Origin of the sequence: Amycolatopsis sp. FBCC-B4732 (assembly GCF_023008405.1) — a bacterium.
Classification (GTDB): domain Bacteria; phylum Actinomycetota; class Actinomycetes; order Mycobacteriales; family Pseudonocardiaceae; genus Amycolatopsis; species Amycolatopsis pretoriensis_A.
Genome location: NZ_CP095376.1, coordinates 3,371,457 through 3,486,465 on the forward strand (window position 1 = coordinate 3,371,457; position 115,009 = coordinate 3,486,465).

Annotated in this window: 98 protein-coding genes and 2 pseudogenes (2 of these 100 only partly in view); 62 read left to right on the forward strand and 38 right to left on the reverse strand. The window is 72.8% G+C overall.

All coding sequences use genetic code 11. The features are described from left to right. On the forward strand, window positions 1-419 hold the 3' portion of the coding sequence (locus MUY14_RS14500; protein WP_247023526.1) for a bifunctional PIG-L family deacetylase/class I SAM-dependent methyltransferase. Its footprint begins 865 nt before the window's first position; only the last 419 of its 1,284 coding nucleotides appear in the window; the start codon falls outside the window, past its left edge; it ends in the stop codon at window positions 417-419. Next, window positions 416-1,147, forward strand: a complete 732-nt coding sequence (locus MUY14_RS14505) for a glycosyltransferase family 2 protein (RefSeq protein ID WP_247023527.1) — start codon at window positions 416-418, stop codon at window positions 1,145-1,147. The genes MUY14_RS14500 and MUY14_RS14505 overlap by 4 nt, the downstream gene beginning before the upstream one ends. A gap of 307 nt (window positions 1,148-1,454) precedes the next feature. Here MUY14_RS14505 and MUY14_RS14510 read toward each other — a convergent pair whose 3' ends face one another. Next, window positions 1,455-3,668: a helix-turn-helix domain-containing protein gene (locus MUY14_RS14510; protein ID WP_247023528.1), complete on the reverse strand. Its 2,214-nt coding sequence runs from the start codon at window positions 3,666-3,668 to the stop codon at window positions 1,455-1,457. A 118-nt stretch (window positions 3,669-3,786) separates the two neighbouring features. Between MUY14_RS14510 and MUY14_RS14515 the strand changes: the two genes are divergently transcribed. From MUY14_RS14515 to MUY14_RS14545, 7 genes are all read left to right on the forward strand, one after another. After that, on the forward strand, window positions 3,787-4,728 hold the full coding sequence (locus tag MUY14_RS14515; protein ID WP_247023529.1) for a helix-turn-helix domain-containing protein: 942 nt from the start codon (window positions 3,787-3,789) through the stop codon (window positions 4,726-4,728). Window positions 4,729-5,060: 332 nt separating this feature from the next. Then, entirely contained in the window at window positions 5,061-5,828 is a 768-nt protein-coding gene (locus tag MUY14_RS14520; protein ID WP_247023530.1) for a MoaF C-terminal domain-containing protein, read from the forward strand. A gap of 11 nt (window positions 5,829-5,839) precedes the next feature. Continuing rightward, a complete protein-coding gene (locus MUY14_RS14525; protein ID WP_247023531.1) occupies window positions 5,840-6,235 on the forward strand; it encodes a nuclear transport factor 2 family protein in 396 nt (131 codons plus the stop codon). Next, window positions 6,232-7,404 (forward strand): ABC transporter substrate-binding protein, encoded by a 1,173-nt coding sequence (locus MUY14_RS14530; protein WP_247023532.1) that lies wholly within the window; start codon window positions 6,232-6,234, stop codon window positions 7,402-7,404. The genes MUY14_RS14525 and MUY14_RS14530 overlap by 4 nt, the downstream gene beginning before the upstream one ends. Before the next feature lie 10 nt (window positions 7,405-7,414). After that, window positions 7,415-8,275, forward strand: coding sequence for a branched-chain amino acid ABC transporter permease (locus MUY14_RS14535; RefSeq protein WP_247023533.1), 861 nt, complete (start codon window positions 7,415-7,417; stop codon window positions 8,273-8,275). Further along, window positions 8,262-9,974, forward strand: coding sequence for an ABC transporter permease subunit (locus tag MUY14_RS14540; RefSeq protein WP_247023534.1), 1,713 nt, complete (start codon window positions 8,262-8,264; stop codon window positions 9,972-9,974). The genes MUY14_RS14535 and MUY14_RS14540 overlap by 14 nt, the downstream gene beginning before the upstream one ends. Next, window positions 9,971-10,663: an ABC transporter ATP-binding protein gene (locus tag MUY14_RS14545; protein ID WP_247023535.1), complete on the forward strand. Its 693-nt coding sequence runs from the start codon at window positions 9,971-9,973 to the stop codon at window positions 10,661-10,663. The genes MUY14_RS14540 and MUY14_RS14545 overlap by 4 nt, the downstream gene beginning before the upstream one ends. Before the next feature lie 47 nt (window positions 10,664-10,710). On the opposite strand, the gene MUY14_RS14550 is transcribed toward MUY14_RS14545, so the two are convergent. Further along, the gene (locus MUY14_RS14550) at window positions 10,711-11,511 is read right to left on the reverse strand and encodes an SDR family NAD(P)-dependent oxidoreductase (protein WP_247023536.1); all 801 of its coding nucleotides are present in this window, start codon (window positions 11,509-11,511) and stop codon (window positions 10,711-10,713) included. Between the two features lie 13 nt (window positions 11,512-11,524). After that, the gene (locus MUY14_RS14555; RefSeq protein ID WP_247023537.1) at window positions 11,525-12,223 is read right to left on the reverse strand and encodes an SDR family NAD(P)-dependent oxidoreductase; all 699 of its coding nucleotides are present in this window, start codon (window positions 12,221-12,223) and stop codon (window positions 11,525-11,527) included. 113 nt (window positions 12,224-12,336) lie between these two features. On the opposite strand from MUY14_RS14555, the gene MUY14_RS14560 reads away from it, so the two are divergent. From MUY14_RS14560 to MUY14_RS14575, 4 genes are all read left to right on the forward strand, one after another. Beyond that, window positions 12,337-14,196: a primary-amine oxidase gene (locus tag MUY14_RS14560; RefSeq protein WP_247023538.1), complete on the forward strand. Its 1,860-nt coding sequence runs from the start codon at window positions 12,337-12,339 to the stop codon at window positions 14,194-14,196. 75 nt (window positions 14,197-14,271) lie between these two features. Continuing rightward, entirely contained in the window at window positions 14,272-15,048 is a 777-nt protein-coding gene (locus MUY14_RS14565; protein WP_247023539.1) for a molybdenum cofactor biosynthesis F family protein, read from the forward strand. Window positions 15,049-15,051: 3 nt separating this feature from the next. Further along, the gene (locus tag MUY14_RS14570; protein WP_247023540.1) at window positions 15,052-16,662 is read left to right on the forward strand and encodes an amidohydrolase; all 1,611 of its coding nucleotides are present in this window, start codon (window positions 15,052-15,054) and stop codon (window positions 16,660-16,662) included. Between the two features lie 154 nt (window positions 16,663-16,816). After that, entirely contained in the window at window positions 16,817-17,404 is a 588-nt protein-coding gene (locus MUY14_RS14575) for a TetR/AcrR family transcriptional regulator (RefSeq protein WP_247023541.1), read from the forward strand. A gap of 3 nt (window positions 17,405-17,407) precedes the next feature. Here MUY14_RS14575 and MUY14_RS14580 read toward each other — a convergent pair whose 3' ends face one another. Both MUY14_RS14580 and MUY14_RS14585 read right to left on the reverse strand, forming a co-directional pair. After that, entirely contained in the window at window positions 17,408-18,337 is a 930-nt protein-coding gene (locus MUY14_RS14580; protein ID WP_247023542.1) for an alpha/beta hydrolase, read from the reverse strand. Then, on the reverse strand, window positions 18,334-19,308 hold the full coding sequence (locus MUY14_RS14585; protein WP_281506295.1) for a methyltransferase dimerization domain-containing protein: 975 nt from the start codon (window positions 19,306-19,308) through the stop codon (window positions 18,334-18,336). The genes MUY14_RS14580 and MUY14_RS14585 overlap by 4 nt, the downstream gene beginning before the upstream one ends. 229 nt (window positions 19,309-19,537) lie before the next feature. On the opposite strand from MUY14_RS14585, the gene MUY14_RS14590 reads away from it, so the two are divergent. The 5 genes from MUY14_RS14590 (at window position 19,538) to MUY14_RS14610 (ending at window position 25,500) form a co-directional block, all read left to right on the forward strand. After that, window positions 19,538-21,274 (forward strand): ABC transporter ATP-binding protein, encoded by a 1,737-nt coding sequence (locus MUY14_RS14590; protein ID WP_247023543.1) that lies wholly within the window; start codon window positions 19,538-19,540, stop codon window positions 21,272-21,274. Then, complete coding sequence (locus MUY14_RS14595) at window positions 21,271-22,848, forward strand: ABC transporter substrate-binding protein (protein WP_247023544.1); 1,578 nt, start codon at window positions 21,271-21,273, stop codon at window positions 22,846-22,848. Before MUY14_RS14590 ends, MUY14_RS14595 begins: the two co-directional genes overlap by 4 nt. Then, a complete protein-coding gene (locus MUY14_RS14600; RefSeq protein WP_247023545.1) occupies window positions 22,833-23,789 on the forward strand; it encodes an ABC transporter permease in 957 nt (318 codons plus the stop codon). Before MUY14_RS14595 ends, MUY14_RS14600 begins: the two co-directional genes overlap by 16 nt. 73 nt (window positions 23,790-23,862) lie before the next feature. Beyond that, window positions 23,863-24,768 carry an ABC transporter permease gene (locus MUY14_RS14605; protein ID WP_247023546.1) on the forward strand — a complete coding sequence of 302 codons (906 nt, stop codon included), beginning with the start codon at window positions 23,863-23,865 and terminating at the stop codon, window positions 24,766-24,768. A gap of 12 nt (window positions 24,769-24,780) precedes the next feature. Continuing rightward, the gene (locus MUY14_RS14610) at window positions 24,781-25,500 is read left to right on the forward strand and encodes an alpha/beta fold hydrolase (RefSeq protein WP_396126800.1); all 720 of its coding nucleotides are present in this window, start codon (window positions 24,781-24,783) and stop codon (window positions 25,498-25,500) included. Window positions 25,501-25,549: 49 nt separating this feature from the next. Here the strand turns inward: MUY14_RS14610 and MUY14_RS14615 are convergent, their stop codons facing one another. Continuing rightward, the gene (locus MUY14_RS14615) at window positions 25,550-26,470 is read right to left on the reverse strand and encodes an aldo/keto reductase (RefSeq protein WP_281506296.1); all 921 of its coding nucleotides are present in this window, start codon (window positions 26,468-26,470) and stop codon (window positions 25,550-25,552) included. A gap of 45 nt (window positions 26,471-26,515) precedes the next feature. On the opposite strand from MUY14_RS14615, the gene MUY14_RS14620 reads away from it, so the two are divergent. After that, on the forward strand, window positions 26,516-27,250 hold the full coding sequence (locus MUY14_RS14620; RefSeq protein ID WP_247023547.1) for an SDR family NAD(P)-dependent oxidoreductase: 735 nt from the start codon (window positions 26,516-26,518) through the stop codon (window positions 27,248-27,250). On the opposite strand, the gene MUY14_RS14625 is transcribed toward MUY14_RS14620, so the two are convergent. Then, window positions 27,251-28,543 (reverse strand): amidohydrolase, encoded by a 1,293-nt coding sequence (locus MUY14_RS14625; protein ID WP_247023548.1) that lies wholly within the window; start codon window positions 28,541-28,543, stop codon window positions 27,251-27,253. It lies immediately after the preceding gene. Window positions 28,544-28,599: 56 nt separating this feature from the next. Here MUY14_RS14625 and MUY14_RS14630 point away from each other — a divergent pair, with 56 nt between their 5' ends. The 3 genes from MUY14_RS14630 to MUY14_RS14640 are packed head-to-tail and all read left to right on the forward strand — an operon-like array spanning window position 28,600 to window position 31,518. After that, window positions 28,600-29,703 (forward strand): zinc-binding dehydrogenase, encoded by a 1,104-nt coding sequence (locus MUY14_RS14630; protein ID WP_247025137.1) that lies wholly within the window; start codon window positions 28,600-28,602, stop codon window positions 29,701-29,703. Window positions 29,704-29,713: 10 nt separating this feature from the next. Then, entirely contained in the window at window positions 29,714-30,664 is a 951-nt protein-coding gene (locus tag MUY14_RS14635; protein ID WP_247023549.1) for an aldo/keto reductase, read from the forward strand. Next, complete coding sequence (locus MUY14_RS14640) at window positions 30,661-31,518, forward strand: alpha/beta hydrolase (protein ID WP_247023550.1); 858 nt, start codon at window positions 30,661-30,663, stop codon at window positions 31,516-31,518. Before MUY14_RS14635 ends, MUY14_RS14640 begins: the two co-directional genes overlap by 4 nt. Here MUY14_RS14640 and MUY14_RS14645 read toward each other — a convergent pair. Then, window positions 31,439-32,932, reverse strand: a complete 1,494-nt coding sequence (locus MUY14_RS14645; RefSeq protein WP_247023551.1) for a GMC family oxidoreductase — start codon at window positions 32,930-32,932, stop codon at window positions 31,439-31,441. The two genes, MUY14_RS14640 and MUY14_RS14645, sit on opposite strands and share 80 nt — an antisense overlap. Window positions 32,933-33,070: 138 nt before the next feature. Between MUY14_RS14645 and MUY14_RS14650 the strand changes: the two genes are divergently transcribed. The 6 genes from MUY14_RS14650 to hpaD all read left to right on the forward strand — a co-directional run bounded on the left by MUY14_RS14650 (window position 33,071) and on the right by hpaD (window position 40,162). Next, window positions 33,071-34,507, forward strand: a complete 1,437-nt coding sequence (locus tag MUY14_RS14650; RefSeq protein WP_247023552.1) for an aldehyde dehydrogenase — start codon at window positions 33,071-33,073, stop codon at window positions 34,505-34,507. Window positions 34,508-34,580: 73 nt separating this feature from the next. Continuing rightward, window positions 34,581-36,002, forward strand: a complete 1,422-nt coding sequence (locus MUY14_RS14655; protein WP_247023553.1) for a fumarylacetoacetate hydrolase family protein — start codon at window positions 34,581-34,583, stop codon at window positions 36,000-36,002. Next, on the forward strand, window positions 35,984-36,652 hold the full coding sequence (locus tag MUY14_RS14660; RefSeq protein WP_247023554.1) for a GntR family transcriptional regulator: 669 nt from the start codon (window positions 35,984-35,986) through the stop codon (window positions 36,650-36,652). Before MUY14_RS14655 ends, MUY14_RS14660 begins: the two co-directional genes overlap by 19 nt. A gap of 17 nt (window positions 36,653-36,669) precedes the next feature. Next, window positions 36,670-37,617, forward strand: coding sequence for a 4-hydroxy-tetrahydrodipicolinate synthase (gene dapA, locus MUY14_RS14665; RefSeq protein ID WP_247023555.1), 948 nt, complete (start codon window positions 36,670-36,672; stop codon window positions 37,615-37,617). Next, window positions 37,614-39,122, forward strand: a complete 1,509-nt coding sequence (gene hpaE / locus MUY14_RS14670; protein WP_247023556.1) for a 5-carboxymethyl-2-hydroxymuconate semialdehyde dehydrogenase — start codon at window positions 37,614-37,616, stop codon at window positions 39,120-39,122. The genes dapA and hpaE overlap by 4 nt, the downstream gene beginning before the upstream one ends. After that, a complete protein-coding gene (gene hpaD, locus MUY14_RS14675; protein WP_247023557.1) occupies window positions 39,119-40,162 on the forward strand; it encodes a 3,4-dihydroxyphenylacetate 2,3-dioxygenase in 1,044 nt (347 codons plus the stop codon). The genes hpaE and hpaD overlap by 4 nt, the downstream gene beginning before the upstream one ends. Here the strand turns inward: hpaD and MUY14_RS46870 are convergent. Beyond that, window positions 40,145-42,007 (reverse strand): prolyl oligopeptidase family serine peptidase, encoded by a 1,863-nt coding sequence (locus MUY14_RS46870; RefSeq protein WP_281506297.1) that lies wholly within the window; start codon window positions 42,005-42,007, stop codon window positions 40,145-40,147. The genes hpaD and MUY14_RS46870 overlap by 18 nt on opposite strands. Window positions 42,008-42,067: 60 nt before the next feature. Between MUY14_RS46870 and MUY14_RS14685 the strand changes: the two genes are divergently transcribed. Then, the gene (locus MUY14_RS14685; protein WP_247023558.1) at window positions 42,068-42,493 is read left to right on the forward strand and encodes an ATP-binding protein; all 426 of its coding nucleotides are present in this window, start codon (window positions 42,068-42,070) and stop codon (window positions 42,491-42,493) included. 3 nt (window positions 42,494-42,496) lie between these two features. Here MUY14_RS14685 and MUY14_RS14690 read toward each other — a convergent pair whose 3' ends face one another. Further along, the gene (locus MUY14_RS14690; RefSeq protein ID WP_247023559.1) at window positions 42,497-45,346 is read right to left on the reverse strand and encodes an AAA family ATPase; all 2,850 of its coding nucleotides are present in this window, start codon (window positions 45,344-45,346) and stop codon (window positions 42,497-42,499) included. A 259-nt stretch (window positions 45,347-45,605) separates the two neighbouring features. Between MUY14_RS14690 and MUY14_RS14695 the strand changes: the two genes are divergently transcribed. Beyond that, window positions 45,606-47,144: a S8 family serine peptidase gene (locus tag MUY14_RS14695; protein ID WP_247023560.1), complete on the forward strand. Its 1,539-nt coding sequence runs from the start codon at window positions 45,606-45,608 to the stop codon at window positions 47,142-47,144. Window positions 47,145-47,185: 41 nt separating this feature from the next. Here MUY14_RS14695 and MUY14_RS14700 read toward each other — a convergent pair whose 3' ends face one another. The 3 genes from MUY14_RS14700 to MUY14_RS14710 form a co-directional block, all read right to left on the reverse strand. Further along, entirely contained in the window at window positions 47,186-48,631 is a 1,446-nt protein-coding gene (locus MUY14_RS14700) for a trypsin-like serine protease (protein ID WP_247023561.1), read from the reverse strand. Between the two features lie 111 nt (window positions 48,632-48,742). Beyond that, window positions 48,743-49,168, reverse strand: coding sequence for a DUF6292 family protein (locus MUY14_RS14705; RefSeq protein WP_247023562.1), 426 nt, complete (start codon window positions 49,166-49,168; stop codon window positions 48,743-48,745). Window positions 49,169-49,447: 279 nt separating this feature from the next. Continuing rightward, window positions 49,448-49,888 (reverse strand): TetR/AcrR family transcriptional regulator, encoded by a 441-nt coding sequence (locus MUY14_RS14710; protein ID WP_247023563.1) that lies wholly within the window; start codon window positions 49,886-49,888, stop codon window positions 49,448-49,450. Window positions 49,889-50,029: 141 nt separating this feature from the next. Here MUY14_RS14710 and MUY14_RS14715 point away from each other — a divergent pair. The 6 genes and pseudogenes from MUY14_RS14715 (at window position 50,030) to MUY14_RS14740 (ending at window position 55,944) form a co-directional block, all read left to right on the forward strand. Next, window positions 50,030-51,078, forward strand: a pseudogene (locus MUY14_RS14715) (aldo/keto reductase). Window positions 51,079-51,124: 46 nt separating this feature from the next. Beyond that, on the forward strand, window positions 51,125-52,516 hold the full coding sequence (locus MUY14_RS14720) for an FAD-binding oxidoreductase (protein WP_247023564.1): 1,392 nt from the start codon (window positions 51,125-51,127) through the stop codon (window positions 52,514-52,516). Beyond that, the gene (locus MUY14_RS14725) at window positions 52,498-53,793 is read left to right on the forward strand and encodes a class I SAM-dependent methyltransferase (RefSeq protein WP_396126802.1); all 1,296 of its coding nucleotides are present in this window, start codon (window positions 52,498-52,500) and stop codon (window positions 53,791-53,793) included. Before MUY14_RS14720 ends, MUY14_RS14725 begins: the two co-directional genes overlap by 19 nt. Window positions 53,794-53,883: 90 nt before the next feature. Beyond that, complete coding sequence (locus MUY14_RS14730; protein ID WP_086680104.1) at window positions 53,884-54,087, forward strand: cold-shock protein; 204 nt, start codon at window positions 53,884-53,886, stop codon at window positions 54,085-54,087. 326 nt (window positions 54,088-54,413) lie between these two features. Continuing rightward, window positions 54,414-55,346: an acyl-CoA desaturase gene (locus tag MUY14_RS14735; RefSeq protein WP_247023566.1), complete on the forward strand. Its 933-nt coding sequence runs from the start codon at window positions 54,414-54,416 to the stop codon at window positions 55,344-55,346. A gap of 55 nt (window positions 55,347-55,401) precedes the next feature. Beyond that, window positions 55,402-55,944 (forward strand): polysaccharide deacetylase family protein, encoded by a 543-nt coding sequence (locus MUY14_RS14740; RefSeq protein WP_247023567.1) that lies wholly within the window; start codon window positions 55,402-55,404, stop codon window positions 55,942-55,944. On the opposite strand, the gene MUY14_RS14745 is transcribed toward MUY14_RS14740, so the two are convergent. Continuing rightward, window positions 55,934-56,950, reverse strand: coding sequence for an endo-1,4-beta-xylanase (locus tag MUY14_RS14745; protein ID WP_247023568.1), 1,017 nt, complete (start codon window positions 56,948-56,950; stop codon window positions 55,934-55,936). The two genes, MUY14_RS14740 and MUY14_RS14745, sit on opposite strands and share 11 nt — an antisense overlap. An 80-nt stretch (window positions 56,951-57,030) precedes the next feature. On the opposite strand from MUY14_RS14745, the gene MUY14_RS14750 reads away from it, so the two are divergent. Next, on the forward strand, window positions 57,031-58,101 hold the full coding sequence (locus MUY14_RS14750; RefSeq protein ID WP_247023569.1) for a LacI family DNA-binding transcriptional regulator: 1,071 nt from the start codon (window positions 57,031-57,033) through the stop codon (window positions 58,099-58,101). A 115-nt stretch (window positions 58,102-58,216) separates the two neighbouring features. Here the strand turns inward: MUY14_RS14750 and MUY14_RS14755 are convergent, their stop codons facing one another. The 4 genes from MUY14_RS14755 to MUY14_RS14770 are packed head-to-tail and all read right to left on the reverse strand — an operon-like array spanning window position 58,217 to window position 64,298. Further along, on the reverse strand, window positions 58,217-61,195 hold the full coding sequence (locus MUY14_RS14755) for a glycosyl hydrolase 115 family protein (protein WP_247023570.1): 2,979 nt from the start codon (window positions 61,193-61,195) through the stop codon (window positions 58,217-58,219). Between the two features lie 15 nt (window positions 61,196-61,210). Next, entirely contained in the window at window positions 61,211-62,035 is an 825-nt protein-coding gene (locus MUY14_RS14760) for a carbohydrate ABC transporter permease (protein WP_247023571.1), read from the reverse strand. Continuing rightward, window positions 62,035-63,006, reverse strand: a complete 972-nt coding sequence (locus MUY14_RS14765; protein ID WP_247023572.1) for a carbohydrate ABC transporter permease — start codon at window positions 63,004-63,006, stop codon at window positions 62,035-62,037. The genes MUY14_RS14760 and MUY14_RS14765 overlap by 1 nt, the downstream gene beginning before the upstream one ends. Further along, on the reverse strand, window positions 63,003-64,298 hold the full coding sequence (locus tag MUY14_RS14770; RefSeq protein WP_247023573.1) for an extracellular solute-binding protein: 1,296 nt from the start codon (window positions 64,296-64,298) through the stop codon (window positions 63,003-63,005). The genes MUY14_RS14765 and MUY14_RS14770 overlap by 4 nt, the downstream gene beginning before the upstream one ends. A 151-nt stretch (window positions 64,299-64,449) precedes the next feature. On the opposite strand from MUY14_RS14770, the gene MUY14_RS14775 reads away from it, so the two are divergent. The 6 genes from MUY14_RS14775 to MUY14_RS14800 all read left to right on the forward strand — a co-directional run bounded on the left by MUY14_RS14775 (window position 64,450) and on the right by MUY14_RS14800 (window position 72,661). Then, window positions 64,450-65,454 (forward strand): LacI family DNA-binding transcriptional regulator, encoded by a 1,005-nt coding sequence (locus MUY14_RS14775; RefSeq protein WP_247023574.1) that lies wholly within the window; start codon window positions 64,450-64,452, stop codon window positions 65,452-65,454. Window positions 65,455-65,531: 77 nt separating this feature from the next. After that, window positions 65,532-67,829 (forward strand): beta-glucosidase, encoded by a 2,298-nt coding sequence (locus tag MUY14_RS14780; protein ID WP_247023575.1) that lies wholly within the window; start codon window positions 65,532-65,534, stop codon window positions 67,827-67,829. Then, complete coding sequence (locus MUY14_RS14785) at window positions 67,826-69,049, forward strand: SGNH/GDSL hydrolase family protein (RefSeq protein WP_247023576.1); 1,224 nt, start codon at window positions 67,826-67,828, stop codon at window positions 69,047-69,049. The genes MUY14_RS14780 and MUY14_RS14785 overlap by 4 nt, the downstream gene beginning before the upstream one ends. A gap of 238 nt (window positions 69,050-69,287) precedes the next feature. Continuing rightward, window positions 69,288-70,142, forward strand: a complete 855-nt coding sequence (locus tag MUY14_RS14790) for an Asp23/Gls24 family envelope stress response protein (RefSeq protein WP_247023577.1) — start codon at window positions 69,288-69,290, stop codon at window positions 70,140-70,142. Between the two features lie 217 nt (window positions 70,143-70,359). Continuing rightward, window positions 70,360-72,042 (forward strand): ubiquitin activation protein, encoded by a 1,683-nt coding sequence (locus tag MUY14_RS14795; RefSeq protein ID WP_247023578.1) that lies wholly within the window; start codon window positions 70,360-70,362, stop codon window positions 72,040-72,042. 70 nt (window positions 72,043-72,112) lie between these two features. After that, window positions 72,113-72,661: a hypothetical protein gene (locus MUY14_RS14800; protein WP_247023579.1), complete on the forward strand. Its 549-nt coding sequence runs from the start codon at window positions 72,113-72,115 to the stop codon at window positions 72,659-72,661. Here MUY14_RS14800 and MUY14_RS14805 read toward each other — a convergent pair. The 5 genes from MUY14_RS14805 to MUY14_RS14825 form a co-directional block, all read right to left on the reverse strand. Further along, complete coding sequence (locus tag MUY14_RS14805) at window positions 72,658-73,212, reverse strand: dihydrofolate reductase family protein (RefSeq protein WP_247023580.1); 555 nt, start codon at window positions 73,210-73,212, stop codon at window positions 72,658-72,660. The two genes, MUY14_RS14800 and MUY14_RS14805, sit on opposite strands and share 4 nt — an antisense overlap. Before the next feature lie 67 nt (window positions 73,213-73,279). After that, window positions 73,280-76,342, reverse strand: coding sequence for an ATP-binding protein (locus tag MUY14_RS14810; RefSeq protein WP_247023581.1), 3,063 nt, complete (start codon window positions 76,340-76,342; stop codon window positions 73,280-73,282). Continuing rightward, window positions 76,342-76,995 carry a hypothetical protein gene (locus tag MUY14_RS14815; protein ID WP_247023582.1) on the reverse strand — a complete coding sequence of 218 codons (654 nt, stop codon included), beginning with the start codon at window positions 76,993-76,995 and terminating at the stop codon, window positions 76,342-76,344. The genes MUY14_RS14810 and MUY14_RS14815 overlap by 1 nt, the downstream gene beginning before the upstream one ends. Next, a complete protein-coding gene (locus MUY14_RS14820) occupies window positions 76,992-78,608 on the reverse strand; it encodes a KGGVGR-motif variant AAA ATPase (protein WP_247023583.1) in 1,617 nt (538 codons plus the stop codon). Before MUY14_RS14820 ends, MUY14_RS14815 begins: the two co-directional genes overlap by 4 nt. Window positions 78,609-78,611: 3 nt before the next feature. Further along, window positions 78,612-79,175: a TIR domain-containing protein gene (locus MUY14_RS14825; protein ID WP_247023584.1), complete on the reverse strand. Its 564-nt coding sequence runs from the start codon at window positions 79,173-79,175 to the stop codon at window positions 78,612-78,614. A gap of 181 nt (window positions 79,176-79,356) precedes the next feature. Between MUY14_RS14825 and MUY14_RS14830 the strand changes: the two genes are divergently transcribed. Beyond that, entirely contained in the window at window positions 79,357-80,328 is a 972-nt protein-coding gene (locus MUY14_RS14830) for an SEFIR domain-containing protein (protein ID WP_247023585.1), read from the forward strand. Between the two features lie 37 nt (window positions 80,329-80,365). Here MUY14_RS14830 and MUY14_RS14835 read toward each other — a convergent pair whose 3' ends face one another. From MUY14_RS14835 to MUY14_RS14845, 3 genes are all read right to left on the reverse strand, one after another. Next, a complete protein-coding gene (locus tag MUY14_RS14835) occupies window positions 80,366-80,749 on the reverse strand; it encodes a hypothetical protein (RefSeq protein WP_247023586.1) in 384 nt (127 codons plus the stop codon). Window positions 80,750-80,819: 70 nt separating this feature from the next. Next, entirely contained in the window at window positions 80,820-81,863 is a 1,044-nt protein-coding gene (locus MUY14_RS14840; RefSeq protein WP_247023587.1) for an alcohol dehydrogenase catalytic domain-containing protein, read from the reverse strand. Between the two features lie 54 nt (window positions 81,864-81,917). Then, a complete protein-coding gene (locus MUY14_RS14845; RefSeq protein WP_247023588.1) occupies window positions 81,918-82,544 on the reverse strand; it encodes a TetR/AcrR family transcriptional regulator in 627 nt (208 codons plus the stop codon). A 79-nt stretch (window positions 82,545-82,623) separates the two neighbouring features. Here MUY14_RS14845 and MUY14_RS14850 point away from each other — a divergent pair, with 79 nt between their 5' ends. The 6 genes from MUY14_RS14850 to MUY14_RS14875 all read left to right on the forward strand — a co-directional run bounded on the left by MUY14_RS14850 (window position 82,624) and on the right by MUY14_RS14875 (window position 89,007). Further along, the gene (locus MUY14_RS14850) at window positions 82,624-83,928 is read left to right on the forward strand and encodes a cytochrome P450 (protein ID WP_247023589.1); all 1,305 of its coding nucleotides are present in this window, start codon (window positions 82,624-82,626) and stop codon (window positions 83,926-83,928) included. Continuing rightward, complete coding sequence (locus MUY14_RS14855) at window positions 83,925-84,815, forward strand: alpha/beta fold hydrolase (protein ID WP_247023590.1); 891 nt, start codon at window positions 83,925-83,927, stop codon at window positions 84,813-84,815. Before MUY14_RS14850 ends, MUY14_RS14855 begins: the two co-directional genes overlap by 4 nt. 67 nt (window positions 84,816-84,882) lie before the next feature. Further along, window positions 84,883-85,746, forward strand: coding sequence for an SDR family oxidoreductase (locus MUY14_RS14860; protein WP_247023591.1), 864 nt, complete (start codon window positions 84,883-84,885; stop codon window positions 85,744-85,746). Then, entirely contained in the window at window positions 85,743-87,218 is a 1,476-nt protein-coding gene (locus MUY14_RS14865; RefSeq protein WP_247023592.1) for an NAD(P)/FAD-dependent oxidoreductase, read from the forward strand. The genes MUY14_RS14860 and MUY14_RS14865 overlap by 4 nt, the downstream gene beginning before the upstream one ends. 33 nt (window positions 87,219-87,251) lie before the next feature. Then, window positions 87,252-88,118: an NAD(+)/NADH kinase gene (locus MUY14_RS14870; RefSeq protein WP_247023593.1), complete on the forward strand. Its 867-nt coding sequence runs from the start codon at window positions 87,252-87,254 to the stop codon at window positions 88,116-88,118. A 142-nt stretch (window positions 88,119-88,260) separates the two neighbouring features. Next, entirely contained in the window at window positions 88,261-89,007 is a 747-nt protein-coding gene (locus tag MUY14_RS14875) for a DUF998 domain-containing protein (protein ID WP_247023594.1), read from the forward strand. 327 nt (window positions 89,008-89,334) lie between these two features. Here MUY14_RS14875 and MUY14_RS14880 read toward each other — a convergent pair whose 3' ends face one another. Further along, window positions 89,335-89,688 (reverse strand): DNA polymerase ligase N-terminal domain-containing protein, encoded by a 354-nt coding sequence (locus tag MUY14_RS14880; protein WP_247023595.1) that lies wholly within the window; start codon window positions 89,686-89,688, stop codon window positions 89,335-89,337. Window positions 89,689-89,791: 103 nt separating this feature from the next. On the opposite strand from MUY14_RS14880, the gene MUY14_RS14885 reads away from it, so the two are divergent. The 3 genes from MUY14_RS14885 (at window position 89,792) to MUY14_RS14895 (ending at window position 92,788) form a co-directional block, all read left to right on the forward strand. Next, entirely contained in the window at window positions 89,792-90,226 is a 435-nt protein-coding gene (locus MUY14_RS14885) for a Fur family transcriptional regulator (RefSeq protein ID WP_247023596.1), read from the forward strand. Then, window positions 90,223-91,746, forward strand: coding sequence for a catalase (locus MUY14_RS14890; protein WP_247023597.1), 1,524 nt, complete (start codon window positions 90,223-90,225; stop codon window positions 91,744-91,746). The genes MUY14_RS14885 and MUY14_RS14890 overlap by 4 nt, the downstream gene beginning before the upstream one ends. A 73-nt stretch (window positions 91,747-91,819) precedes the next feature. Beyond that, the gene (locus MUY14_RS14895) at window positions 91,820-92,788 is read left to right on the forward strand and encodes a YdcF family protein (RefSeq protein WP_247023598.1); all 969 of its coding nucleotides are present in this window, start codon (window positions 91,820-91,822) and stop codon (window positions 92,786-92,788) included. On the opposite strand, the pseudogene MUY14_RS14900 reads toward MUY14_RS14895, so the two are convergent. Next, window positions 92,785-93,079, reverse strand: a pseudogene (locus tag MUY14_RS14900) (IS630 family transposase); the annotation flags it as partial. The gene MUY14_RS14895 and the pseudogene MUY14_RS14900 sit on opposite strands and share 4 nt — an antisense overlap. A gap of 201 nt (window positions 93,080-93,280) precedes the next feature. On the opposite strand from MUY14_RS14900, the gene MUY14_RS14905 reads away from it, so the two are divergent. Continuing rightward, a complete protein-coding gene (locus MUY14_RS14905) occupies window positions 93,281-94,114 on the forward strand; it encodes a hypothetical protein (RefSeq protein ID WP_247023599.1) in 834 nt (277 codons plus the stop codon). Beyond that, window positions 94,111-94,443 (forward strand): transcriptional regulator, encoded by a 333-nt coding sequence (locus MUY14_RS14910; RefSeq protein WP_225440375.1) that lies wholly within the window; start codon window positions 94,111-94,113, stop codon window positions 94,441-94,443. The genes MUY14_RS14905 and MUY14_RS14910 overlap by 4 nt, the downstream gene beginning before the upstream one ends. A gap of 8 nt (window positions 94,444-94,451) precedes the next feature. On the opposite strand, the gene MUY14_RS14915 is transcribed toward MUY14_RS14910, so the two are convergent. From MUY14_RS14915 to MUY14_RS14935, 5 genes are all read right to left on the reverse strand, one after another. Continuing rightward, window positions 94,452-95,342, reverse strand: a complete 891-nt coding sequence (locus MUY14_RS14915) for a helix-turn-helix domain-containing protein (RefSeq protein ID WP_247023600.1) — start codon at window positions 95,340-95,342, stop codon at window positions 94,452-94,454. Between the two features lie 59 nt (window positions 95,343-95,401). Then, window positions 95,402-96,205, reverse strand: a complete 804-nt coding sequence (locus MUY14_RS14920; protein WP_247023601.1) for an SDR family oxidoreductase — start codon at window positions 96,203-96,205, stop codon at window positions 95,402-95,404. Window positions 96,206-96,317: 112 nt separating this feature from the next. Then, window positions 96,318-97,538 (reverse strand): glycosyltransferase, encoded by a 1,221-nt coding sequence (locus MUY14_RS14925; protein WP_247023602.1) that lies wholly within the window; start codon window positions 97,536-97,538, stop codon window positions 96,318-96,320. Window positions 97,539-97,998: 460 nt separating this feature from the next. Further along, the gene (locus MUY14_RS14930) at window positions 97,999-98,832 is read right to left on the reverse strand and encodes an SDR family NAD(P)-dependent oxidoreductase (RefSeq protein WP_247023603.1); all 834 of its coding nucleotides are present in this window, start codon (window positions 98,830-98,832) and stop codon (window positions 97,999-98,001) included. Next, complete coding sequence (locus tag MUY14_RS14935) at window positions 98,829-99,830, reverse strand: alpha/beta hydrolase family protein (protein WP_247023604.1); 1,002 nt, start codon at window positions 99,828-99,830, stop codon at window positions 98,829-98,831. Before MUY14_RS14935 ends, MUY14_RS14930 begins: the two co-directional genes overlap by 4 nt. A gap of 378 nt (window positions 99,831-100,208) precedes the next feature. Here MUY14_RS14935 and MUY14_RS14940 point away from each other — a divergent pair, with 378 nt between their 5' ends. From MUY14_RS14940 to MUY14_RS14955, 4 genes are read left to right on the forward strand one after another with little or no spacing between them, the layout of a single operon-like run. Continuing rightward, window positions 100,209-100,865: a hypothetical protein gene (locus MUY14_RS14940; protein WP_247023605.1), complete on the forward strand. Its 657-nt coding sequence runs from the start codon at window positions 100,209-100,211 to the stop codon at window positions 100,863-100,865. A 13-nt stretch (window positions 100,866-100,878) separates the two neighbouring features. Continuing rightward, complete coding sequence (locus MUY14_RS14945) at window positions 100,879-102,594, forward strand: fatty acyl-AMP ligase (protein WP_247023606.1); 1,716 nt, start codon at window positions 100,879-100,881, stop codon at window positions 102,592-102,594. Continuing rightward, window positions 102,591-107,315, forward strand: a complete 4,725-nt coding sequence (locus MUY14_RS14950; protein WP_247023607.1) for a type I polyketide synthase — start codon at window positions 102,591-102,593, stop codon at window positions 107,313-107,315. The genes MUY14_RS14945 and MUY14_RS14950 overlap by 4 nt, the downstream gene beginning before the upstream one ends. Continuing rightward, complete coding sequence (locus MUY14_RS14955) at window positions 107,306-108,772, forward strand: MFS transporter (RefSeq protein WP_315863272.1); 1,467 nt, start codon at window positions 107,306-107,308, stop codon at window positions 108,770-108,772. Before MUY14_RS14950 ends, MUY14_RS14955 begins: the two co-directional genes overlap by 10 nt. Before the next feature lie 12 nt (window positions 108,773-108,784). On the opposite strand, the gene MUY14_RS14960 is transcribed toward MUY14_RS14955, so the two are convergent. From MUY14_RS14960 to MUY14_RS14970, 3 genes are all read right to left on the reverse strand, one after another. Next, window positions 108,785-109,927: a DICT sensory domain-containing protein gene (locus MUY14_RS14960; RefSeq protein ID WP_247023609.1), complete on the reverse strand. Its 1,143-nt coding sequence runs from the start codon at window positions 109,925-109,927 to the stop codon at window positions 108,785-108,787. Between the two features lie 82 nt (window positions 109,928-110,009). Beyond that, entirely contained in the window at window positions 110,010-111,506 is a 1,497-nt protein-coding gene (locus MUY14_RS14965; protein WP_247023610.1) for a cryptochrome/photolyase family protein, read from the reverse strand. A 10-nt stretch (window positions 111,507-111,516) separates the two neighbouring features. Further along, entirely contained in the window at window positions 111,517-111,975 is a 459-nt protein-coding gene (locus MUY14_RS14970; protein ID WP_247023611.1) for a MarR family winged helix-turn-helix transcriptional regulator, read from the reverse strand. 81 nt (window positions 111,976-112,056) lie between these two features. Here MUY14_RS14970 and MUY14_RS14975 point away from each other — a divergent pair, with 81 nt between their 5' ends. Both MUY14_RS14975 and MUY14_RS14980 read left to right on the forward strand, forming a co-directional pair. Then, entirely contained in the window at window positions 112,057-112,473 is a 417-nt protein-coding gene (locus MUY14_RS14975) for a nitroreductase family deazaflavin-dependent oxidoreductase (protein ID WP_247023612.1), read from the forward strand. Next, on the forward strand, window positions 112,470-113,669 hold the full coding sequence (locus tag MUY14_RS14980) for an FAD-dependent oxidoreductase (RefSeq protein ID WP_247023613.1): 1,200 nt from the start codon (window positions 112,470-112,472) through the stop codon (window positions 113,667-113,669). Before MUY14_RS14975 ends, MUY14_RS14980 begins: the two co-directional genes overlap by 4 nt. Here the strand turns inward: MUY14_RS14980 and MUY14_RS14985 are convergent. Next, entirely contained in the window at window positions 113,639-114,100 is a 462-nt protein-coding gene (locus MUY14_RS14985; RefSeq protein ID WP_247023614.1) for an SRPBCC family protein, read from the reverse strand. The genes MUY14_RS14980 and MUY14_RS14985 overlap by 31 nt on opposite strands. Before the next feature lie 78 nt (window positions 114,101-114,178). Between MUY14_RS14985 and MUY14_RS14990 the strand changes: the two genes are divergently transcribed. Then, window positions 114,179-114,604, forward strand: coding sequence for a DUF4383 domain-containing protein (locus tag MUY14_RS14990; RefSeq protein ID WP_247023615.1), 426 nt, complete (start codon window positions 114,179-114,181; stop codon window positions 114,602-114,604). Here MUY14_RS14990 and MUY14_RS14995 read toward each other — a convergent pair. Then, window positions 114,555-115,009 carry the 3' portion of a glycosyltransferase 87 family protein gene (locus MUY14_RS14995; protein WP_247023616.1) on the reverse strand. It continues 763 nt past the right edge of the window, so 455 of the gene's 1,218 nt are visible here — the last part of the coding sequence; its start codon lies beyond the right edge, outside the window; it ends in the stop codon at window positions 114,555-114,557. The two genes, MUY14_RS14990 and MUY14_RS14995, sit on opposite strands and share 50 nt — an antisense overlap.

A 115,009-nucleotide genomic window follows, 5' to 3' on the forward strand; every position in this document is an offset into this window, starting at 1 on the left:
GCTGCGGCGTCGGCGCGCTCACCCTCGACCTCGCCGGCCGGGCCGACCGGGTGCTGGCCTTCGACCCCGTGCCCGCCGCCGTCGAGCGCGCCCGCAAGGCCGTCGCCTATCTGTCTCATGTGGACGTCCACATCGGATCGGTGCCCGAGGCCGTCCCGGCCGGCCCGGCCGACCTGTTCGTCTACGGCGAACTGCTGTACTACCTGGACGATCGCGCGCTCGAGGAGACCGTCGAGGCGTCGGTGGCCGCGCTGCGCCCCGGCGGGCACCTGCTCGCGGTGCACTGGCGGCCGTGGGCGCCCGAAGCGCCGCGCGACGGCCGGGACGCCCACGCCCGGCTGCTGGCGCACCCGGCGTTCGAGCCGCTGGTCGAGCACACCGACGACCAGTTCCTGCTGCACGTGCTGAGGCGCCGGTGATCGAGGCGGTCGGCGTCGTCGTCCCGGCGCGGGACGAGGCGGAGCACGTCGGCGCGTGCTTGAACGCGCTCGGCGAAGCCCTTCGGCGGCTGCCGGCCGGGGTCGCGTACGCGGTCTGCGTGGTCGCGGACCGCTGCCGGGACGCAACCGCCGCGACGGCCCACGCGGCGTTCGGCGACCTGCCCGGCACGGTCCTGGTGTCCGAGGCGGCGCGGACGATCGGCGAAGTCCGCGACCTCGGGGTGGCCCGGGTGCGCGAGCTGCTGCGCACGCCGGCGGCCGGGACGCTGCTGCTGAGCACCGACGCCGACACCCGGGTGACGCCCGGCTGGGCGCGGGCGCACCTGGCCCGCGCGCGGCAGGGCTACCACGCGATCGCCGGGACGGCCGAGCTGGCGGTGCCGTTCACCACGTCGGCACGGGCGCTGCGGCAGTACGAGCACGTCCTCGACGACGCACGGACAGCGGCGGGCCACGGCTCGGTGTACGGCGCGAACCTGGCCGTCCGCGGGGACGCGTTCGACGTCGTCGGCGGCTTCGGCCCGCGGGCGACCGGGGAGGACCACGACTTGTGGCGCCGCCTCGGGCAAGCGGGCTTCCGCCGCTGCTTCGAGTCGGCGGCGCCGGTGGTGACGAGCGCTCGCCTGCACGGCCGGGCCCCGGACGGGCTGGCGACGCTGCTCCGCCGGCTGGCCCGGGACCACGACGGGTGCGGCCACCGTTCGTGAGCACCTCGACCCGCGCCCGCGCTCCCGCACCACAGCGGTTGTGGAGGTCGTTCGTAGCGGTTGTCGCTGTTGCGCCACCCGCCGCGCCGCGAAGATCGGCCGGTGACGACCGCCTGGAGGATGCTGCCGGCCGCACTGCTCGTGGCGACGGCCCTGACCGCGGTGCCCGCCGCCGCGGCCACGGCGGAAACCCGGGTCCAGCTCGTCTCCGTCGTCCGCGACACCGTCGGGATCACCTGCGCCGGGAAAGCGGACCGAGTCGTCTGCGAGGCCGTCCACCAGCCCCGGACCTACCTGGCCGTCCTCGTCACAACGCTTCCAGCTCCGCCCGGACCACAGCCACGTGCTCGGCTCCCCCGTACTCCCGCAGCATCGCCAGCGCTTCCGTGAACAGCTCACGCGCACGAACCGGCGACCCCAGCCCCGCGTAGGCCCGACCGAGCTCGGCCAGCGTCATGGCCTCGTACGACCGCACGCCCGCGGCGCGCCACAGCTCGGCACTCCGCCGCAGCTCCTCGACGGCGTCGGCGTACCGCCCCTCCTCGCGGTGGACCGTGCCGATCCGCATCCACCCGTACGCCACCCCCCGCAGATCGTCGGTACCTTCGCCGACGGCGACCGCTTCGGTCGCGTACGCGAGCTCGCGGGAGCGATCGCCCTGACGGCCGTAGAGCACGCCGAGGTTCACCAGGTTCAGCGTCTCGACGTGGCGCAGCCCGAGCGACCGGTTGAGCGCCAGGCCCCGCTCGCCGAACTCGATGGCTTCGTCGACGTCGTCGCCGAGGCCGAACACGAAGCAGAGGTTGTTGAGGATCCCGGCGAGCTGGCGGGGGTCGCCGATCTCCTCCCAGTCCGCGAGGCTCCGCCGCAGGTGCGCGTGGGAGCGGCGGTAGTCGGCCGCCTCGCCGCCGTGGGCCAGTTCGGCCTCGGCGACCCCGAGGTCGTTGCGCAGCGTCGCCGCCGCCACCGGGTCGACGCCGTCGACCAGGGTCAGCGCCACCTCGTCGACCTGGATGGCGTCGCGCCACCGCGCCCGCGCCCGGTGGTATTCGAACAGGCCGAGCCCGACGGCCGCGATCGCTTCGGCGGGCACCCCCGGCGTCGCCGCCGCCTGCCGCACGAGCGTGACGAGGTGCGCCTGGTGCCGGTCGAGCCAGCCGAACACCTCCTCTGTCGTGGCCGATCCGCCGGCCGCCCAGCGCCCGGCCGCCCAGTCGTGGCGGTGCGAGGCCGCCGAGACCAGCGCCATGCTCTGCCACGCGACGGAGGCGCACAGCTCGACGACGCGGGTGATCGCGGCGGCCCGCTCGGCCGCGGGGAGCCGCCCGGCGTGCTCGCGGGCGTAGAGCCGCAGCAGGTCGTGCAGCCGGTACCAGCCCGGGGCGGGCGTGGTCAGCAGGTGCTCGTCGGTCAGCCGTTCCAGCAGGTTCTCGGCCACGCGGTCCGGGACGTCGAGCAGCCGTCCCGCGACGGGCACCGACAGCTCCGGCACGTCGAGCAGGGACAACAGCGGGTACGCGCGGGCCGCGGCGTCGTCCAGCGCCCCGAAGGCGAGCGCGAAACTGGTGCGGACGCCGGTTTCGTCGAGGCGGCGGCTCTCGTCGCCGAGCCGGTGCGCGAGGTGGGCGACCGGCCACGACGGCCGCGTCGCCAGCCGCGCGCCGGCCAGGTGCAGCGCCAGCGGGAGGTACCCGCACAGGCGCACGACGGCCCGGGCCGCGGCGGGCTCGGCGGCGACGCGGTCCGCGCCGATCTCCGCCGCCAGCAGGCGCAGCGCGTCCGGCTCGGGCAGGACGTCCAGCAGCACCTGGTGCGCCTGGGGCAGGTCCGGCAGCGCGGCCCGGCTCGTCACGATGGCCGCGGAACCGCCCGCGCCCGGAAGGAGCGGAGCCACGTGCGCGGCGTCCCGCGCGTTGTCCAGCAAGAGCAGGACGCGCTTCCCCGCGAGCGCCGAGCGGAACCGCGCCGACGCGGAGCCGAGCGTCAACGGCGTCGGCGGCTCGCCGCCGAGCTCGCGGATCAGGCGGTCGAGCAGGTCCAGGGGATCCGGCGGGTCGGCGGCGTGGCCGCGCAGGTCGAGGTGCAGCGAGCCGTCCGGGAACCGCCGGGCGAGCCGGTGCCCGGCCTCCAGGGCCAGCGCGGTCTTGCCGACCCCGGCCATGCCGGCGATGGCGACCACGACACCCGGCCGAGGGTCGGCGAACAGGCCGAGCACGCGGTCGAGCTCCACTTCGCGGCCGGTGAACGCGGCGACCCCGCCCGGCAGTTCCCGCGGCACGGCGGTGGTTCCCGCCGGGGTCTTCGGGCGCGCACCCGCGGCGGCGAACTCCGTGCGGGCGTCGCCGGCCAGGTCGAGGGCGTCGGCGAGCCGGTCGAGGGTTTCGCGGTGCGGGAACCGGCGCTCCCCGCGTTCGAGCGCCCCGACGGCCTGGGCGCTGAGCCCGGCCGCCTCGGCGAGCGTCTCCTGCGTCAGCCCGGCCGCGCGCCGCAACCGGCGCAGCCGTGCCCCGAACGACTCCATCCGCCCCCTCCTCCCGAGGCGGAATCCTACGATGAGACGGCCGGGAGCATTGTCGCGGAAGATCGTATCGCTTATCGTATACGACGCTGTCCTCCTCCCGACGCTGCGAGGTGACCCCGTGCCCGCCCCCACGACCCTCATCGCCCGCGACTTCACCGAGTTCCGCACCGCCGTCTCGCAGTCGTTCGTCCCGCTGCACGTCACGGCGGGCGGTGACGGCTTCCGCGGCCGGATCCGCTCGTCGGGCGCCGACGAGGTGCAGGTCTCCGAGGTGACCGCCTCTCCCCACGTCGTCGAGCGCACGCCCGAGCTGATCGCCCGCGCCGAGCGGCGCTACTACAAGCTGAGCCTGATCCTGGCCGGCACCGGGCTGCTGGTGCAGGACGACCGCCAGGCCGTGCTGCGCCCCGGCGACGTCGCCCTCTACGACACGCACCGGCCGTACTCGCTGGTGTTCGAAGAGGACTTCCGGACGCTGGTGGTGATGTTCCCGCAGCGGCTGATCGACCTGCCCGCCGAGCTCGTCGGGCGGCTGACCGCGGTGCGGATGTCGGGCAAGGAGGGCGTCGGCAACGTCGTCGTGCCGTTCCTCGCCCAGCTCGGCGGCAACCTCGAGCAGCTGGCGGGCCCGGCGGGCGCGCGGCTCGCGCACAGCGCGGTCGACCTGCTCTCGACGCTGGTCGCGACCGAGCTCGACCTCGCGCACGCGGGCGCCGACCCGCACCACGAGCTGATGCGCCGCATCCGCGCGCACATCGACGCGAACCTGCACTCCGCCGACCTGACCCCGGCGCGGATCGCCGCCGAGCACTTCATCTCGACGCGGCACCTGCACGGGCTGTTCCAGGAGCAGGGCACCACGGTCTCCGGCTGGATCCGCACGCGCCGCCTCGAGCACTGCCGCCGCGACCTGCTCGACCCGGTCTACTCGGGCCGCCCGGTCGCGGCGATCGCCGCGCGCTGGGGGTTCGTCGACGCCGCCCACTTCAGCCGCGTGTTCAAGACCGCGTTCGGCCGGGCACCGAGCGAGCTGCGCCGGGAGTTGACGGTCAGCGCGTGACCGCTCGCCGGGGCGAGGTGCCCGCCCGGCGATCAAGCCATTTCCGCGCCCTCGCCGGGCGGCTGCCGACGCTCGGCGGCACCCTGTCCGGTGGAGCGCCGAGCGGTGCTCGACCGGGTCGCTCGCCGGCGCTGGGAGTTGACCGAGTTGCGCCGGGAGTCGCCATTCCCGAGCGGCTGCCGACGCTCGGCGGCACCCGCCCGACGGCGGTGCCCCACCGAATCGCGTCCACGTCGCTCGCCCGGCGCCGGGAGTTGACCGTCAGCGTCCGGTAGTTGCCCCGCAGCGCGTGACCGCTCGCCCGGACCCGGCCCCCGCCCGACGATGAGGCCATGTCCGAAGCCCCCACCGACGGCTGGCGCACCTACGACGAGTTCGCCGCCGGGATCGCCACCTACCGCCTGCCGGACGCCGACCTCACCGGCCGGGACGTCACGATCACCCTCGACGACGGCGAAGTCCTTTCGCTGAGCTTCGAAGACGCCGAGCACGTCGTGCTCAACGGCGTCGAGGACCCGTACGACGCCGTCGCCGTGCGCGACGACGTCTTCTTCGTGAACCTGCCGCTCACCAGCGTCGACGGCGAGGCGCTCACCGTCGTGTTCTCCACGACGTCGCACCGCGCGCTCGCCGTCCGCTCCGTGATCGGCGCCGAGGACGTCGAGGACGTTCCCCGCGTCTCCCAACGCTTCTGGTCCGGCGTCACCGACGGCGGAACCCCGTCCGGTGCCGTGCCCGGGCCGTCGCGGGACCTGATCGGCAAGCGGAACCTCTACCGCTACAGCCCCGACCACCTCTACGAGCACGTCTACGTCTCCTCGGAGCGCTACGCCTGGCAGTGCTTGGAAGGCGTCCAGCGCGGCCATGGCGACATGGACCTCTCGACCGTGTGGAAGTTCGCCGACGGGCTGTACCTGTTCTGCTTCCGCGAGTTCCGGATCGCCGTCGCGAGCGTGTGGCTGCACGACCTCGGCTACGCGCTGCGCACCACCGGCGTGTTCCTCGGGCTGACCGGCGAGGGCCGCTCCGAGCACTCCCGCGCCGGCGGCCACGTCTACCCGCTCGGCTCGGTCAGCTACCCCGACGCCCAGCCCGTCTGAAGGAGCTTCAAGTGTCCAATGTGGACGTCATCCGCGCGCACTACGCCGCCAGCGACCGGGGCGACCTGCCCGGCATGCTCGCCCCGCTCGGCCCGAAGACGACGTGGACCGAAGCCGCCGGTTTCCCCTACGCCGGCACCTACACCGGCCCGGACGAGGTGGCCGAGCACGTCTTCGCCGCCATCGGGCGGGACTGGGACGGCTACCGCTTCACCCTCGAAGACCTGCTGGACGCCGGGGACGCGGTGATCGGCGTCGGCACCTACACCGGCACGCACCGCCGGACCGGCCGGTCCTTCACCGCCCGCGTCGCGCACCTGTGGCGCTTCGACGGCGGCGAGGTCGCCGCCTTCGAGCAGATCGTCGACTCCGCGCCCGTCGTGGCCGCAACCCGGGAGCAGCAATGAGAAAAGTCCTTCCCACCCTCGCGGTAGCCGTGCTCCTGGCCACCGCGGGCTGCGCCGGCTCCGACGCCGGTTCGAGCGGCCCGATCGTCGTCGGCTCGGTCAACGCGCTCAGCGGCGCGGCCACCTTCCCGGAGTCCTCGCAAGCGGCGAAGGCGGTGTTCGACGCGGCCAACGCCGCCGGCGGCGTCAACGGCCGCCGGATCGAGTACAAGGCGATCGACGACAAGGGCGACCCGTCGGCCGCCGCGGCCGCCGCGCGTGAGGTGGTCGGCGGCGACTCGGCCGTCGCGCTGGTCGGGTCGTCGAGCCTCATCGAGTGCGAGATCAACGAGAAGTACTACGAGCAGCAGAAGATCCTGTCGATGCCGGGCATCGGTGTCGACCCGGCGTGCTTCTCCAGCCCGAACATCGCGCCGGTCAACGTCGGCCCGTTCCACGACATGACGCTCACCCTGCTCTACGGCTCCGAGGTGCTGAAGCTCGACGACGTCTGCGCGCTGCTGGAGATCGCGGGCAACACGCTCCCGGCGTACCAGGCCGCGATCGACGAGTGGACGAAGATCACCGGCAAGAAGCTGAAGTACGTCGACTCGACCGTCCCCTACGGAGGGTCGGACTACACGCCCTACATCGTCAAGGCGCGCGCGGCGGGCTGCAAGGCGATCACGGTCAACCCGGTGGAGCCGGACTCGATCGGCCAGCTCAAGGCCGCGCAGGCGCAGGGCTGGACCGACGTCACGTGGCTGCTGCTGACCAGCGTCTACAGCGAAAACTACGCCAAGGCGATCTCGAACGCCGGCGCCGGGGTCTACGTGCCGGCCGAGTTCTCCCCGTTCACCGACGCGGCGGCGCCGGCGAACCAGGAGTGGCGGGACCTGATGGCGAAGAACAAGATCCCGCTGACGTCGTTCAGCCAGGGCGGCTACCTGGCGGCGAAGTACTTCCTCGCCGTGCTGCGCGGGATGAAGGGCGACATCACGCGCGAGACGGTGACCAAGGCGCTGCGCGAGATGAAGCCGATCAGCGACCCGATGGTCGGCACGCCGTACGTGTTCGGGCCCGCGCAGGCGCACCACGACAACACCGCGGGCTGGCCGATCAAGCTGGCCACCGGGACGAACAAGTGGGAGCTCTCGGCGCGGGACTGGCTGCGGATCCCCCGGTCCTAGGAGGACGTTCATGCTGCAGGGCGCACTGGCCGGCCTCGCCGCCGGCGGCCTCTACGCGGTGCTCGCGGTCTGCCTGACCCTGATGTCGCGGCTGGTGCGGGTGGTCAACTTCGCCCAGTCCGCGACCGGGATGTTCGGCTGCTACGTCGCCGTCTTCCTCGCCGTCCACCTGGGTTTCCCGGAGTGGCTGGCGACGCTGGCGGGCATCCTGCTCGGCGGCGCGCTGAGCGCGGTGCTCGGCTGGATCGTCTCGACGTGGCTCGCCGAGGCCGACACCGGGACGCGGTCGGCGGTGACGGTGGCCGTGCTCCTGCTGCTGATCTCGCTGGCGTTCATCCTGTTCGGCAACAAGCCGCAGCCGTTCCACCCGCTGCTGGCCGGCCCCGCGTTCACCGTCGGTGGCGTGGTGGTCAGCCAGGTCACCGTGGTGACGGTGGCGCTCGCGGTGCTGGTGGCGCTGGGCTGCCGCGCGGTGCTCGCCCGGACGTCGCTGGGCGTCCGGCTGCGGGCGTTGTCGGAACGCCCGACGACGGCGGAGCTGCTGGGCATCCCGGCCCGGCCGCTGTCGGTCGGCGTCTGGACGGCGACCGGGGTGATCGCCACCCTCGCGGTGTCGATCGTGGCGCCGTCGCAGTCGAACGACCCGACGTCACTGGCGATGCTGGTGGTCCCGGCCGCGGCGGCCGCCCTCCTCGGCGGCTTCCGCCGGCTGGACCTGGCCGTGGCGGGCGGCTTGGTCCTCGGCATGGCGCAGGGCGCGGTCGCGCAGGCCGACAAGCTGTCGGTGCTGCGGTACTTCCTCCCGTTCCTGGTCATCGTGGCACTGCTGCTGTGGACGCAGCGCAAGGAGGTGTGGGATGCGGCTCGCTGAAAACCCGCTCGCGCGGGCGGCCCTGCCCTTCCTGGTCGCCGCCGCGGCGATCGCCGCCGGGTACGCGCTCAGCGTCGGGCTCGCCGGGTACTTCGTCTACCTCGGCGTCAGCGCGGTCGTCGCGGCGATCGCCCTCCTCGGGCTCGGCGTGGTCACCGGGACCGCGGGCATGATCTCCCTCTGCCAGCTCACCTTCGCGGCGGTCGGCGCGTTCGTCGTCTCCGCGTGCAACGTCGCCGGCGTGCCCGGCGGGTTCGTCACCTGGCTGCTCCTCGGCGGCCTGGCCGCGGCGCTCGCCGGAGTCCTCGTCGGGCTGCCCGCGCTGCGGCTGCGGGGCATCACCCTCGCCGTCGTCACCCTCGGGCTGGCCGCGGCCGCCGACCTCACGCTCGTGCAGATCCAGTTCCCCGGCGCCACCGAAGGCACGTCGGTCGAGCGGCCCGAGGCCTTCTCCGACGACCGGTCCTACTTCCTGTTCGCCGTGCTGGTGCTCGTCGCCTGCGGGCTGCTCGTGCACTTCCTGCGCCGCGGCCGCTGGGGCAGCAGCTGGCACCTGGTCGCCTTCTCCGAACGCGGGACCGCCGCCGTCGGCGCGGGTGTCCGCACCTCCAAGCTCACGGCGTTCGCGGTCAGCGCCGCGCTCGGCGGGATCAGCGGGGGCCTGCTCACCGGGCAGGTCGGCCTCGCCTTCCCGGCGAGCTTCACCGCCATCCAGTCCCTCGCGCTGTACGTGCTGGCGATCATGTCCGGCGCGCACCTGATCGACATGGCCGTGTTCGGCGCGCTGCTCTGGGTCGCCGTCCCCGAGCTGCTCAAGCGCTGGGGCGTGCCGCAGGACTGGGGGTTCGTGGTGTTCGGCGTGCTCGGCGTCCAGGCCCTCACCGGCCGCGGCAACCTCGGCACGGCCGTGCGCAACCTCTGGTACCGCCGCGGCGCCCCCGCGGGTGTCGGGCTCGCCACCGAGGTCGCCGACGTCGAACCGCTGCCACCCGGCGACCCCGTCCTGGCGGTGCGCGGCCTGAGCGTCTCCTTCGGACACGTCGTCGCGCTGTCCGATGTGGACATCACCGTGCCCGAGCACGGGATCCTCGGCGTGATCGGGCCGAACGGCGCCGGGAAGTCCACTTTGGTCGACGCGATCAGCGGCTTCCTGCCCCGGGCGGACGGCACCGTCACCCTCGGCGGCCGCCCGCTCACCGGCTCGCCCACCCGCCGGGCCCGCGCCGGGCTGCGGCGGACGTTCCAGCAGGACCGCGTCCCGCCCGGCCTCACCGTCGGCGCGTACGTCCGGTTCGTCGCCCGGCGACGGCTCACCGGTGGCGAAGTCGCCGACGCGCTGGAGTTCTTCGGCTGCCCCGCGCCGCGGACAGCACTGTCGCGAGTGGACGCGGGCGCGCGGCGGCTCGTCGAGGTCGTCGGCCACCTGCTGGCGAAGCCCCGGGTGCTGCTGCTCGACGAACCCGCGGCCGGGCTGCCGCACGAGGAGCACGTCGCGTTCGGGCGGCGGCTGCGGCAGGTGCCCGCCCGGTTCGGGGTGTCGGTGCTGCTCATCGAGCACGACCTCGACCTGGTCCGGTCGGTCTGCGACACGCTCACGGTGCTCGACTTCGGTCAGGTGCTGGCGAGCGGCCCGCAGGCGGACGTGCTGGCCGACCCGGCCGTGCTGAAGGCGTACATGGGTGAAACGGAGCTGCTGTGAACGCGTTGCGAGTCCACGGGCTGACGGTGAAGCGCGGAGCCGGGCCGGTCATCCGCGACGTCGACCTCGTCCTCGAGCCCGGCCGGATCACCGCGCTGGTCGGGCCCAACGGGGCCGGCAAGACGAGCTTGCTGGAAGGCGTGTCGGGCGTGGTGGCGCCCTCGGCGGGCAGCGTCCACGTCGGCGGGGTGAACGTCACCCGGCACTCGCGGGTGGCGCGGGCGCGGCTCGGGCTGGCGCACATCGAGCAGGGCCGGGCGGTGTTCCCCGGGCTGACGGTGCTGGAGAACCTCCGCCTGACCGCCCGCACCCCGGCGGGCGTCGACGAAGTCCTCGCGCTGTTCCCCGAGCTGGAGAAGCGCCGCGACTCCCCCGCGGCCCTGCTCTCCGGCGGCGAGCAGCAGATGGTGGTGCTGGCGCGGGCGTTCGCGGCCCGCCCGGCGTTCCTGCTCATCGACGAGATGTCGCTGGGCCTGGCGCCGGTGGTGTTCACGCGCCTGCTGCCGGTGGTCACGAAGTTCGCCGCCGAGGGGGCGGCGATCCTGCTGGTGGAGCAGTTCACGCACCTGGCCCTCGGCGTCGCGCAGGAGGCGGTGGTCGTCTCGTCGGGCCGCGTCACGTACGCCGGCGACGCCCGGACCCTCCTCGACTCCCCCGCCACCCTCCACTCCGCCTACCTCGGGTCGTGAGTGTTCAGGAGGGTGGGAACCCTCCTGAACACTCACGACCCGAGGTGTCACATCCCGGCGCGCTCGAAGGCCAGCGTCGGGAGGTCGACGGCGTGGGCGCCGCCGTCGGCGACCAGGACCGCGCCCGTGATGTAGGACGACTCCGCCGAGCCCAGGAACCGCACGATCGCCGCGATCTCCGCCGGCTCGGCGGGGCGCCGCAGCGGGACCTCCGCCGTCACGCGGCGGTAGCCCTCCTCGTGGCCGCCGGTGAAGCCCGCCGCCGCGGCGAACTGGTCCATCTCGCCGTCCGCCATCGGGGTGCGCACCCAGCCGGGGCAGACCGCGTTCGCGCGCACCCCGCGCGGCCCGAAGTCGCGGGCGATCGACCGGGTCAGCCCGATCAGCGCGTGCTTCGCGACGGTGTAGCCGGCGACGTTCGGCCCGGCGAACAGCCCGGCCAGCGACGACACCACGACGACCTGCCCGCCGGTCTCCACCAGCGACGGCAGCGCGGCCCGGCACAGCACGAACGCGCTCGACAGGTTCGAGCGCAGCGCCAGCTCCCACTCCTCGTCGCCGGTGTCGACGACCGAAGACAGGCCGTGCCCGCCGGCGTTGGCGACCACGACGTCGAGCCGCCCGTACTTGCCGACGATCTCCGCGATCGCGCTTTCGGCGTCCTCGCGCACGCTCGCGTCGCACGCGATGACGTGCGCGCCGGTTTCCGCGGCCACCTTCTCGAGGGGCTCGCGCCGGCGTCCCAGCACGACGACGTGCGCGCCTTCACCGGCGTACCGGCGGGCGACCGCCGCGCCGATGCCGGTACCGCCGCCGGTGATCGCGACGACTTTGCCTGATGAGTCCACTGTGGATCCTTTCCTAAGCGGGGAACGCCGAGCGGGCCGACATCCCGAAGTCGGCCAGCAGGGCTTGGCCGTTGACCGGCCGCGAAGCCGGGGACGCGAGGAACAGCACCTGCCGGGCGACGTCGGCGGCGGCCTGCACCGGGAACGCGGGGTCGTCCAGGACGGCGCCGAGGTCGGCGCGCGCCATCGGCGTGTCCACCACCGACGGGCAGACGCAGTTGACCCGGATCCCCGGCACCTCGACCGCGAGCGCGCGGGTCATCGCGACCACCGCGCCCTTGGACGCGCAGTAGGGCACCATGCCCGGCGCGGCCGTGAACGCCGAGTCGCTGCCGAGCAGGACCACCGCGCCGCCGTCGGCCAGCCACGGCAGCACGTGCTTGACCAGCAGGAACTGCCCGGTGACGTTGACGGCGAGGACCCGCGCGACGGCGTCGGCCGTGGTCGCGGCCAGCGGCGTGCCGACCGGGCCGGAGATCCCGGCGCAGCCGACGACCGCGTCGAGGCCGCCGAAGTCCCGGGCGACGGTGTCCACCGCGGCGGCCAGCGCGGGCTCGTCGGTGACGTCCGCCTGGACGACGCCGGGCCCGGGTTCGCGGTCGATGACGCCGACCCGGGCCCCTTCGGCGCGCAACGCCCGCACGCAGGCCAGCCCGATGCCGGACGCCCCGCCGGTCACGAGGACCGCCTTCCCGGCGAGATCTGTTCGCATGCGCCCATCCTCGCCGCGGGCGGCGGAGACGTGGTTGGCCTCGAGCGCAGCGTTGTTGACGGGGACCGCACGGGCGATGGCGCGCGAGGCGGCACCGGCCGAGACTGGCCAGGGTGAGCACGCCGCACCCCCTCGACCCGCTGACCGCCGCCGAACTGACCGCCGGCCGCGCGATCCTCGCCGACGCCGGGCTGGCGGGCGGCACGATCCGCGTCCCGCAGGCCGTCCCGCTCGAACCCGCCAAGGAAGAGGTGCGCGCCGGCGACGGCGACCGCCGCATCCGCTACACGCTCCTCGACACCGCCACCGGCCGCGCCGGGGAAGCCGTGGTGTCGGCGACCAGGCGGGAGCTCGTCTCCTGGGACGACTGGGCCGAAGCCGAGGGCCGGCCGTCGTACCTGTTCGAGGAGTACGCGCTGGCCGAGCAGCTGACGAAGGCGTCGGCGGACTGGCAGGCCGCGATGGCGCGGCGCGGCCTCGGCGACCGGATCGGCCACGCCTTCTGCGCGCCGCTCGCCCCCGGGTACTTCGGGCGCGAAGACGAGACCGGCCGCGTCATGCGCTCGCTCACCTTCCTGCGCGAAGACACCGACGACAGCCCCTGGGCGCACCCGGTCGAAGGCCTGGTCGTGCACCTGGACCTCACCGAGCAGCGCGTGCTGCGCGTCGAGGACGAGGGGGACGTCCCGGTGCCCGCCGAGCACGGGCGCTACACCGGCGTCCCGGCCCGCACGACGCTCAAGCCGATCGAGATCACCCAGCCCGAGGGCCCGAGCTTCACCGTCGACGGCTCCGAGGTGACGTGGGAGGGCTGGCGCCTGCGCGTCGGCTTCAACTCCCGCGAAGGCCTGACGCTGCACCAGCTGAGCTTCCAGGACCGGCCGGTCCTGTACCGGGCCTCCGTCCCCGAGATGGTCGTCCCGTACGGGGACGTCGCGCCCGGCCGGTTCTGGATCAGCTACTTCGACGCCGGGGAGTACCAGTTCGGCAAGAACGGCAACGACCTGCGCCTGGGCTGCGACTGCGTCGGCGTCATCCACTACTTCCCGGCGTGGGTCGCCGACGACCGCGGCGAACCGGTCGAGATCCCGCGCGCGGTCTGCCTGCACGAAGAGGACGACGGGATCCTCTGGAAGCACACCGACCTCCACGGCCGCCCCGAAGTCCGCCGGTCGCGGCGGCTGGTGGTCTCGTCGATCGCCACCATCGGCAACTACGACTACGGCCACTACTGGTACTTCCACCTCGACGGCTCGATCGAGTTCGAGGCGAAGGCCACCGGCATCGTCTTCTGCGGCGCCGGGACGCCCGGTGCGGACCAGCCGCACGCCACCGAGCTCGCGCCCGGTCTGTTCGCGCCGGTGCACCAGCACCTGTTCTGCGCGCGGCTCGACGTCGAGATCGACGGCGACCGCACCAGCCTGCACGAGGTCGACGTCGAAGGCGTGCCGACCGGGCCGGCCAACCCGCACGGCAACGCGTTCACCTGGCGGAGCACGCCGTTGCGGACCGAGCGGGAAGCGATGCGCCTGGCCGACCCCGCCCGCGCCCGCGTCTGGGAGGTCCGCAGCGCCGAGCGGGTGAACCGGCTCGGCAAACCGACCGCCTACCAGCTGGTGCCGCGGCCGTCGGCGACGCTGATGGCGCAGCCGGACGCGACCGTGCACGCCCGGGCCACGTTCGCCACCAAGCACCTCTGGGCGACGCCGTACCGCGAAGACGAGCAGTTCCCGGCCGGCGACCGGCCCAACGCCCACCCCGGCGGCGCGGGCCTGCCCGCGTGGACCGCCGCCGACCGCGACCTCGTCGACACCGACCTCGTGCTGTGGCACGTGTTCGGCCCCACCCACGTCCCCCGCCCCGAGGACTGGCCGGTGATGCCGGTCGACAAGTCCGGCTTCCTGTTCCGGCCGTACGGGTTCCTCGACCGCAACCCCGCGCTCGACCTCCCCTCCGGCGACCACTGCGACTGAGACAACCGGGGCCGCGCCCCGGGGCCGGGGGCTTCGCCACCCGGACCCCCAACCGATAGCTGTGAGGACTGCACCTTGACCACTCTCTCGGACACCTCGACCTGGCTCCCGCTGGACGGCCTGGCCCCGGGCTTCGACGCGAACAAGGCCCCGGTGGTCGGCGACCTGCACGGCCGCGCGTTCGTCCTGCACGACGACGGCGACGGGCCCGGCCGCACCGCCCGGTTCACCGGCTCGCGCGTCGCCTGGGACGGCGCGACCGTCCTCTGCGAGACGTTCCTCGTCGACCCCGACCTCTACTACGTCCAGTTCCACCCCGCCCCGCGCGAGGCGGTCTCGCTCCTGCTCGACCTGCGCGACGGCCGCGCCCTGGTCGTCACCACGACGATCGGCGACGGCGGCACCCCGCGCGTCACCCAGGAGTTCCGGCCCGCGACGCTCGACGGGTTCGAGGTCCGCGGCGAGGCGATGGCGCCGAGCACGGCCCTGATCGGGCGCCGGGTGGTGTGGGTCTACAGCCGCGAGCACGCCTACGAGCACGTCTACCTCAGCCCGCACTGGTACACCTGGCAGTGCCTGGCCGGCCCCGAGCGCGGGCTCGCCGACACCGACGAGAACACCGTGTACCGGATCCGGCCCGGGATCCACGTGTTCGCCTGGCGGGAGAAGGTCATCCCGTGCGCGTCGGTCACCGTCGCCGACCACCGCGACGCCCGCCGCCTGCGCTCCCACGGCGTCCTCTTCGGACTCGACGGCACCGGGGAGCGCCCGACGCACTTCACCTTCGGCGCGTACGGGCGGCTGCTGAGCACCACCGTCCACCCGGACGGCCTGGACCCGGCGGAGCGCTGAGCCGTGGCCGCCGACCTGGTACTGACGAACGCCCTGGTGTACACAGTGGACACCGCGCGGCCGTGGGCGTCGGCGCTCGCGGTGTCCGGCGGGAAGATCGTCGCGCTGGAAGACGCCGAGCGCGGCCCGAAGACCGAAGTGCTCGACCTCGGCGGCGCGTTCGTCCTGCCAGGCCTGGTCGACGTGCACAACCACCACGCGATGGCCGGGCGCGCCGAGCTGTTCGAGCTGACCTTCGGCGCGGACGCGGGCCTCGACGAGATCCTGGGCCTGGTCCGCGAGCGGGCCCGGACGCTGGGCCCGGACGAGTGGCTGACCGGCGGCGCGTGGGCGTCCACTTTGGTCTCGACGTTGTCCGCTTCGGCCGCGCGGCGCGCGTTGGACGAGGCCGCGGGCGGCCGGCCGGTGTCCCTTTCGGACGACAGCAGGCACAACCGCTGGGTGAGCAGCCGGGCCCTCGAGCTGGCCGGCATCACGGCGGCCACCCCCGACCCGTCCGGCGGCGTGATCGTCCGCGACGGCGACGTCCCCAGCGGGCTCCTGCTGGAGGCGGCCGGGGTCCTGGTCGAGCGGGTGACCGGCGGCCTGACGGCCGGGCAGCACCGCCGCGCGTCCCAGCGGGCGATCGAGGTCCTGCACGGCTTCGGCGTCACGGCGTTCCAGGACGCCGGCGTCTCGACCGACATCCTGGGCGCCCTGCAGTCGCTGGACCTGGCCGGCGAGCTGGCCGCGTGGGTGGTGTCGTCGTTGCTGGTCAACGACCCGATCTTCGGCTTCGACCCGGTCGGGGCGCCGCTGCTGGAGGTGGCGGATTCGTTCCGCAGCCCGCACCACCGCCCGGACTTCGTGAAGATCTTCCTCGACGGCGTCCCCCCGACCCGCACGGCGGCGTTCCTCGAGCCGTACCTGCCGGACGAAACGCACGGCGGCTGCTTCCGCGGGTCGACGACGATGCCGCCGCCGGAACTCACCGAGTGGCTGCTGACGGCCGCCGCGGCGGGCTTCTCGGCGAAGGTCCACTGCACGGGCGACGCCTCGGTGCGGCAGTTCCTGGACGCCGTCGAGAAGGTGCGCGCCGCGGGGTTCGCGGACACCCGGTTCCAGGTGGCGCACGGGCAGTTCGTGCACCCCGACGACCTGCCGCGGTTCGCCGAGCTGGGGGTCGCGGCGGACATTTCGCCGTTCCTGTGGGTGCCGGGGGTGATCCCGTCGGCGATCGCCGAGGTGCTGCCGGCGTCGCGAGCTTCGCGCATGCAGCCGAACCGGGCGTTGCTCGACAGCGGCGCGCTGGTCGCGGGCGGGTCGGACTGGCCGGTGAGCGAGTCGCCGAACGCGTGGGAGGGGATCGCGGGCCTGGTTTCTCGGCAGGACCCGTCCGGCCGCCGCCCGGGGGCGCTGTGGCCGGAACAGGCGATCACCCTGGCGGAGGCGATCGAGGTGTTCACTCTGGGCGGGGCGCGGGCGTGCGGGCTGGACGACGTCACGGGCGCGTTGACGCCGGGGCGCTCGGCCGACTTCGTGGTGCTGGACCGGGATCCCTTCCGGACCTCCCGGGTGGCGGAGACGCGGGTCGTGGAGACGTGGTTCGCCGGGCGGCGCGTGTTCCAGCGCTGACCCAGCGCCGCCCGGATGTCAGGAAAGGGTCGTTCACCGCGCCTGGCGTCATGAACGACTCGTTCATGACGTCCGCAGCCGAGCGAGCACCCCGTGCTGTACTCGCCGGTACTTTCTCCTACACTGGTAGAGAAACCAGTGCGGGAGGTGCCGGGTGCCCAAGATCATCGACCACGACCAGCGGCGCAGCGACATCGTCGACGTCACCTGGGACCTCATCGTGCGCGGCGGGATCGAAGCCGCCACCATGCGGGAGATCGCCGCCGCCGCCGGGTTCGCCAACGGGGCGCTCAAGCTGTACTTCCCCAGCAAGGAAGACATCATCGCGGCCACCTACGAGCGGGCACTCGACATGATGCGGCAGTACGTCGAGCTCGACGGGCTCCGGGGGATCACCGCGCTGCGGGAGCTCTGCGTGTCGTCCATGCCGATCGACGACGAGCGGATCACCGCCGGGCGGGTGCTCATGATCTTCTGGCAGATGTCGCTGGACAACCGGACCATGCACGACAAGTACCTCGAGCACGTCCGCGAGTGGCGCGGGCTGCTCCACCGCTTCCTCACCGAGGGCCGCGAAGACGGCGACGTCGTCACCGAGACGCCCGACGAACAGATCGTCGACGAGATCGTCCTGCTCAACGCCGGCGCCAACGTGATGAGCCTGGTGGCGGGTGAGTTCTCCACGATCGACCTCCAGCACCGGCACCTGGAGTCCCTCCTGGACCGCCTCACCCGCCCCTGACCCTCAGGCGAAGATCCCCTTCAGGTACGCCGCCACCTCGGCGTGCGACCGCGCCGACGCCGGCAGGTCCGTGTACAGCCCGTAGAACCCGTGGATCTGGCCCTCGTACCGGTGCACGTCCACCGCCACCCCGGCCTCGGCCAGCTGCCGCGCGAACGCCTCCCCTTCGTCGCGCAGGACGTCGTACTCCGCCGTCAGCACCAGCGCCGGGGGCAGGCCCGACAGGTCCCGCGACCGCGAAGGCAGCACGTACGGGTCGTCCGACCCGGCCGGTGCGTACTGGGCGAAGAAGAACCGCATCGCGTCCGCCGTCATGCCGTAGCCGGTCGCGAAGTCCACATAGGACGCGTGGCCGTCGTCCGGGTGGCCGAACACCGGGCAGATCAGCACCTGCGCGGCGATCGGCGGGCCGCCGCGGTCGCGGGACATCAGCGAGACCACGGTGGACAGGTTGCCGCCGGCACTCTCCCCGCCGACCGCGAGCCGGGACGGCGAGACCGCGGGCCCGGCGCCGCCCGCGGCCAGCCATTCCAGCACCGCGTAGCAGTCCGACGGCGCGGCCGGGTACGGGTCCTCCGGCGCGAGGCGGTACTCGACCGCCACCACCGCGACCGACGCCGCCGCGCACACCGCGCGGGAGGCCACCTCGTTCTCGTCGATCGAGCCGATCGTCCAGCCGCCGCCGTGGATCCACACGAACGCCGGCACCGGGCCGTCCGCTTCCGGGAGGTACACGCGGACCCGCAGGACGCCCCCCGGGCCGGGCACCCAGTGGTCGGTCACCGACGCGACCGCCGCCGCCGGACCCGGCTTCGGCCGGACGGCCGCGAACGCCGCCCGCAGCTCCACCGCCGTCGGCGGGCGGTCGGGTACCGGCGCCGGCGCGGCCTGGTCCAGCAGGTCCCGCACGGCCGGGTCCAGGCCGGTGCTCACACCGCCTCCGCGACGAGCACCCTCGGCGAGCCCGGCAGCGTCAGCCGGTCCACCGGGCGCCAGCCGGCGTCGGCCAGCCAGCCGCGGACGTCGGCCTCGGGGTACACGACGGTGCCGTCGATGACCAGGTACTCCCCCGCGTGCAGCGCGTCGAGCGCCCGCGGCGACGGGTCGTCGTCCAGGAAGAAGTCCAGCAGCAGCAACCGCGCACCCGGTGCCGCCGCGGCCCGGGCGTGGCGCAGGATCGCCTGGTTCTCTTCGGCGGAGAACCGGTGGACGACGTGGTTCACCATCACCAGGTCGAACTCGCCCGCGGGCTCGGCCTCCGGAGTCGCCGCGCCGACGACGGTGGTCCGGTCCGCGAACTCCGCGACCGCTTCGGTGACCGAGGGGACCGACCGCGGGTCGTAGACGAACGTCGCCCGCAGCACGTCGTTCGCCCGCAGGGCCTGGAGGGCGAACTCGGCCGAGAGCCCGCCCAGGTCCAGGAGGTTTTTGCAGCCGGTGAAGTCGAATTCGCCCGCCAGCATCCGGGCGTGTAGGGCGTTATACGCCATGACCCCGCCGAGGAAGGTGTCCCAGCGGTCGCCGCCGAGGTCGAGCTCGCCGGGTTCGCCGGTGTCGGTGGTGTGCGGGAACTGCTGCCAGTGCGGGTAGCTGATCGCCTCGAGGAAGGTCAGGAACGGCGCGAGGTCCAGACCTTCTCCCCCGAGGTACGCGGCGGTGTCGGGCGTCAGCCCGTACCGACCGTCCACGCGGGACAGCAGGCCGAGTGCGGCGAGGGCGTCCCCAAGGATCCGGACGGTCTTTTCGGGCCGTCCGGTGCGCTCGGCCAGCTCCCCCGCGGCGAGCGGGCCGGCGGCCAGAGCGGGGAACAGGCCGATGCGGTTGGCGGCGAAGAGCTGCTGGGCGGCCATGTAGCCGACCGCGATGTCCACGATCCGTTCGGGCGTGGCGGGTCTGGTCGTCACGTCGTCCTCCTTTTGTTCGACGCGGACACTCTACATCCGTAGATAAAAGAGTCCAGTGCCGAGTTTTCCCCGTACAGCAACAAAAAGCCGTGATGTTTCAACTTCCTACGTTTGTAGAATAAAACCATTGACACCGCATGGCGCCGGTGTCAACATGCGTAGAACTACCCCTGCCGGTGCCCGGCAGTCCGGCCCGCCCGCTCGCGGCGGGCGCGAGGAAGGGGAATCCATGACGCTGCTCGAAATCCGGGAGCTCACCGTCGGCGTCGTCACCGACGACACCGAGCGCGAACTCGTGCGGGAGCTCTCCCTCGATCTCGGGCGGGGGCGGACGCTCTGCGTGGTCGGCGAGTCCGGCAGCGGCAAGACCGTGACCGCCCTGTCGATCATCCGCCTGCTCGAGTTCGTCGCCCCCGTCCGCACCCGCGGCGAGATCGCGGTCGACGGCGTGGACGTCACGAAGCTGCCCGCCGACGCGATGCGCGCCTACCGCGGCCCGCGGATCGGCATGATCTTCCAGGAGGCCCTCGACTCCCTCAACCCGAGCCGCCGGGTCGGCGGGCAGCTGGCCGAGGCCTACCGCGAACCCGGGTCGCTGCCCGGGCAGGCCGCCCGCCGCGGCAGCCCGCTGCGCAAGCGCGCCGAAGCCAAGGCCCGGCGGCTGCTGACCGAGGTCGGGCTCACCGACACCGACCGGATCCTGCGGCTGTACCCGCACCAGATGTCCGGCGGCATGCAGCAGCGCGTGATGATCGCGCTGGCCCTGATGGCCGACCCCGACCTGCTCATCGCCGACGAGCCGACCACCGCCCTCGACGTCACCACGCAGGCGGAGATCCTCACGCTCTTCGACCGGGCACGCCGCGACCACGGCACGGCGTGCGTGTTCATCACCCACGACATGGGGGTCGCCGCGCAGGTCGCCGACCGGATCGCGGTGATGTACCGCGGCCGCCTGGTCGAAACCGGCTCGCGCGACGAGGTCCTGACCCGGCCTAAGCACCCGTACACCCGGGCGCTGCTCGGGTGCGTCCCGCAGCTCGGCGTCAGCCGCCGTGACGGCTTCCCGACCATCTCCCCCGCCCGGCTCGCGTCGGCGATGGCGGGCGAGGCGACCGACGCCGTCGAAACCCCGGCCCTCATACCGCGTCCCGAGCGGGAGCACGAAGGACCGCCACTCACCATCACCGCGGTGTCCAAAGTGTACGGCCGAAAAGGACAGCGGGTCGAGGCCGTCCGCGACGTCTCCCTCGAGCTCGCCCCGGGCGAGTTCTTCGGCCTGGTCGGCGAATCCGGCTCCGGCAAGTCGACGCTCGGCCGGCTCGTGACCGCCCTCGAACCACCGGTGTCGGGGACCATCGCCTTCGGCGCGCACGGGATCACGCCCGGCGGCCTGATCGGCGACGAACGCGCGTTCCGCCGCCGCGTCCAGCTCATCTTCCAGGACCCGCAGAGCTCCCTGGACCCCCGCCACACCGCCGCGCGGATCATCGCCGAGCCGCTGAAGGAACTGACCCCGCTGCGCGGCGCCGAGCTGGACCGGCGGGTGGCCGGCCTGATCGACGAAGTCGGCCTGCCGAAGGACTCCGCCGGGAAGCTGCCGTCGCAGCTGTCCGGCGGGCAGCGCCAGCGCGTCTCCATCGCGCGGGCGATCGCCGCCGGGCCCGAGCTGATCGTCGCCGACGAGCCGACGTCGGCGCTCGACGTCTCGGTGCAGGGCCAGGTGCTGAACCTGCTGCTGGACCTGCGCCGCAGCCGCACGCTGAGCCTGCTGTTCATCACCCACAACCTCAGCCTCGTGCTGTCGGTCGCCGACCGCGTCGGCGTGATGTACCGCGGCGAGCTGATCGAAACCGGGACCCCCGACGAGATCCGGCTTTCCCCGCGGCACGACTACACCCGGCGGCTGCTCGCCGCCAACCCCGACCTGCCCGCCCTCCCCCACACAGGATCGACGCGCCCATGAAGAGAACTCCTCTGCTCGCCGCCCTCGCCGCCGCGGCCACGCTGCTCGCCGGCTGCATGGGCGGTGCCGGCACCACGACGGCCGCCGCCGGGCCACCGGTCCGCGGCGGCAACCTCACCGTCGCCGTGCCCACCGATCCGCAGTCGCTCGACATGGTCGCCAACCCCGGCCAGGTGACCGCGCAGATCGGCAACATGCTGTACGAAAAGCTGTTCGAAGTGGACCAGCACTTCGTCGCCCGGCCGATGCTCGTCGACACCTTCACCACCAGCCCGGACCGGCTCGCCTACACCTTCAAGCTGCGCCAGGGCGTCACCTTCCAGGACGGCAGCCCGCTGACGGCGAACGACGTCGTCGCGAGCCTGCAGCGCTGGCAGAAGAGCCACCGCACCGGGCAGCTCGTCACCCCGGACATCGACGCGATCGCCGCGCCCGACCCGGCGACGGTGACGATCAAGCTCAAGCGGCCGCGCTACCCGCTGATCGACGAGCTGGCCGGCGCGGGCACCGAGATCTACGAGGCGAAGAACCTCGCCGGCCTGCCCGCCACCGGGTTCGGCCAGGACAAGGCGATCGGCACCGGCCCGTACAAGCTGAAGAGCTGGGACATCGGCCAGCAGCTGGTACTCGAACGCTACGACGGCTACAAGTCGCGGTCCGAAGAGGACTGGGGCGGCCAGGCCGGCGCGAAGCACGCCTACCTCGACACCGTCACCTACAAGGTCGTCGGCGACCAGGACGCGCTGGTCAACGGCCTGCAGACCGGCCAGTGGGACCACGCGATGCCGGCCAACGACCAGTACGAGCAGCTCAAGGCCAACCCGAACCTGGTCGTGCACAACCTGCCGGGCGGCAACGAGAACGTCGTCATCCCCAACTTCAACCCCGGTTCGAAGTTCGCCGACCCGCGGGCCCGTCAGGCGCTGAACCTGCTGCTGGACAAGCCCGCGATCAACGCGGCGACCGGCGGCAGCAAGGACCTGACCATCGAGACGGGCGCGTTCGCCTCGCCGGACAACAAGGCGTCCTACTCGGCCGCCGGAGACGACGTCTACCGGCAGCACGATCCAGCGCGCGCGAAGCAACTGCTCGCCGAGGCCGGCGTCACCGCCGGGGCGACGATCCACATCGTCACCACCAACTCCTACCCCGAGTTCGGGAAGTGGGCCGTGCTCATCCAGGACGCGCTCGGGAAGATCGGGCTGCAGACCAAGATCGACACGTTCGACTTCGCGACCATGCTCGGCACGCTGACCAAGGACCCGGGCGGCTGGGACATCACGACGTTGTTCTTCGACTCGTCGCTGACCTCGCCCGCCCAGATGCCCGCGCTCACCCTCGGCACGCTCAACGGCTCGTCGTCGTCCGAGCTCGACGGGCTGATGGCCGAGTTCAACGCCTCGACGACGCCCGAGCAGGCGAAGGCCGTCATCGACAAGCTCCAGGCGTTCACCTGGAAGCAGCTGTCGGTGATCACGCTGAGCCAGTCCCGGCTGTACGCCGCCTACACCCCGCGGCTCAAGGGCTACGGCGACTTCTACCGGGTCTTCTGGAACTCGTGGCTGGCCGCATGACCGGGCTGCTGCTGCGCCGGCTGCGCGACCTGCTGATCATCCTGGTCATCGTCGGCACGATGATGTTCTTCGTCATCCGGCTGATCCCGGGCGACCCGGCACAGGCGATCCTCGGCCCCACCGCGCGCCCGGCCGACGTCGCCGCGCTGCGCTCGAGCATGGGCCTGGACGGCTCGCTCTGGCAGCAGTACCTGAGCTGGGCCGGGCACGTGCTGCGCGGCGACTTCGGGACGTCGATCACCTACCACCAGCCGGTGCTGGACGTCGTCGCCGCGCACATCGTGCCGACGCTGACGCTGGCCGTGCTGTCCACGGTGATCAGCTTCTTCCTGTCCGTCGCGATCACGGCGTGGCAGGCGGTGTCGCCGCGCAACCCGGTCGCCCGCGGCCTCGACCGGCTGTCCTCGCTCGGCATGGCGATGCCGGACTTCTGGATCTCGCTGGTGCTCGTGCTGGTGTTTTCGGTGACGCTGCGGTGGTTCCCGTCCAGCGGCTACCACGACCTGCTGACCGACCCGGTGGCCGCGGTGCCCGCGCTGGTGCTGCCGGTGACCGTGCTCGTCATCGGGCAGACGGCGCTGTTCGTGCTCACCCTGCGCGAGAGCGTGCTCGGCGAGCTGCCCCTGGCCTACCTGCGCACCGCGCGCGTCAAGGGCCTGCCCGAACGGCGGGTGCTGCTGAAGCACGTTCTGCCGAACGCCCTGATGCCACTGGTGACGCAGCTGGGCAGCAACTTCGCCATGCTGGTCGGCGGGATCGTGATCATCGAGTCGATCTTCGTCGTGCCGGGGCTCGGCCACCTGCTGATGGGTGCGGTGTCCACTCGCGACTTCCCGCTCATCCAGGGTGTGACGTTGTTCGTCGCGGTGCTGTTCGTCGTGGTCAACCTCCTGGTCGACCTGTCGTACGCGCTGCTCGACCCGAAGGTGCGTGTCGCATGAGCGAGCCCGCGAGCGAATCATCCAACACTGCGCTTCCGGCTCAGGCGGCACCGAGCGCCAGCGAGGTGTGCGCATGAGCCTCGCCGTCGCCGAACCGGCGTCCGCTGTGGACACTCCCCCGCCCCGGCGGGCGGCCCGCGCGTTCCGGCGCAACCGGACCCTGGTGATCAGCTCGGTGCTGCTCGGCCTGATCGTGCTGGCCGTGGTCGTGCTGCCGTTCTTCCTGCCGAGCGTCAGCGCGACCGACCCGGTGCACCGGCTGCTCCCGCCGTCGGGCGCGCACCCGCTGGGCACCGATTCGTTCGGCCGGGACGTCCTCGCCCGGCTGGTGTCCGGCGGCCGCGCGTCGCTGGGGCTGTCCGCCTTGATCACGCTCTGCGCGGCGTTCTCCGGCATGGTGATCGGCCTGGTCAGCGGCTTCTACCGGGCCGCGGACGCGGTGCTGATGCGGCTGATGGACGCGTGGATGTCCTTCCCGGCGATCATCCTCGCGATGGCGCTGGCCATCGCGCTCGGGGCGAGCATCTGGACCGAGCTGATCGCGCTGACGGTGATCTTCACGCCGTTCACCGCCCGCGTCATCCGCAGCCGGGTGCTCGGGATCGCCGGGCGCCAGTACATCGGCGCGGCGCGGGTGTCCGGGATGAGCCGCGGCAAGATCCTGCTGGTGCACGTGTTCCCCAACGTGCTGCCGCTGGCGCTGGTCCAGGTCGTCATCCTCGCCGCGGCCGCGATGCTGGTCGACGGGGCGATGAGCTTCCTCGGCCTCGGCATCGCCCCGCCCACCCCGACCTGGGGCAACATGATCGCCGAGGGCCGGTCGTACCTGGTGGTCGCGCCGTGGCTGGTCATCGTGCCCGGCGTGACGATCATGCTCTGCGTGCTCCTGCTCAACCTCGTCGGCTCCGCGCTGCGGATCGCCGTCGACGCCCGCGCCCGCACGCTCGGCGAGCTGCAGCGCCTCCGCCGTTCCTCTTGAGAAGGGATCTCCTTGACCGTCACCTCCCTCGCCGTGCGCCGGTTCGCCCCCGCCGGTCCGCCCGCGGGCCCGCCGGTGCTGCTCCTGCACGGCTTCGCCTCCGACGGGCACACCGACTGGGTCAGCACGGGCTGGCCGTCGGCGCTGATCGCTTCGGGGCGTCCGGTGCTGGTTCCCGACCTGCCCGGCCACGGCTCGAGTCCCGCACCAGCCGACACGACGCCGAAGGCCATCACCGAAGAGCTCGCCATCGCGGTCGGCGCGGTGTCCGAAGTGGACGTCGTCGGCTACTCGCTCGGCGCGCGGCTGGCGTGGGACCTGCCCGCGCTGCTGCCCGTGCGGCGGCTGGTGCTGGGCGGGATCAGCCCGCACGAGCCGTTCGGCGCGGTCGACGTCGAGGCCGCGCTGGCCTTCGCCGGCGGCGGCCGGCCGCCCGCGGACCCGCTGACGGCGGCGATCGCCCGGATGATCACCGCGCCCGGCCGCGACCCGGTGGCGCTCGCGCACTGCATCGAGGGGCTGCGCCGGGAGCCGTTCGCCCCGCGCGTCGGGACGATCACCGTGCCGACCCGGTTCGTCGCGGGCCGGGACGACCCGGTCAGCCAGGGCATCGAGACCCTCGTCCCCCTGGTCCCGGGCAGCGACCTCCTGGTGGTCCCCGGCGACCACGGCGGCGCCCTGCGCGGCGCCCCCTTCCGCACCGCCGCCCTCACCTTCCTCGACACCCCCTGACCCGACCCGGGGCGTAACTTTCCCTATGAAAGTGACGCCCCGGGAGGGCTTACCAGGAGCCGTCGGGGGCGACGTCGTGGTCGAGGCGGAGGTGGGCGAGGGCCGTGCGGATCTCCAGGCCGTGTTCGCGGGCCAGGAGGAGCGCGCCGAGGTTGTCGGTCAGCTGCTCCGCGCGGCTCACGCCGAACAGGACGTTCGCCACCGGTTCGTACGCCAGGCAGAACGCGAGGGCCAGCTGGGCACGGGTCGCGCCGAAGTCCGCCGCGACGCGGGCGACTTCGGCCGAAGCCGCCACGATGGACGGCCGGATGCCCCCGACGTCCGCCCCGATCTTCCGCGCCGGGGCCGCGTTGCCCAGCAGCACACCGCCTTCGAAGACGTCGGACGCCTGCAGGGCCAGGCGTCCGGCGTCGAAGTGCTTCCGGTAGGGCTCGCCCTCGGCCATCGCGCGCCGGGCGATCGAGTACTTCAGCTGCGCGAACTCCGGGCCCGGCAAGCCTTCACGGGCCGCGAACTCCAGCGCCTGGTCGAGGTCGGCCGCGAGCCAGTTGTTGACGCCCCAGCCGCCGATCCGGCCCGCCCGGATCTGCTCCGCGACCTCCGTGACCACGCGCGGGACGTCCGGGCGCTCCCGGTAGTCCCCCACCACGACCAGGTCCGCTCGGTCGGTCCCGATGCGGCCCAGCGACGTCTCGAGCTGCCCGGCGAAGCCGCTGCGGGGGTAGTCCCACAGCCAGAGCTTGCCGCACAGCACGTAGTCCTCGCGGGCGATCCCGGCCTCGCGCACGGCCTCCCCGAAGAGGATGTCCGTCCGCGAGTTCTCCGCGTGCGGGCCGAAGTCGTAGTGGGCGACGTCGAACAACGTGACGCCGGCGTCGACGGCCGTCTTGAGCAGCCGGACGGCGTCGCCGAAGTCCATCCGGTCCCAGGTGTTCCAGGAGCCGAGACCGAAGGCGGATCTTCCGAGCACGGGTTTTCCTTTCGCCGCAGCACATCTTTCATCTACGATTGTAGAATGAAAACACGGATCGTGGTGGTGACCGGCGGCGCGAGCGGAATCGGGCGCGGTGCCGCCGAAGCTTTCCTGGCCGCGGGTGACCGGGTGGTGGTCGCCGACGTCGACGCGCGGGCGGCACACGACGTCGCCCGGGAGATCGGCGCGGAGCACGTCGAGCTCGACATCGCGGACCCGGCGTCGGTGGACGCGGCGGTTTCCCTGGTCGCGAGCCGGTTCGGGCCGGTGGACGTGCTGGTCAACAACGCCGGGCTGGCCGGGGGCGGCGGGCCGGTGACCGGCCTGCCCGTCGAGGTCTTCGACCGGTGCCTGCGGGTCAACTTCCGGGGCACGTTCCTGATGACCCGCGCGGTGGGCGCGCACATGGTCGCCGCCGGGACCCGCGGCGCGATCGTGAACGTGTCGTCGATCGGCGCGCGGCAGCCGACACCGGGGCTCGGTCACTACGAAGCGACCAAGGCGGCGGTCGACGCGCTGACCCGGTCCGCGGCACTGGAACTGGCGCCGCACGGGATCCGCGTCAACGCCGTCGCCCCCGGCCCGGTGCTCACGCCGATGACGGCGGGGTTCGCCGCGGACACCGCCGCCCGCACGGCCTGGGAATCCCGGATCCCGCTGGGCCGCATCGCCGCCGTCGGCGACGTCGTGCCGTCCGTGGTGTTCCTGGCCTCGCCCGCCGCCGGGCACATCACCGGGGTGAGCCTGGCGGTGGACGGCGGCCAGCTGCTCACCTGACTATCCCTTGTGGACGATCCGGCCGCCGGTCACGGTCAGCCCGACCGCGACCGGCGGCAGGTCCGCGAGCGCGACTTCCAGAGGATCTTCGTCCAGGACGCAGAAGTCGGCGGCCATACCCGGCTCGAGGGTGCCCTTCCACGCCGCGGATCCGTCTTGTGCGGCGGCTTCGGTGGTGTAGCAGCGCAACAGCCGTCCGGTCAGCTCGGGCGTGACACCCCGCGCACCCAGCAGCTCCCCCGCGGCCGCGAGGTGGACCCGCCAGTCCGGCGTCACGACCGGCGCGTCGCTGCTCAGCGTGAGCCGCACCCCGAGGTCGAGGATCTCGCGCAGCGGCCACGCCTTCGCCGCCACGTCGTCGCCGAGCGCGGTGGCGACCATCGGCCGCATCGCGGTGGCGATCGCGGGTTGCGTCGTCAGCCCGACACCGCGCTCGGCCATCCGCCGCAGCTGCGCCGGGGTGACGAGGTCGCCGTGCACGAGGTGGTCGCCGTCGCGCAGGTGGGCGAGGGCGGCCTCGATGCTGCGCTCGCCGGTCGCGTGGACGCCGACGACCAGGCCGGCATCGTGGGCCAGGGCGATCATCGCGGCCAGGTTGGCCGCGCGCTCGCCGTCGTCGGGCCCGTCGACGAGCAGCGTTCCGTGGGTGCCGTCGGCGTAGCAGTGGTGGGTCCACGCGGTGCGCATCGGGGGGATGCCGTCGGCGAAGATCTTGACCCCGGGCACGGCCAGCCACTCCGGATCCGCGGCCGGCACCGCGGTTGCGAGGCCGCGGGCGAAGTCCGGCAGCGAGCTGGCGCCGTCCAGGAGACCGAACAGGCGCAGCACGGTGACCCGCGCCCGCAGACGGCCTTCTCGGTGCAGGTTCGCGTACTCGTCCAGGACTTCGGCCGAGAAGCACCCCGTTTCGCCGGGGCCGAGCCCGGGTTCGGTGTAGCTGGTGATGCCGAGCGCCGCGCAGACGTCGCCGGCGCGCAGGATCGCCGCCCGGCGGTCTCCGGCCGTGACCACCGGGGTTTCTTCGTGCGGCGCGCCGAGCAGCGGGTGCGGCCAGCGGGCGCCGAGCCAGGTCGCGTGCAGGTGCGCGTCGTTGATACCGGGCAGGACCGTGCGCCCGGCCAGGTCCAGCACTTCGGTGTCCGGTCCGATGTGGGCGGTGAGGTCGGCACCCACCGCGGCGACGCGGCCGCCGGAGACGGCGAGGCCGCCCGCCACCGTGCCGTCGGGACCGAAGGTGTGCACCACCCCGCCGTGGACCACCAGGTCCGCCGAGTGGATCCGTTGTGCTGTCATGGTTTCCTCCGGGACCTGGACTTTTTCTTCCACGACTGTAGACTAAAAAGATGGCTCTGCCCACCCACACGGAGGCCGCCGTTCTCACCGGCCACCACGCGCCCCTCGAGTTGCGCGAACTCCCGCTGCCTCCGGACCCGGAACCCGGCGCCGCCCTCGTCCGGCTCACCTGCACCACGTTGTGCGGCACCGACGTCCACCTCTGGTCGGGGGAAATGAGTCTCCCCGGCATGCTGCCGATGGTGCTGGGTCACGAAATGGTCGGCGAAGTCGTCGCCACCGGACCCGGCACCACCGACACCCTCGGCCGGGAAATCCGCCCCGGTGACCGGATCGGCTGGTCCGAGTCGACGTGCGGGAAGTGCCACGGCTGCACGATCCTTCGTGAACCGGTCGCCTGCGAGCGCCGCGGTTACGGCTTCCTTCAGCGTTCCGACCGGTTCCCCTACGCGACCGGCGGTCTGGCCCGCCATTGCTACGTCACGCCCGGCGCCGCGAAGCTCCTGCTGCCCGACGACGTCGAGGACACGTGGGCGTCGATGTCCGGCTGCGCGGGGAAGACCGTGCTGCGCGCGGTCGCCCGGTCCGGCGGCATCCGTCCGAACGCGACGGTCGTGGTCCAAGGCGCGGGCGCGCTCGGCGTGTTCGCCACGGCGGTCGCCCGGCTCTGCGGCGCCGGGGTGGTGATCACCGTCGGCGGACCGCGATCGCGGCTGGACGTCGCCGAGCGGTTCGGGGCCACCGCGACGGTCCCGGTCGAGTCCACCCCGGACGAACGCGTCGAGCGGGTGCGCGAACTGACCGGCGGCCGCGGCGCCGACCACGTCTTCGACTTCGCGGGCGGGCCCACGGTCGGCGCGGAGGCGGTCGCCTTCGCCGCCCAGCGCGGGACGGTCGCGATCGTCGGGTCGACCGGGCCGGTGCCTTCCCCCGTGCCGCTGGGCACGGTGATGGGCAAGGAGCTGACCATCGCCGGCTCGCTCAACGGCGACATCGCCGACTACCACCGCTCGGTCGAGTTCTTCCGCGCCTTCGCCGATCGCCTGCCCTGGAACGAGCTGTTCAGCGCGCCGGTCGGGCTGGCAGGCGCGTCCGCCGCCGTCGAGTCGATGTCCCGGCTCGGCGAGCTCAAAGCCGTCATCGACCCCCGACTTCCCTAGGAGGGTTTTCGTGCGCATCCCCCAGCGCCGCATCGGCCGCGACGGGCCGGCCACCGGCGTCCTGTCCCTCGGCTCCTGGCACACGTTCGACCGGATGGACTTCCGCGAAGCCGTCTCGATGCTGCAAACGGCTGTCGACGCCGGGATCGGCCTGTTCGACGTCGGCGTGTACGGCCTGCCCGGCGCCCCACCGGTGTTCACCGACGTGCTGTTCTCGGCCATGGTCCGCGCCGCGGGCCTGCGGCGCGAGGACTACCTGCTCTCGGCGAAGCTCTGGCTGGAGGGCTACCCGGAGCACAGCCTGCGCGCGCAGCTGGAGAACGCTTTCTTCCGCGCCGGGGTCTCCCACGCCGATCTGGTGATCCTCGGCGACCTCCGCCGCGACGACACCGATCTGCACGCCCTCGTCACCGACCTCGCCGCGCTGCACTCGGCGGGACTGATCGGGCAGTGGGGCGTCAACAACTGGTCGGCGCCGGCGATCCGGGCGGTCCACGACTTCGCCGCCGCGGACGGCGTGCCCGGCCCGGCGATCGCGCAGCTGAAGTACAGCGTGGCCCGGCGGTCCATTCCGGACGGTGCGCCGTTCGCTTCGGTGTTCGGCGAACTCGGCGTCTCGCTCCAGGCGTCCGACGTCTTCGAGGGCGGCGTGCTGCTCGGGAAGGGCGGGCGCCAGGTCGGCCGCGACCCCGGCGACGTCCGGCAGCGGATCGCCGGCTCGGCCGCGGACCTCGCGAAGGTGGCCGAGAGCGTCGGGGCGACGCCGGCCCAGCTGTGCCTCGCGTTCACGCTCACGCACCCGGCGACCACGACGACGTTGTTCGGCGCCACCAGCGTCAGGCAGCTCGAGGACAACCTCGCGGCGGTCACGCTCGTCGAGCGGATCGGTGCGGCGGACCTGCGCGAGCTGGTGGAGCCGTTCTGGGCCGACAAGGACGCCGTCGATCCGGAGGGCCCGTGACTCCGGAACTGTCCGCCGAGACGCTGGCAGCCGTCCGCGCGTCGTTCCGCAATCCCACCCCGGACGAGGCGATCGACGGCCGGGACATCGAGTGGTCGGACCACGTCCTCGACGACGGCGTGGTCGTCACGGTGCTGCGGCCGCGGCACCCGCGGCCGGACGCGCCCGGGTTGTACAGCATCCACGGCGGCGGGATGGTCATGGACGACCGGTTCGCCGACCTGCCGCGGCTGGTGCCGCTGATCGAGGAGTTCGGGTTCGTCTGCGCGACCGTCGAGTACCGGCTCGCACCGGAGCACCCGCACCCGGCGCCGCTGGAGGACTGCTACGCGGGCCTGGTGTGGTTCGCGCAGACGTTCGGGTTCGAGCGGCTGATCGTCGGCGGCGGCAGCGCGGGCGGCGGGTTGAGCGCGGGGGTGGCCTTGCTCGCGCGTGACCGGGGCGGGCCGGCCTTGGCGGGGCAGCTGCTGCTGTGCCCGATGCTCGACGACCGGACGTCGGCGGACCTCCCGGACCTCGTGTGGACGCGGGAGGCCAACGACTTCGGCTGGCGCAGCCTGCTGAACGGCCAGACGTCGCCCTACGCGGCCCCGGCGCGGATGACGGACCTCAGCGGCTTGCCGCCGGCGTTCGTCGAGGTCGGCGGGGCGGAGCTGTTCCGCGACGAAGACGTGGCGTACGCCCAGCGGCTGGCCCGGGCGGGCGTCCCGACGGAGCTGCACGTCTGGGCGGACGCGCACCACGGCTTCGACCGCTTCGCCCCGGAAGCCGAGGTCACCCGCGCCGCCCTGGCCACACGGTCCTCCTGGCTCCGCCGCCTGCTCGACGGCCCGGGAGGTCGGCGCCGAGGATGAAGCGCGCGGCCTGCTCGCCGACGAGGACCGCCGGTGCGTTGGTATTGCCCGTCGTCACCCGGGGCAGCACCGACGCGTCGGCGACGACCAGGCCGTCGAGCCCGTGCACCGCCAGCCGCGGGTCCACCACCGCGGCCGCGTCGGTGCCCATCCGGCAGGTGCCGACCTGGTGGTGGTACGTGATCGCCGTCCGCCGCACGTACTCACCGGCGTCGTCGCCCGGCGCCGGGTACAGCTGCCGGGCGCCCCACCCGTCCGCGAGCGCCGGTGCGGCGCCGACCGCGAGGCACTGCTCGACCGACGCCACCAGGCTCTCGAAGTCCGACGGCGCCGACAACGCCGCGAGGTCGATCAGCGGCGAGCCGTCCGGGGCCAGCCGCAGGCTCCCGCGGCTCTCCGGTGACACCATGCCCGCCATCAGCGAAAATCCGGTCGGCGGCCCGGACATCCACGGTTCGTACATCGGCACGCTGAAGCAGATCGGCTGGGTGTCCGGCACGGCGAGCCCGGCCCGGCTGCGCCAGAACCAGTGCACCTGCGTCACCGGCCGCCCGGGTTCCGGCACGACTTCGCGGGACGTCGAGAAGATCACCGGGGAGAGCAGGTGATCGTGCAGGTTGCGCCCCACCCCGGGCAGGTCCGCGACGACGTCGATGCCGAGCGCCGCCAGTTCGCCCGCCGGGCCGACGCCGCTGCGGAGCAGGATCGCGGGCGAGGCCAGCGCCCCCGCCGCGAGCACGACCAGGTCGGCCGAGAGTTCCCGCGCCACCCCGTCGATGGAGACGTCGACGCCGGTCACGCGGGCACCGGAGAACCGGAGCCGGTGCACCATCGCTCCCGTGTGGACGGTCATCCGCGAGGCCACCGGAGCGCCGTAAGCGTGCCACGTGGTGAAGCGCCGGCCGCCGCGCAAGGTGATCTGCTCGACGGACACGCCGTCGAGGGTTCCGCCGTTGTAGTCCGGGTTCAAGGCCAGACCGGTCTCGCGGCACGCGTCCACGATGGACCGCTGGACCGGGTGCAGCGGCTCGTTCGGGACGACGTCGAGGAGGTCCTTTTCGAGCCGGGCGAACACCGGCTCGACGTCTTCCCAGTACCAGCCGGGCAGTCCCCAGCCGTCGTAGTCGGCCGGGGCGCCGCGGACCCAGATCATCGCGTTGAGCGCGTGCGACCCGCCGAGGACCTTGCCCCGCGGCAGGTGCAGCCGCCGGTTCGCCGCGTACTCCTGCGGGACCGTGTACAGGTCCCAGTCCTCGGGCCCGTGCCACAGCTCCCCGGCCCGCGCGGGGTCGTGGATCGCCGGGTTGACGTCCTCGCTGCCCGCCTCCAGCAGCGTCACCGCCGCGCCCGCGTCCACCAGCCGCCGCGCCACCACCGAACCGGCCGAGCCGGCGCCCACCACGATCACGTCCATGCGCTCCAGCGTGGCCCGCGGCCCGGCGGACCCGCGGCATCCCTTCGCGGTCGGTCAACGGGCGTGCGGGAGCGGACAAGACCCGCGGCACCCGGCCGCCCGATACTCGGCTCACCCCAGGCCGAGGAGGACAACGGGATGGCGACACGCCTGTGCATCGACGGACAGTGGACCGAAGCCGGCGGCGGCGTGCTCCCGACCCGCGACCCCGCCACCGGCCGCGTCATCGAAGAGGTCGGTACGGCCTCGCGCGCCGACGTCGACGCCGCCGTCGCGGCCGCCCGGCGCGCGCTCACCGCACCCGAATGGGCCGGGCTGCTCCCGGTCCGGCGCGCCGCGCTGCTGTTCCGGCTGGCCGACCTCGTCGAGCGGCACCACGAAGAGCTGGCCCGGCTGGAGACGCTCGACCAGGGCCAGCCGATCGGGGTGTCCCGGCAGGTGAGCGCGACCGGCACGGCGGAGCACTTCCGCTACTTCGCGGGCTGGGTGACGAAGCTGCAGGGCACCACGAACCCGGTGTCCTTCCCCGACACCCTGCACTACACCCGCCGCGAGCCGGTGGGGGTGAACGCGCTGATCACGCCGTGGAACTTCCCGCTGATGATCCTCGCCTGGAAGCTCGCGCCGGCCCTGGCGACCGGCAACACGGTGGTGATCAAGCCCAGCGAGGTGACGCCGCTGACCAGCATCCGGCTGGTCGAGCTGGTGCACGAAGCCGGGATCCCGGCGGGCGTGGTCAACCTCGTCACCGGCGACGGCTCGGTCGGTGCCCTGCTGACCGAGCACCCGGACGTCGACCACGTCTCCTACACCGGCTCCACCGCGGTCGGGAAGCTGATCACGGCGGCGAGCGCGGCGTCCAACCTCAAGCGGCTCACCCTCGAGCTCGGCGGGAAGGCCCCGAGCATCATCGCGGCCGACGCCGACATCGACGCCGCCGTCGCGGGCAACCTCGCCGGGGCGACGCTCAACACCGGCCAGGTCTGCGCCGCCTACACGCGCTTCTACGTAGACCGCAAGCGGGAGCAGGAGTTCGTCGACAAGCTGGCGCGCGGCCTGGAAGGCCTGCGGCTCGGGCCGGGCACCGAGGAGACCACGCAGCTCGGGCCGCTGGTGTCGGAGAAGCACCGCGAACACGTCGACTTCCTGGTCAGCACCGGCCGCGACCAGGGTGCCGACCTGGTCACCGGCGGGAACCCGGTCGACGGCGACGGCTACTTCTACACCCCGACGCTGTTCGCCGGGGTCCGCGACGACATGGCGATCATGCGCGAGGAGATCTTCGGTCCGGTCCTGGCCGTGACGGCCTACGACGACGGCGACGAACCGCTCGCCCGCGCCAACGACACCGAGTACGGCCTGGCCGCGACGGTGTGGACCCGCGACCTCCGCACAGCGCAGCGCTACGCCGACGGCATCCGGGCCGGCGCGGTCTTCGTCAACATGCCCCCGATCCCGGACATGGCGGCGCCGTGGGGCGGCTACAAGGCCTCCGGCTGGGGTCGCGAAATGGGCCCCTGGGCGCTCGACGCCTACACCGAGACGAAGTCCGTCTGGCTCCACTACGGCGGGTGAAAGGGGGTTTCCCCGCGCCACAGATCGTATATTATTTAAGATACCTTCTTCGAACCGGCAGGCAGGACCACGGATGACGACCCTCCCGCAGCGGCCCGGCAAGATCATCGCGCTGCACCTCAACTACCACTCCCGCGCCGCCCAGCGCGGCCGGGTGCCGGCGCAGCCGTCGTACTTCCTCAAGCCGCCGACGTCCGCGGCGGCGAGCGGAGCCGCGCTCGAACGCCCGGCGGGCACCGAGCTGCTGGGCTTCGAAGGCGAGATCGCGCTGGTCATCGGCCGCACCGCCCGCCGCGTCACGCCCGAGGAAGGCTGGTCCTGCGTCGGCGGCGTCACCGCGGCCAACGACTTCGGCGTCTACGACCTGCGCTACGCCGACAAGGGCAGCAACCTGCGCTCGAAGGGCGGCGACGGCTTCACCCCGCTCGGTCCCGCTGTGCTGCCCGCCGCCGACGTCGACCCGGCCGCGCTGCGGCTGCGGACCTGGCTCAACGGCGAACTCGTCCAGGAGGACACCACCGGCGACCTGCTGTTCGGCTTCGGGCGGCTGGTCGCCGACCTTTCGCAGCTGATCACCCTCGAACCCGGCGACGTCGTCCTGACCGGCACCCCCGCGGGTGCTTCGGTCGCCATCCCCGGCGACGTCGTCGAGGTGGAGGTCGACAGCGACGGGCACACCACCGGACGGCTCGTGACCCCCATCGTCGCGGGCACCGTCCCCTTCGGACCGTTCGGTGCCCTCCCCCGCGTCGACGAGCAGCAGCGCGCGGACGCGTACGGGACCGCCGATGCGGGCTTCGAGCTGACGCCGGAGCTGCGCGCGAAGATCGAGTCCGTCGGCACCGCGACGCTGTCCGCCCAGCTGCGCAAGCGCGGCTACGACGCGGTGTCGATCGACGGGCTCACCTCGACCCGGCCCGGCGCCCGGCTGACCGGCCGCGCACGCACCCTGCGGTACCTGCCCTACCGCGAAGACCTGTTCAAGTCCCACGGAGGCGGGTACAACGCGCAGAAGCGCGCGATCGACGCGCTCGGCCCCGGCGACGTCCTCGTGGTGGAGGCGCGCGGCGAACGCGGCACCGGCACCGTCGGCGACATCCTCGCGCTGCGGGCCCAGGTGCGCGGCGCGGCCGGCATCGTCACCGACGGCGGGGTCCGCGACCTCGCCGCGGTGTCCGCTTTGGACATCCCGACCTACCACGCCGGGCCGCACCCGGCGGTGCTCGGCCGGCGGCACGTGCCGTGGGACGTCGACGTCGCGATCGCGTGCGGTGGCGCCGCCGTCTGCCCTGGCGACGTGATCGCCGGCGACGGCGACGGTGTCCTGGTCATCCCGCCGGACCTGGTCGAGGAGGTCGTCGACGCGGCGATCGAGCAAGAGCTGCAGGAGACGTTCATCGCCGAGCAGGTCGCCGCGGGCGAGCGCGTCGAGGGGCTCTACCCGATGGACGAGCACTGGCGCGGGAGGTACGCCGCATGGCTCGCGAAACGGTGAACGGCACCGCGATGAGCAAGTCGCGCATCGCGTACGAGTGGATCAAGGCCCGGATCGCCGACGGCACCTTCTCCCCCGGCTACCGCCTCGTCCTCGGCCAGCTCGCCCAGGAGCTCGGCGTCAGCGTCGTCCCGATCCGCGAAGCGATCCGGCTGCTGGAAGCCGAAGGGCTGGTGACCTTCGAGCGCAACGTCGGCGCGCAGGTCGCGATGGTCGACGAAAGCGAGTACCAGCACACGATGCAGACCCTCGCGCTGGTCGAGGGCTACGCCGCCGCGCTCGCCGCGCCCGTGCTCCCACCCGGTGCGCTGGCCGAGGCCCGGGCGCTGAACGCCGAGCTGGCGGACTGCCTCGGGCACTTCGAACCGGCCCGGTTCACCGGGCTCAACCGCGACTTCCACGCCGTGCTGTTCGGCGCCTGCCCCAACCCGCAGGTCCTCGACCTGGTCCGGCGTGGCTGGGACCGGCTGAGCGGCCTGCGCACCTCGACGTTCAGCTTCGTGCCCGGCCGGGCCCGCGAGTCGGTCGCCGAGCACGAAACCATCCTCGGCCTGCTCGAAAGCGGCGCCCCCGCCGCCGACGTCGAGCAGGCCGTCCGCGCCCACCGGCTGGCCACCCTGGACGCGTTCCTCGTCCACCGCCGCCACTGACGCAAGAAGGGAAACCCATGCGCTTCCGCTCCGACCCCCAGGCCATCCGCGGGTCGATCGCGCCGCTGATGACGCCGTTCACCGCCGAGGGAGCCGTCGACCACGCCGGCCTCGAGAACCTCGTGCGCTGGCAGCTCGCCTCGGGCTCGCACGGCATCTCGATCGGCGGCTCCACCGGCGAACCCGGCTCGCAGACCGTCGCCGAGCGCGCCGAAGCGATCCGCACGGTGGCCGCCGCGGTCGGCGACCGCGTGCCGTTCGTGCCCGGTACCGGCTCGGCGAAGCTCGACGAGACCCTGGAGCTGACGGCGGCCGCCCAGGACGCCGGGATCGACGCCGCGCTGGTCATCACGCCGTACTACGCGCGGCCCACCCAGGACGCGCTGTTCGTCTGGTACCGCACGGTCTGCCGCGAGTTCCCGGACCTGCCGATCGTCGCCTACAACGTGCCGAGCCGCACCGCGGTCGACCTCGCGCCGGAGACGGTCGCGCGGCTGTTCCGCTCGTGCGAAAACTTCGTCGGGATCAAGGAGACGACGAAGGACTTCGAGCACTTCTCCCGCGTGCTGCACCTGTGCGGCCGGAGCCTGCTGGTGTGGTCCGGGATCGAGCTGCTGTGCCTGCCGCTGCTGGCCCTCGGCGGCGCCGGGTTCGTCAGCGCGACGGCCAACATCGCCCCGGCCGCGTGCGCGGAGATGTACACCGCCTGGCAGTCCGGCGACCACGAGCGCGCCCGGGAGATCCACTACGGCCTGCACCCGCTGGTCGACCTGCTGTTCGTCGAAACCAACCCGGCGCCCGGGAAGTGGGTGCTCGAGCAGCGCGGGCTGATCGCGTCCGGGCACGTGCGGCCACCGCTGATCACACCGACCGAGTCCGGCATCGCCCGGATCAAGGACTTCATGGCCGAAGGCGCGCAGTACCTCAGCCCGGCCGAAGGCTTCACCGTGGGAGGGAAGGCATGACCCACTACGTCCCGGAGGGACTGCCGGGCGAGCTCAAGCACTACATCGGCGGCGAACTCGTCGACAGCGTGTCGGGCAAGACGTTCGACGTGCTCGACCCGGTGTCCAACACCCCGTACGTGACCGCCGCCGCGGGCCAGGCCGAGGACGTCGACCGGGCGGTCGCCGCGGCGCGCAAGGCGTTCACCGAAGGCCCGTGGCCGCGCCTGCTCCCCCGGGCCCGCGCGCGGATCCTGAACAAGATCGCCGACGCCGTCGAAGCGCAGGACAAGCGGCTGGCCGAGCTGGAGACGTTCGACACCGGCCTGCCGATCACCCAGGCGCTCGGGCAGGCGCAGCGCGCGGCCGAGAACTTCCGGTTCTTCGCCGACCTCGTCGTCGCCCAGGCCGACGACACCTACCAGGTGCCCGGGCGGCAGGTGAACTACGTGCACCGCAAGCCGGTCGGGGTCGCCGGGCTGATCACGCCGTGGAACACCCCGTTCATGCTGGAGAGCTGGAAGCTCGCGCCGGCGCTGGCATCGGGCTGCACGGTCGTGCTCAAGCCGGCCGAATTCACGCCGCTGTCGGCCAGCCTGTGGGCGAAGATCTTCGCCGACGCGGGACTGCCGGCCGGGGTCTTCAACCTGGTCAACGGCTTCGGCGAGGAGGCGGGTGACGCGCTGGTCAAGCACCCGGACGTCCCGCTGATCTCGTTCACCGGCGAAACCACGACCGGGCAGACGATCTACCGCAACTGCGCGGCCCAGCTCAAGGGCATGTCGATGGAGCTGGGCGGCAAGTCCCCGGCCATCGTGTTCGCCGACGCCGACCTCGACGCCGCGCTCGACTCGACGCTCTTCGGCGTGTTCTCCCTCAACGGCGAACGCTGCACCGCGGGCAGCCGGATCCTCGTCGAGCGGCCGATCTACGAGGAGTTCTGCACGCGGTACGCCGCGCGGGCGGCGAACATCGTCGTCGGCGATCCGCACGACCCGGCCACCGAGGTCGGCGCGCTCGTGCACCCCGAGCACTACGCCAAGGTGATGAGCTACGTCGAGCTGGGCAAGTCCGAGGGCCGGCTCCTCGCGGGCGGCGGCCGTCCGTCCGGATTGGACAGCGGCAACTACGTGGCCCCGACGGTGTTCGCCGACGTCCCCTCCACCGCGCGGATCTTCCAGGAGGAGATCTTCGGGCCGGTGGTCGCGCTGACGCCGTTCGACACCGAAGCCGAGGCACTGGCGCTCGCCAACGACGTCAAGTACGGGCTCGCCGCCTACCTCTGGACGTCGGACCTGGCGCGCGCGCACACCTTCGCGCAGTCGGTCGAGGCCGGGATGGTCTGGCTGAACTCGCACAACGTCCGCGACCTGCGGACGCCGTTCGGCGGGGTCAAGGCGTCCGGCCTCGGCCACGAAGGCGGCTACCGCTCGCTCGACTTCTACACCCACCAGCAGGCGATCCACGTCTCGCTCGGGCCGGTGCACACCGCCCGCTTCGGCACCGTCCAGAAGGGACAGTCATGACCGCCACGCCGCCGGACGTCATCCGCTGCGCGTACGCCGAGCTCGTCGTCACCGATCTGGCGGCCTCACGGGCGTTCTACGTCGACGTGCTCGGGCTCGTCGTCACCCACGAAGACGCCGACGCGCTCTACCTGCGGGCGTTCGAGGAGTACCTGCACCATTCCCTGGTGCTGCGCAGGGGCCCCACGGCCGCGCTGGGCGTGCTGGCCTACCGGGTGCGCACGCCCGGCGACCTCGACCTCGCCGAGGAGTACTACCGGGCGCTCGGGGTCCGGGTGGAGCGGCGCCCGGCGGGTGCCACGCGCGGCATCGGCGAAGCGGTGCGGATCATCGATCCGCTCGGGTTCCCGGTGGAGTTCTTCCACGAGGCCGAGCACGTCGAGCGGTTCACCCAGCGCTACGACGTCCACGGCGCCGGCGCACTGTCGCGATTGGACCACTTCAACCTGGACACGCCGGACGTGCCGGCCGCCCGGAAGTACTACGAAAGCCTGGGTTTCCGCGTGTCGGAGGACATCCAGGACGACGAGGGCACGGTGTACGCGGCCTGGCTGTTCCGCAAGCCGACGGTCCACGACGTCGCCCTGACCGGCGGCGACGGCCCGCGGCTGCACCACATCGCGTTCGCGTCGCACGAGCGGCACCAGATCCTGCACATCTGCGACCACCTGGGCGCGCTGCGCAAGTCCGGGATGATCGAGCGCGGCCCGGGCCGCCACGGCGTGTCGAACGCGTTCTACCTGTACGTGCGCGACCCCGACGGGCACCGCATCGAGATCTACACGCACGACTACTACACCGGCGACCCGGACAACCCGGTGATCACCTGGGACGTCCACGACAACCAGCGCCGCGACTGGTGGGGCAACCCGGTGGTGCCGAGCTGGTACACCGACGCGTCGGTGGTGCTGGACCTCGACGGGGCGGTCCGGCCGGTCGTCGCCCGGTCCGAGCCGCGCGAAGCCGACGTCACCATCGGCGCGGACGGGTTCTCCTTCACCACCGGGGAGGCGGAGTTCAAGCTAGGCGAGCAGGTGTGAGAACCACGCGCGGGTGCGGTTCAGGACGTCGATCCGGTGGTCGCGTTCGCGGATCGAGTGGCCTTCCCGCGGGTAGACGACCAACTCGTGTTCCCGGTCGTGCAGCGCGCGGTGCAGGAGTTCGGCCTGGGAGAGCGGCACGTTCGGGTCGTTCTCGCCGTGCAGGATCAGCACCGGCGTGCGGATCCGGTGGGCGTGGGTGATCGGGCTGTTCGCCCGCCCGCCGAGCGCGGCCTCGAACCGGGTGTGCTCGCCGGTGGCGGCCAGCAGCGGCCAGTCGATCACGCCCGCGCCGACCACGGCGGCCTTGAAGCGGTCGGTCTGCGTGACGGCCCAGGCCGCCACGAACCCGCCGTGGCTCCAGCCCCCGATCCCGAGCCGGTCCTCGTCGGCGACGCCCGCTTCGACGAGGAGGTCGATGCCGGTGAGGACGTCGGTGAACTCCGCCCCGCCGACGTCGCCGGCGACGCTGCGGGCGAAGGCGTCCCCGTGCCCGAGCCCACCGCGGCCGTTGGGCTGGAAGACCGCGAAGCCGGCGGCCGCGAGCCATTGGCCGGAGGGGTACCAGCCGAGGTGGAAGCCGGCGGCGTAGCGGTCGTGCGGGCCGCCGTGGATCAGGGTGACGAGCGGGAACGGGCCGTCCGAGCGGGTGGTTCCGGGCGGGAGGAGGAGCAGGCCGTCGAGTTCCAGGCCGTCTTCGGCCCGGTAGGCGAGGCGTTCCCGCGGGGCCCAGTCCCCCTTCAGGGCGGTGGTCAGGCGGACGAGCGGCCCCGCGGCCGGCCCGGCGTGCACGGCGTCGGGTTCGGCCGCGGTGCTCGCGACGAGCGCGACCTCGCCGGCCCCGTTCGCGGTCAGGCCGACGAGCGAGCCCCGGGCGTTGGCGATTTCGGCGAAGTCCGGGAGCCGCCGGATCGTGGTGTCGAGCCCCTCGGCGACCAGGACGAGCGGCGGCCCATCCCCGGCTGCTGCGAGTTCGGTGGGGCAGCCGTCCAGGCCGGCGGTGAGGTTGCGGCCGTCGGCGTCGAAGACGGCATGGCCCCCGACGAGGCCGGGTGGGGTGAGACCGAGGTAGACCAGCCGCCAGCCGGTTTCGTCTCGCCACCAGGTGAGGCCGGTCGCTTCGAGCGCCGGGGCGGGCAGGTCTTCGACGGCGCCGGTGCGGAGGTCGACGAGGTGCAGGCCGGGTTCGAAAACCCCGGGTTCGCGGTCGGCGACGGACCAGGTGAGGACGGCGAGGGTGCGCCCGTCCGGCCGGGCGGCGGCTTCGACGACGTGCCGGCGGCCGAGGTCCGCGAGTGGCCGCGGGGTCTCGGTGCCCGGGTCGAGCAGCCACAGGCGGTCCGGCCGGGCCACCGTGTCCCAGCGCGGCCTGGCCACCGGTGGCTGGTGAGCGGCCGCCACCGGGTCCTCGCTCGACCCCGCACCACCTCCGGCGGGCGTGCGCGCGCCCGGGCCCGCCGTGACCTGGCGAACCCGCGGATCGGCTTGCCGGTCGTCCTCCCCCGGCGCCAGCACCACGACCGCCGCCGCGTCCGGCACCGGAACGCACCCGCTCACGCCCGTGGCCCAGTCCGTCAGCCGCTCCGCGTCGCCGTCGGTCCCGGCGCGGTACAGCTGCGCCTTCCCCTCTTCGTCCCGGTCCGACAGGAAGAAGACCGTCGCCGAGTCCGCCGCCCACCGCGGCTCGCGGCCCGTCGCGAACTCCCGCGGCTCGGCACCGCCGTCCACCGGGACGAGCCACAAACCCCCGTCCACCGCGTAGACGACCCACCGGCCGTCCGGGGACAGCTGCGGGGTGCGTGGCACCTGCCGGTCGACCACGGTCTCCGCCGTCAGTTCAGTCACTTCCCCGATACTGGCCCATCCGGCCGCCGCGCTGCCACGAACCCTCCGGGGAGGTGCGGGATGACCGTCGAAGAAGAAATGAGCCGGGCCGTCGAGGAGCTCAGCACGCGGGTCGCCGCCGCCGCGGAGCTGACGCTCGACCTTTCCCCGCGGCCACTGCCGCGCCGGGTGCGGTCGGCCGTCGCCGAGTGCGTGGGGTTCGGGCAGCCGCGGGACGTACGGCTGGGGGCGCTGCTCCTGGTCGTCGACGAACTCGTCGGCAACGCCTACCGCCACACCGGGCGGCCGTCCCTCCTGCGGGTCACCCGCGAACAGCGTGGCCTGCTGGTCGAGGTGTCCGACGAGGACCCGGCGATCGAGCGGGTCGCCGCCGGCGGCGGGCACGGGCTGCGGCTGATCGACGAGCTCTCCCACGGCTGGGGCGTGCGCGCCACGGCGTCCGGGAAGGTCGTCTGGGCGCTGGTGCCCGTCCACCTCCTCCGCTGACGCTCACCCCGTCCGCACCCCGACGAGCTCGCCCCGCGACCGCACCTTCAGCTTCCGCAGCACGTTGGCCACGTGCTGCTCGACCGTGCGCCGGGACAGGAACAGCACCTCCGCGATCTCCCGGTTCGTGTGCCCGTCGGTCAGCAACCGCGCCACGTCGCGCTCGCGCGGGGACAGCTCGTCGCCGTAGCCGCGGCGGCCGCGGCGGGAGGGGGCCGTCGCGCCCGTCGAGCGGAACGTGTGGCGGCAGCGGGCCGCGTCGCGGGTCGCGCCCAGTGCGGCGAACGCGTCGGCCAGGTCGCCGAACTCGCCCGCCGCGGCCACGTCGCCGGCCTCGTACCGGCAGCGCGCCCGGCGTTCGGCCGCCACCAATGCCGGGTACGGCGTCGAGAGGCGCTCGTAGCGGGCGCAGGCTTCGTCGAACGCCCCGACCGCGCCCGCGACGTCGCCGTCGTGGGCCGCGACGATCCCGCGCCCTTCGGTGAGGACCGCCCGGGCCATCGGCGCCGCCAGGTCGCGGGTCTCGCGGTCGAGCTCGGCGAGCACGGCGCGGGCCTCCCCCGCGCGGCCGGTCCGGCAGAACGCCGTCACCGCCACCGGCACCAGCTCGCCCGACCACGCCCAGACGCCCTTGGTGCGGACCAGTTCCAGGCCGCGCGCGGCTTCCGCGGCCGCCGCCTCGACGGCGTCCTGGGCCAGCAGCATCCCGGCGATCCCGCCGTGCGCGGCGACCACCACCGGGGTGAACGCGTTCTCCGGCCGGTCGACGCCGGTCACCGCGAAACACGCCGCCGCCCGGTCCCAGGCCCCGCGCGCGCCGGCAAGCAGGCCCAGTACCAGCGACAGCTCGCTGCTCACCGGCAGCAGGTCGCGGTACTCCGCCAGCAGCGCCCGCGCGCGTTCGTCGAGCCCGGCCCACGCGCCGCTCAGCCAGTCGATGTGCACCCCCGTCGTGCGGGCCGTGCTGACGACGTACGGCGTCCCGGCGTCGGCCGCGAGCTGCATCCCGCGTTCCAGCAGGCCGCGCGCCCGGCGGTGGTGCCCGGTCCACGCGCCGGCGTCGGCGGCGTTGCAGTACAGCCGCGCCAGCTGGCGCTGTTCCTCGGCCGAACCGGCGCTCACCGGGGCAGCGTCGAGCGCCGCCCACGCGCGCGGGTCGCCGATGTGCAGGCGGGACGGGATGTTGTTGGCCATCAGCGTCAGCCGCAGCCGCGCGTCTTCCGCGGTCGCGATGAGTCCGTCGACCCGGTCGAGCCAGGGCAGGTGCACGCGCAACGGCGTCGCGCCCACCCAAGGCTGCGCGAGCACGGCCATCGCCCGCCCGGCGAGATCCGGCCGGTGCCCGAGCCCCGGCAGCGCCACCTCGATCTCGGCGCGCGCCGCCTCCAGGCCGTCGGCCTGCCGGACCAGGAGCAGCCCGAGGCTCAGCCGGATCTCCGCCGACAGCCGCCCGGAGAGCCGGTCACCGGAGAGCAGCCCCTCCAGAGTGGCGACGACCTCGGCCTGCGAGACGCCGTTCGCGGCCACGGACGCCAGTTTCGCCGCCAGTCTGTCCACATCGGACGGATCGAGCTCCGGCCCGGCGAGCAGCGCGCGCAGCAGCCCGATCGCGGTCGCCGGGTCGCCGGCCTCCATCGCGCGGTCGGCCGCGGCTTCGCCGTAGCGCAACGCGTCGGCCGCGTTCCCGGCCTTCCGGCTGTGCTCGGCCAGCCGCAGCCACGGCTCCGGGCGCCGTCCGGCCAGTACGCGGACGGCCCGCCGGTGCAGTTCCTGGCGCACCGGCCCGGGGATCGCGCCGTACGCCGCTTGCCGCGCGAAGTCGTGCCGGAACCCGTAGCGGCACTCGGCGGCCTCGACCAGCACCGCCCGCTCGAGGGCCAGCACGAGCGCGTACCGCCCGCGCGCCGCGTCCAGCCCCGCGACCGTCGTGAGGAGTTCGACCGGCGCCGGCTCGGCGAGCACCGCCGCGGCTTCGGCGATCCGCCGCGCCACGAGCGGCAGCGACCCGAGCCGGTCGACGGTCGCTTCGCGCAGCAGCTCGGGCACCTCGACGCTGTCCAGCGCCCCGTCGGTGACCGGCGACGGCAGCGCGTGCACGGCTTCCTCGACGACGAAGGGGATCCCGGCCGTGCGCTCGTGCAGCCGGGCCGCGAAGGCGCCGGACACGCCGGGCTCGCCGAGCAGGGCCGCGGCCAGCTGCCCCACGCCGTCCGGGTCCAGGGGGCCGACCCGGACCAGCGTGGTCGAGCTGCCCGGCGCCGGCCGGTGCGCGCGGCCCAGCGGAAGGCCTCCGGGTACGTCTTCGGGCCGGTAGCTCACCAGCAGGACCGTCCCCGCCGGCAGGTCGCCCATGAGGAACCGCAGCAGCCGCCGCGAGCCGTCGTCGGCCCAGTGGACGTCCTCGACGACGAGCACCAGCGGGCCCAGCAGGTCCAGCAGTTCGCGGACCGCGCGGAAGAACCGGTGCGCTTCGGCCCGGCGGTCCCCGGGCGGTTCCGGCGCCACGGGCAGCAGCGGTGCGAGTTCCGGCAGGGGGCGGCCCAGGACGCCGGTGAGCGGGCCGGGCGCCGGGGCCGACGGCAGGTACTTCGCGGCGTCCCGCAGCGCTTCGACGACCACGCCGTACGGGAACGGCTCCCGCTGCGGACGGCACCGGCCGGCCAGCACGCGTGCCCCGGCGAGCTCGGGCCGGGCCAGGAGTTCGGCGGCCAGCCGGGTCTTCCCGGCGCCCGCCTCCCCTTCGAGCACGAGGACCGCGGGCGGGCGCAGCGCCGCGGACACGAGCGCGGCCAGCTCGGCCGTCCGCCCGACCAGCACCGGCGAGCCGGCCCTGGCCACGATCCCGTTCGTCATCGCCCGCCCCCCTGAAAGCGGCATAACGCCCCGAACCACCCTGTCCGGTGACCGGAGCTTAGGACCGCCGTTCGGGCGCGCGGAACCCGCGCGGCCGGGCACGGAACTTTCGTAGGGGGACCGCGAAAGGCATTAGTTACGTAGGCCTACGGGGCGCTGCCTCGCTTGTTAGCGCAGGTGAGCCCACCCGACAGTGAAACGGCGGTGGCTCTCGGTCACCGCACCGCGATTCACCTGTTCGAGTGAGTGGAGTCGAAGCATGCGCACAGTTCACCGCAAGGCGGGCGCCGTCGCCGCGGCGGTCGTGGCCGCGCTGGCCACCGCCGGCGTGGCGGCCGCCGCGGCACCGGAGGGCACCGTCGTCCCGGCCCGGCAGCACTACGGCGACCAGTACATCGTGGTGCTGAAGGACGCCCAGGCGCTCGTCGCACCCGCGTCGCTCGCCGGGCGGTACGGCGGCGAAGTCCGGTCGACGTACTCCCGGGTCCTGCACGGGTTCTCCGCCCGGCACCTGAGCGCACCGCAGGCGCGGCGGCTGGCCGCCGACCCCGCGGTGGCCGCGGTCTACGAGGACGGCACCGCCCGCGTCGCGGGCACGCAGACCAACCCGACCTGGGGCCTGGATCGCATCGACCAGGCGAACCTGCCCCGCGACAACTCCTACACCTACCCGAACACCGGCGAGGGCGTCACGGCCTACGACCTCGACACCGGGATCAAGCCGGACAACCCGGAGTACGAAGGCCGCGCGTCGATCGGCAAGGACTTCGTCGGCGGCAACGGCAGCGACTGCAACGGCCACGGCACGCACACCGCGGGCACGATCGGCAGCAAGACCTACGGCGTCGCGAAGAAGGTCAAGCTCGTCGGGCTCAAGGTGCTCGGCAACGACTGCTCGGGCAACGGCCCGGACTCCGCCGCGGTCGACGCGATCGAGTGGGTCACGGCCAACGCCGCCAAGCCCGCGGTCGCGAACATGAGCCTGACCATGGACCAGGTCGGGGTCGGCGACGACGCGATCAAACGGTCGATCGCGGCCGGGATCGTCTACTCGGTGGCCGCGGGCAACAGCTCCACCGACGCGTGCGGCACGAGCCCCGCGCGCGTCCCCGAGGCGATCACCGTCAACGCGTCCGACGAGAACGACAACCGCGCGTCCTTCTCCAACTACGGCAGCTGCACCGACCTCTTCGCGCCGGGCAACAACATCACGTCGCTCGGGCTGTCGAACGGCAGCAGCGCGAACATGAGCGGCACGTCGATGGCGACCCCGCACGTCACCGGCGCGGCCGCGCTCTACCTGGCCGCCAACCCGGGCGCCACGGCGCAGCAGGTGCGGGACGCGCTCGTCGGCGGCGCGACTTCGGGCGTGGTCAAGAACCCGGGGAGCGGTTCGCCGAACAAGCTGCTGAACGTGTCCTTCATCGGTGGCGGCACCCCGCCGTCGAAGTGCGGCGCCAAGTCGAACACGACCCCGGTGGCGATCCCGGACGCCGGCGCCGCGGTCACCAGCTCGGTCACCCAGGACGGGTGCGACGGCAAGGCGCCGGCGGCGCTGGCGGTCAAGGTGGACATCACCCACACCTTCACCGCCGACCTCGCGGTCGACCTGATCGGCCCGAGCGGCGCGGTCTTCCCGCTGCGGAAGGCCGGCGGCACCGGCTCGGCGGCGGGCATCCACACCACCTTCACGGTGAACGCGGCGGCGGAACCCGCGAACGGCACCTGGCAGGTGCGGGCGCAGGACGTCTACCGCTTCGACACCGGCACGCTGGACGGCTTCACGATCACCTTCTGACGCCGGAACGGGGAGGCCGGCGGCCTCCCCGTTCCCGGTCCTCATTGGACGGTCAGGGTGTACTTCGCCGTCGCGGTCTTGCCGGTGGAGTCCTTCGCGGTGACGGTGACCGGGTAGGTCCCGCGCTGGAACGGCCCGGTGAGCTGCATCCGGGACGTCCCGCCGCCGTTCACCGTGGCGGGGTTGAAGAACGGCGCGAACGACAGCCCGGTGGCCGACAGCGTCACGGTGCCGGTGCCGCCGGAGACGGTGACCGCGGCGGTCGTGAAGAACCCGGGCCGCACGGTCCCGCTACCGGGGTCGACGCTCACCTTGAGGTCACCGGTGGGCGGCTGGCCGGTCCCGACGGTCAGGGTCAGCTTCGCGGTCGCCGTGCCGCTGGGGCCGGTCCCGGTGATCGTGACCGGGTAGTCCCCCTGGGGTGTGGTCGCGGCCGTCTCGATCGTCAACTTCGCGGTGTCCCCCGAGGTGATCGTCGCGGGCTGGAACGTCGCCTTCGCCCCGTCCGGCAGGCCCGACGCGGTCAGGTCGACCCGCTCCGCGCCGTTCTTCCCGGCGGTGCTCGTCACCGACGCGGAAACGTACCCGCCCGGCTCGGTCTTGACCGCGCCCGGCGTGACGCCGATGCCGAACGTCTCCGGCGGGGTGACGTCGCCGATCTGCTGCTTGACCCAGTCGCCCATGTCGTTGTTGAGGCGCCCGTAGACGCTGTACCACTTGAAGTCGCTGCGGCTCCACGACGCGACGCCGGCGACCTTGCCGTCGACGAGCAGCGGCCCGCCGCTGTCGCCGGGCAGGATCGTGACGTGGCCGTCGGAGTAGCCGCTGCAGATCATGGTGGCTTCCTGGAAGCCGGCGCCGACGCCGCTGCAGTTGCTCCCGGCCACGATCGGCAGGCTGAACTTCGTCAGCGTGACGTCGCGGGTGTCGTCGTTGAAGTCCTTCTTGCCGTAGCCGAGGCCGAGCCCGGTCTTGCCCGGCTTGTTCAGGTCCGTGTCGGCCGAGGTGGCGACCTTCGCGTACTGCCCGCCCGGCACCGGGATGTCCCGGTCGGTGGTCACCACCGCGACGTCGTAGCCCTGGTCGAAGTTGACGTACTTGGGGTGGGTGTCGTAGCTGACGACGCCGATCGCCGTGCCGCCGCCGGCGCTGAGGTCGTCGAGTCCGTAGAGGAACGACTTCTGCCCCTCGGCGGCCTTGCAGTGGGCGGCGATGAGGATCTTGCGCGGCGCGACGACCGAGCCGGTGCAGGTCTGCCCGAGCGGCCGCGGCCCGCCGTCCCGCAACCCGGCGATGACGAACGGGTAGTCCTTGACCGACGCGGGCGTCCCGCCGACCGAAGACGGCGACACCCCGGCCGGCAGCGGCGTCCCGCCGAGCGGGGCCACGGCGGGCGGATTGCCGCCCGCGTGCGCGGCGGGTACGGCGACCAGCGGCAGGGCGAGGACGGCGGCGAACGCGCCCAGCAAGCGTTGTCTCGAGTTCACGGCAGCTCCTTTTCGAGGTTGCTGCCGGTCACTTTCCGGTGACGCCGGGTACGAGAACAACCGGGGAGCCGCCCCGTACGGCTACGGAACTATTGCCGCGTCATTGCCGCGTCATTGCCGCGCCGCGAGGGCGTTCAGCAGCCGTTCGTGGTCGCCGGCCTCGCGCAGCACCGGCGCTTCGAGCTCGCCGGCACCGGGGTCGTCCGCGCGCACGGCGGCCAGGAACCGGACCACCGCACGGACTTCGGGGACGGCTTCGCCCCCGAGGTGGGCCAAGACGGTCGAGGGATCACCGGCGGCGCCTTCGATCGCCGCGGCCCACCCGTGCCGTTCGTCCCAGACGAGCGCGAGATCGTGGTCGGGAAAGCGGCTCAGCCGCCAGTCGAGGGCGATGTAGGCGGCGGCGGGCGTACCCGGGTCGAAGGCGCAGGACTCCAGCCCCACCCCGACGGCCTTGGCGACCGCCTCCACGTATCCGCGCAACCGCCGCTCGAACGAGAACTCCGTGTCGCGCCCGAAGTCGATCAGAATGCTCAACGCCGCCTCGCTTCCCGAACCGCCGCGGGATCCCCGCGATCCGGACGGCGGGTACCCCGTCCCGGTGTCAGCCAATCGTGGGCCACGCACCGGAATCGACCCGCACTGCTTTCGCCCCGGGTGTCCGGCGGCGGGCGCCGTGGCCACCTGCCCGGTGCAGCAGAACCCACGCTTCGCGGCCGCCGCACCACCCTGACCGAAAGGAGATCTCGGTCCTTGTCGCCGCACAGGCCCATTCCGGACCACGCGGCTCGAACGCTCGGCGACCCGAGTCCGTCTTCAGACCCCCGCCGGGGGCACCTGCAGTCCCGAAAACACCGCCGCGATCAACCGCCGTCCCTGTGCCGCGCCCTCGTCGTCGTTCGCCACCCGCCACAGGAAGCTCATCAGCATGATGATGTCCGCCGGGTCGTGCCCCGGTGCGATCGTCCCCTCCGCCACGCACGCGTCGGCCAGCTTCTTCACCGCCGCCGTCGCCGGTGCCCACGAAGCGCTGATCACGTCCTGGGCCGCGGCACTGTGCAGGGCGTCGCCCAGCCCGTGCTTCAACCGGATGTAACCGGCGAGCGTCTCGAACCACTCGACGAACGCCGCCTTCGCCGACGGCTGCCGCTCCAGCACCGCGTCCGCCTCCGCGGTCAGGCGCTCGATGTCGTGCCGGTAGGCCGCCAGGATCAGGTCCTCCCGCGTCGGGAAGTGGCGGTACAGCGTCCCCGGCACCCACGCCCACGTGCTTCGCGACCTCGCTCAGCGGCACGAGCGGGTTGGCCGCGAACAGCTCGTGCGCGGCTTCGATGATCGCGACCCGGTTGCGCGCGGCGGCCTTGCGCTGGGTGCCGTACGTGCCAGCAGGAGCACCCCATGCACTACGTGAAGCTCGGCACCACCGGCCTCGACGTCTCCCCCGTCGCGATCGGCGCGATGACCTACGGCGAGCCCGACCGCGGCCACCCGTCTGGTCACTCGGCGAGGACGACGCGCGGCCGCTGATCAAGCACGCGCTCGACGCGGGCATCAACTTCTTCGACACCGCGAACATGTACTCGAACGGCTCCAGCGAGGAGATCCTCGGCCGCGCGCTGAAGGACTTCGCCGACCGCGACGACGTCGTGATCGCCACCAAGCTGCGGCACCCGGTGCGACCCGGCCCGAACGGCAAGGGGCTCTCACGCAAGGCGATCATGACCGAGGCGGACCACTCCCTGCGCCGGCTCGGCACCGACTACATCGACCTCTACCAGGTGCACCGCAACGACCACGCCACGCCGCTGGAGGAGACCCTCGAAGCGCTCAGCGACCTCGTCAAAGCGGGCAAAGTGCGCTACCTGGGCGCCTCCTCGATGCCCGCCTGGGAGTTCGCGAAGGCCCTCCACCTGCAGCAGCGGCACGGCTGGGCCCGGTTCGCCTCGATGCAGGACCACTACAACCTCCTGCATCGCGAGGAGGAGCGCGAGATGATCCCGCTGTGCCTCGACGAAGGCGTCGGCACGATCATCTGGAGCCCGCTGGCCCGCGGCCGCCTCGCCCGCGCCTGGGACGACGCCCACTCTACCGCCCGCGCCGAGACCGACGGTGCCTTCGCGGACATGCTCTACTCCCCCACCGAGGAGGCCTCGAATCGCGCGATCGCCGAGGCCGTCGGGAAGGTCGCCGCGGCGCACGGCGTGAGCCGCGCGCAGATCGCGCTGGCCTGGCTGCGGCGGCAGCCCGTGGTGACCGCGCCGCTGGTCGGGGCGGGTTCGGCGGGGCAGATCGACGACGCCGTGGCCTCGCTCGACGTCGTGCTCTCCGACGACGACGTGCGCGGGCTCGAGGCGCCCTACACCCCTCGCCACGACTGGCAGGGCGTCTCCGACGAAGCCGAGCTGGCCGCGATCCGCGCCCGCATCCCCGGTATGGCACTGAAGTAGGCACCGGGACCGTGCGCCTGCCTGGTCCGTGAGGCAGGATCGAGGCGTGACCATCGATCAGGCCGGGGTGCCCGAAGCCCGTCCGGGCCCGGCGTTCCCCGAGCACGAAGCCCGCGTCGACGCCCTGCGCCGGCAGCTCACCGAGATCAGCGGCGAAGCCACCGTGCGGCTGGCCAAACGCACCTCGAACCTCTTCCGCTCCCGGACCGCGTCCCGCCACCCGGGACTGGACGTCGCCGGGTTCAGCCACGTGCTGCGCGTCGACCCCGAAACCCGCACCGCCGACGTCGAAGGGATGGTCACCTACGAGCAGCTGGTCGACGCCACGCTGCCCCACGGGCTGATGCCGCTGGTCGTGCCGCAGCTCAAGACCATCACCCTCGGCGGCGCGGTCACCGGGCTCGGCATCGAGTCCTCGTCGTTCCGCAACGGCATGCCGCACGAATCGGTGCTCGAGCTCGAGATCCTCACCGGCGACGGGCGGATCGTCCTCGCCACGCCGGACAACGAGCACCAGGCCCTGTTCCACGGCTTCCCCAACTCCTACGGCACCCTGGGCTACGCGCTGCGGCTGCGGATCCTGCTCGAGCCGGTCAAGCCGTTCGTCGAGCTCCGCCACGTCCGCTACCACGACCGGGACACGTTCTTCAGCGCGCTGGGCGAGGTCTGCGAGAGCGGCGAGCAGGACTTCGTCGACGGCACGGTCTTCGGCCCGGACGAGCTCTACCTGACGCTCGGCACCTTCACCGACTCCGCGCCCGCGACCAGCGACTACACCTGGCTGGACATCTACTACCGGTCCATCCAGCGGCGCGAGACCGACCACCTCACCGTCCGGGACTACCTCTGGCGCTGGGACACCGACTGGTTCTGGTGCTCGCGCGCCTTCGGCGTCCAGCACCGGCTGCCGCGGCTGCTGCTGGGGCGCCGGCTGCTCCGCTCGTCGGTCTACTGGAAGGCCGTCGCGCTGGACCGCCGGTTCAAGATCGCCGAACGGCTGCTCAAGCTCCGGCGCCTGCCGCCGGAGGAGACCATCGTGCAGGACATCGAGGTGCCGCTCGCCCGCGCGGCGGAGTTCCTCGAGTTCTTCGAGCGGGAGATCCCGATCAGCCCGGTCTGGATCTGCCCGCTCCGGCAGCGCCCCGGCGGCGTGCGCTGGCCGCTCTACGAACTCGACCCCGCCGAGCTCTACGTCAACTTCGGGTTCTGGTCGGCGGTGCCGCTGGAGCCCGGCGAACGCGACGGCGTGCACAACCGGATGATCGAGGCCGAAGTCACCCGGCTCGGCGGGCACAAGTCGCTCTATTCGGACAGCTTCTACTCCGAAGACGAGTTCTGGCGGCTCTACAACGGCGACGCCTACGCCGAGCTCAAGCGGACCTACGATCCGCGCGAGCGGCTGCTCGGTCTCTACGAAAAATGCGTCCGCCGCCGGTGAAAGGAACGAAAGTGACCCAGGCAAGCACCACGGTCGGCGAGGTCTTCGAGCGGCTGCTCGGCCCCCGCGCCACCGTGTCGATCACCGCCTACGACGGCAGCAGCAGCGGCCCGGCCGACGCCCCCGTGGCCATCCAGGTGCGCTCGCCGCTCGCGCTCGACTACCTGATGTCCTCCCCCGGCGACCTCGGCCTGGCCCGCGCGTACGTCGCCGGCGCGCTGGACGTCACCGGCGACCTCTACACGGCGCTGCACGCGCTCTCGGCCCAGGTCGACCAGCTCACCGCGGCCGACCGGCTGTGGCTGCTGCGCAAGCTCGGCCCCGGCCACCTGCGGCTGGTCAAACCGCCCGCCGAGGAGCACCCGAGCCGGTTCCGCCGCGGGCTGACCGCGCTCCGGCACTCGAAGGAGCGCGACAGCGAGGCCATCGCCAGCCACTACGACGTCTCCAACCGCTTCTACGAGCTCGTCCTCGGCCCGTCGATGGCCTACACCTGCGCGGTGTTCCCGACCGCGGACGCGACGCTGGAGGAGGCGCAGGCGAACAAGTTCGACCTCGTTTGCCGCAAGCTGGGCCTCAAGCCCGGCATGCGGCTGCTCGACGTCGGCTGCGGCTGGGGCGGCATGGTCGCGCACGCCGTCCGGCACTACGGCGTCGAGGCCCTCGGTGTCACACTTTCGCGTGAACAAGCGCAGTGGGCGCAGAAGAACATCGTCGCCCTCGGCCTCGCCGATCGCGCCGAAATCCGCCACCTCGACTACCGCGACGTCACCGAAACGGGGTTCGACGCGATCTCGTCGATCGGCCTGACCGAGCACATCGGGGCGCGCAACGTGCCCGGCTACTTCCGCTTCCTCGCCGGCAAGCTCAAGCCGCACGGACGGCTGCTCAACCACTGCATCACCAACCCGGACACCAGCGTCGCCCACCGCTCGCGCGGGTTCATCGACCGGTACGTCTTCCCGGACGGCGAGCTCGAAGCCCCTGGTGAGATCGTCACGGCGATGCACGACAGCGGCCTGGAGGTGCGGCACTCGGAGAACCTGCGGGAGCACTACGCGTTGACGCTGGCCGGCTGGTGCGAGAACCTCGACGAGCACTGGGACGAGGCGGTCGGCGAGGCCGGCGCCGGGCGCAGCCGCGTCTGGGCGCTCTACCTCGCGGCCTGCCGGCTGGCGTTCGAACGGCGGGAGATCGAGCTGCACCAGGTGCTCGGAGTCCGCACCGACAGCGCCGGCGGGATGGGTCTGCCGCTGCGACCCGACTGGGGGGTTTGACCCGGGTACGGGGAGTAGTGCGAGAATAGGGACGAGACCGGGACGTCCGAACGGGACGCTCCGGCTCACTAACAAAGAGTAGGTATTGGTATGGCTCAGGGCAGTGTCAAGTGGTTCAACGGTGAAAAGGGCTTCGGCTTCATCGCCCAGGACGGCGGGGGTCCGGACGTGTTCGTCCACTACTCCGAGATCCAGGGCACCGGCTTCAAGTCGCTCGACGAGGGTCAGCGCGTCGAGTTCGAAATCGGTCAGGGCCAGAAGGGCCCGCAGGCCCAGCGCGTAAGCGTCATCTGAGCCACGAGGCACCTGAAGGCCCTCGCCCGTTCCGGGCGGGGGCCTTCTTCGTGCGCGGCCACACTGCGGGTTCACAACAGTCCGGTAACGTATGGGGTGCCGGGAGTCCTTCCCACGCCCGGCCCGCGGCCACCGGTCGCCGTCCGGTTCCGGGTGTGGCAGCCCCGGCGGCGGCGATGCCGCGATGACCACCGGGGCCGATCGCCGGCAGGAGCGGCGACACGCCCGGCCACCACCCCAGACCGCAGACCGCCGGGTGATCCCGCTCCCCGGCCCCCGCGCGAGGACCAGGTCCCGCGCGGCGAGATCCTCGAATCGAGTAGTGCATGACCGCCTCCGTGAAGGCTCCCCGCCCGATACCCAAACCCGTGCTCAGCGGCCGCCAGAGCGTCGCCGAGCTGATCACCATCCGCACGTTCCTGCTGGTCCCGTTCCTCGCGCTGGCCGCCGCCGTCCCAGTGTTCTGGGGCTGGGGCGTCAGCTGGCTGGACCTCACCATCGGCGGCGCGTTCTTCGTGGTCTCGACACTCGGCGTGACCGTCGGCTACCACCGGTACTTCACCCACGGCGCGTTCCGCGCGAAGCGGGCGCTGCGGATCGCCCTGGCCATCGCCGGCGGCCTCGCGGCGCAGGGCCCGGTGATCGGCTGGGTCGCCGACCACCGCCGCCACCACGCCTTCTCCGACCGCGAGGGCGACCCGCACTCCCCGTGGCTGTTCGGCACCTCCCCGGTGGCGCTGGCCCGCGGGTTCTGGCACGCCCACATGGGCTGGCTGTTCGGCCGGGACAAGACCAACGTCGAGCGGTTCGCCCCGGACCTCGCCGCCGACCGCGACCTGCGCGTCGTCGACCGGCTCTTCCCGCTGTGGGTCGTGCTGAGCCTGCTGATCCCGCCGCTGCTCGGCGGCCTGATCACGCTCTCCTGGTGGGGCGCGCTGACCGCGTTCCTCTGGGCCGGCCTGGCGCGGATCTCGTTCCAGCACCACGTGACGTGGTCGGTCAACTCGATCTGCCACATGATCGGCGAGCGCCCGTTCGCCAGCCGCGACCGCTCGGCGAACTTCTGGCCGCTGGCGATCCTGTCGATGGGCGAGTCCTGGCACAACACCCACCACGCGGACCCGACGTCGGCCCGCCACGGCGCCCAGCGCGGCCAGATCGACATCTCCGCGCGGGTGATCTGGGCGTTCGAGAAGCTCGGCTGGGCGTGGAACGTCCGCTGGCCGACCCCGAAGCGGCTCGCGGCGCTGGCCCGCTGACGAAACCCCGCCGAAAGTCCTTGCCCCCGCGGCCGCGCCGGGTGACCTTGTCCGGGTGGACGCAGTCGCGCTGACCTTCGACGACGGCCCGTACCCGTCGACCACGCCGGCTCTGCTGGCGGCCCTCGGCGGCGTGCGGGCGACGTTCTTCCTCTGGGGTGAGCACGCCGCGGCGCACCCGGACCTGGTGCGGGCGATCGCGGCCGCGGGCCACGCGATCGGCAACCACACGTGGACGCACCCGCGGCTCACCGCCCTCGACGCCGCGAGCCGCGACCGGGAGGTCCGCCGGACGCAGGACCTCCTGGCGGCGCTCACCGGCGTCCGCCCGGTGCTGTTCCGGCCGCCCTACGGCGACACCGGCCCCGACGTGGCATCGCTCGTCGGCGCGCAGGGGCTCACCGAGGTGCTGTGGAGCGTCGACACCCGCGACTGGGCCGGCGCGTCCGCCGGCGAGATCGTCACGGCGGCTTCGGCGGTGGAGCCGGGCGGGGTCGTGCTGCTGCACGAAGGCCGCCCGGCCACCGTCGAGGCGGTGCCCCGTCTCCTCGCGGACCTGGCCGCCCGGGGCCTGCGCCCCGGTCCGGTCAGGGGTTGATGCGGGTGTAGGCCGGCTTCGGGCGCAGGTCCTCGTCGATGAGGCAGGCCGCCCCCTCGCCGGGGAACACGTCCGGCACCCACGAGTGCCGGTCGGTGAAGCCCCACGTCGTGAACTCGACGCAGCGGCGAACCGCCTGGCAGCCGTCCCACAGCCGGCCGAAGTAGCTCGCCTGGGTGGCCAGCTTCGCCGCGTCGGGCGGGGTCGGGATGCGGACGTCCGCCTCGGTGATCGCGACGTCCACACCCAGCTTCGCCAGCCGGGCCAGGTTGGCGCGGTACTCGGCCGGGAAGCCGTACTGGATCGACAGGTGCCCCTGGATCCCGACGCCGCCGATCGGCACGCCCTGCCGCCGCAGGGTCTTCACCAGGTCGTACACGGCGTCGCTCTTCGGGTTGCGGCCTTCGATGTTGTAGTCGTTGATGTAGAGCGTCGCCTTCGGGTCGGCCGCGTGCGCCCACCGGAAGACGTCGGCGACGAAGCCGTCGCCGAGCTTCTGCCGGAAGACGGTGTCACGCCGGGTGCCGTCCTCGTTGAACAGCTCGTTGACGACGTCCCAGGCGCGGACCTTTCCCCGGTAGCGCTTGACTTCCGTGGTGATGTGGTCCTTGAGGACGCGGCGGAGCTCGTCGGCCGGCAGCGCGGCGACCCAGTCCGGGAGCTGCGAGTGCCAGACGAGCGTGTGCCCGCGGACGGTCTTGTGGTGCTGCTGGGCGTACCGGACGATCGCGTCGGCGCCCGACCAGTCGTACTGCCCGCGGACGGCTTCCACGGTCCCCCACTTCATCTCGTTCTCGGGGGTGACGTTGTCGAATTCGCGGGTGAGCACGGCCCGGTAATCGGGTTCCGCCGCCAGGTAGGACGCGGCCACCGCGCTCCCGACGTAGCGGTTCGTGCTGTATTGCAGCGGAACCGACGCGGACGCGGCAGGCGCCTGCCACACCGCGATACCGGCGACGGCCGCGAGCACCAGCACGGCGCGTTTCTTCGGAATTCTTCTCAGCATCTTCACCCTTCCATCGACAATGGCGAACCGAAAGTTTCGAGGCGTTTCAAATCAGGTTTCGATGACCTAGAATCTCCTCCATGACAACGAAGTCCGAGGATCTCGAGCCGACCGCGTCCCGGGTCACGATCGCCCGGATCGCCGCCGAGACCGGTGTTTCCGTGCCGACTGTTTCGAAAGTCCTGAACGGACGGCCCGACGTCGCCGAAAGCACCCGGGCCCGGGTGGAAGCGGTCATCGGTAAATACGGTTACCGCCGCCGGGCCGACGAACGGTCCCGCCGTTCGCGATTGCTGGAACTGATGTTCCACGAACTCGAAAGCACGTGGGCACTCGAAATCATCCGCGGGGTCGAGTGCGTCGCCCGCGAAAACGGAATGGCGGTCGTGCTCGCGGAATCGTCCGGGCGGCACACCCCCGGCCAGAGCTGGCTGGAGAGCGTCCTCGCCCGCCGCCCGGTCGGCATCGTTTCGGTGTGCTCGGACTTCACCGGCGGGCAGCTGGCCAAGCTGCGCGCCCGCGACATCCCGCTGGTCGTGGTCGACCCGGCCGGCGCCCCGGGCCCGGAGACGCCCTCGATCGGGGCCACGAACTGGCAGGGCGGCCTGACCGCGACCCGGCACCTGGTGGACCTGGGTCACCGCCGCATCGCGATGATCGGCGGACCGGAAGGCGTGCTGTGCAGCCGGGCGAGGATCGACGGCTACCGCACGGCCCTGGAGACCGCGGGCCTGGCGTTCGACCCGGCCCTGGTCCGCCGCGGCGACTTCCACGTCCGCTCGGGTTATCGCGAGCTGGCATCGCTGCTCACCCTCCCCGACCCGCCGACGGCGGTGTTCGCGGGCAGTGACCTGCAGGCTCTCGGCGTGTACGAGGCCGCCCGCGGCGCCGGGCTGCGCATCCCGGACGACCTGAGCGTGGTCGGCTTCGACGACCTGCCGATCGCCCGCTGGCTGACCCCGGAGCTGACGACGATCCGCCAGCCCCTCCAGGAGATGGCCGCGGCGGGCGCGAGGTTGGCGATTTCGCTGGCGCGCGGGGTGCACCCGGAGAGCCACCGGGTGGAGCTGGCGACGAGCCTGGTGGTCCGGCAGAGCACGGCGACCCCGGCGCACCGGCCGAGCGAAGCCCTTCCGGTCGGCCGGAGGTAGCGGCCGACCGGCGGGGACCCCCAGCCCTGCCGCGGCACTTTCCCGTGAAAGTGACGCGGGGACGGGTGAGACGCGACAGCACCGGCGGCCCCGCCACGGTCTTGCGCGGCTCCGCTCATCCCGGCCACCGCATGCTCTCCGGCGGCCCCAGGTAGCTCGGCCGCAGCCCGCCGGTGTCCACCACCAGCTTCTGCAGCACCACCGCCGGGTCCACCATCCAGAACTTCAGCACGTGCGGGCCCGCCGCCCCCACCACGTGGCCCGTCGACGTCAGGTTCACGTTGTCCGACGTCGTCCGCTCCCACTGCCGGTTCATCGACGTGTCGTCCGCGCCCGTGGCCTTCGTGATGTTCACGACCTGCGGCTCCGCGTCGTCGAACGAGACCGCGTAGCGCAGCCCGTCCCCCGCCAGCACGTTGTTGCGTGGCGAAAGGTACGCCCACACCGTGACCGGGCCCGCCGTGAACAGCGTCATCCGGTACTCCAGCCGCGGGCCCGCTCCCGGGTTCCGGCTCGCCGACGTCACCGGGAACGGCGTCATCCCCAGGTCCGGGACGCGCCGCCACGACGTCCCCTCGACAGCGACGTTCGCGCTGCAGTGCGGGGCTTCCACCGACACGTACCCGCCCGCCTCGACGAACCCGCGCCGCCACGGCGCCGGCAGGTCGCGGTGCCGCGCCACCGCGTCCACCACCACCGACGAACCGGCGCCGGACACCGTGATCGGCACCGCCGTCGTCCCGCGGGGCGCCCGGGCCCAGTCGATCCGCACCGTCATCCGCAGCTCCTCCTCCACCCGCCCGCCGCGCGGCTCGACCCGCACCCACGGCGCGCCCGGGGTGACCGTGCAGCGGAACGGCGTCCGGCCGCGGTTGAAGACGTCGATGTACTGCGCCGGCGCGCTTTGCCACGGGCTGAACTCCGGCAGCACCGGCCGGCCGGCGGCTCCCGGCCACGCCTCGGCGGACCCGTCGACCGCGACCCCCAGCGAAGCCGCGGCGGGGACGTCGAGGCGGCGCACCGCCGGGAAGATCACGTCCGGCAGGGCCACGTTGTTCAGCTCCGGCTGCTGCCACGGCGCGTTCGGGCCGTACCGCTCGACGTCGCCGTAGTCGATGTGCGGCTGGGTCTGGAAGCCCTTCCACTTCCCGCCCGCGACGCCGGTGTTGTACTTCTCCGCCAGCGCCAGGTCGTCGGCGAACCGCGCCTCGGTGACGGCGGCGAGCCCGTTCGCCGAAGCCCGCCCCTGGGTCGCGTACAGCAGGTTGGTGAACTCCGCGCGCCGCAGCGCGTACAGGTTCGCCGAGGCCTGGACTTCGTACAGCACCAGTTCGTAGAAGGCGTCCCGGTAGGCCGCGGGCACCCGCGGGGAAAGGCGGGCCGCCCGCGCCCCCAGGTCCTGCCACTCCGCCGTGACCCGGTCCAGCTCGCCGTAGTTCACCAGGCTGAACGGCGTCGCCTGGTCGTCGTAGGTGATCGTGCCGTCTGCGGCCAGGGTGATCCGCCGGTTCAGCAGCTCCGGCTTCCGCCGCGACTGCAGCCGCCCGTAGTCGTGCAGCACCCCGGCGATCTCGCCCGCCAGCGCGGGGCCGAAGTTGAGCGCGGCGAACTCGCGCTCCCAGGTGGACAGTCGTTCGGCCGGCCACGCCGCGGGGTTCCAGGCGTAGTCGAGGAAGAACTGCAGCGGCAGCTCGTTGCCCTTCATGTCCCCGACGTTCGCCACCCACAGCCGGTCGTTCCCGTAGGCGGTGGCCTGGTTCAGCTGCTCCCACGTGTTCGCGATCAGCGCGGTGTCGACCCACTTGTAGTTGCGCCCGCCGCCGACGTAGTCGAAGTGGTAGTAGAGCCCGTACCCGCCCGGGTGCGGCGGCAGCGAGAGGTCCGGGTGCTTGCGGATGTTGCCCCAGTTGTCGTCGGTGAACACGACGATGACGTCGTCCGGCGGCCGCAGGCCCTTGACCCAGTACCGCTGGACCTCCTTGTAGAGCGTCCACACCTGCGGGACGTCGGTGCTCAGCTCGCGCGCGAGGATGTCCCGCTCGGCCGCGAGGATCTCCGCCATCAGCTCGATGCCGTCACCGTCGGGCAGGCTGACGTCGCCGTTGCCGCGCATGCCGAGCGTGACGACGCCTTCGAAGCCCTCGCGGGCCATCCGGCGGATGCCGTCGGTCCAGTAGGCCTTGATCGCTTCGCCGTTGCGGCGGAAGCTCCACTCCCCCGTGCCGCCGTAGGGGTCGTGCCCGGGGGTGGCGTGCCGGTTCCACTCCTCGATGCCGCGCATCATCGGTGCCTCGTGCGAAGTACCCATGACGACGCCGTACTCCTTGGCCGTCGCGTGGTTGAGCGGGTCGTCCTCGGCGAACGCCCGCCCCCACACCGCCGGCCACAGGTAGTTGGCGCGCAGCCGCAGCATGGTCTCGAACACCTTCGCGTAGAAGAGGTGGTTGAAACCGTTGGGGAAGCCCGGTGCGTGGCCCGGCCCGAAGTACTCCGGAGCCCAGGTGCCGAGCGCCGGGTTCTCGTCGTTGACGAAGAACCCGCGGTACTTGACGTGCGGGGTGCCCAAGCTGAAGCGCTCGCCCGGGAGGTGCAGCTCGGCCTGCCGCCGCGGCGGGACGTCGGCCCACCAGTACCACGGCGAAACACCGATCCGCCGCGAAACCTCGTAGACGCCGTAGATCACGCCGCGCTGATCGCTGCCGGTGAGCACGAGCCGCCCGTCGACGACCTGGCTCAGCGACGTCTCCCACTTCCCGGCGGTGTCCCGGACGTCCAGGCGCCCGGCCCGCACCAGGTCGTCGACCAGCGGGCTGTGCCCGAGGGTGCCGACCAGCACCACGGGCCCGTGCTCCGGCACCACATCGGACACGGCCGGGCGGACGCCCGTGACGCGTTCGACGTCGGCGGCCAGGTCCCCGGCGACCCGGCGGACCCCCGGCAGATCGCCGGGGGCGACCACGATCGTCGCGGCCTTTCCCCGCGACACCAACGGGAACCCGGTCCCCGCTTCGGCGAGTCCCGGCAGAGCGGCCGAACCGGCCCCGGCCAGCGCGAGCAACTGCAGAAAGGTACGGCGGTGGACCTCGGACGGCACGGGAGACCTCCTGAGTCAGCCCTTCACGGATCCGGTCAGCCCACCGACGATGCGCCGTTCGGCGAGCACGAAGAACGCGAGCGCCGGGATCATCGACAGCGCGGTGAACGCGAGCACGCGGGCGGTGTCCTGGGAGTACTGCGACTGGAACGTCGCGACGCCGAGCGGGAGCGTGAAGTGCGCGGAGTCGTTGAACACGAGCAGCGGCAGCAGGTAGGCGTTCCAGCTGGTGACGAAGGCGAGCACGCCGACCGTGGTCAGCGCGGGTGTCGACAGCGGCAGCAGGATGCGCCAGAAGAAGCCGAGCCGGGTGGCGCCGTCGAGCACGGCCGCGTCCTCGAGCTCGCCCGGTATGGCGTGCATGAACGGCCGCAGGATCACGATCGTCACCGGCAGCGAGAACGCCGCCTCCGGGATCGCCACGCCCCAGAAGGTTTCGAGCATGCCCAGCTGGCGAAGCCACAGGTACAGCGGCAGCGTCGCCACCGTGAGCGGGAACAGCAGGCCGAGCGTGAACAGCGTGTACAGCGCTTCACGGCCCTTGAAGTGGTACCTCGAGAGCGCGTACCCGGCCATCGAGCCCAAGCCGACGGCGACCGCGGTCGCGATCACGGCGATCAGTGCGCTGTTGCCGAGGAACGTCCAGAACGCGCTCGAGCCGAGGACCGAGGCGTAGTTGTCCGAGATCCACGGGGCGGGCAGCCCGGCCGGGTCGTTGGTGAGCTGGGCGTTGCTGCGGAACCCGCCGAGCAAGACGAACAGCAGCGGTACGACGGTCACCCCGAGCACGACGATCGCCGCGAGGTAGCCCGCCGACAGGCCGAACCGGCGTGAACGCATCAGCCCACCATCCTCGTCAGAGCGCCCTGGGTGTCGCGGCGGAGCGCGAACCGCTGGTACAGCAGGGCGAACACGAAGCAGATGACGAACAGGATCACCGCGACCGCGGAGCCGAAGCCGAATTCGTAGCGCTTGAAGCCGTGGTCGACCAGGTAGGTCGCCATCGTCGTCGACGCGTTCGCCGGGCCGCCCGTGGTCATGATCCAGACGACGTCGAACAGCTGGAGCGAGCCGATCACCGAGAGGAAGATCCAGATCCGGATGGTCGGCCCGAGGAGCGGGAGCACGACGTGCCGGGTGGTCTGCCACGCCGACGCGCCGTCGAGCGCGGCGGCTTCGCGCAGTTCGGCGGGCACGCCCTGGAGACCGGCGAGCAGCAGGATGATGCCGAAGCCGATGTACTTCCAGGTGATCACCGCGAACAGCGTGTAGAGCACGATGCCCGGGTCGGCCAGCCAGTTGTGGATCAGGCCGCCGAGCCCGGCGCCCTTGAGCACCTGGTCGGCGAACCCGTTGGGCTGCAGCATGAGGACCCAGATCACCGCCGTGATCGCCTCGGAGAGCACGTACGGCGCGAACACCAGCGCGCGCAGCACCGCGCGCCCGCGCAGCTTGCGGTTCAGCAGCATCGCCAGCCCGATCGACAGCGGCAGCTGCACCACGATCGACAGCCCGGCGATGATCAGGTTGTGCACGATCGCGCCCTGGAACACCTCGCCGCTGAAGGCGTCGACGTAGTTGTCGAGGCCGATGAAGTCGTCGAGCGGACCGAAGCCGTTCCACTTGAAGAGGCTGTAGAAACCGGCGATCCCGATCGGCACCAGGACGAAGCCGACGAACACCAGCAGGGCCGGCCCGAGCAGCAGCGCCAGCTCGAGCCGTTTGCCGAGACCGGACCGCTTCGCGCGGCGGCCCGGAGCCGGTGCGGACGGCCGGTTCGCCGTCCGCACCGGCTTCGTCGCCGTGGTCACTTGTTGCCCGCCGCGGCCTGGTTGACGGCGGCCACGATGCCTTCGGGGGTGCCCTGGCCGGCGAACATGTTCGCCACCGCGTCGTTCAGCGCGGCGCCGACCGCGGTCGGGAACGCCCGGTCGAAGTACATCTGCAGGTACGGCGCCTTCGTGCCGTAGTCGTAGACGGCCTTCAGCGTGTCGGTCTTCAGCGCCTTCGCGGCGACGGTGTTGACGGGCAGGCCGGCTCCCTGAGCGGCGAGCTGCGTCTGCACCGGCTCGCTGCCCAGGTACTGCAGGAAGTCCGCGCACGCCTTCGACGCGCGGGTGGTGCAGGCGAACCCGTCACCGCCGCCGAGCACCGCCGCCGGGTCGCCCTGCCCGCCCGTGACGGCCGGGAACGGGAACCAGCCGACCTTCGAATCCAGCTGCTTGTCGTCGGTCAGCGCCGACATCGTGCCGGGCTCCCAGTCGCCCTGCAGTTCCATCGCGGCCTTGCCGTTGGCGACCAGGCCGGCCGAGCTGCCCGCGCCCTGCTGCGCCGGCGTGCCCGCGAACCCGGTCTGGAACGGTTGCGTGGCCAGGAAGTTCTTCAGGTCCTGCCCGGCCTTCGTCCAGCACGGGTCTTCGAGCTTGACCGCCTTCACCGACTGCTTGAGCACGTCGACCGAGCACTCGCGGATCGCGAAGTAGTTGAAGTAGAAGGCGTCCGGCCAGCGGTCCTTACCGCCGACCGAGATCGGCGCGATGTTCTTGGCCTTCAGCTGCGTGACCGCGGCGTTCAGCTCGTCCATCGTCTTCGGCGGGGTGGTGATCCCCGCCTGCTGGAAGAGGTCCTTGCGGTACCAGAAGCCGACGAAGTGCTGCTCGAACGGCACCCCGTACTGCTTGCCGTCGACCTGCCAGTTCTCGCCGAACTTGCCGGTGGTCTGGGTGATCCACGGCTTCGTGGCGTCGGTGATGTCGGCGACCTTGCCCGAGGTGATCTGCGAGGCCAGGTCTCCGGCGCCCCAGGACTGGTAGACGTCCGGCGGCTCCGCCCCCTGCAGCGCGAGCGGGACCTTCGTCGGGAAGTCCTCGTTCTGCAGCGGCTGGGCCTTGATCGTGACGTCCGGGTGCGCCTGGTGGTAGTCGGCGACGACCTTCTCCCAGATCGACTTGATCGGATCGGTGGTGCCGTTGTGCCACCAGGTGAGGGTGACCGGCCCGCTCGGCTGCGCGGGCGCGTCGTTCCCCCCGCTGCACGCCGAAAGGGCGAGCGGGAGGACGGCTGCCAAGGCCGCGAGAACGGGGATTCTGTGCTTCGCGAACATCGTGGGTCCACTCCTGACGACTTCGGCCGAGTTGGACGGGGCGCGACTGCGCCCGGGTTGGCGAAGAGTTTGCTCCGGGGCAAATCGGATGTCAATCGTTGTCGATAACGTTTTACATGGCTAGTCTGAGCCGATGCAGCCCAGTTCCAGGGTGACCATCCGTGACGTCGCAGCCCGCGCCGGCGTCTCGGTGGCCACGGTTTCCAAAGTCATCAACGAGCGCTACGGCGTCTCCGCCGCGACGCTCGCGCGTGTCCGAGCGGTGATCGACGAGCTGGGCTACGAGGCGAGCCTCGTGGCGCAGAGCCTGAGAAACCACCGGACGAACGTCATCGGCATCCTGGTCGCCGACCTCGAACCGTTCTCGACCGAGCTGCTCAAGGGAGCCGCGGACGCCATCCGCGGCAGCGGTTTCGAGCTCGTCGTCTACTCCGCGGGCGGGCGCACCGGCGACCCGGCCGGCTGGGAGAAGCGCTACCTCTCCCGCCTGTCCGGCACCCTCGTCGACGGCGCCGTGCTGGTCACGCCCGCCGTTTCGCTGGAAGCCGTGCCCGGCACGCCGGTCGTCGCGGTCGACCCGCACACCGGCCCGTCGCACCTGCCGACCATCGACTCCGACAACCTCCGCGGCGCGCAGCTCGCCACCGAGCACCTCCTGGAACTCGGGCACCGCCGGATCGCGTTCCTCTCCGGCCGCCCCGACCTCGAATCGGCGACGCTGCGCAAGGCAGGCTACCTGCGGGCGCTGGAAGCCGCGGGCGTGCCGGCCGACGAGAACCTGGTCCGGATCGGCGCCTACGACCCGGAGGTCTCCGCGGCCTCCGCGCACGACCTGCTGACCGGGCCGGACCGGCCGACCGCGGTGTTCGCCGCGAACGACATCTCGGCCATCGCGACCGTCGGCGCGGCCCGCGAGCTGGGGCTTTCGGTGCCCGACGACCTTTCCGTCGTGGGCTTCGACAACGTCCCCGAGTCCGCGCTCTGCACCCCGCCACTGACCACTGTCGACCAGCCGATCCGCGAGATGGGCCACCGGGCGATCAGCATGCTCATCGCGCTGATCAACGGCGACGCGGTCGAGCGCACCCACGTCACCCTCGACACCGGCCTCGTGGTGCGGCACTCGACCCGGGCCCTCTCCCCATCTCTCCCGTGACATCCGGGGTTTCGCCCCGGGCCGGGGGCTCCGCCACCCGGAACCCCCGACAGATCTCTCATGAAGGGCGGAAAGCCTTGACCACGCAGCCCACCACGGCGCCGGAGCCGTGGCGCGACGCCACAGCCGACCCGGGCGAGCGCGTCCGCGCGCTGATGGCCCGCATGAGCCTCCGCGAAAAGCTCGCCCAGCTCTACGGCGTGTGGGTCGGCATCGACTCCGGTGGCGAGATGGCCCCGCACCAGCACGACTTCGTCGACCCGTCGGTCGACTTCGACGACCTGGTCCGCCACGGCATCGGGCAGCTGACCCGGGTGTTCGGCACCCGCCCGGTCGACCCGGTGATCGGCGCGCACAGCCTGGCGCGCACCCAGCGGCAGATCGCGGCCGGCAGCCGGTTCGGGATCCCCGCCGTGGTGCACGAGGAATGCCTGACCGGGCTGGCCGCGTGGCAGGCCACGATCTACCCGGCCCCGCTGTCGTGGGGTGCGACGTTCGACCCGGACCTCGTGCGGCGGATGGCGGCGCGGATCGGCGCGACGATGCGCGGGCTCGGCGTGCACCAGGGGCTCGCGCCGGTTCTCGACGTCGCCCGGGACCTGCGCTGGGGCCGCGTCGAAGAGACCATCGGCGAAGACCCGTATCTGGTCGGCACGATCGGCAGCGCGTACGTCGCCGGCCTCGAGTCGGCCGGCATCGTCGCGACGCTGAAGCACTTCGTCGGCTACTCCGCCTCGCGGGCCGGGCGTAACCTGGCGCCCGTTTCCGCCGGGCCGCGCGAAATCGCGGACGTCCTGCTCCCGCCGTTCGAGCTGGCGCTGCGGGCGGGCGCGCGGTCGGTGATGAACGCCTACACCGACACCGACGGCCTCCCGGCCGCCGCCGACGCGGAGCTGCTGACCGGGCTCCTGCGCGACACCTACGGTTTCGACGGCACGGTCGTCGCCGACTACTTCTCCGTGGCGTTCCTGCACCGGCTGCACGGCGTCGCGGCCGACCGCGGCGACGCGGCCGGGCAGGCGCTGGCCGCCGGGATCGACGTGGAACTGCCGACCATGGACTGCTACGGCGAGCCGCTGCTCGCCGCGGTGGAAGGGGGCGCGGTCGACGCCGCCGTCGTCGACCGCGCCCTCGAACGCGTGCTGCGGCAGAAGTGCGAGCTGGGCCTGCTCGACGCGGACTGGGCGCCCGAGTTCCCGGAGGAGATCGACCTCGACGACGCCGGCTCGCGCGCGATGGCGCGCGAGGTGGCCGAGAAGTCGATCGTGCTGCTGCACAACGACGGGACGCTGCCACTGGCCCCCGGCGCGAAGCTCGCCGTCGTCGGGCCGCGCGCGGACGCGGCGGGCGCGATGCTCGGCTGCTACTCGTTCCCGCTGCACGTCGGCGTGCACCACCCCGACGTCCCGTTCGGTGTCTCGGTGCCGACGGTGGTGGAAGCGCTGCGCTCCGCCCACGACGTCACCTACGCCCTCGGCTGCCCGGTCACCGGCGGGGACGACGAAGGGATCGCGGAAGCCGTGTCGGCGTGCGCGGACGCGGCGGTGTGCGTGGCCGTGCTGGGCGACCGGGCCGGGCTGTTCGGCGGCGGCACGTCCGGCGAAGGCTGCGACGCGCCCGATCTGCGGCTGCCCGGCCGGCAGGAAGAACTGCTGGACGCGTTGCTGGACACGGGCAAGCCGGTGGTCCTGGTGCTGCTTTCGGGCCGGCCGTACGAGCTTTCGCGTCAGCTGCCGCGGCTGGCCGCGGTGGTGTGCGGGTTCTACCCCGGCGAAGAAGGCGCGCCCGCGCTGGCGGACGTCCTCGGTGGACGGATCGACCCGGCCGGCCGGCTGCCGGTGAGCTTCCCGGCGGCCGGCGCGAGCCAGCCGTCGACCTACCTGGCGGCGCCGCTCGGCCGGCGCAGCGAGGTGAGCACGGTCGACCCCACTCCCCTGTTCCCCTTCGGCCACGGGCTTTCCTACGCCCCGGCGACCTGGGTGGACGTCAGTGCGACGGGCTCGCTCTGGCCGACCGACGGCGTCTGCCGGGTCCGGGTGACGCTGCGCAACGACCACGACCGCGAGACCTCCGAAGTCGTCCAGGTGTACCTGCACGACCCGGTCGCCGAGGTCGCGCGACCCGAGCGGCAGCTGATCGCGGCGCGCCGGGTCACCGTGGCCCCGGGCGCGAGCGTGGTGCTGGACATCGGGCTGCACGCGGACCTGACCTCCTACACCGGGCGCGCCGGGCGCCGCCAGGTCGACCCCGGTGACGTCGAGCTGCGCGTGGGTACGTCGAGCGAGCAGATCGTCGCGACCCTGCACTGCACGCTGACCGGGCCGCGCCGGCACGTCGGCTTCGACCGGGTCCTGACCCCGGAGTTCTCGTTGTGAGACGCACTTCGCTGATCGCCGTGCTGGCGCTGCTGACCGCGTTGTTCGTCGGCGCCTCGGGCCGCCCGCCGTCGTCGCACTGGGTGGCGACGTGGACGTCGATGCCGCAGCTGACCGAGCCGGGCAACCTGCCGCCGGCGCCCTACACCGGCACGGACCGGGTGCTGGACAACGCTTCCCTGCGGCAGACGGCGCACGTCACGGCCGGCGGGCCCCGCATCCGCCTGCGGTTCTCGAACGCCTTCGGCGGCGCGCCCCTGCCGCTCACGGCGGTCACGGTGGCGCGGCCGGTCGCGGGGGCCGCCGGGGGCTCGGCGGTCGTCTCGGGCAGCGCGGTACCGGTGACGTTCCACGGCAAGGCGGGCACGGTGGTTCCGGTGGGCGCGCAGGTGGTCTCCGATCCGCTGCCCTTCCCGGTGCGGCCCTTCGAGAACGTCGCCGTGACGACCTACCTGGCGCACGGGCAGGCGTCCCTGTCGGTCACTTCGCACCCGGGCTCGCGGACGACGTCGTACCTGGTGCCCGGTGACCAGGTGGCCGCGCCGGAGCTGCCCGGCGCGACCCCGGTGGACCACTGGTACTTCCTCAGCGGCGTCGAAGTGCTGTCCCCGGCCTCGGCGGTGGCGGTGATCGGCGACTCGCTGTCCGACGGCCGCGGCTCGACGACGAACGGCAACGACCGCTGGCCGGACGTCCTCGCCTCGCGGGTCCCATCAGCCGTGCTGAACCAGGCCGCGGGCGGCAACCGCGTGCTGCAGGACGGCCTCGGCCCGAACGTGCTGGCGCGCCTGGACCGCGACCTGCTCGCCCAGAGCGGCGTGTCGCGGGCGATCGTGTTCGAAGGCGTCAACGACCTCGGCACGGCCACCCCGGCCGCCGCCGCGGACGTGGCCGCGCAGCTGATCGACGCCTACGACCAGATCCTGGTCCGCGCCCACGCGGCCGGCATCGAGGTGTACGGCGCGACGCTGACCCCGTTCGGCGGCAACACCGGCTACGACGCACCGGAGCGCGAAGCGGCGCGTCAGCAGGTGAACGCGTGGATCCGCGACCCCGGCCACTTCGACGCGGTCCTCGACTTCGACCGCGTGGCCCGCGACCCGGCGGCCCCGGCGCGCCTGCTGCCGGCCTACGACGTCGGCGACCACCTGCACCTCAATCCCGCCGGATATCGCGCATTGGGTTCGAGCGTTCCCGCGCGCCTATTCCGAACGGACTGAAAGAAATGCCGGCCGGGCGGAAAGTGGACAATTCCTGGACGTCATTTTCCGCGAGTCATCACGGATCGCCGACCCGGACCTGACGGACGGTGATCACCCCGGCGGGCGCCGGATATCCGTTGGGACACAAGCGAGTCTCGAAGGTGGGGGCCTGTGCCGCGCGTCACAGGCTTCACCCTATAGTGGCGCCCGTCTGTTCGTCCCCACAGTGAGCCGTCGCTCCCCGGGAAGGGAACCCATGTCCGACGTCATCAACAGCATCTTCGGCCGCCCCAAGAACGAAAACCCCAGCTCCGGCGGGTACGCCTACGGCACCCCCGAGCCCGAACCCGCGGTCGCCGAGGCCCCGGCCGACGGCGCCGAGGACACGGATTCCGCACCCGAGACCGAAGCCGCCGCGGAAACGGCCGAGGTCGAGACCACCGAGACCGCCGAAGACGACACGGCCGCGACGGACTTCGAAGAGGACAGCGCCGGAGACGACGACACGGCCGCCGTTGCCGAGGACGACACCGACGCCGACGCCACCGAGGACGACACGGCGGCGGACACCGCCGTCACCGACGACGACACCGAGCCGGCGGCCGAGACGGAAGCGACCGAGGAGCCGGTCGCCGAAGCCGAGACCGTCGCCGAAGAAGAGCCGGCCACCGAGCCGATCGCCGAGCCCGTCGCCGAGACCGAGCCCGTCGTCGAAGCCGAGCCGGTCGCGGAGGTGGAACCGGCCGCCGCGGCGGTCATCGCCGAAGCCGAGACCGTGGTCGCCGAAGCGGCCCCGGCCGAGGTCCGGCCCGCCGCCGGCACCCGCGGCAGCACCACGGTCGCCGACGGCGTGGTCGCGAAGATCGTCACCCGGGTCACCGCCAAGGCCGAAGGCGTGCACAGCGTCGACGAAGACGGCATCAAGATCGAGCTCGCCGACGAGGTCGCCTGGATCACCATCCCGCTGGTGATCGCCTTCGGCCACGCGGTCAAGGCGCTCGGCGAGCAGATCCGGGTCTCCGTGATCGACGCCGTCGAGCAGTACCTGGGCCTCGACGTCGAGGTCGTGGACGTCCACGTCACCGACATCCACTTCCCGGAAGCGGACTGACCGCGGGCGCCCGGTCCCGCGGGACCGGGCGCCCTCTCGGGACGCTCTCCGTCGTACCGCGAGCACCCGCGCCACTCCTTCGAGTGGTGCGGCGATTCCCCCGTGGGTAAAGAATTCCCGGCCCGCCGCCGTCGTCGAGCCGGGTGCGGGCCGCGCTGCTAAAGTTCCGCGCTCTGGTCCGGACCACGCCGGCCCGATCTCCGGAAAAAGGCGACACTTGACCCACCTGACCCGCCCCGGCCTGCGCGAGCCCGCGCCGGACACGCCCGACTGGCACGTCACCGCGTTCCTCGCACCGCGGCCGGGCGACGGCGACCACTCGGCGCTCGACGAAGTCCGCGCCCTGCGCGCCCGCATCGTGGTCGACCACGGCCGGCGCCCCGCGTTCCGCCGCGCGGACGGCACCCAGGCCGACGACCGGAACCTCGATTTCGGCGCCTGGCACTTCCTCGCGCGACGCAGTCCCGGCGGCCCGCCGCTCGGGTACGTCCGGCTGTCCACACCGGACACGGCCGCGTTCTTCCGGTCCCGCGACTTCCTCGGGGACCAGGACTACGAAGAACTCCTGGCGGCCGAGGGGTTCCCCGTCGAGGGCGTGTTCGAGCCCAGCCGGCTCGTCGTCGAGCACGGCGCCCGCCGGCTCGGGCTCGGGCTCCACCTGAACGCGCTGGCCATCGGCGCGGCCCACCACCTCGGCGCGCGGGCGGTGATCGGCACGTCCGGCACGAAGGACGGCCAGGACCGCTTCCACGAGCGCTTCGGCTTCCGGCCCGTCCGCGGCACGCGCCGGTACGTGCCGCAGTACACCGAAGACGTCGTCGTCATGCTCCACCGCGTCGCCGACGGCGGCGGGCAGCACCACGACCTGATCACCCGGCTGCGGGACGAGTTCCCGGTCGTCGCCGGCGCGGGACCCCGCACCACCCGGGTCACCTCGCGTGGCGCCGCGACGCCCGACCGCGACACCTTCCGGCCGGTCCTGCACGCCGCGGCCGAACTCGACGCGCTGCTGGCATCGGGTGCTGTCCGCGACATCCACGACACGATCGACGACCAGCTCACCGAGCTGGTCCGCGCCCGCGAACCGGCGTGCCGCGACGCCACCGAGGTCGCGCGCGAGAAGCGCGAGCGGCTGGCCGGCACCGAGCCGTGGGAGTACGGCACGTGGGCGTGGTACCCGTGGTCAGCGCGGCTGGTGCACGTCCTGCCCCGCGAGGAGTTCCACCTGGCCCGCACCGGCCGGAAGCAGTTGTCCGGCCAGCGGATCGGCGTCCTCGGCCGGTCGGACGGCGACAGCGTGGCGCTGACGTTGGCGCGGGAGGGCATCGGCGGCGCGTTCAAGCTGGCCGACTTCGGGCCCTCCGGCCTGAACCGCCTGCGCGGCGGCCTGCACGACATCGGCGTCGACCAGGCGGTGCTGACGGCCCGGCAGCTGGCCGAGCTCGACCCGTACCTCGACGTCGAGGTCGAACGTGCCGGACTGACCCCGGAAACGATCGAGCGGTTCTTCGCCGGCGGGCTCGACCTGCTCGTCGAGGGGTGCGCTACGCCGTGGGCGAAGATCGCGGCCCGCGAGTACGCGCGCGACCTCGGCATCCCGGTCGTGATGGCCACCGGCCGCGGCACGCTCGACGTCGAGCGCTTCGACCGCGAACCCGACCGCCCGCTGCTGCACGGCCTGCTCGGCGACGTGAAGTCGGTCGACGTCCTCGAGCTGACCGCGAGTTCCCGGACCGAGCTGCTCCGGACCATCGAGGACGCCGACCGGCCGGAGCCGGCACCGGGTGCCGCGCTCGTCGGCGCGCTGTGCGGCGAGGCGGCCCGCCGCATCCTGCTCGGCCGCCCGTGCGAGTCCGGCCGCTTCCACGCCGACCTCGACGAGCAGCTGCACGGTCCGTAACACGAACGGCGGCACGATCGACCGTAGGTAGACTGCCGTTGCGTTCGGTGACGGATCGGGGAGGCGGCACATGCCCATCGACAAGGTGCGGGTGGATCTGGGCTGGGGCCCGGCGAAACTGTCCGGCGAATGGCGCCCGGACCAGGCCGAACGCGATGCGGCGTGGGAACTGTACGTCGAGCTGGTCACCCGCGTCACGGTGGCCCCGCTGGCTCCGGACCACGGCATCCTGCGCGAGGCGCTCAGCTCGCTGTACCAGCTGTTCGGCGTGACGCGGGAAATCCTGCGCCGGTACGGGCCGTCCGTGGCGAAGCCGCCTCGAAAGGGTGAATACCGCTTCGGTCACCTGGCGATCTGGATGCTGAACGCGGTCCTGCGCCCGGTACTGGCCCAGTGGCACCCGGCGTTGCAGGAGTGGGAGGCGAGCCGTCCCGACGGCACGGCGGTGGTCGTCCACGAGGCAGCGTGGGAGAAGTCGGTGGAGCTGCGCGCGGAACTGGAGCGGCTGCGGCTCGTGCTGCTGCAGTACGCGGAGATCTTCGCCAAGGTCTGCGAAGCGCCGGCGTTGATCGATGCGACGCACGACATCCTCGCGCAGTACGAGGCCGAGCAGTCCTAACGCACGACCTCGTAACGCAGGTGCGTGACGTCGCGGTCTTCGAGGCGGCGGACCAGCCGCAGCTCGACCGGGTCCGACTCGCCGAACAGGCGCCGTCCGCCGCCGAGCAGGACCGGGACCAGGTCGATTTCCAGCTCGTCCAGCTCGCCGGCCGCCAGCAGGGCCTGCGCCGCACCCGCACCGTGCACCATGACCCCGCGGTCGCCGGCCGCCGCGCGGGACTCCTCGGCGCACGCCACCACGTCCGTGAAGTACCGCGCGCTGCCGGGTAGTGCGTCGGCCGGGTCCGCGTGGCGGGTCAGGACGTTGATCGGCACGCCGTCGTGGTGGTCGCCACCCCACCGGCCGGCCAGCTCGAACGTCCGCCGTCCCGAGATCAGCGCGCCGGTCGAACACGCCTCGCGGTAGACCCGGCCGCTGGGTCCGGCACCGTGGCGTTCGTCGAGCCAGTCGAACAGCCGTCCCCCGCCGCGGCCCAGTTCCTGGCCCGGCCGGTCGTCGGGACCGGCGATGTAGCCGTCGAGGGACATGGACATGTAGAGGCGGATCATGGGGTGCTCCTCGGGTCGCGTTCGCTTCACCCCTGCGTCGAACGAACTCCGCCCCAATCGACACGCCTCACTCGTCCCGCGCCCGGGCGATCACCTCTTCCAGCCGCAGCGGGCTCGCCGGGTGGTGGGACAGGCACAGCGGCGTCGCCACCTGGCGGAACCCGAACGCCTCCCCCGCCACGTAGAACTGCGCGCGCTCCAGCCGTGAGATGTCCGCGACCGGACTCCCCTTCGCCCGGGCCAGCTCGTTGGCCGCCGCGATCTGGGCCGGGCTGTTCAACCGGCCGAAGAACTGCGTCATCGCGTTGCCGACGACCTGGTTGTGCAGCCCCTTCGGCGCCTGCGTGGCGAACAGCAGCCCCAGCCCGTACTTGCGGGCCTGCGACGCGAGCACGATCGTGCTGCGCGTACTCGCCGTGAGGCTCCCCGACGACGCCATCGTCTGGGCTTCGTCCATCACGAACAACGCCCCCAGCGGCCGCTCCCCCGCCGGGTTGCGCTTGATCCAGGCGAACAGCTCCATCTGCAGCTGGTTGACGAAGTTCTGCCGCTGCTCGTCCGCCTGCAGCCCGACGAAGCTGATCACCGAGACGCGGGCCCGCTTGCCGTCCGCGGGAGTCAGCAACACGCCCGGATCGACCGGCTCGCCGCCACCCGCGAAGAGCGGGTCGTTGACCATCGCCGCCTTGAGCACCTCGGCCAGGCCGGCCGCGATGCGCTTGGCGTCGTTGAGGTTGCTGACGTCCTCGGGCAGATCGGTCAGCAGCTCGATCAGCTCGGGCAGGCTTCGCGAGCCGGTCTTCGCGTGCTCGACGACCGCCTGCCGCAACACGGCCAGCCCGATGTTGGTCTTCGCGGTGCTCCCGGTCAGCCGCGCTTGCGGAGCCAGGGTCGCGACGGCCACCTCGACGGCGGCGGCGAACTCGTCGGAGTCGTCGAGCACGCCGGCGAAGTCCGGCAACGGCTGGAACGCGAGCGGCCGCCCGGTCGCCCGTCCCGGCGTCCACACGACGACGTCGGTCTCGGCGAGGTACCGCTTCGCGAGCTGGGCGTCGTCGGGCCCCCAGCTCTCCGGCGGCGTCGGCCAGGCGTCACCGAGGCGGGCGAGGTCGTTGTTGGGATCCAGGACGATCGCGGAGACGCCCAGCAGCGCGCACTCCTCGACGATCCGCCTGAGCAGCACGGTCTTCCCGGACCCGGACCCCGCGAAGACGGCGGCGTGCTTGCGCAGCGCGGAAAGCTCGACCCGCACCGGCTCCCCCGACCCGACGACGGTCCCGAGCGTGATCTCCCCGTCGGCCGGTGGCGGATGGGTCCCTTCGGCAGGCTGCCCCGACGGCTTCTCCGGCAAGACGGCGGACAACAACTCGGACCGGCTCGCGGGCCGTCGGTCGATCAGCCATTCATGCAGTTCCCGGCCACCGTTGGCGAGCATCTTGTCCAGAGCCCAGAAAATCCGGACGTCGGCCGCGCTCGGCGGGATCGTCTTGCCGCCCGCGGTCGTGAACTTGTCCACCTCTTCCCGCGTCTTCGCGCCCTTTCCCCAGGCGTCCCGCAGGATCACGAGGTGCCGGTTGTCCGCCCCTTGCCGCTGCCCCGCGGCGGACCGCGCCTTCCGGAACCGGCTCAGCGCGGCCCGCGGATCCCGTGCGGGAATCGCCCGGAAGGCCCAGTGCTCCTGGAGGTCGGCGGCCTCGTCGAGGGTCCGAGTGAGCCAGGCGTGCACCTCGCTGCGGGCGTTCTGCCGCTCGCACGACCACTCGAGGTCGTCATCCCCGACTTCGGTCACCCAGCACCGAAGGGCGGCGGAGAGGAGATCGGGCATGGCCTTGTCGACGCTCTTCTCGGCGAGCAGCTTCCCGGGATCGGCTTCCGCTTGCAGCTTTTCGAATTCACTGTCGAGCTCGGCGAACCGGTCACTCTCGACCGCCGTGCGCACGGGCGCGACCGGCACCGGGGTCTTCTCGTCGAAGGAAAAGAGTTCCCTGACCTGCCCGCTGCGCAGGCACGCGTCGATGTGCGCGCCGATCCGCTTCAGCAGCTCACGCGGTGTCCACTGCTCCCACGGCTCGTCGAACGCCTCGGGCGCCACGGGCCAGCTCGGGTAGGGCGGGGTGAACTCCATGGCCTGGTAGGCGACGCCCAGCCGTTTCTCGACCAGCGCCCGCCCGACTTCGGCGTGGGTGATCCGGCCGAGCATCACCGATTCGCGGAAGCGATCCGGGACGGTTCCCGCCGCCTTGGTCTTGATCTGCTCCCACGTCGACGGCAGGCAAGCCAGCACGGTCAGGGTCTTGTGGGTGACCTCCCGCAGACCCATCAGCCCGTCGGCGATCTGCGCCACGAGCAGGTCGTCCCCGACGCCTTCGCCGAGCATGCCCTGCGTCGACCGCGCGACGAGCGTGTCGAGCTGGTCGACGGCGATCACGACCGGCCCGGTGAGGGCGAGCAGCCGCGTGATTTCCTGGACGAGGACGCGGGACGGTTTCGGCCTCGAGTAGATGTTCCACTGCCGGGCTTCCGACGTAAGCTCCGCGTCGCCGTCGAGGAAGTCCTCGCCGATGTACTTGGCGCCGCGGTCCCGGCTGGCGATGAGCACGAGGGCTCGCGCGGTGTCCCCGCATTCGTCGGCGACCATCTCGTCGAGCGAAGCCACCCCGTCGACGAACGCCTCGACGTCCTCCACCGTCAGCCCGCGCCCCCGCCGGATCCGCCCCTCGACCTCGGCGGCGACGTGCGCCCGCAGGCACACGCGCAGCAGGAACCGCTTCAGCTGGGACTCACCCGAATCGTCCGGCCGGGTCAGCCCACGGCGCAGCGCCTCGGCCGTGTTTTCCCAGAACGCCTCGGCGGCGGTGACGTCGTCGAGGAAGAAGTACCCCCGCGCGCGGTGCACCTGACGCCGGACGAGGCCCAGCAAGTGGGTCTTGCCGACCCCCTTCAAGCCGCGCAGGACGAGCCCGATCGGGCTGGGCCCGTCGCTGGTCACCGCATCGCGGATCCCCGTGTCGAGTGCGGCGAGCGCATCGGCGTGCAAGCCCTCGACGTGGTACGGCGAATCCCGCCAGACGTGGTCGGGGGTGTCCGCCCAGTCGAAGCTCAGCGTCGCCAGTGCTTTCAGCTCGTCCATCACGACGCCTCGAACGCGACGAAGTGGTTGTCCTCGCCGCCGATGCGGATCGCCGCTTCGTGGTCGGCCGCGGTGAGCGCCTTGCGGTTGTCCTCCGGGACCAGGTGCACCTCTCCCGCGCGGCTCAGTTCCTTCAGCACGGCATCGACTTCCGCCGCGGGTGCACCCAGCTTCGGCCGCAGGTCGACCAGGCCGACCCAGCCCCGAGGCTCCTTCACGAGCTCGCGGTAGGCGACGCGGATCCGGTCTTCGAGGCTGCCGCCCGACACGGTCGTCGCAGCCGGGACGGCTTCGCCCTCGGTGAAGACGTCGGCCAGCCGGAGCTTCTCGCGCTGCAGGAAGCCGTCCAGCCCGCCGAGGATGACGTACAGCGCCGCGGCCAGCGGACTCTGGCCCCGCTGCGGCGGCGGACCGCCCATCGTCAGTTCCTGCTCGCACCACGCCCAGCCGCTCTCGCTCAGCTCGTGCACGAAACTCCGCTTGGGGCCCGTCCTGTCGCTGTCGACGTAGCCGAGCTTGTTCAGCCCCGTGCGTTCGGTGCCCGTGAGGGTGAACCCCACGACCTCCTCCAGCTCCTGGTTGGACACCTCCCGGCCCAGCACCATCAGCGTGAACATCGCCGCGGTCTGCTTCTGTCCCAAGCGGTCCGTCATTCGAGATCCTTCCGGTGCTGCGTCGTGGTTTTCGCGCGGGTTTCGAGGAGGCGCAGGAGCCACTCGATCGCGTGGCGGGTCGGCAGGGGGGCGCCGTCGCGGACGTCGCCGTTCGGGGGGCGGGTGCGGGTGGCCACCGCCAGGTCGGCGGCGAGGTCGTTGGCCCGGGCGTCGTCGCCGGCGCCGATCGCGGCGCGGAGGCCCTCGATCAGCTCGTCGACCAGGTCCCAGCGGGACGGGCGCAGATGCGCGTCGCGGGCCTGGTGCAGGACTTCGGCGACGTCGACCGCGTCGAGCAGCGGGGTGAAGCCGCGCAGCTGGCCGACCAGGTCGCGGGCCACCTCCGCCGGGCCCCGCGCGCCGAGGCGGAGGTAGCGCAGGTTGCCGACGTAGCCGGGTAAGCCGGCCGCCTCCGTGCCGGACGTCAGGACCGGGATGACCCGGCGGTCCTGGCCGAGCGTCCGGTGCAGGAACAGCTCGACCTCCGCCGACTGCCAGCGGCTCACCTTGCCGTCGACGACCAGGCACAGGTGGCGCGCGTCGTCCGCGGCCCTGGACAGCAGGGAGCGGTCGCCCGACAGGGACTTCACGACCCGGACGTCCAGCTTCTCCAGTTCCGCGACCAGCTCGGCCGCCGGTCCCACCGACGAGCGCGGGATGCTGACGCGCAGTTCGTGGGTGAACTCGTGGCGGCTCGCGCGCACCGCCGCGACGTACGCGTCGCGGTTCTCCGCCAGCAGGTCGGTGCGGTCGAAGCGGCACGCGATCACCGCCGCGACCGTCTCCAGCGCGAACCCGATCTGGTCCGCGCTCGGCGTCTTCTCCGACAGCACCGGCAGCTGCTCGCCGAAGCTCCAATACGACACGTACGGCAGCGTCAGGTGCCGGGACATCGTCTCCGGCGCGACGCCCTGGTCGAGCCACGTCCGGTACAGCTCGGCCGTCTCTCCGAGGACGATCCGCCGCCACTCCTCCGACCGGCCGTACTCCTCCCGGTTGTCGAAGCGCGACAGGACCGGCAGGACGGTCAGCCGGGACCGGTCGAACGGCAGCAGGTTCCGCGCCACGTCCGCGCGCCGCGCGAGTTCCATCGCGCCGCGGATGCTCTGCCGGTTCGCGGTGAACAGCAGCACGAGGTGGTCCGGCAGGTGCGCGGTGCAGATGCTGCCGATGTCGGAGATCCCGGTGCGGCTGTCGATGAGGACGAAGTCGTAGTCCGCGGTCCACTGCTCCCGGCACTTCTCGAGGTATTCGCCGAACCCCTCGTCGTACAGGACGTCCCAGTCGATCGCCTGGACCTGGCCGATGTACCCGGGCCCTTCGCTCCCGGCGGCGATGAAGTCGAGCGCGCGGGCGCCCCGCAGCCGCGTGACGTGCGCGCCCGGCGCGAACCGGCCGGCCTGGAAGTCCGCCACGAGGTCCACCACGCCACCGCGCGGTTTTCCCGGCAGCTGCGGCCGGAAGTAGTCGACGAGCCCGGGCGCTTCGAGGTCCCAGTCCAGGCAGAGCACCCGGTGGCCCCAGCGGGCGAGCAGGACGGCGATGTTGGCCAGCGTGAAGCTGCGGCCGACACCGCCCTTGTAGGAGTAGAAGGTGAACACCGAACCCGGCATCCGTCAGAACCTCGGCATCCGCGCCGGCTTCGACGGCTCGGGAGCCGGGGTCAGCACCGGCCAGTCCGCCCGCCAATCCGGCGCTCGTTCGATGAGTTCTTCCAGTTCCTTGGCGATTTCCGCGATCTTGTGGTTGAACTCGAGGTACGCCGGCGCCAGCTGGAAGTGCTCGAACGGGTGGTTCCACTGCTGCAGGTCGCGCATGCGCCGCTCGTGGGCCCAGTCCGGGAAGTTCCGGGAGTCGCAGAAGATCACCGGGTAGATCAGCGGCCCCGCGGTCAGCTCCTCGCGCTTCGCCATGGAGTACCACTCCGCCAGGCACCATTCGTCGCGGAAGTACTTCGGCGAGCACACCGGAACCAGGACGCGGGTGTGCTGCAACGCCGTGCGCCATTCGACCGGCCAGCTGGTCCCGGTGGGCACGCGGTCGTCGCAGAATATCCGCGCGTCGCGGTAGAGGTTGTTGTCGAGCACTTCCGAGAGCCGCGGGTGGAAATGGTTTTTCACCCACGCGGAAATGTCCCGGCCGGTGCGTTGGTAGCTGATGAACACGTCGTACTCGTACACGCGTGCGCTCGCTCCTTCACCGCTCCCCACCAGGCAACGGCCATCCTAGGCCGGGCCGGAGCGGCCGGGAAAGGCGGGAAACTGGACAGAACCATGCCAGTACCTGGCCACCACTGGACAATATCTCCGGCCCACTCGAAAACCTTGACAAACGCCGAACCGGCGGATAATCGTTTTGCCGATGACCGACCGTGAAGCGCCCCGGGTGTTCGTCACCTACGCGCACGACACCCCAGAGCACAAGGAACTCGTGCACCGCTTCGCGTCGTTTTTGCGCGTCGGGATCGGCCTGGACGTGCACCTCGACGCCTGGTACGACAACAGGCGCCGGGACTGGTCGTTGTGGGCCACCGAAAACCTGGAGAAGGCGGACTTCATCCTCGTCGTCGCCTCCCCCGACTACAAGCGCCGCGCCGACGGCACCGCGATGCCGCACGAGGGCCGGGGGTCCCAGTTCGAAACGGCGATCATCCGCGACAACCTCACCCGGGATCTGCGCCGGGAGACCGAACGCGTGCTGCCCGTCGTCCTCCCCGGCCGTTCGATCGACGAGATCCCGGCCTTCCTCAACGCGTACTCGACGACGAGGTACTCGATCGACGAGTTCACCGAAGCCGGCGTCGCCGACCTGATCGCCGCGATCACCGGGCAGGGCCAGTACCCGATGCCCCGCCGCGGGACTTGGCTCGGCGGGACCCGGGAGCCCCGCGAAGTGCCCGCGGGCGAGCTGCCGTGGCTGTGCGCCAGCAACGGCGTCCGCCGCGGTCCGGCGTCGATCGGCGGCACGCACTATGAGGAGAGCATCGTGCTGCGGCCGACGTCGCCGACGGCCACCGGAACCGGGTTCGTCGAACTGGAGCTGGGCGGGAACTACCAGCGGTTCAGCACCGTCGCGGGCGTCCCCGACGACGCCAGGGACGAGTTCCAGGTCGGCCGGGTCCGGGTGGTGCTCGACGGGACCCCGCGCGCCCAGCACGACGTCACCGCCGGGAAGCCGGCCGCCATCGACCTCGACGTCACCGGCGCGCGCCTGTTGCGCGTGGAGATGTCCCGCCCGGGCGCCGCGACGTCGCCGTTCGGGTCGGCCGCCGTCGTGGTCACCCGGCCGGGGCGGCCGCCCGAGCTCGCGCTGGGCGACCCCACCATGACCTAGCCGAGTAATGCGTAATTCGGTCAGTGGTCGTAAGCGGTCAGGGATCGGGTGATGGGCCGGCTGGCGGCGCGGTTGTGCCGGATGGCGGCGGTAAGGGCCAGGAAGCGTCGGGCGACGCGGGCTTGCGGTTGCGGTAGGACGGACGAATCAGCCGGACCCCGCACTCGGCGAGGTAGTGGTCGCAGATCGCCATGAGCACCTGCCGCTCGTCGACCGTCGGGCCGGCCGGCGCCCAGACGATCGGCAGTCCGGCCGGGGTGCAGACCAGGTGCAGCCGCAGGCCCCAGAACCATCGCGAGTGTGAACGGCAGAAGCCGCACTTGGCCCAGCCGGCCAGCGGGCCTCGGAGGCGCCGGCCGGTGAGGTGGTCGTCGATCTTGACGTGGAGTGCGGTGAGAAGGATGTTCAGGTCCGTCGTCACAAACAGATCTTGGACACCCTTCGTCCACCTCCGGTCACCACCCGGACTTACGCATTACTCGCCTAGCCGCTCACGGGGTGATGACCACCTTCAACGCCGAGTTCGCGGCCGCGTTGGCGAAGACCTCGTACGCCTCCTCCACCTCCCCGAACGTGAACCGGTGGGTGCCCATGCGCTCGGCCGGGATGCGGCCCGACGCCACCATCTTCAGCAGCGTCGGGATCGAGACCGTGTCGACCAGGCCCATCGTCAGGGTCAGGTTCTGGATCCACATCTCCTGCATCGGCAGCTCGACCGGCACCCCGTGGACGCCGATGTTCGCGATGCGCCCGCCCGGGCGGACCAGGGAGACCGCCGTGCGCAGGGTTTCCGGGTAGCCGACCGCTTCGATCGCCACGTCCACGCCGAGGCCGTCGGTCAGGCCCAGCACATCGGCGCGGGTGTCCGGGCCGGCTTCGAACGCGTCCGTCGCGCCGAACTCCAGTGCCTTCTCCAGGCGGAACTTGTCGGAATCCACGGCGATCACCTTCGCAGCGCCCCAGAGCCCGGTCGTCAGGATCGCGGCCAGGCCGACCGCGCCGGCGCCGACCACCGCCACCGTGTCGCCCGGGCGGACGCGGCCGGCCAGGACGCCGACCTCGTAGCCCGTCGGCAGCGAATCCGCGAGGAAGATCGCCTGTTCGTCGGTGACCTCCGGCGGCACCGCGTAGAGCGACGTGTCCGCGTACGGCACCCGCACCAGCTCGGCCTGCGTGCCGTCGATGAGGTGGCCGAAGATCCAGCCGATCCCGCCGACCGTCTGACAGTGCGACGGCATCCCGCGCCCGCAGTACTCGCAGCGCCCGCACTGGGTGATGGCCGGCACGAGCACCCGGTCCCCGACGGCGAACGCGCGCACGGCGTCCCCGATCGCCGTCACCGTGCCGACCGCTTCGTGGCCGAGGATCCGGCCGCCGGTGACCGCGGCGACGTCGCCCTGCAGGATGTGCAGGTCGGTGCCGCAGATCGTGGTGGTGTCGATGCGCACGACCACGTCGGTCGGCTCCTGGACGGCGGCGTCCGGGACGTCTTCCCAGGCCTTCGCACCCGGACCGTGGTAGACCAGCGCCTTCATCGTCGCCTCCGTCGGCCGCCCGGCTCAGACGTCCGGGCCCGGCCGGTTCCGACGCTAGGACCCGGAAACCGGCCCGGCTGTCGCAATTCGAGACACGTCCGGCCCCAGCAGCGCGATCGACGCCCGCACCGCCACCTCGGTGACGTCGCCCGCGCGGCCGCCGTCCTCGACCGTGGTCGCGATCAGCTCGCGCAGGCCGCCCAGCAGGATCACCGCCACCTGGCGCGACGGCGGGCTGATCCCCGCCGCGCGCAACGACGCCGTGTCCGTGAGGCGCTGGGTCATCGCGATGAAGCCCTCCATCGCGTCGCGCTGCAGGTCGCGGGCCGCGGCGCCGAGGGCCGGGACGTCGCGGATCCAGCTCAGCGTGATCGCCGGCTCGGACTCCGCGCACGCGATCCACGCCTCGATCGCCTGGCGCACCTGCAGGGACCACTGCGCGGCGGGGTCGACCGCGTCGGAGATCTGCTGGATCATCGCGCGGTTCGCGTCGGCCAGCAGCGCGATCAGGCACTCTTCGCGGCTCGAGAAGTGCTCGTAGAACGTCCGGCGGGAGGTGCGGGCGCGGCGGACGACGTCGGCCACCGTCGTGTCGCGGAAGCCGGTCTCGGTGATCGACGCGGCCAGGCCGTCCAGCAGGCGCTGGCGGTGCCGGCGGGTGTCGACGTCCACAGCGGTCACCCCTTCCTCTTGAAACCGGATGGTACACCGGCGTACCGTACCGACGGTACGGTCGCGTACCACCTTTCCGGGAGGGTCGATGACGACCATGACACGCCCCGCGACGCTGCCGCCGGGGCCGGCCGTGCCCCGCGCCGTCCAGGGCGCCTACGCGCTCACCCAACCGTTGCGGGGCATGCGGCGGCTCAAAAAGCGCTACGGCGACGCCTTCACCGTCGACGTGCCGATCTTCGGCAACGCCGTCGTGCTCGCCAATCCCGCCGAGATCAAGCAGCTCTTCACCGCCGGCCCCGACCTCGTCGACAACCTCGAAGTCAACCTCGGCCGCGTGCTCGGGCCGCGGTCGCTATTCGCCCTCTCCGGCGACGAACACAAACGGCAGCGCAAGCTCCTCGTGCCGCCCTTCCACGGCCGCCGCCTCGCCGCCTACGAGCGGATCGTCGAGGAAGAAACCGTCCGCGAGCTGGCGAGCTGGCCGGAGGGGAAAGCCTTCGCCACGCTGCCGTCGATGATGCGGATCACGCTCAACGCCATCCTCCGCGCGGTGTTCGGCGCCGAGGGGGCCGAGTTCGCGCAGCTGCGTGAGCTGCTTCCGCCGTTCGTCACGCTCGGGTCGCGCCTGGCCGTCCTGCCGATCCCGAAGAAGGGCCGCTTCAACCCGTGGCGCCGCTTCGAACGGATGCGCCGCGAGTACGACGCGATCGTCGACCGGCTGATCGCCAAGGCCCGCCCGGACGGCGACGACGTCCTCGCGATGATGCTGCAGACCCGCTACGACGACGGTTCCGGGCTCACCCGCGAGGACATCGCCGACCAGCTCCTCACCCTGCTCACCGCCGGGCACGAAACCACGGCGATCACGCTGGCCTGGGCCGTCGAACGCCTTCGCCGCCACCCCGCGCTGCTGGCCGAACTCGAAGCCGGACTCGAGGCGGACGACGGGAAGCTCCTCGACGCGACCATCCTCGAGGTCCAGCGCAGCCGTCCGGTCATCGACCTCACCGCCCGCCAGGTCAAGCAGGACGGCTTCCGGCTCGGCCGCTGGACGCTGCCGAAGGGCTACAACGTGCTGGTCAGCATCGCGCTGGTCCACGACGACGACGCCGTCTTCCCGCAGGCGGCCACCTTCGACCCGCACCGCTTCGAAGGCGCACGCCCGGATCTCTACCAGTGGATCCCGTTCGGCGGAGGCACCCGCCGCTGCCTCGGCGCCGCCTTCGCCACCATGGAGATGACCGTCGTGGTGCGGACGTTGCTGCGGGACTTCACGCTCGTGCCGACGACCGAGCCCGGCGAACGCCGGCACTCGCGGGGCGTGGCCTACGCCCCCGCCAAGGGCGGCCGCGCCATCGTGCGCCGCCGGAGCACCGGAGGAGATTCGTGACCGAACAGACCGCCGACGTCGGCCGGGGCATTTCCCTGGTGTACGAACGGATCGGGGACACCGGCGCCGAGCCCCTGGTGCTCGTCGCCGGCCTCGGCCAGCAGCTGCACAGCTGGCCGGACGCCTTCTGCGCGCAGCTCGCCGAGCGCGGCTTCGAGGTCGTCCGCTTCGACAACCGCGACGCCGGGCGCTCGACGCACCCGCGCTTCCGGCCGCCGAGCCTCGCCGGCATGCTCGCCGGGCGGTTCCCCGAGCAGCAGTACGACCTGCTCGACATGGCCGCCGACACCCTCGGCCTGGTCGACGCCCTGGACCTCGAAACCGCGCACATCGCGGGTGTTTCGATGGGCGGCATGATCTCCCAGACCGTCGCCGCGCGGTACCCGGACCGGATCCGCACCCTGACGTCGATCATGTCGACCACCGGGTCGCGCCTGCTCGGCCGTCCCGCGCTCTCGACGTTGCGGATGATGGGTGCGAAGCCGCCGAAGTCACGCGAAGAGGCCGTCGAAAGCGCGGTCCGGATGTTCCGGCACATCGGGTCGCACGGCTTCCCGTTCGACGAAGCCTGGGTGCGCGAGACGGCCGGGACGGGCTGGGACCGCGACCCGACGGCCGGCGGCGTCGGCCGTCAGCTCGCCGCGATCATGAAGTCCGGCAACCGGACCCCGCTGCTGCGCAAGATCACCGCGCCCACGCTGGTGATCCACGGCGACCGCGACCGGATGGTCCACCCCACCGGCGGCGGCGCGACCGCCCGCGCGATCCGCGGCGCCCGCCGCGAAACCATCGCCGGCATGGGCCACGACCTGCCCGAAGGCGCGTGGCCCACGATCCTCGACCTCATCGACAAGCACGCGAGGAGCAGCGATGTCACGGCCCCGTAGTGCCGATCCGACCGAAAGCAGACGGAAACGGTCCGCAGCCGATCCGCACGAGGCAACGGTTTCCGCCGTGACTGCCGCCGGATCGGCACGCAAACGACACAGCCTCACCGGCCGGCCGGTGGTGATCACCGGCGCGGCCTCCGGCATCGGCCGCGCGCTGGCCACCCGGCTCTCCCGGCTCGGCTCGCCGGTCGCGCTGGCCGACGTCGACGCGGACGGCCTGAAGGCGACCGCCGCCGCCCTGCACGGCCGGGTGCTGACCCGGGTGCTCGACGTCCGCGACGCCGAAGACCAGCTCCGCTTCGCCGCCGAAGTGCGGGACTGGCTCCCGGCGCCGCTGGCCGCGGTGTTCAACAACGCCGGGGTCGCGGTCACCTCGAGCGTGCTGGACGCGGTGGCCGAAGACGACGACTGGCTGCACGACATCAACTTCCACGGCGTCGTGCACGGCACGCGTGCGTTCCTGCCGATCCTCGTCGAGCAGGGCGAAGGCGCGATCGTGAACACCTCCAGCGTGTTCGGCCTGCTCGGGATGCCGAACCAGAGCGCGTACTGCGCGGCGAAGTTCGCGGTCCGCGGTTTCACCGAGTCGCTGCGGCAGGAACTGCACGGCTCCGCGGTCCGCGCGATCACCGTGCACCCCGGCGGCATCACGACGAACATCGCGCGCAACGCCCGCGTGCGCCGCGATCCGGCCGGGCTCGGCCGCAGCCGCGAGGAGATGGCCGCGCAGTTCGAGGCCATGACCATGACCTCGCCGGACAAGGCGGCCGCGATCATCCACGCCGGCGTCGACCGCGGGAAGGCCCGCATCCTGGTCGGCCCGGACGCCTACCTGTTCGACGCGCTGGCCCGCATCACCCCCACCCACTACAACGCCGTGCTTTCGCGTGTGATGAGGCGCCCGCGGCGGAAAGAGGCCGTCCGATGACCGAGCACGTCGAAGTCCTGATCGTCGGCGCCGGGCTGTCCGGTGTCGGCGCGGCCCACCACCTGCGCACGGCGTTCCCGCGCAAGACGTACGCGATCCTGGAGGCCCGCGACGCCATCGGCGGCACCTGGGATCTGTTCCGCTACCCGGGCGTCCGGTCCGATTCGGACATGCAGACCCTCGGCTACCGGTTCCGGCCGTGGACCGACGCGAAGGCCATCGCGGACGGCCCGTCGATCCTGCGCTACGTCCGCGACACCGCGGCCGACGCCGGGATCGACCGGCACATCCGGTTCGGGCACAAGGTGGTCCGCGCCGAATGGTCCACAGAGGACGCGTTGTGGACGGTCGAGGCGGTGCACGACGGGAAGCCCGTCGAGTTCACCGCGAAGTTCCTCTACCTGTGCAGCGGCTACTACGACTACGCGGGCGGCCACACGCCGGAGTTCCCGGGCCTCGAGAACTTCGGCGGCACGGTCGTGCACCCCCAGCAGTGGCCCGAGGACCTCGACTACACCGGCAAGAAGGTCGTCGTGATCGGCAGCGGCGCGACCGCCGTGACGCTCGTCCCGGCGATGGCCGAGCGCGCCGGGCACGTGACGATGCTGCAGCGCTCCCCCACCTACATCCTTTCGCTGCCGTCGGAGGACGCGCTGGCGAACCGGTTGCGCCGGCTGCTCGGGCCGAAGCTGGCGTACCCGATCGCGCGCTGGAAGAACGTCGCCGTCAGCACGCTGATCTACCAGCTCAGCCGGCGCCGCCCCGGCGTGGTCAAGGCGATGATCCGCAAGGCCGCGATGAAGCAGCTGCCACCCGGGTACGCCGTCGACACCCACTTCAAGCCGCGCTACCAGCCCTGGGACCAGCGGCTCTGCCTGGTGCCGGACGGCGACCTGTTCCGCTCGATCAAGCGCGGCGACGCCTCGATCGCCACCGACCGGATCGCCTCCTTCACCGAGCACGGCATCCGGCTGGAATCGGGCGACGAGCTCGAAGCGGACGTCGTGGTCACCGCCACCGGGCTGAAGCTGCTGGCCTTCGGCGGAATCGACCTGGTCGTCGACGGCGACCCGGTGAAGCTGCCGGAAACCATGGCCTACAAGGGCATGATGCTCAGCGGGGTGCCGAACTTCATCTTCACGATCGGGTACACGAACGCGTCCTGGACGCTCAAGGCCGATCTGGTCGGCGAGTACTTCGTCCGGCTGCTGCGCCACCTCGACCGCACCGGGCACGACCAGGCCGTGCCGGTCAACGACGACCCGGCGGTCACCGAGCGGCCGCTGCTGGACTTCGACGCCGGGTACGTGCTGCGGTCGATCGACGAATTCCCGAAGGCGGGTTCGCGGGCGCCGTGGCAGCTGGGCATGAGCTACGCGCACGACGTCGTCAAGCTCCGGCACGGGCGGATCGACGACGGCGCGCTGCGGTTCTCGCGACGGCGGGCGGGAGCGGGCAGACTGGGCGCATGACGCTCGGAACCGCCCCCGCCCGGGGCCGCTGACATGCACTCCGCGGGACTGGTGCTGCACCCCCGCCGCGACTCGGCGGCCGCCGTCGAAGCCGTGCTCGGCTGGGCGGGCAACCGGGGGATCGAAATCCTCGGCATCGAGGACGAGATCGTCCGGCTGGACTGCGCCGCGATCGGCGTGACGCCCGAAGAGCTCGGGCGGCGCGCCGACCTCGTGGTCAGCCTGGGCGGCGACGGCACGATGCTGCGCGCCATGCGGCTGGCCGACGGGCAGCGCGCGCCGGTGCTCGGGGTGAACCTCGGCAAGCTCGGCTTCCTGGCCGAGGTCGACGTCCCGGACCTGCCGGGCGCGCTCTCGGCGATCGACGACCACCAGTTCACGGTCGAGCCGCGGCTGGCCGTGGACACGGTGCTCGCCGGGCGGCGGATCACGGCGTTCAACGACATCGCGGTGGTGCGCGTGCCCGGCGACGGCAGCGCGGTGGTCGCGGTCCGCGTCGGCGGGCAGCAGTTCGTGAGCTACTCGGCGGACGCGGTGGTCGTGGCGACCCCGACCGGCTCGACGGCGTACAGCTTCTCCGCCGGCGGGCCGATCACCAGCCCGTCGGTCGAAGCGCTGCTGGTCACGCCGGCAGCGCCGCACTCGGCGTACAGCCGGGGCATCGTCCTCTCGGTGCACGACGAGGTGACGCTGGAGCTGCTGCCGACCAGCGGGCGGCTCGCGGTGGAGGTCGACGGCCAGGTCGAGGGCTACGTCTCCCCCGGCGACCGCCTCGACCTGAGCGCCCGCCCGAGCGCGGCGCGGGTGGTCCGGCTCGGCATGACGACGTTCTACCAGCGCGCCCGGCGCAAGCTCCGGCTCACGGACTCGGCGGAGATCCCCGGCGACGGCGAGCTCTGAGGACGTCACTTTCCCTACGAAAGCTCCGCCTGGGTGACCTGGGTCACATCTCGGGTGTGTCGCGCTTGGATCACGGAATGGTCACGGGTAGCGTCCGCGACTTCGCCTGAACCAGCCGAGCCGTCCCGGAGTGTTTCCCCGCATGCTGTGCCCTTCACCCGCCCGCCCGTCCCTGCGCGCCCGGCTGCTCGTCCCCGGCGCCCTGGCCGCCTTCGCCGGGGCCGTGGTGCTCCTGGCCGTGCTGCACCTCGACCGGCGGGTGGCGCCGCTCGACCCGGTGAGCACGATGCTCAGCGACTACGCGCTGAGCCCGGGCCGCTGGCTGTGGGACGGCGCGCTGCTGCTGACCAGCACGGGCTCGGCGTTGCTGCTGGTCGCGCTGTACCGCCGCGGCCTGCTGGCGAACCCAGCCCTGGTGGCGGCGAAGGCGCTGTGGTGCGTGAGCCTGCTGGCGGTGGCGGTGTTCGCGAAGGATCCGCAGGGCGGCGCGATCACGGCGACGGGCAAGATCCACCTGTACGCGTCGGCGGTGACGTGCCTGAGCCTGCCGGTGGTCGGCTGGGCACTGGGCCACCGGCACCGCGACGACCCGCGCTGGCGCCGGTTCGCGGCCTGGTCGCGGCGGCTGGCACTGGCGGCCATCCCGTTCTACCTGCCGTTCATCGTCCCGTTCGCGGTGAACGTCGTGCTGGGCGGCCACCTGCCGACGGTGGCGACGGGCCTGGTGGAGCGGCTGATGATGGTGTTGGAGATCGCGTTGCTGGCGGTGCTCGGGCAGTGGGCGCACCGCGCGATGCGCCCGGTTCAGGCGGGTGCGGGTTCGCCGTTGTCCGGCTGGCCGAGGTTGCCGAGGAACCGGGACGTGACGACCTCCGCGACGACGACCTGAACGATGATTTCCCGCGACCGGATCGCGCAGCGGACGCCCTGCCGGAAGAGCCCGCTGTGCTCCCATAAGTGCAGCGGATCGACCTCCAGAAACGCCCTCGACCAGGTAGGTCGCGAACGACACCACGACCAGCAGGCCACCCTTGCCCACGTAGGCGCCCAGGTCCCACAGCGCCGCGAAGGCGCGCTGCAGAGAACGGCTCTCCGGCAAGGGGTCCGCGACCGCGAGCAGCCACGCGAACCCGCTGGCGATCGGGGTGCGCACCTCGCGCAGCCCCGGCAGGACTGAAGTCAGCACGCGGGGAAGTCGCACAAAGGCCGTCGTTCGCTACGCCTCCGGCTGCTCCCGCGTCCGGTGCAGCAGCCAGTCGCGCTCGGTCCGGATCAGCGCGTACCGCACCGACGACGTCCGCCCGTGCAACGTGAACAAGATCCGCTTCTCCGTCCGGTCGTGCTCCTCCCACCACCCCGTGTCGGCGACCTTCTTCGTCTCGTCCTCGTACCCGAGGTGGTCGAGCGCGTGATCGGGGACGGCGACCGCGAGCCGGTTGCCGCGGGTGTCCGGTGGCAGACCCCGAGGCACCGCCCACGACCGCAGCACGCCGTCTTCCTCCAGGCGGAGGTCGAAGTGGTGCCGCGGCCGCCAGTGCTCATGCAGCACGAAAGCCGGTCGCTCGCTCACCCCACCACGATGCCAGAAATCCCCGCTCCTACCCGTTTTCCATGGCCTCAAACAGACCATCCGTGGACTTGACTCGTTCCGAAGAAGCGCGCACGGTGGGGGCATGAGCGATGTGACCACCGCGCTGCGGGCCGCCGGTCTGCGGGTCACCCAGCCGCGACGGGCGGTGCTCGCGTGGCTGGCCGGTCATCCTCACTCCACAGTGGACGAAATCGGCACCGGAGTCCGCTCGGTGCTGGGTTCGGTTTCCACCCAAGGCGTCTACGACGTCCTGGGCGCGTGCACGGAAGCCGGCCTGATCCGGCGGATCGAGCTGCCCGGACACCCCGCCCGCTTCGAACGGCGGGCCGGGGACAACCACCACCACGTCGTGTGCCGCTCGTGCGGGCTGACGGAAGACGTCGACTGCGTGGTCGGCGAAGCACCGTGCCTGGCCCCGGACGACGCGCACGACTTCTTGATCGACGAAGCGGAAGTGGTGTTCTGGGGCGTCTGCCCCGGCTGCCGCGCCACTCCGCGGAAAGAGACACCGCGATGACGCAGTCCCCTCCCGAACCGACCACCACCGACGCCGGGATCCCGGTCGAGAGCGACGAACACTCGCTCACGGTCGGCCCGGACGGTCCGATCCTGCTGCAGGACAGCTACCTCATCGAGCAGATGGCGCAGTTCAACCGCGAACGCGTCCCGGAGCGCCAGCCGCACGCGAAGGGCAGCGGCGCGTTCGGGCGGTTCGAGGTGACCGGCGACGTCAGCGCGTACACCAAGGCCGCGGTGTTCCAGCCGGGGACGAAGACCGACCTGCTGATCCGCTTCTCCACCGTCGCCGGCGAGCGGGGCAGCCCCGACACCTGGCGCGATCCGCGCGGCTTCGCGGTGAAGTTCTACACCAGCGAAGGCAACTACGACATGGTCGGGAACAACACCCCGGTCTTCTTCATCCGGGACCCGTTGAAGTTCCAGCACTTCATCCGCTCGCAGAAGCGCCGCGCGGACAACAACCTGCGCGACCACGACATGCAGTGGGACTTCTGGACGCTGTCGCCGGAGTCGGCGCACCAGGTGACGTGGCTGATGGGCGACCGCGGCATCCCGCGGACCTGGCGGCACATGAACGGCTACAGCTCCCACACCTACATGTGGGTCAACGCCGCGGGTGAACGCTTCTGGGTGAAGTACCACTTCAAGACCGACCAGGGCGTGGAGTGCTTCACCCAGGACGAAGCCGACCAGATGGCCTCGGCCGACACCGACTACCACACGCGCGACCTGTACGAGGCGATCGAGCGCGGCGACCACCCGAGCTGGACGCTGAAGGTGCAGGTCATGCCGTTCGACGACGCCAAGACCTACCGGTTCAACCCGTTCGACCTCACGAAGGTGTGGCCGCACGGCGACTACCCGCTGATCGATGTCGGCCGGATGACGCTCGACCGCAACCCGACCGACCACCACACCGAGATCGAGCAGGCCGCGTTCGAGCCGAGCAACCTGGTGCCCGGCATCGGCGCCAGCCCGGACAAGATGCTGCTCGGCCGCCTGTTCTCCTACCCGGACGCACACCGCTACCGGATCGGCGCGAACTACCGGCAGCTGCCCGTCAACGCGCCCGTCGCGCCCGTCCACAGCTACAGCAAGGACGGGGCGATGCGGTACACGAAGGTGTCCGACCCGGTGTACGCGCCGAACTCCAAGGGCGGCCCGCACGCCGACGTCGCCCGCTACGGCACTCCGGCGGGCTGGCACACCGACGGCGACATGGTCCGCACCGCCTACGCGCTGCGCGAGGACGACGACGACTTCGGCCAGGCCGGCACGATGGTCCGCGAAGTCCTCGACGACGAGCAGCGCGCGCGGCTGGTCGACAACATCGTCGGGCACCTGCTCAACGGCGTGGGCGAGCCGGTGCTGACGCGCGCCTTCGACTACTGGCGCAACGTCGACAAGGATCTCGGCGACCGGATCGAGTCCGGTGTGCGCGCCAAGCAGGACGAGAAGGACCCGAAGGCCGCCGACCAGGGCAACCCGGCGCGCTCGAGCATGCAGCGCAAGGCTTAGCCCTCCCCGGAGCCGGCGGCGGCGCACGGGCTAGGTTGGACCTCCGCGCGGGGGAACAGCCAAGGAGGCCCGAGTGAACGTCGCCGGCGGGGTGCTGCCGGTCGCGGCCGCGGTGGCGCTCCTCGTGTTCGCGGTGCGGCTGGCGCGCGAGCCGCGGCGGCTCGGCAACGCCGTCTGGCTCGGCGTCGCGCTGCTGCTGACCGCGCTGTGGCTGCTGCGGGAAACCCCGGTGCTGGTGGCGGTGGCCGGCGCCGCGGTGGTGCTCGGCGCGCTGGTGCTGCCGGTCGCGCTGGTCGTCAACGGCATCCAGATGTGGCGGCGGGAAGGGCGCAGCACCGGGAACCTCCTGTCGCTCGGCCTCGGTGTCGGCCTCCTCGCGCTGGAAGCGCTGTTCTTCGTCCCGCTGGGGCGGTGGGGCTCGGCACTGGTGGGCATCGCGGCCGCGCTCGCCTGCTACTTCGGGTTCCTGTTCCTGTCGCTGCTGGTGTATTCCGCGGTGTACAGCCGGATCGGACGGCGGGGCGGCATCGACGCGATCATCGTGCTCGGCTGCGGCCTGGCCGGGAATCGGGTGCCGCCGCTGCTGGCCGGGCGGCTCGATCGCGCGCTCCGGCTCGCCGCGCGGGAACCGGAGCCGCCACTGCTGGTGGTCTCGGGCGGGTGCGGCCCCGGCGAGACGGTCACCGAGGCCGAAGCGATGCACGCCTACCTGCGGGAGCGCGGGATCCCGGCCGAGCGGATCCGCCGCGAGGACCGGGCCACCACGACCGAGGAGAACCTGCGCTTCTCGGCGGAGCTGCTGCCGCGCGACGCCCACCGGGTGGTGGCGGTGACGAGCAGCTACCACGTGTTCCGGGCCGCGGTGGAGTGCCGCCGGCTGCACCTGCCGTTCCACGCGACCGGGTCGCCGACCGCGCGGTACTTCCTGCCGAGCGCGCTGCTGCGCGAGTTCGCGGCGCTGATCCTCCACTACCGCCGGACGACGATCGCGGCGTGCGCGGCGATCGCCGGCACCGGCTTGGTGCTGGCGTTCACGGCCTAGTGTCCTGAGTCGTCAATTCGTTGGCAGTATGCGGCGAGAGTGTCGAGGATCTGGTCGGCGGTCTTGGTCCGGACGAAGGGCTTGGGGTCCTTGTTCCAGGCGCCGATCCAGCCTCGACATCGGTTTCGAGTTCGGTGAGCCAGGAGGCACTGGTGTTGGCGTCGATGGTCGTGAGGAATTTCAGGAACTCCTGATGCCGGTGCCGTCGGTGGTGCCGGGCGATCACCGACCCGGTGGCCGGTTCAGGGCGGCGAACAGGGTGGTGGTGCCATGGCGCACGTAGTCGTGGGTCGGCATCACGGCACTTTAGACACTGACCACGAGATTAAGACTCAGGACACTAGACGTACCTGGCCATCCGCTCCTTCCTCCGCCGCGGCCGGTTCGCCGCCCGGCCTTCGACCGCGCTTCCGCGTCACCCCGTCCGTGCGCTAGGTTCATCCGCAGATCTGGTTTGCCAAATAAACCAGTTACGGATCTGGGGAGCTCACCATGACCGACCTGCCGCCCGCCGCGCTGCTCGACGAGATGACGCGGCTGCGCGCACGGGCCCGGGCGGACCGGCACGCCTACGTCCCGCCACTGCTGCTGTTCGGCGTGCTCGTGCTGCTGGCGCCGCTGTGGGCCGAGGGCGGGCCGCCGCGGTTCGGGCTCGCCGGGGTCTGGTTCGGGACGCCGTTGCAGCTGTACTGGCTGGCCGTGGTCGTCGGCGGGTTCCTCGCCACGGCCGCCTGGTACCTCTACCGCGGCCACCGCAGCGGGGTGCGGACGCCGATCCGCGGCTACCTCGCGATCGGGCTGGTCGGCGTCCTCGGCGTCTCGCTCGGGCTGCCGGTGGTGGAGTCCTTCGCCTACCGCGTCGCGCGGTCGCCGTACGCGCAGCCGTCGTTCACCGTCCCGGTGGCGGCCGTCGCCCTGCTGGCCGGCGCCGGGATCCTGGGGCTGCGGACGCGGCTCGACGGCCGGGGCGCGCGCGGTGCGGCCACGGCCGCCGCGATGGTCTGCGGCTTCGTCGTGCTGGCGATGCTCGACCTCGCGCTCGCGCCCGCCCGGCCGTACGCGCCGCTCCTCACGATCGCGCTCGGCCTGCTGGGGCTGGCGTGGCTGGAGCGCAGCCGGGTGCTCGGCGTCGTCAGCGGGCTCTTCGCGGCGTCAGCGCTGCTGGTGAACCTCTACAACGTGCAGCACGTCTTCTTCCACCTCGGCCTTTTCGCGCGCTACGAAGGGGAAGCGACGATGGCGTTCACGAACACGCTGCCCCCGGGGCTGGTGCTGCTCGCGGGCGGCGCCTTCGCGGCCTGGCACGAGCGGCGGCCGCGCGCATGAGCGAGCACCCCGCGGCCGGCCTGGACGAAACGGTCCACCAGCGGCACCGCCTCGGCATCCTCACCATCGCCGCCGAGGCCGGGAAGGTGGACTTCGGGTACCTGCGCCGGACGCTGGACATGACGGCCGGGAACCTGTCCCGGCACGTCACGATCCTCGAGGAGGCCGGGCTGATCGACGTCGAGAAGGGGTACGAGGGCAAGCGGCCCCGCACGTGGATCACGATCAGCCCGGCGGGCCGCAAGGCACTCGCCGCGGAGGTGGCCGCGCTGCGGGCCCTCGTGTCGGCGGTCGAGCGCGCGGTCCCGGCGCGGCCGCGCACGACCTGATCCAGGCGTCAGCCGGGTGCTTGGACCTCGGTCGCGGACCTCGCCCGGCCGGCCGCCCACGACGCCAGCAGGACCAGGCCGTCCGCGGTCGCCGTGCCGGCCGGCGCGGTGTAGACGTTCAGGAGCAGGCCTGGTTCGGCGGGCAGCTCCATCGACTCGACGTCCAGGTCGAGCCGGCCCACCACCGGGTGGTGGATGCGCTTGCGGCCGGACCGGTGGAGCCGGACGTCCTGAGCCGCCCACCCCCGCCGGAACGGTTCACTGCGTGCCGAGAGTTCCTCGACCAGGGCGAGCAGCCTCTCGTCGTGCGGATCGCGGCCGGCTTCCATGCGCAGCTTCGCGGCCACATCGCGGGCGATCCGGTCGTAGTCGACGAAGAACGTTCTCGCCGCTTCGGGATCCAGGTACACGAACCGCGCGGTGTTCGCCGGCCGTCGCGGATCGGCCAGCACCGGTGAATACAGCGCGCGGGCCAGGTCATTCACGGCCAGCACATCGTAACGGCCGTTGCAAATCCACGCGGGCGCCTCGGTGATGGCGTCGAGCACCCGCTGAAGCGCCGGACGCACCGTCGCGGCGGGTCGCCGGCGGCGCGGACCGCCGGGCGCCCCGGACTGCCGCGCGAGGTGGAACAGGTGATCGCGCTCGGCCTCGTCGAGGTGCAGGGCGGCGGCCAGCGCGTCGAGCACCCCGTCGGAGGCGCCGGCGAGGCCGCCGCGCTCCAGCCGCACGTAGTAGTCGACCGACACCCCCGCCAGGAGAGCCACCTCTTCGCGACGCAGGCCTTTGACCCGGCGGTTGCCGCCGTAGGCGGGCAGTCCGGCCCGTTCGGGCGCGATCCGCGCGCGCCGCGAGCTCAGGAACTCCTTGATCTCGGTGCGCAGATCGATCTTGGCCACTCCCCCACCCTAGGCGCTGTCCGCGGGCGGAGGGAGGTACTGCGGGTACCCCGCGACGGCTAGGTACCGGTCGCGGTCGTGGCGATGCCGCCGTCGCTCGGGATGACGGTGCCCGTCAGGTAGGACCCGGCCCGGCTGGCGAGGAACACCGCGATTCCCGCCATGTCGTCGTCGCGGCCGAGCCGGCGCAGCGGGGCCTTCGCCGTGATCGTGTCGCCGACGGCGTCGAGCGTGGCCGCCATCATGTGCGACGGGAACGGTCCCGGGGCCACCGCGTTCACCGTGACGTGCTGGGGGCCCAGTTCCCTGGCCAGCACCCTGGTGAGCTGGTGGAGCGCCGCTTTGCTGGCGGCGTAGGAGTAGTTGGGCGACTCGGCGACGTGGATGGCGGCGATGCTGCCGATGTTGATGACCCGCGCGGGATCATCGGCCGTGCCCGCCCGGCGAAGTGCGGGGAGCAGCGCCTGCACCAGCCAGAACGGCGACTTGAGGTTGAGGTCGAGCACCGTGTCCCACGCCTCGTCCGGGAACGTCGCCAGCGGCTCGCGCCACATCGCTCCCGCGTTGTTGACGAGGATGTCCAGGCGGTCCGAGCCGGCCTGGACGAGATCGGCGAGGCGCCGGCACTCGCCGTGCTCGGACAGGTCGGCGGGGATCGCTCGGACATCGCCGAATCCGGACAGCCGACGCTGTGCCTCCGCGCACGTGTCCGCGTTGCGCGAGCTGATGACGACGCGGGCGCCGGCCTGCAGGAGGCCGCGCGCGATCATCATCCCGATCCCTTTGGTGCCGCCGGTGACGAGTGCGTACTTCCCGCTCAGGTCGAAAAGGCCTGAGTGGGTGGTGAACTGGTGGTCCGCCATGGTTGTCCGTTCCTCCTGCCGTGGAAGCCGTGAGCCGGCTCAACCCAGGTTCACAGGCGTCCCGGACGGCCGGGAGACCCTGGTGGGACAGGGACCGGGAGGTCCCCTCTCGCTAAGCTCCCCGCAGCACCGAAACGGCGTGGGCGACCCCGTCCTCGGCGCGGAGCCGGGCGCCGACGTACTGCGCGCCGCGGCGGAAGAGCGGGTTTCCGGTGAGCTCCCGCAGCCGGGCGGTCAGGACTTCGGCGTCGAGTGCCTTGAGCGGCAACGGTTTCGGCCCGGCGCTGAGCCGCGAGACGCGGTCACCCCAGTAGGGCTGGTCGGAGAAGACCGGGCACACGAGCGACGGCACCCCGGCCCTCAGCGCCGCGGCGGTGGTCCCGGCGCCGCCGTGGTGGACGACGGCCGCGGTGCGCGGGAACAGCCACCCGTGCGGGACGTCGGCGACGGCCAGCAGATCGTCGTCGTCGAAGTCGCCTTCGGTGGCGAGGAGGCCACGCAACCCCGCACGGCGCAAGGACGTCCGGACGGTCTCGAAGGTCTGTTCGGCTTCGGCCGGGCGCATGCTCCCGAACCCGACGTACACCGGCGGCGGGCCGGCGGCGAGGAAGTCGCGCAGCCGCGGGCCGGGGCGCCACGGACCGGCGTCGAGAAGCCAGTACCCGGTGACGTGGACGTGCGCGGGCCAGTCCGGCGGCCGCGGCACGACGGCGCCGGAGAACCCGCACAGCACCGGCGCCCGCCGCCGCGGCCCCCGCACTCCCGCCGCGGGCAGGCCGAGAGTTTCCCGGCGCCAGTGGTCGATTTCGGGACGCAGGAGCTGCCAGGCCAGTGCGTCGACCGCGGGGAAGCTCAGCTGACGGCCCCAGGGTCCGAGGCGTCCGGCCGCGGGGAGCAGCGGGTGCGCGAAGGCCCGGGTCGGCACGCTGGGCTGGTAGTGCAGTTCGGCGTTCGGGACGCCGAGGTGGGCGGCCAGGTGCGTACCGAGGAAGCCGAGGGTGGGCGCGAGGATCAGGTCCGCCCCGGCGGCGCCGGTGTGGGTGTCGGCGAGCAGCCGGGGCAGGATCGGCCGGAGCACTTTCCGCAACCCGCTCACGAACTTGTGCGGGCGCCCGGCGGTCCAGGCCCGACCGGCGGCCGAGCCGAGGACTTCACCCGGATCGGCGGAGAGCGGGGCGAAGGCAAGCCCGCGTGCTTCGATCAGCCCCCGAAATCCCGGCGCGGCGAGCACCCGGACCCGGTCCCCCGCGGCGGCGAGCCCCTGACCGAGCGCAACACACGGCTGGACATCCCCACGCGAGCCGGGCGCGACGATCACGACCAGGCGGCTCAACGGCCGACTCCGACGATGCGGTCCCCGACCACCGCGGACCGGGGTGGTGAGTCGCGGCACCCCGCTGCGGTTGGCCGGCGCACGCCCTGCCTCACCATCCGGCCGCGACAGCCCGGCCGGCAGTCCGGCGCCACTGCCCCGCCGCCGCAGGCGATCATCGCTTGGCCACCGCAGCCCGACCACCAGCCCGGCGCCACCACCCCGCCACCGCACGCGCTCATCGCTTGGCCGCCACAGCCCGGCCACCGGTCCCGCATCACCGCCCCGCCGCCGCGGGTCGTCGCCTGGCCACCACAGCCCGGCCACCAGTCCCACGCCACCACCCCGCCGCCACAGACGCTCATCGCCTCGCCCCCGCGGCCCGGCCACCGATACCACGCCACCGCCCCGCCGCCGCGGGTCGTCGCTTGGCCACTCCAGTCCGGCCACCAGCCCAGCGCCACCAACGCACCGCCGCGGGTCATCGCTTGGCCGCCGTCAAGCGGTAGCGCAAGCGGAACGGCAGGTTCGCCAGAACCGCCGCCACCCGGGCGTCCGTGCCCACCAGGTACCGCGGTGCCGGGCGGCGGGCCGTCAACGCGCGGACCACCACCTCCGCCGCCCGGCGGGGCGGGACTCCCGTTCGCGCCGAACGGGCCGCACTCCGCTCCGCCGCCTCCAGCTGCGCCGCGTACCGCTCGAGGCCCGCCGCCGGAAGAGTCGCGCGCACCTGCTCGGCCGCCGCGCGGGCTCGGGGCCAGATCGGCGTCGCCACCGCGCCCGGCTCGACCAGGACCACCTCGATGCCCTCCGGGGCCAGCTCCGCGCGCAGGCTGTCCGTCAAGCCGACCAGCGCGAACTTCGACGTGTGGTACGGCCCCACCATCGGGCCGGCGATCCGGCCGCCGATCGAACCGAGCGTCACCACCCGGGCCGTCTCCGCGATGCGCAGGGCCGGGAGCATCGCGCGGGTGACCGCGAGCTGGCCGGTGACGTTCACGTCCAGCTGCTCCCGGAACGCCTCCAGCGGCACGTACTCGAGCGGGCCGGGCCGCGCGAGGCCGGCGTTGTTCACCAGCCCTCGCACCGGTCCGCCGGCCGCGACGCGCTCGCCGCACGCCGTGATCGATGCCGGGTCGCGCAGGTCCATCCGCAGCACCGTGACCGCGTCGCCGTACGCGCGGGTGAGGTCCGCCTCGTCGCCGTCCGTGCGCACGCTCGCCCACACGTGGGCGCCGCGCCGGACCAGCTCCGCCACGCACGCGCGGCCGATACCGCCCGACGCGCCCGTGACCACATAGGACACCCGCGTCACGACGCCGCCGCCAGCACCTGCAGCATCCGCGGCCACGTCTTGTGCAGCTGCTCCTGCCAGTACGCCCACTGGTGCGTGCCAGGCCCGTAGAGGTCGGTCGTGACCGGGACGCCGAGGGCGCGCAGCCGCCCGGCCATCGCCGTGGTCTGGCCGCCGCACAGGAATTCCAGGAGCATCGCGCCGGGCAGGACGTCGATCGGGAGCTGGGCGTCGAGCGGTCCGGGCAGGCCGTTGCCCGTGGAAAGGTACAGCTCGGTGCCGCGCAGGCGTTCGGCGTTCACCAGCGGGTCGTGCGCTTCCCAGCGCGCCGGTTCGCGGCGACGGTCGCCCCAGAGGGCCTCCGGGTCCAGGCGGGCGGAAGCGACGATCGCGTCCGTGAGCAGCTCACCGGTCGGGCCGGCCGGGTTGAGGTTCCCGCTGTAGGAGGCGGCGTAGCGGAACACGCCGGGCCGCCGCGCGGCGAGTTCGATCGCGCCGTAGCCGCCGAGGGAGAGCCCGGCGGCCGCACGCCGGCCGTCGCCGCGGTAGCCGCGGTCGATCAGCTGCGGGAGCTCGACGGCGGTGAAGGTCTCCCACTGGTTCAGCGCGATGTCCTTGCCGTAGTTCCACCAGTCGCTGAAGAACCCCGCCGGCCCGGCACCCGGCATCACGACCAGGACGCCGGCGTCGTCGGCCAGCCGCCGGACGTCGGTGTTGGCGCTCCAGCCGCGGTAGTCCTGCAACCGGGTCTCCCCGGCGAGCAGGTACACCGCCGGCCACGTCCGGTCCGGGTGCTCCGCCCAGTCGCGGGGCAGGATCAGCCGGACCATCGCGTAGGCCCCGACCCCGGTGGAGCGCACGGTGAGGTCGAGTACTCGCGCGTCACCGTCCACAGTGGTCTCGGCGACGACGTGCGAGCCGTCGTCGGCGTGCGGCCCGTCCGCCGCCGCGGCAGGGGTGCCGAGCAGCACGCACGCCACGGCCGCCAGCGCGGCGAGCCACCTCGAAGACATGCGCATACGCTTTCCTTTCCGAAGGTCCCGACGATGCGCCCAAGCTAAAGTCATCAGGCCGGAAAACGCAATTGTCTCGTCCACCACACGACCGGACAATGTGAATTGCAGGCAAACAAACTCCCCCATACGGGTGAGCCGACGAGCACGCTCGGTCACCAAAGTCGGACGAACGTGCCAAAAACTCGCCGGTAACCTGCGATCCAGCAGGTCACGCCGTGTACACGAGCAGCGTTTACGGGATCTTGAGGCCCTTCCGGTAACCGATTTCTTGCCCTAGCCTCGCCCGTATCGCCGGGTTCGGCCGCCCTCGCCGCCGTCCCTGTCACGCGTCCCAGCGCCGGGACCCAGAAAACCCCGAGAATGCTCCCGAAAGGGTCCACCATGGCTGCCCGGAATCGTTTCCCCCCGTTTCGAATCGTCGCGCTCGCGGTCGCCGCCGCGGCGGCGACCACCATTTCCGGACCCGCCGAAGGCGCGACACCCAGCCCGCCCCCGGTTCCGCCGGCCGCGCTGCTGCCGGCCGAAGCGATCCCCGCTCCCCCCGCACCGCGTGCCGCGTTCGACGTCGCCACCGCACTGTCCACTCTGGACGCCAAGGACGACGGCGGGTGCACGGACGTAGTGCGCGGCAGGCTGCTCCGGGGCCCGGCCACCGGCCAGGGCTTCCAGACGGCGGTCCCGGGTGGGCAGGTGAGCGAACTGGTCGCGCGCACCCCGGACCCGCCCGATCTCGCCGCGTGGACCGCGAAACTCCGCCAGTGCGCGAGCGTGACCGTGGACGACCAAGACCTCCCCACCGTCTCGACGCTCACGACCGGGACCGCACCCGCCGTCCCCGGCGCGAAAACCCTTTCCTACCAGCAGGTCCTGACGCTGCCCGGCCAGCCGGCCGAGCTGCCGGGACTGCGCTTGCGCACCGTCGCCGTCGCCGCCGACGACGTGCTGGTCGTGCTCCGCGACGCCGGCACGACCGACCTCGACCTCGACACCCTGGCCGTCGCCGCGTGGCAGCACGCGGCCGCGCGGCTGGGCCGCTAGCCAAGGAGAACCCATGTCCGACGTGAACTTCCCGGCGGTGGGCGGCGGCACCCTGACCGCGTGCCTGCGGCACTGGGCGGCGACCACCCCCGACTCCCCCGCCCTGACCTTCGCCGACTTCGCCACCGACCGCGACGGGCGGCGGCGCACCCTCACCTGGCGTCAGCTGGGCGAATGCGTCGACGCCGTCGCGGGCGCCCTCCCGGTCCGGCCCGGCGACCGGGTCGCCGTGCTGTGCCCGCAGGGTCCGGACTACGTGGTCGGGTTCCTCGCCGCGATCACCGCGGGCGCGATCGCGGTGCCGCTGTTCGACCCGGGGCTGCCCGGCCACGCGGGACGGCTCGCCGCGGTGCTCGCCGACTGCGCGCCCTCGGCCGTCCTCACCACCACGCCGAGGCAGCCGGCCGTCGAAGAGTTCGTCGGGGACGTCGCGGTCGTCGCGGTGGACCGCCCCGGCCCGGTGCGGTCGTGGCCCGCTCCCGAGGCGGTTCCGGACGACGTCGCCTACCTGCAGTACACGTCGGGCTCGACCCGCACGCCGGCCGGCGTGGTGCTCACGCACGCGAACGTCCTCGCCAACGTCACCCAGGCCGTGCGCGGCCTCGGCCTCGACCCGGGCGCGTCGACCACCGTCTCGTGGCTGCCGCTGTTCCACGACATGGGACTCGTGCTCGGCCTGATCACGCCGCTGGCGCTGGGCCTGCGGTCGGTGCTGATGGACCCGCTGGCGTTCATCGAGCGGCCGGTCCGCTGGCTGGAACTGCTCGGCGACTACGCCGGCGCGTGGAGCGCCGCACCCAACTTCGCGTTCCACTACTGCGCGAGCCGGATCCGCGACGCCGAACGCGCCCGGCTGCGGCTCGGCCGCGTCACGGCGATCGTCAACGGCGCCGAGCCGATCACCCCGGCCGTCCTCGACCGCTTCCACGCCACCTTCGCGGCCGCCGGGTACACCCCGGACAAGACGCGCCCGGCGTACGGCCTCGCCGAAGCTACCGTGTTCGTCACCACCGGGCCCGCCGCCGCCCCGCGCGTCACGACGTTCGACCGCGACGCTCTCGCGACCGGCACCGCGCGCCCCGCGGCCGACGGCGTGCGGCTGGTCGCCTGCGGTGCCCCGGCCGGGCAGCTCGTCGCGCTCGTCGACCCGGAAACCGCGGTCGCGCTCCCCGACACGTCGGTCGGTGAGATCTGGGTGCACGGCCCGAACGTCGGCGAGGGCTACTGGCAGAAACCCCTGGAGAGCACGGAAACCTTCGGCGCGCGCCTGGCCGGTGACCGCGGCGACCTGCCCGAGGGGCCGTGGCTGCGGACCGGCGACCTCGGTCTCCGGCACGACGGCGAGCTCTACATCGCAGGCCGGATCAAGGACCTGATCATCGTCGACGGGCGCAACCACTACCCGCAGGACGTCGAAGCGACCGCCGCGTCGGCCGACCCCGCGATCCGGCCCGGCAGCGTCGCGGCCTTCGCGATCGAGGGCGCCGACACCGAGGCCGTCGTCGTGGTCGCGGAGCACCGCGCGCACCCCGACCTGGCCGAAGCGGCGGAACGCGCGCTGGTCACGACGGTCCGGCGGCTGGTCGCCGACGCGCACGGGCTCGCGCTGCGGGACGTGCTGCTCGTCCCGGCGGGGCGGGTGCCGCGCACGTCCAGCGGGAAGATCGCGCGTGCCGCCTGCCGTGACCGCTACCTCGCCGGTGACTACGGGAAGGCGCTGGCACGATGAGAAACCCGGACACCCTGCGCCGCTGGCTGCTCGACGCGGTCGCCGAGCACACCGGCCTGACCGCCGAACCCGACCGGCCGCTCGGCGACTACGGCCTGTCCTCCCGCCAGGCCGTCGGGATCGCCGCCGACCTCGAAGAGCTGCTCGGCACCCGGCTGCCGTCGACGCTGCTGTGGGAAAGCCCGACCATCGACCACCTGGCCCGCAGCCTCACCTCCGGCGCCGAGCCCGAACCCGTCGCGGCGGTCCGGGACCGCCGCCGGACCGACCCGATCGCCGTCGTCGGCCTCGGCTGCCGCTTCCCCGGCGCGGACGGCCTCGAGGAGTACTGGGACCTGCTGCGGACCGGGCGCGACGCCGTCCGGACCGCGCCACCCGGGCGGTGGAGCGCCGACGCCGCTCCGGTGGTGGGCGGCTTCCTCGACGACGTCGCCGGGTTCGACGCCGAGCACTTCGGCATCACCCCGCGCGAAGCGGCGACGATGGACCCGCAGCAGCGGATGCTCCTGGAAGTGACGTGGGCGGCGCTGGAGCACGCCGGGATCGCGCCGTCGTCGCTGCGCGGCAGCCGGACCGGCGTGTTCACCGGCATCGCGACGCACGACTACGGCCACCTCACGATGACCGGCGGCACCCCGGACCTGTGGACGGCGACCGGCGCGGCGGGCAGCATCGCGGCCAACCGGCTGTCGTACGTCTTCGACCTGCGCGGCCCGAGCGTGGCGGTGGACACGGCGTGCTCGTCTTCGCTGGTGGCGGTGCACCACGCGGTGCGCGCGCTGCGCGACGGCGACGCCGACCTGGCGCTGGCCGCGGGCGTCAACCTGATGCTGCTGCCGGGCCCGACGGCCGCGTTTGCCGCGGCGGGCCTGCTCGCGGCAGACGGCCGCTGCAAGACGTTCTCGGCGGCCGCGGACGGCATCGCCCGGGCCGAAGGCTGCGGCGTGGTGGTCCTCAAGCGACTGGCGGACGCCGAAGTGGACGGCGACCGCGTCCTGGCGGTGCTCCGCGCGTCGGCGGTCAATTCGGACGGCCGGTCCCACGGCCTGGCCGCCCCCAACCCGGCGGCGCAGCAGGCGATGCTGCGGGAGGCCTATCGCGGGCTGGATCCGTCCACTGTGGATTATGTGGAGGCGCACGGGACGGGGACACTGCTCGGTGACCCGATCGAGGCTCGTGCTTTGGGTGCGGTTTTGGGTTCGGGGCGGGATGCCGGGTCACCGCTGCTGATCGGGTCGGTGAAGACGAACATCGCGCACGCCGAGGCCGCAGCGGGGATCGCCGGGGTGATCAAGGTGGTGCTGGCGCTGGTGCACGGCGAAGTCCCGCCACAGCTGCACTTCGCGGCGCCGAACCCGCACATCCCGTTCGAGGAGCTGGGGTTGCGGGTGGTGAGCGAGGCGACGCCGTGGCCACGGCGCGGTGGGCGCGCGGTGGCGGGGGTGTCGGCGTTCGGGTTCGGCGGGACGAACGCACACGTGGTGCTGGAGGAGGCGACGGTTCCGGAGCCGGCACTCGGTGAGGACGGCCGGACCGGATCGCGAGCCGTCCCCGGCGGCACAAGCGAGAGCGACGGCGTCGGAGCCGGGCGGCAAGCCACCCTCGACAGCGGCGCCGGGGCCCGGACCCCGGCACAGGCCACCCGCGGCGGCGTCCAAGCCGGACGGCAAGCCACTCCCGCCGACGGCGCCGGGGCCCGAACCACGGCACAAGCCACCCGCGGCGGCGTCCAAGCCGAGCGGCAAGCCACCCCCGCCGACGGCGCCGGCGCCCGAACCACGGCACAAGCCACCCGCGGCGGCGTCCAAGCCGAGCGGCAAGCCACCCCCGCCGACGGCGCCGGCGCCCGAACCCCGGCACAAGCCACCCGCGGCGGCGTCCAAGCCGGGCCGCAACCCACTCCCGCCGACGGCGCCGGCGCCCGAACCACGGCACAAGCCACCCGCGGCGGCGTCCAAGCCGGGCCGCAACCCACTCCCGCCGACGGCGCCGGGACCCCAGCTCAAGCCACCCTCCAGCTCGGGCGTGGCGGACCGCAAACCGCTCCCGGTGGCGGTGTCGCCGGGATCCAAGCCGGACCGCAAGCCGCCCTCGGTAGCGCCGGGGTTCGGATCGCACTGCTGTCCGCCCGTACCCGGGACCGGCTTGCCGAGCGGGCCTCTCAGCTCGCGCGGTGGCTGGATTCCCCCGCCGGGCAACGAACTCACCTTGCCGATGTCACCCACACGTTGTTCCGGCGGGACGATGCCGGTCCGCACCGGGCCGCCGTTGTCGCCGGGGACCTCGGTGAGCTCGCCGTGCTCCTCCGGGAAGTCGGGGCCGGGGCCGATCCGCTGCCCGCCGGTGCCGTCGCCGGGCGGGCCGTCGGCGGGGAAGGGCCCGTGTTCGTCTTCTCCGGGCACGGTTCGCAGTGGGCCGGGATGGGCCGCGGGCTGCTCGCCGCCGAACCGGCGTTCGCCGCGCAGGTCGACAAGCTCGGTGATCCCTTCACCGAGCACACCGGGCGGTCGCTGCGTGCGCTGCTCACCGCCCGGGAACCCTTCTCCCTCACCGAAACGCAGCTGGCGATCTTCGGCACGCAGCTCGCGCTGGCCGCCCGGTGGGAGGCGCTCGGGGTCCGGCCGGCCGCTGTCGTGGGGCACTCGCTCGGGTCCGCGGCCGCCGCCGTCGTGAGCGGGGTGCTGACCGCTGATGAGGCCGTTCACCTGGTCGCGACGCGGGCACGGCTGCTCGGCACCGTCGGCGTGGGCGGGGCGATGGCCGCCGTCGAGCTGACGCCGGACGAGGTCGACCGCTACCCCGATGCCGAGCTCGCCGTCGATTCCGCGCCCGGGCAGGTGACCGTGGCCGGGGACGCGCCGGTGCTGGACGCGCTCGTCGCGGAGCTGACGGCGGCCGGGCGGAGCGCGCGCCGGCTGCCGGTGGACGTCGCCGGGCATTCACGCGGGGTCGAGCCGGTGCTGGGCGCGCTGCGCGACGCGCTCGCCGAGCTGGGCGGGCGGCGGCCGCTGGTGCCGTGGTACGACACGGTGCTGCCCGACCCGCGCGAGCTGCCGGACTTCGACGCCGGCTACTGGGCCGCGCACCTGCGGCGCCCGGTGCGGTTCCGGCAGGCCGTGACCGCGGCCGCCGCGGACGGGCACCGCGTGTTCATCGAGGTTTCCCCGCACCCGATCCTGCGCGGATCGCTGGCCCGCACGCTCGAGGCGGCCGGGACAGCGGACGCGGTGGTGACGGGCACCCTGCGCCGCGGCCAGGACGAAGTCCGCTCGTTCGGCGCGGCCGCGGCGGCGCTGTACTGCGCGGGCACGCGGATCACGCTCTCCGCCCCCGACGACGGCGCGAAGCTGACCGACGTCCCCCCGATGCCGTGGCGCCACGAACGGCATTGGTACACCGGCGAAACCACGCCGCCCGCGCCCGAGCGGCCCGTGACGACCCGAGCGGCACCGCCCTCCCACGGCACCGGCGACCGGCTCACCGAGATTGTCGCCGCCATCATGGGGATCTCCCCCGGCCGCCTCGACGCCGACGTCCCCCTCGTCGAACTCGGGCTCGACTCCCTCATGGCGAACCGGATCCGCGAAGCGCTCCGGCGTGAACTCGGTACCGACCCCGACCCCGCCGTCTTCCTCCGCGGCGCCACCCTCGCCGACCTCAACCGCGACCTCCGCCCGACCCGCGGCCGGGCCTGGGACGCCGCCGACCGGCTGGTCCTCCGCCTCTGGCACGAACACACGGGCACCGATCCCGGCGGCACGCACCTCCGCCTGACCGGCACCGCACGACCGGAGCACCTCGCCCAAGCGCTCGCCGACGGCCTCGCGACCGAACTCGGCACCCCGGTCGACCCCGCCGAACTCCTCAACCACGACTCACTGGCCGCCATCGCCGAAGTGGCGCGGGCGATCCTCGACACCCGGCAGGAAAGCCTCCTCAAACCCGGCGACGCCGGCACCGCCCCGCTCCTGCTCTTCCACCCCGGCGGCAGCACCTGCGCGGTCTACCGCCCGCTGCTGGACCGGCTGCCCGCCGGCGTGCCGTGCGCCGGGTTCGAACGCGTACCCGGGACCAGCATCGAAGAGCGCGTCGAACGGCTGCTCCCGCTCGTCCGCGCCCGCCGGCCGCACGGGCCCTACCGGCTCGCCGGGTGGTCGTTCGGCGGGGCCTTGGCCTACGGCGTCGCCGCGCGGCTCGCCGACGAGGGCGAAACCGTCGAGCTCGTCGCCCTCATCGACACCATGCTGCCGCTGCCGGAACCGGACCTCGACCCGCGGGCGTCGTCGGCGCGGCGGTTCCTGCGGTTCACCGGGTACGTCGAAGGCACCTACGGCCGCGCGGTCCGGCTCGGCCACGACGAACTCGCGTCACTGCCCGAAGAAGACCAGATCGAGCTCACCATGCGGCGGGTCGCCGAAGCCGGGTTGCTCAGCCCCGGCGTGCTGCGCCACCAACGGCAGTCCTTTTTGGACACGCTGGCGGCCGAACGCGGGACGCCGCGCCGCTACGACGGCCGGGTCGTGCTCTACCGGGCGACCGAGCCGTACGCCGCCGGGCTCGCGATGGAACCCCGGTACTCGCGCACGGACCTCGCGGCCGGGTGGGCGGAGCTGTGCCCGCGGCTGGAGATCGTGCCGGTCGCCGCGCACCACCTGTCGGTGATCGACCCGCCGCACGTCGACGTCGTCGCGCGGCACCTGGCGGGCCTGCTGTGGCCGTGACCCGCGCCTGGCCGCTGCTGGCCGTGCTCGGGGCCGGCCTGTTCCTGGTCGCGGTGGACGCGACCGTGCTGCACGTGGCGCTGCCCGACGTCGTCCGGCAGCTGCGGCCGGGCGCCGCCGCGCAGGTCTGGATCGTCGCGATCTACCCGCTCACCGCGGCGCCGCTGCTGCTGCCGTTCGGCACGCTCGGCGACCGGTACGGACGACGGCGCGTGCTCGTCACCGGCTACGCGGTGTTCGGTCTCGCGTCGCTCGGGTGCGCGGTCGCTCCGGACGTTCCGGCGCTGCTCGCCGCGCGGGCGGTGCTCGGCTGCGGCGGCGCGCTGATCATGCCGGTGACGATGTCGCTGCTGCGGGAACTGTTTCCGCAACGGCAGCAGCGGCGGGCGGCGATCGCGGTCTGCAGCGGGATCGCCGGCACCGGCTCGGTGTTCGGGCCGGTGCTCGGCGGGGTGCTCGTCGAGGCGTGGGGCTGGCGGGCGACGTTCCTGGTCAACCCGCCGGTGATCCTCCTCGCGACGGTCGCGGCGCTGCGGTGGCTGCCGCGGTCCCCGCCGGGGCGGCAGCCGTGGGACGCGCTCAGCGCGCTGCTGGCGGCCGGCGGCGTGCTCGGGCTCGCCTTCGCGGCCGGGCCGTCGGGGGGCGGCTTCGCGGCCGGGGCGGCGGGCGCTGTCCTGATCGGACTGTTCGTGCGCCGCCAGCGCCGGGCGGCGGTCCCGTTGCTGGACTTGACGTTGTTCCGGCGGCCGGGCGTGCCGGGCGCGGTCGGCGGGGTGCTGCTGGTGATGAGCACGCTGGTCGGGCTCGGGTTGCTGCTGGCCCAGTACCTCCAGGTGGTGCTCGGCCTGTCCCCGACGGCCGCCGCGGCCCGGCTGCTGCTGGTGCTCGGGGCGTCGGCGGTGGGCAGCGTGGTGGCACCCGCGCTGCTCACGCGGTTCGGCAACGCGCGGGTCCGCACGGCGGGGTTCGCGGTGACGGCGGTCGCCTTGCTCGCTCCGGCCGCCGGGGCGCTGACCTCCGCGTGGTGGCTCGGCGGCGCGCTGGTGGGCACGGGGTTCGGGATGGCGCTGGCGCTGACGTCGAGCACCGACACGTTGCTCTCGGCCGCCCCCGCGGACCGCGCGGGTGGCGCGGCGGCGGTCGAGAAGACGGGCTACGAGCTCGGCGCCGGGCTGGGCACCACGGTGTTCGGTTCCCTGGCGGCGGCGGTCTACGCGGGACGGCTGGTGGTGCCGGCCGGCGTGCCCGAAGCGGCTGCGCGGCTGGCGTCGGCGGGTCCGGCACAGGCGGAAACGGCCTCACGGGGGCTGGCGGCGGCGGACGAGCTGCTCGCGGCAGCGCGAACCGCCTGCACGGCGGGGGTGCAGGCGGCCGCCAGTGTCGCTTGTGGACTGTTCGCGCTCGCCGCGGGTGTCTCGATCCTCCGTCGGAGCAGGAAAACAAGCCCCGCCGTATAGGTCGTTATACGCTCACTGGAACCACTGGCCGGCCCCCGGACGCGACCCGACCGGGCGCGCCTCCGGGATCGGGAGCGAGCCCTGGCTCGGCGGCCAGAGTGTCACCGCCGGGACGTGGCGCAGCTGGGCCCGCAGGCTGTGCAGCGGCAGCGGGCGGCGCCGGGTCAGCAACGTCGTCGTGCGCGGGTGCAGGTCGACGAACGGGTAGGTCGCGTGCAGGGCCGCCAGGCGGTGCTCCAGACGCCGGCTGCGGTCGGTCAGCTCGTGCGGGTACACCGCCGGCTGGATGACCAGGAACTCCCCCGGCCCGAGCCGGACCGCGCGGTCGAGGGGGCGCAGGCCGTCGCGCAGGAGGTCGGCGATGTTCTGCTCCGTGTGCATGCGGATGCGGGTGCCGTGCCGCCGCTCCAGGGCGCCGGGGTCGTCGACCGCGACGAAAACCAGGCCCAGCGGCACCGTGTCGGTCGCGTCGCCGAGCCAGGACTGGATGCCCGCCAGGGTGTCGAGGCCCGTGTCCGGGTCGACGGCCGGGCCGGTCGCCGGACGCGGCTCCGCGCGGGAACGCGCCTTGTCGAGCCTGGTCGCGACATGCCGCAACGCCGCTTCGGCGCGGCTTTCGACGTCGAGCGCCGCCGGGGTTTCGACCGAGGCCAGCACCTCGCCGACCTTGCGCCGGACCGCCGGGGGCAGCCGGTCGCCCATGGCGTCGCGCAGGCGGACCACTTCGGCGTACGCCTCGTCGCGGCGCAGGCCCCAGCGACCGCGGAACAGGCGGGCCGCCTCGACCGCGGTGGCCTCCGGGTCGATCTCGTCGAGGTCCTGCGCGACGACCGAAGCGCCGAACGTCGGCGACAGCACGGCCACCGACCACTCGCGCGCCATCGGCTCGTCCGGGCGCAGCAGCACCGGGGTGACGCCGTGCGGCAGGTCGGGGCGGCCGGAGTCGACCATGCCGACCACCGTGACCGCGGCGCGCCGCGCGATCTCGGCGTACACCTCCCGCTCGCGTTCGAAGTACGGGAGCCGCTGGAACAACGCGAACACGACGGTGTCTTCGCCCGCGCCTTCGGCCAAGGCCGCGCGCTCCACCGCGTGCGACGCCGTCACGAGGGCGCGCTTGGACAGCACGCCAGCGCGCGGGTCTGCGTCGGGCATGGGGATCGCCTTCGCCGGGGAAAGGGAGACAACAACCGTAAGAGAGCCCGCCGCGCCCGGCTAGTCACCCGATGGTGCGAACTCAGAAGTGGTCGCGGTCCGCCTCCCGGGCGACGACCTCGGCCCGGTCCGCGAGCCGTTCCAGCCCGCTCAACGGCTGCCGCATCCGGTGATTTCCCTTCAACCGCGCGGCATTCCGGTCGAGGAACGCCCAGTAGCCCGCGGTGAACGGGCACGCGTCGGGCCCGGTGCGCTTCTTCGGGTCGAACACGCAACCCGGACAGTGGTCACTCATCCGGTTGATGTACGCGCCCCCGGCGGCGTACGGCTTGGTCCCGACGACCCCGCCGTCGGCGTACTGGCTCATCCCGATCACGTTGGCCGGCATCACCCAGGGGAAGCCGTCGACGAACGCCGTCGCGAACCAGCGGTTCAGCTCGGCGGGGTCGTAACCGCGCTGCAGCGCGTGGTTGCCGAGCACCATCAGGCGCTCGATGTGGTGGGCGTAGCCACGGTCGCGCACACCGGCGAGCGCGGTGCGCAGGCAGGCCGCTTCGACGGCGTCGGCGTCCAGCGAACGCCACCACTCCGGGAGCTTGCGCCGCGCCTGCAAAGCGTTGCGGCGCAGGTACTCCGGCCCGTGGTGCCAGTACAGGTGCCACACCCATTCGCGCCAGCCCAGCACCTGCCGGACGAACCCCTCGACGCTGCTCAGCGGCGCGTCGCCGGCCCGGTAGCGCTCCTCCGCCTTCCGGACGACGTCCCGCGGGTCGAGCAGCCCGAGGTTGAGCGGGACGGACAGCAGCGCGTGCGCCATCGCCCAGTCGTGGGTCAGCATCGCGTCCTGGTGCGGCCCGAACACCGGCAGCCGGTGGTCGAGGAACCGCTTCAGCGCGCGCTGGGCTTCGTCGTGCCCGACGGCGAACTGCCGCGGCCCGTCCACGCCGACCGGGTGGATCTCCCCCGCGCGCTCGGCCGCGTCGAGGTCGGCGCGGACGCGGTCGTCGATCTCGTTCTCCCGCGGGTGCCACGGCGCGGGGACGTCGAGGCGGGTGGTCTTCGGGGGCGGCTTCCGGTTGTCGTGGTCGTAGTTCCAGTGCCCGCCTTCGGGCTCGCCGTCGGCTTCGAGCAGCACGCCGAACTTCCGGCGCTGGTCGCGGTAGAAGTCCTCCATGACGAACCGGGTGCGCCCGGCGGCCCACTCCGCGAAGTCCGCTTTGGACAGCACGAACCCGGGCGTCGGCAGGATCTCCGTGACGACGCCTTCGCCGTGCAGCCTCCGGACGAAGGCGTCGGCCGCGTGCGACGTCGGTTCGTGCACGACGACCGGCCGCCCGAAGCGGCGCAAGCCGGTGCGGTAGTCGGAGGCGTCGATCAGCGTGACGCGGTCGCCGAGGTCGGCCGCGAGCCGGTGCAGCGCGGCCTGGACCAGGTGCAGCTTCTGGCGGTGGAAGGGTTTCGCGGCGAAGGCCGCGGCCGAGCGGATCACCAGGACGTCCCGGTGCCGGTGCTCGGGCGTGCCGTGGAAGTGCGGCCCGAGCTGGTCGGCGAACAGCCACAGCGCGGGCTCGTCTCGCATGCGGGGAACGCTAACCCGGTTCCGGCGGCTCCGCAGCGTACGCCCGCAGCACTTCCGTGGTGTCCCCGAGGAACCGCGCGACGACCTCGGCGTGCTCCGGCGCCAGCCCGTCGGTCAACCGGGTGACGGCGTCGACCAGCGGCGCGAGCGCGACCCGGACCTCGTCGCGGGCGGCTTCGCTGAGCACGAGCGTGATCCGCCGCCCGTCGCTGGGGTGCGGGCCGCGGCGGACGTGCCCGGCCGCTTCGAGGCGGTCGACCAGCACGGTGGCCGACGCCGAGCGGATCTTCAGCGCGTGCGCCAGGTCCACCGTGCCCATCGGCGTGCCGAAGGCGAGGTGCTGCAGCGCCTGCACGTCGGTGGCGCCCAGCCCGAGCCGGCGGGCGAGCGCCGCCTGGACGTCGTGCGCGAGCGAGAGCAGCTCGCGCAGGGCGAAGTTCACCCGAAGGGCGACCGGAACGTCTTCCACCAGGCCATTCTAGGTTAGCTAGACAATCTAGCGAGTTTTGCTACCGTGGAGCTCGTGGACGTCCGAGCGATGAATGCCGAAATGACCGCGAAGCTGATCGGTGCCCCGGCGGAACCGCCGCCCGAAGGTGGCTACGCGCTGCGGGTCGTCGAGACCCGCGGCCGCAGCTCCGGCAGCCCGCGCCGGGTACCGCTGGCCGTGGTGGCGAAGGACGGCGGGCACTACCTCGTCTCGCCGGTTCGCGACCGCGACTGGGTGGTGAACCTGCTGGCCACACCGGAGTGCGCGCTGCTGGCGGCCGGTGAGCGGGCCGAGCGCCGGGCCGAACCGGTCGGCGGCGACGAGGCCGCCCGGGTGGTCGCCACCTACCTGGCCGCGATGTCCGTGCCGTGGGCGGTCAAGGCGTTCCCGGTCCCCCAGGACGCCGGCCACGAGCAGATCCTCGAGCACGTGCCGGGGATGGCCGTGTTCCGCCTGTCCACAGTGGACCCGGCGTGAGCGTCGCGATCGCCGGCGGCGGCCCCGGCGGGCTGCTGCTCGGCTACCTGCTCGCCCGCGCCGGGATCGAGGTCACCGTGCTGGAAGCCCGGTCGGACTTCGACCGCGACTTCCGCGGCGACTCGCTGCACCCCTACACGCTCGAGCTGCTCGACCGGCTCGGGCTCGCCGCGGACCTGCTGGACCTCGACCACTTCAAGGCGCGTTCGTTCCGCTTCCACACCCCGGCCGGGGTCTACAGCTGCGCCGACTACGACCGCCTCCGCACGCCGTTCGGCTACGTCGCGCTGATGCCGCAGGTGCGGTTCCTCGACTTCCTCGCCGAGCGGGCGAACGCGCTGCCGACGTTCCACCTGCGCACGAACGCCAAGGTCACCGGCCTGATCGAGGACGACGACGGGACGGTCACCGGCGTCCGCTTCCGCGGCGGCGAGCTGACGACGTCGCTCGTCGTCGGCGCCGACGGCCGGTTCTCCACCGTGCGGCGCCTGGCCGGGCTCGAGGCCCGCCCGCTCGGCGCCACCACCGACCTGCTCTGGTTCCGGCTCCCGCGCTCCCCCGGCGACCCGCCCGACGCGGACCTCGACCTCTACTTCGGGCGCGACGCCTACGTCGGCGTCCTCGGCGGCGTCCGCGACTGGCAGGTCGGCTACAGCATCGAGAAGGGCGCGTACCCGGCGTTGCGCGAACGCGGGGTCGAGCCGATCCGCGCCTTCGTGCGCGAGCGCGTACCGTGGCTGGCCGACCGGGCGCACCTGCTCACCGGCTTCTCGCAGACGACGCTGCTGTCGGTGGACATCTCCCGCGTCGAGCGCTGGCACCGGCCCGGCCTGCTGCTGCTCGGCGACGCCGCGCACGTCATCTCCCCGGTCGGCGGCAACGGCATCCTGATGGCGGTGCAGGACGCCGTCGCCGCGGCGAACCGGCTGGTCCCCGCCCTGCGGCGGGGCACGGTCACCAACGAAGACCTCGCGGCCGTGCAGGCCGCCCGGATCCGCGCGATCGAGCGGGTGCAGGCCGATCAGGTACGGGTGGAGAAGCGGGCCGCCGCGGCGCGGGCCCGCGGCCGGGGCACCGCGCCGCCGTCACTGCTCAAGTACCTGTTCGCGATCCCGGCGCTGCGCACCCGCGGGGCCCGCGGCAACGCCTACGGCCCGTTCCCGCCTCAGCTGGACGAATCCCTCTTCGCGTCGTAGGAGGTCCAGCCGCCCTCCCCTTCGGCCGCTTCGACGTCGGCGTCGGAACTGGCGGCGTGCGTCATGGCGGCGATCGTGCGCTCGAGGCCCTGCTGGACCTCGCCGCCCTCGGCCTCGCGGACGCTGTGCAGCGTCACGGTGATCTGCGAGGACGCCGGGCCGTCGTCGTCGATCCGCAGCTCGCCGTGGTAGTCGTCGGGGCCTTCCGCGCCCCACTTGAGCGACCGGGTGCCCGGGTCGGTGTGCAGCCAGGCCTCGCTCGCGACGCGCTTGCCGTGCACCTCGGCTTCGACGTGCACGCTGTCGCCGCCCTTCGGCTCGGCCACCTTCATCTCCGGGAAGTACCGGGGCAGGTTCTCCGGGTGGCTCAGGAACGCGAACAGCTCGTCGGCGGGGATGTCGGCGGTCGCGGTGTGGCGGTACTCGCTCATCGGGGTCACCTTTCGTCGGTTCGCCGGTTACCCCCGAAGCCGTGCATTAAAAGGCCCCGCACGGGGAACCTGAGGGACATGACGGCCACCGAACCCGAAACCCGGCGCGGACCCGCCCCCGTCCAGGGCATGGGCATGCTGATCGGGTTGCTCTTCCTCGTGCTCGCCGCGCTCGAGCTGATGTCGGGCGTCACCGACGGCGGTGGTCCGCACGAGCTGTTCGGGGTGTTCTCCGTGTCGGGGCTGTGGGCGCTCCTGCACCTGCTGACCGGCGCCGTCGCGGTGTTCTGCACCCGCTCCTCGCGCCTGGCCGCCCGGTTCCTGGTCGCCGCGGGAGGGGTCTACGCCGTGGTCGGCCTGGTCTTGCTGCTCCCGCTGCCGCAGGCGATCACCGACGCGCTGCCGATGAACACCGCCGGGCTCTGCCTGGTGCTCGGCCTCGGTACGGCGATGCTCATCCTGGGAGCGGGCTGGCTGCAGCGCGGGCCGGGACGGCGCCGCTGAGGTCGTCGGCCTGCCTCGGGAACCGCACCAGCACCGCCGTGACCAGCACCGCGAGCCCGAACAGGACGTAGCCGTTGCCGGTGAGCTGCTGGAGGAAGTCCCAGTGGCGCTCGACTTCGCCGCCGCGCGGCCACCACCACTGCGGTCCCGCGACGAACAACACCACGCCGACGCCCGCCAGGGCCGCGATCCCGCGCCGCCGCGTGCGGCGGGCCAGCTCCGCCCAGCCGAACAGCACGACCACGGCCCACACCCAGTGGTGCGTCCAGGAGATCGGCGAAACCAGCAGCCCGCCGAGGGCGTTCAGGCCGAGCGCGATCGTCGTCTCCCCCGCGGCCAGCGCGCGCTGCACGCCCAGCGCGGTCAGCACGAGCACGACCGCCACCAGGGGCAGCCACCACGCCG

What these genes read in the sequence shown, in the direction of transcription:
- dapA (WP_247023555.1), top strand. Translation starts at nt 36,670, where the DNA reads ATGCGCTTCCGCTCCGACCCCCAGGCCATCCGCGGGTCGATCGCGCCG.
- MUY14_RS14875 (WP_247023594.1), top strand. Translation starts at nt 88,261, where the DNA reads ATGCTGTGCCCTTCACCCGCCCGCCCGTCCCTGCGCGCCCGGCTGCTC.
- MUY14_RS14960 (WP_247023609.1), bottom strand. Translation starts at nt 109,927, where the DNA reads ATGCCCGACGCAGACCCGCGCGCTGGCGTGCTGTCCAAGCGCGCCCTC.
- MUY14_RS14940 (WP_247023605.1), top strand. Translation starts at nt 100,209, where the DNA reads ATGGCTGCCCGGAATCGTTTCCCCCCGTTTCGAATCGTCGCGCTCGCG.
- MUY14_RS14605 (WP_247023546.1), top strand. Translation starts at nt 23,863, where the DNA reads ATGAGCCTCGCCGTCGCCGAACCGGCGTCCGCTGTGGACACTCCCCCG.
- MUY14_RS14590 (WP_247023543.1), top strand. Translation starts at nt 19,538, where the DNA reads ATGACGCTGCTCGAAATCCGGGAGCTCACCGTCGGCGTCGTCACCGAC.
- MUY14_RS14760 (WP_247023571.1), bottom strand. Translation starts at nt 62,035, where the DNA reads ATGCGTTCACGCCGGTTCGGCCTGTCGGCGGGCTACCTCGCGGCGATC.
- hpaE (WP_247023556.1), top strand. Translation starts at nt 37,614, where the DNA reads ATGACCCACTACGTCCCGGAGGGACTGCCGGGCGAGCTCAAGCACTAC.
- MUY14_RS14535 (WP_247023533.1), top strand. Translation starts at nt 7,415, where the DNA reads ATGCTGCAGGGCGCACTGGCCGGCCTCGCCGCCGGCGGCCTCTACGCG.
- MUY14_RS14830 (WP_247023585.1), top strand. Translation starts at nt 79,357, where the DNA reads ATGACCGACCGTGAAGCGCCCCGGGTGTTCGTCACCTACGCGCACGAC.
- MUY14_RS14770 (WP_247023573.1), bottom strand. Translation starts at nt 64,298, where the DNA reads ATGTTCGCGAAGCACAGAATCCCCGTTCTCGCGGCCTTGGCAGCCGTC.
- MUY14_RS14850 (WP_247023589.1), top strand. Translation starts at nt 82,624, where the DNA reads ATGACGACCATGACACGCCCCGCGACGCTGCCGCCGGGGCCGGCCGTG.
- MUY14_RS14695 (WP_247023560.1), top strand. Translation starts at nt 45,606, where the DNA reads ATGCGCACAGTTCACCGCAAGGCGGGCGCCGTCGCCGCGGCGGTCGTG.
- MUY14_RS14595 (WP_247023544.1), top strand. Translation starts at nt 21,271, where the DNA reads ATGAAGAGAACTCCTCTGCTCGCCGCCCTCGCCGCCGCGGCCACGCTG.
- MUY14_RS14520 (WP_247023530.1), top strand. Translation starts at nt 5,061, where the DNA reads ATGTCCGAAGCCCCCACCGACGGCTGGCGCACCTACGACGAGTTCGCC.
- MUY14_RS14885 (WP_247023596.1), top strand. Translation starts at nt 89,792, where the DNA reads ATGAGCGATGTGACCACCGCGCTGCGGGCCGCCGGTCTGCGGGTCACC.
- MUY14_RS14735 (WP_247023566.1), top strand. Translation starts at nt 54,414, where the DNA reads ATGACCGCCTCCGTGAAGGCTCCCCGCCCGATACCCAAACCCGTGCTC.
- MUY14_RS14645 (WP_247023551.1), bottom strand. Translation starts at nt 32,932, where the DNA reads ATGGACGTGATCGTGGTGGGCGCCGGCTCGGCCGGTTCGGTGGTGGCG.
- MUY14_RS14815 (WP_247023582.1), bottom strand. Translation starts at nt 76,995, where the DNA reads ATGACGGACCGCTTGGGACAGAAGCAGACCGCGGCGATGTTCACGCTG.
- MUY14_RS14985 (WP_247023614.1), bottom strand. Translation starts at nt 114,100, where the DNA reads ATGAGCGAGTACCGCCACACCGCGACCGCCGACATCCCCGCCGACGAG.
- MUY14_RS14510 (WP_247023528.1), bottom strand. Translation starts at nt 3,668, where the DNA reads ATGGAGTCGTTCGGGGCACGGCTGCGCCGGTTGCGGCGCGCGGCCGGG.
- MUY14_RS14905 (WP_247023599.1), top strand. Translation starts at nt 93,281, where the DNA reads ATGACCGACCTGCCGCCCGCCGCGCTGCTCGACGAGATGACGCGGCTG.
- MUY14_RS14975 (WP_247023612.1), top strand. Translation starts at nt 112,057, where the DNA reads ATGACCGCGAAGCTGATCGGTGCCCCGGCGGAACCGCCGCCCGAAGGT.
- MUY14_RS14870 (WP_247023593.1), top strand. Translation starts at nt 87,252, where the DNA reads ATGCACTCCGCGGGACTGGTGCTGCACCCCCGCCGCGACTCGGCGGCC.
- MUY14_RS14625 (WP_247023548.1), bottom strand. Translation starts at nt 28,543, where the DNA reads ATGACAGCACAACGGATCCACTCGGCGGACCTGGTGGTCCACGGCGGG.
- MUY14_RS14750 (WP_247023569.1), top strand. Translation starts at nt 57,031, where the DNA reads ATGACAACGAAGTCCGAGGATCTCGAGCCGACCGCGTCCCGGGTCACG.
- MUY14_RS14540 (WP_247023534.1), top strand. Translation starts at nt 8,262, where the DNA reads ATGCGGCTCGCTGAAAACCCGCTCGCGCGGGCGGCCCTGCCCTTCCTG.
- MUY14_RS14890 (WP_247023597.1), top strand. Translation starts at nt 90,223, where the DNA reads ATGACGCAGTCCCCTCCCGAACCGACCACCACCGACGCCGGGATCCCG.
- MUY14_RS14685 (WP_247023558.1), top strand. Translation starts at nt 42,068, where the DNA reads ATGACCGTCGAAGAAGAAATGAGCCGGGCCGTCGAGGAGCTCAGCACG.
- MUY14_RS14865 (WP_247023592.1), top strand. Translation starts at nt 85,743, where the DNA reads ATGACCGAGCACGTCGAAGTCCTGATCGTCGGCGCCGGGCTGTCCGGT.
- MUY14_RS14555 (WP_247023537.1), bottom strand. Translation starts at nt 12,223, where the DNA reads ATGCGAACAGATCTCGCCGGGAAGGCGGTCCTCGTGACCGGCGGGGCG.
- MUY14_RS14820 (WP_247023583.1), bottom strand. Translation starts at nt 78,608, where the DNA reads ATGCCGGGTTCGGTGTTCACCTTCTACTCCTACAAGGGCGGTGTCGGC.
- MUY14_RS14965 (WP_247023610.1), bottom strand. Translation starts at nt 111,506, where the DNA reads ATGCGAGACGAGCCCGCGCTGTGGCTGTTCGCCGACCAGCTCGGGCCG.
- MUY14_RS14840 (WP_247023587.1), bottom strand. Translation starts at nt 81,863, where the DNA reads ATGAAGGCGCTGGTCTACCACGGTCCGGGTGCGAAGGCCTGGGAAGAC.
- MUY14_RS14945 (WP_247023606.1), top strand. Translation starts at nt 100,879, where the DNA reads ATGTCCGACGTGAACTTCCCGGCGGTGGGCGGCGGCACCCTGACCGCG.
- MUY14_RS14920 (WP_247023601.1), bottom strand. Translation starts at nt 96,205, where the DNA reads ATGGCGGACCACCAGTTCACCACCCACTCAGGCCTTTTCGACCTGAGC.
- MUY14_RS14935 (WP_247023604.1), bottom strand. Translation starts at nt 99,830, where the DNA reads ATGCGCATGTCTTCGAGGTGGCTCGCCGCGCTGGCGGCCGTGGCGTGC.
- MUY14_RS14660 (WP_247023554.1), top strand. Translation starts at nt 35,984, where the DNA reads ATGGCTCGCGAAACGGTGAACGGCACCGCGATGAGCAAGTCGCGCATC.
- MUY14_RS14655 (WP_247023553.1), top strand. Translation starts at nt 34,581, where the DNA reads ATGACGACCCTCCCGCAGCGGCCCGGCAAGATCATCGCGCTGCACCTC.
- MUY14_RS14790 (WP_247023577.1), top strand. Translation starts at nt 69,288, where the DNA reads ATGTCCGACGTCATCAACAGCATCTTCGGCCGCCCCAAGAACGAAAAC.
- MUY14_RS14800 (WP_247023579.1), top strand. Translation starts at nt 72,113, where the DNA reads ATGCCCATCGACAAGGTGCGGGTGGATCTGGGCTGGGGCCCGGCGAAA.
- MUY14_RS14690 (WP_247023559.1), bottom strand. Translation starts at nt 45,346, where the DNA reads ATGACGAACGGGATCGTGGCCAGGGCCGGCTCGCCGGTGCTGGTCGGG.
- MUY14_RS14620 (WP_247023547.1), top strand. Translation starts at nt 26,516, where the DNA reads ATGAAAACACGGATCGTGGTGGTGACCGGCGGCGCGAGCGGAATCGGG.
- MUY14_RS14725 (WP_396126802.1), top strand. Translation starts at nt 52,498, where the DNA reads ATGCGTCCGCCGCCGGTGAAAGGAACGAAAGTGACCCAGGCAAGCACC.
- hpaD (WP_247023557.1), top strand. Translation starts at nt 39,119, where the DNA reads ATGACCGCCACGCCGCCGGACGTCATCCGCTGCGCGTACGCCGAGCTC.
- MUY14_RS14950 (WP_247023607.1), top strand. Translation starts at nt 102,591, where the DNA reads ATGAGAAACCCGGACACCCTGCGCCGCTGGCTGCTCGACGCGGTCGCC.
- MUY14_RS14530 (WP_247023532.1), top strand. Translation starts at nt 6,232, where the DNA reads ATGAGAAAAGTCCTTCCCACCCTCGCGGTAGCCGTGCTCCTGGCCACC.
- MUY14_RS14745 (WP_247023568.1), bottom strand. Translation starts at nt 56,950, where the DNA reads ATGCTGAGAAGAATTCCGAAGAAACGCGCCGTGCTGGTGCTCGCGGCC.
- MUY14_RS14910 (WP_225440375.1), top strand. Translation starts at nt 94,111, where the DNA reads ATGAGCGAGCACCCCGCGGCCGGCCTGGACGAAACGGTCCACCAGCGG.
- MUY14_RS14805 (WP_247023580.1), bottom strand. Translation starts at nt 73,212, where the DNA reads ATGATCCGCCTCTACATGTCCATGTCCCTCGACGGCTACATCGCCGGT.
- MUY14_RS14990 (WP_247023615.1), top strand. Translation starts at nt 114,179, where the DNA reads ATGACGGCCACCGAACCCGAAACCCGGCGCGGACCCGCCCCCGTCCAG.
- MUY14_RS14650 (WP_247023552.1), top strand. Translation starts at nt 33,071, where the DNA reads ATGGCGACACGCCTGTGCATCGACGGACAGTGGACCGAAGCCGGCGGC.
- MUY14_RS14730 (WP_086680104.1), top strand. Translation starts at nt 53,884, where the DNA reads ATGGCTCAGGGCAGTGTCAAGTGGTTCAACGGTGAAAAGGGCTTCGGC.
- MUY14_RS14810 (WP_247023581.1), bottom strand. Translation starts at nt 76,342, where the DNA reads ATGGACGAGCTGAAAGCACTGGCGACGCTGAGCTTCGACTGGGCGGAC.